100 protein-coding genes, 3 tRNA genes and 1 pseudogene (2 of these 104 only partly in view) are annotated in these 115,343 nt (G+C 71.3%); 54 read left to right on the top strand and 50 right to left on the bottom strand.

All coding sequences use genetic code 11. From position 1 onward, the window contains the following. A protein-coding gene (locus DB32_RS26140; protein WP_053235361.1) for a glucosidase family protein crosses the window boundary here: on the bottom strand, window positions 1–911 show its start. Its footprint begins 1,795 nt before the window's first position; 911 of the gene's 2,706 nt are visible here — the first part of the coding sequence; it begins with the start codon at window positions 909–911; its stop codon lies off the left edge, out of view. 103 nt (window positions 912–1,014) lie between these two features. On the opposite strand from DB32_RS26140, the gene DB32_RS26135 reads away from it, so the two are divergent. Then, complete coding sequence (locus DB32_RS26135) at window positions 1,015–1,335, top strand: hypothetical protein (RefSeq protein WP_053235360.1); 321 nt, start codon at window positions 1,015–1,017, stop codon at window positions 1,333–1,335. 9 nt (window positions 1,336–1,344) lie between these two features. Here DB32_RS26135 and DB32_RS26130 read toward each other — a convergent pair whose 3' ends face one another. The 7 genes from DB32_RS26130 to DB32_RS45640 are packed head-to-tail and all read right to left on the bottom strand — an operon-like array spanning window position 1,345 to window position 6,246. After that, complete coding sequence (locus DB32_RS26130; protein ID WP_053235359.1) at window positions 1,345–1,818, bottom strand: hypothetical protein; 474 nt, start codon at window positions 1,816–1,818, stop codon at window positions 1,345–1,347. 3 nt (window positions 1,819–1,821) lie between these two features. Then, on the bottom strand, window positions 1,822–2,331 hold the full coding sequence (greB, locus tag DB32_RS26125; RefSeq protein WP_053235358.1) for a transcription elongation factor GreB: 510 nt from the start codon (window positions 2,329–2,331) through the stop codon (window positions 1,822–1,824). A gap of 9 nt (window positions 2,332–2,340) precedes the next feature. Continuing rightward, a complete protein-coding gene (locus tag DB32_RS26120; protein ID WP_083457779.1) occupies window positions 2,341–2,976 on the bottom strand; it encodes a response regulator in 636 nt (211 codons plus the stop codon). Between the two features lie 39 nt (window positions 2,977–3,015). Next, entirely contained in the window at window positions 3,016–3,879 is an 864-nt protein-coding gene (locus DB32_RS26115) for an SAM-dependent methyltransferase (RefSeq protein WP_169791556.1), read from the bottom strand. Continuing rightward, window positions 3,876–4,607, bottom strand: coding sequence for a hypothetical protein (locus tag DB32_RS26110; protein ID WP_053235355.1), 732 nt, complete (start codon window positions 4,605–4,607; stop codon window positions 3,876–3,878). Before DB32_RS26110 ends, DB32_RS26115 begins: the two co-directional genes overlap by 4 nt. Beyond that, on the bottom strand, window positions 4,604–5,908 hold the full coding sequence (locus DB32_RS26105) for an ATP-binding protein (protein ID WP_053235354.1): 1,305 nt from the start codon (window positions 5,906–5,908) through the stop codon (window positions 4,604–4,606). The genes DB32_RS26110 and DB32_RS26105 overlap by 4 nt, the downstream gene beginning before the upstream one ends. Before the next feature lie 2 nt (window positions 5,909–5,910). Beyond that, window positions 5,911–6,246, bottom strand: a complete 336-nt coding sequence (locus DB32_RS45640) for a hypothetical protein (protein ID WP_053235353.1) — start codon at window positions 6,244–6,246, stop codon at window positions 5,911–5,913. Window positions 6,247–6,360: 114 nt separating this feature from the next. On the opposite strand from DB32_RS45640, the gene DB32_RS26095 reads away from it, so the two are divergent. Then, window positions 6,361–7,176, top strand: coding sequence for a Dyp-type peroxidase (locus tag DB32_RS26095; protein ID WP_053235352.1), 816 nt, complete (start codon window positions 6,361–6,363; stop codon window positions 7,174–7,176). Here DB32_RS26095 and DB32_RS26090 read toward each other — a convergent pair. The 3 genes from DB32_RS26090 to DB32_RS49660 are packed head-to-tail and all read right to left on the bottom strand — an operon-like array spanning window position 7,155 to window position 9,276. After that, window positions 7,155–8,006: a 5-oxoprolinase subunit C family protein gene (locus DB32_RS26090; RefSeq protein WP_053235351.1), complete on the bottom strand. Its 852-nt coding sequence runs from the start codon at window positions 8,004–8,006 to the stop codon at window positions 7,155–7,157. The genes DB32_RS26095 and DB32_RS26090 overlap by 22 nt on opposite strands. Beyond that, complete coding sequence (locus tag DB32_RS49665; protein WP_075097630.1) at window positions 8,003–8,590, bottom strand: 5-oxoprolinase subunit B family protein; 588 nt, start codon at window positions 8,588–8,590, stop codon at window positions 8,003–8,005. The genes DB32_RS26090 and DB32_RS49665 overlap by 4 nt, the downstream gene beginning before the upstream one ends. Continuing rightward, on the bottom strand, window positions 8,587–9,276 hold the full coding sequence (locus DB32_RS49660; RefSeq protein WP_075097629.1) for a 5-oxoprolinase subunit PxpA: 690 nt from the start codon (window positions 9,274–9,276) through the stop codon (window positions 8,587–8,589). The genes DB32_RS49665 and DB32_RS49660 overlap by 4 nt, the downstream gene beginning before the upstream one ends. A gap of 98 nt (window positions 9,277–9,374) precedes the next feature. On the opposite strand from DB32_RS49660, the gene DB32_RS26080 reads away from it, so the two are divergent. Then, window positions 9,375–10,919, top strand: coding sequence for a 3,4-dehydroadipyl-CoA semialdehyde dehydrogenase (locus tag DB32_RS26080; RefSeq protein WP_053235350.1), 1,545 nt, complete (start codon window positions 9,375–9,377; stop codon window positions 10,917–10,919). A 66-nt stretch (window positions 10,920–10,985) separates the two neighbouring features. Then, on the top strand, window positions 10,986–11,564 hold the full coding sequence (locus DB32_RS26075) for a Uma2 family endonuclease (protein WP_053235349.1): 579 nt from the start codon (window positions 10,986–10,988) through the stop codon (window positions 11,562–11,564). Window positions 11,565–11,629: 65 nt separating this feature from the next. Here DB32_RS26075 and DB32_RS26070 read toward each other — a convergent pair whose 3' ends face one another. Then, entirely contained in the window at window positions 11,630–13,534 is a 1,905-nt protein-coding gene (locus DB32_RS26070) for a peptide MFS transporter (RefSeq protein WP_053235348.1), read from the bottom strand. A 132-nt stretch (window positions 13,535–13,666) separates the two neighbouring features. Between DB32_RS26070 and DB32_RS26065 the strand changes: the two genes are divergently transcribed. Beyond that, on the top strand, window positions 13,667–16,078 hold the full coding sequence (locus tag DB32_RS26065) for a caspase family protein (RefSeq protein WP_053235347.1): 2,412 nt from the start codon (window positions 13,667–13,669) through the stop codon (window positions 16,076–16,078). A gap of 364 nt (window positions 16,079–16,442) precedes the next feature. Here the strand turns inward: DB32_RS26065 and DB32_RS26060 are convergent, their stop codons facing one another. The 5 genes from DB32_RS26060 to DB32_RS26040 all read right to left on the bottom strand — a co-directional run bounded on the left by DB32_RS26060 (window position 16,443) and on the right by DB32_RS26040 (window position 21,741). Further along, window positions 16,443–18,452, bottom strand: coding sequence for a DUF3604 domain-containing protein (locus DB32_RS26060; RefSeq protein ID WP_053235346.1), 2,010 nt, complete (start codon window positions 18,450–18,452; stop codon window positions 16,443–16,445). Then, a complete protein-coding gene (locus DB32_RS26055; protein ID WP_053235345.1) occupies window positions 18,452–19,396 on the bottom strand; it encodes a HupE/UreJ family protein in 945 nt (314 codons plus the stop codon). The genes DB32_RS26060 and DB32_RS26055 overlap by 1 nt, the downstream gene beginning before the upstream one ends. Further along, window positions 19,393–20,205: a peptidyl-prolyl cis-trans isomerase gene (locus DB32_RS26050; protein WP_157069394.1), complete on the bottom strand. Its 813-nt coding sequence runs from the start codon at window positions 20,203–20,205 to the stop codon at window positions 19,393–19,395. The genes DB32_RS26055 and DB32_RS26050 overlap by 4 nt, the downstream gene beginning before the upstream one ends. A gap of 196 nt (window positions 20,206–20,401) precedes the next feature. Further along, window positions 20,402–21,373: a MerR family transcriptional regulator gene (locus DB32_RS26045; protein WP_053235343.1), complete on the bottom strand. Its 972-nt coding sequence runs from the start codon at window positions 21,371–21,373 to the stop codon at window positions 20,402–20,404. Further along, window positions 21,346–21,741: a thiol-disulfide oxidoreductase DCC family protein gene (locus DB32_RS26040; RefSeq protein ID WP_053235342.1), complete on the bottom strand. Its 396-nt coding sequence runs from the start codon at window positions 21,739–21,741 to the stop codon at window positions 21,346–21,348. Before DB32_RS26040 ends, DB32_RS26045 begins: the two co-directional genes overlap by 28 nt. Before the next feature lie 286 nt (window positions 21,742–22,027). Between DB32_RS26040 and DB32_RS26035 the strand changes: the two genes are divergently transcribed. Beyond that, entirely contained in the window at window positions 22,028–22,849 is an 822-nt protein-coding gene (locus DB32_RS26035) for a matrixin family metalloprotease (protein WP_053235341.1), read from the top strand. On the opposite strand, the gene pyc is transcribed toward DB32_RS26035, so the two are convergent. The 3 genes from pyc to DB32_RS26020 form a co-directional block, all read right to left on the bottom strand. Beyond that, the gene (pyc, locus tag DB32_RS26030; protein WP_240481257.1) at window positions 22,850–26,356 is read right to left on the bottom strand and encodes a pyruvate carboxylase; all 3,507 of its coding nucleotides are present in this window, start codon (window positions 26,354–26,356) and stop codon (window positions 22,850–22,852) included. A gap of 96 nt (window positions 26,357–26,452) precedes the next feature. Next, window positions 26,453–26,929, bottom strand: coding sequence for a DoxX family protein (locus tag DB32_RS26025; RefSeq protein WP_075098017.1), 477 nt, complete (start codon window positions 26,927–26,929; stop codon window positions 26,453–26,455). Between the two features lie 62 nt (window positions 26,930–26,991). Beyond that, window positions 26,992–27,660 (bottom strand): tetratricopeptide repeat protein, encoded by a 669-nt coding sequence (locus tag DB32_RS26020; RefSeq protein ID WP_053235339.1) that lies wholly within the window; start codon window positions 27,658–27,660, stop codon window positions 26,992–26,994. 89 nt (window positions 27,661–27,749) lie between these two features. On the opposite strand from DB32_RS26020, the gene DB32_RS26015 reads away from it, so the two are divergent. Beyond that, window positions 27,750–29,246, top strand: a complete 1,497-nt coding sequence (locus tag DB32_RS26015; protein WP_053235338.1) for a hypothetical protein — start codon at window positions 27,750–27,752, stop codon at window positions 29,244–29,246. 157 nt (window positions 29,247–29,403) lie between these two features. Then, complete coding sequence (secA, locus tag DB32_RS26010) at window positions 29,404–32,781, top strand: preprotein translocase subunit SecA (protein WP_053235337.1); 3,378 nt, start codon at window positions 29,404–29,406, stop codon at window positions 32,779–32,781. Between the two features lie 410 nt (window positions 32,782–33,191). Here secA and DB32_RS26005 read toward each other — a convergent pair whose 3' ends face one another. After that, the gene (locus DB32_RS26005) at window positions 33,192–34,175 is read right to left on the bottom strand and encodes a CAP domain-containing protein (protein WP_083457773.1); all 984 of its coding nucleotides are present in this window, start codon (window positions 34,173–34,175) and stop codon (window positions 33,192–33,194) included. 106 nt (window positions 34,176–34,281) lie between these two features. Next, window positions 34,282–35,553, bottom strand: coding sequence for a hypothetical protein (locus DB32_RS47085; RefSeq protein WP_169791555.1), 1,272 nt, complete (start codon window positions 35,551–35,553; stop codon window positions 34,282–34,284). 139 nt (window positions 35,554–35,692) lie between these two features. On the opposite strand from DB32_RS47085, the gene DB32_RS47080 reads away from it, so the two are divergent. From DB32_RS47080 to DB32_RS25985, 3 genes are all read left to right on the top strand, one after another. After that, entirely contained in the window at window positions 35,693–37,027 is a 1,335-nt protein-coding gene (locus tag DB32_RS47080; RefSeq protein ID WP_157069393.1) for a cyclic nucleotide-binding domain-containing protein, read from the top strand. A gap of 119 nt (window positions 37,028–37,146) precedes the next feature. Continuing rightward, window positions 37,147–39,042 carry a S8 family peptidase gene (locus tag DB32_RS25990; protein ID WP_157069392.1) on the top strand — a complete coding sequence of 632 codons (1,896 nt, stop codon included), beginning with the start codon at window positions 37,147–37,149 and terminating at the stop codon, window positions 39,040–39,042. An 875-nt stretch (window positions 39,043–39,917) separates the two neighbouring features. Then, window positions 39,918–40,298, top strand: a complete 381-nt coding sequence (locus tag DB32_RS25985) for a hypothetical protein (protein WP_053235332.1) — start codon at window positions 39,918–39,920, stop codon at window positions 40,296–40,298. Between the two features lie 113 nt (window positions 40,299–40,411). Here the strand turns inward: DB32_RS25985 and DB32_RS25980 are convergent, their stop codons facing one another. Continuing rightward, window positions 40,412–40,618: an HP1242/YdcH family protein gene (locus DB32_RS25980; protein WP_053235331.1), complete on the bottom strand. Its 207-nt coding sequence runs from the start codon at window positions 40,616–40,618 to the stop codon at window positions 40,412–40,414. 205 nt (window positions 40,619–40,823) lie between these two features. On the opposite strand from DB32_RS25980, the gene DB32_RS25975 reads away from it, so the two are divergent. Beyond that, a complete protein-coding gene (locus DB32_RS25975) occupies window positions 40,824–41,507 on the top strand; it encodes a LolA family protein (protein WP_053235330.1) in 684 nt (227 codons plus the stop codon). On the opposite strand, the gene DB32_RS25970 is transcribed toward DB32_RS25975, so the two are convergent. The 5 genes from DB32_RS25970 to DB32_RS25950 form a co-directional block, all read right to left on the bottom strand. Then, window positions 41,429–42,622, bottom strand: a complete 1,194-nt coding sequence (locus DB32_RS25970; RefSeq protein WP_157069391.1) for a glycosyltransferase family 4 protein — start codon at window positions 42,620–42,622, stop codon at window positions 41,429–41,431. The two genes, DB32_RS25975 and DB32_RS25970, sit on opposite strands and share 79 nt — an antisense overlap. 8 nt (window positions 42,623–42,630) lie before the next feature. After that, window positions 42,631–43,341: a glycosyltransferase family 2 protein gene (locus DB32_RS25965; protein WP_053235328.1), complete on the bottom strand. Its 711-nt coding sequence runs from the start codon at window positions 43,339–43,341 to the stop codon at window positions 42,631–42,633. A gap of 13 nt (window positions 43,342–43,354) precedes the next feature. After that, window positions 43,355–45,190, bottom strand: coding sequence for a glutamine--fructose-6-phosphate transaminase (isomerizing) (gene glmS, locus DB32_RS25960; protein WP_053235327.1), 1,836 nt, complete (start codon window positions 45,188–45,190; stop codon window positions 43,355–43,357). 162 nt (window positions 45,191–45,352) lie between these two features. Further along, window positions 45,353–46,894, bottom strand: coding sequence for a M16 family metallopeptidase (locus DB32_RS25955; protein ID WP_053235326.1), 1,542 nt, complete (start codon window positions 46,892–46,894; stop codon window positions 45,353–45,355). Continuing rightward, a complete protein-coding gene (locus DB32_RS25950; RefSeq protein ID WP_157069390.1) occupies window positions 46,891–48,339 on the bottom strand; it encodes a M16 family metallopeptidase in 1,449 nt (482 codons plus the stop codon). The genes DB32_RS25955 and DB32_RS25950 overlap by 4 nt, the downstream gene beginning before the upstream one ends. A gap of 102 nt (window positions 48,340–48,441) precedes the next feature. On the opposite strand from DB32_RS25950, the gene DB32_RS25945 reads away from it, so the two are divergent. The 4 genes from DB32_RS25945 to DB32_RS25930 all read left to right on the top strand — a co-directional run bounded on the left by DB32_RS25945 (window position 48,442) and on the right by DB32_RS25930 (window position 52,724). Further along, entirely contained in the window at window positions 48,442–49,689 is a 1,248-nt protein-coding gene (locus tag DB32_RS25945; protein WP_053235324.1) for a competence/damage-inducible protein A, read from the top strand. 217 nt (window positions 49,690–49,906) lie between these two features. After that, a complete protein-coding gene (recA, locus tag DB32_RS25940) occupies window positions 49,907–50,998 on the top strand; it encodes a recombinase RecA (protein ID WP_053238960.1) in 1,092 nt (363 codons plus the stop codon). A gap of 2 nt (window positions 50,999–51,000) precedes the next feature. Beyond that, a complete protein-coding gene (locus tag DB32_RS25935) occupies window positions 51,001–52,002 on the top strand; it encodes a hypothetical protein (RefSeq protein WP_053235323.1) in 1,002 nt (333 codons plus the stop codon). A 236-nt stretch (window positions 52,003–52,238) separates the two neighbouring features. Further along, a complete protein-coding gene (locus tag DB32_RS25930) occupies window positions 52,239–52,724 on the top strand; it encodes a CarD family transcriptional regulator (RefSeq protein WP_053235322.1) in 486 nt (161 codons plus the stop codon). Window positions 52,725–52,798: 74 nt separating this feature from the next. On the opposite strand, the gene DB32_RS25925 is transcribed toward DB32_RS25930, so the two are convergent. Next, a complete protein-coding gene (locus tag DB32_RS25925) occupies window positions 52,799–53,389 on the bottom strand; it encodes a hypothetical protein (RefSeq protein ID WP_053235321.1) in 591 nt (196 codons plus the stop codon). A 125-nt stretch (window positions 53,390–53,514) separates the two neighbouring features. Here DB32_RS25925 and hisIE point away from each other — a divergent pair, with 125 nt between their 5' ends. Then, the gene (gene hisIE, locus DB32_RS25920) at window positions 53,515–54,171 is read left to right on the top strand and encodes a bifunctional phosphoribosyl-AMP cyclohydrolase/phosphoribosyl-ATP diphosphatase HisIE (protein ID WP_053235320.1); all 657 of its coding nucleotides are present in this window, start codon (window positions 53,515–53,517) and stop codon (window positions 54,169–54,171) included. Continuing rightward, window positions 54,074–55,045: an enoyl-ACP reductase FabI gene (locus tag DB32_RS25915; protein WP_275935531.1), complete on the top strand. Its 972-nt coding sequence runs from the start codon at window positions 54,074–54,076 to the stop codon at window positions 55,043–55,045. Before hisIE ends, DB32_RS25915 begins: the two co-directional genes overlap by 98 nt. Before the next feature lie 48 nt (window positions 55,046–55,093). On the opposite strand, the gene DB32_RS25910 is transcribed toward DB32_RS25915, so the two are convergent. The 3 genes from DB32_RS25910 to DB32_RS25900 all read right to left on the bottom strand — a co-directional run bounded on the left by DB32_RS25910 (window position 55,094) and on the right by DB32_RS25900 (window position 58,444). Beyond that, window positions 55,094–55,942: an NUDIX hydrolase gene (locus tag DB32_RS25910; RefSeq protein ID WP_053235318.1), complete on the bottom strand. Its 849-nt coding sequence runs from the start codon at window positions 55,940–55,942 to the stop codon at window positions 55,094–55,096. Between the two features lie 102 nt (window positions 55,943–56,044). Then, a complete protein-coding gene (locus DB32_RS49655; protein ID WP_240481256.1) occupies window positions 56,045–56,929 on the bottom strand; it encodes a helix-turn-helix domain-containing protein in 885 nt (294 codons plus the stop codon). A gap of 297 nt (window positions 56,930–57,226) precedes the next feature. Further along, window positions 57,227–58,444 carry a heparan-alpha-glucosaminide N-acetyltransferase domain-containing protein gene (locus DB32_RS25900; protein ID WP_053235317.1) on the bottom strand — a complete coding sequence of 406 codons (1,218 nt, stop codon included), beginning with the start codon at window positions 58,442–58,444 and terminating at the stop codon, window positions 57,227–57,229. Between the two features lie 257 nt (window positions 58,445–58,701). Between DB32_RS25900 and DB32_RS25895 the strand changes: the two genes are divergently transcribed. From DB32_RS25895 to DB32_RS25795, 21 genes and pseudogenes are all read left to right on the top strand, one after another. Beyond that, on the top strand, window positions 58,702–59,643 hold the full coding sequence (locus DB32_RS25895; protein WP_075098016.1) for a ribose-phosphate pyrophosphokinase: 942 nt from the start codon (window positions 58,702–58,704) through the stop codon (window positions 59,641–59,643). A gap of 86 nt (window positions 59,644–59,729) precedes the next feature. After that, complete coding sequence (locus DB32_RS25890) at window positions 59,730–60,392, top strand: 50S ribosomal protein L25 (protein WP_075097627.1); 663 nt, start codon at window positions 59,730–59,732, stop codon at window positions 60,390–60,392. A gap of 44 nt (window positions 60,393–60,436) precedes the next feature. Continuing rightward, window positions 60,437–61,021: an aminoacyl-tRNA hydrolase gene (gene pth / locus DB32_RS25885; RefSeq protein WP_053235314.1), complete on the top strand. Its 585-nt coding sequence runs from the start codon at window positions 60,437–60,439 to the stop codon at window positions 61,019–61,021. Between the two features lie 112 nt (window positions 61,022–61,133). Further along, window positions 61,134–61,676 carry a 30S ribosomal protein S6 gene (gene rpsF, locus DB32_RS25880; protein ID WP_053235313.1) on the top strand — a complete coding sequence of 181 codons (543 nt, stop codon included), beginning with the start codon at window positions 61,134–61,136 and terminating at the stop codon, window positions 61,674–61,676. Window positions 61,677–61,705: 29 nt separating this feature from the next. After that, on the top strand, window positions 61,706–62,038 hold the full coding sequence (rpsR, locus tag DB32_RS25875) for a 30S ribosomal protein S18 (protein WP_338054939.1): 333 nt from the start codon (window positions 61,706–61,708) through the stop codon (window positions 62,036–62,038). Window positions 62,039–62,053: 15 nt separating this feature from the next. Beyond that, window positions 62,054–62,497 (top strand): 50S ribosomal protein L9, encoded by a 444-nt coding sequence (rplI, locus tag DB32_RS25870; RefSeq protein WP_053238957.1) that lies wholly within the window; start codon window positions 62,054–62,056, stop codon window positions 62,495–62,497. A gap of 125 nt (window positions 62,498–62,622) precedes the next feature. Then, window positions 62,623–64,062 (top strand): replicative DNA helicase, encoded by a 1,440-nt coding sequence (dnaB, locus tag DB32_RS25865; RefSeq protein ID WP_240481255.1) that lies wholly within the window; start codon window positions 62,623–62,625, stop codon window positions 64,060–64,062. Between the two features lie 112 nt (window positions 64,063–64,174). Beyond that, the gene (locus DB32_RS25860; RefSeq protein WP_053235312.1) at window positions 64,175–65,809 is read left to right on the top strand and encodes an OmpP1/FadL family transporter; all 1,635 of its coding nucleotides are present in this window, start codon (window positions 64,175–64,177) and stop codon (window positions 65,807–65,809) included. A 115-nt stretch (window positions 65,810–65,924) separates the two neighbouring features. Continuing rightward, a complete protein-coding gene (locus DB32_RS25855; RefSeq protein ID WP_053235311.1) occupies window positions 65,925–68,201 on the top strand; it encodes a bifunctional salicylyl-CoA 5-hydroxylase/oxidoreductase in 2,277 nt (758 codons plus the stop codon). 38 nt (window positions 68,202–68,239) lie between these two features. Beyond that, window positions 68,240–69,940, top strand: a complete 1,701-nt coding sequence (locus DB32_RS25850; protein ID WP_053235310.1) for a glycoside hydrolase family protein — start codon at window positions 68,240–68,242, stop codon at window positions 69,938–69,940. A 243-nt stretch (window positions 69,941–70,183) separates the two neighbouring features. Then, window positions 70,184–71,152: an RCC1 domain-containing protein gene (locus tag DB32_RS25845; RefSeq protein WP_157069389.1), complete on the top strand. Its 969-nt coding sequence runs from the start codon at window positions 70,184–70,186 to the stop codon at window positions 71,150–71,152. Window positions 71,153–71,173: 21 nt separating this feature from the next. Then, entirely contained in the window at window positions 71,174–71,659 is a 486-nt protein-coding gene (locus tag DB32_RS25840) for a PaaI family thioesterase (RefSeq protein WP_053235308.1), read from the top strand. A gap of 294 nt (window positions 71,660–71,953) precedes the next feature. Beyond that, window positions 71,954–73,354 carry a 4-hydroxyphenylacetate 3-hydroxylase family protein gene (locus DB32_RS25835; protein ID WP_053235307.1) on the top strand — a complete coding sequence of 467 codons (1,401 nt, stop codon included), beginning with the start codon at window positions 71,954–71,956 and terminating at the stop codon, window positions 73,352–73,354. Window positions 73,355–73,923: 569 nt separating this feature from the next. After that, window positions 73,924–74,283: an NADH-quinone oxidoreductase subunit A gene (locus DB32_RS25830; RefSeq protein WP_053235306.1), complete on the top strand. Its 360-nt coding sequence runs from the start codon at window positions 73,924–73,926 to the stop codon at window positions 74,281–74,283. Between the two features lie 2 nt (window positions 74,284–74,285). Next, window positions 74,286–74,735: pseudogene (locus tag DB32_RS25825) on the top strand (NADH-quinone oxidoreductase subunit B); the annotation flags it as partial. Between the two features lie 210 nt (window positions 74,736–74,945). Beyond that, window positions 74,946–75,629: an NADH-quinone oxidoreductase subunit C gene (locus tag DB32_RS25820; RefSeq protein ID WP_075097626.1), complete on the top strand. Its 684-nt coding sequence runs from the start codon at window positions 74,946–74,948 to the stop codon at window positions 75,627–75,629. Window positions 75,630–75,650: 21 nt separating this feature from the next. Next, window positions 75,651–76,868 carry an NADH-quinone oxidoreductase subunit D gene (locus DB32_RS25815; protein ID WP_053235305.1) on the top strand — a complete coding sequence of 406 codons (1,218 nt, stop codon included), beginning with the start codon at window positions 75,651–75,653 and terminating at the stop codon, window positions 76,866–76,868. 47 nt (window positions 76,869–76,915) lie between these two features. Beyond that, window positions 76,916–78,508 carry an NADH-quinone oxidoreductase subunit G gene (locus tag DB32_RS25810; RefSeq protein ID WP_053235304.1) on the top strand — a complete coding sequence of 531 codons (1,593 nt, stop codon included), beginning with the start codon at window positions 76,916–76,918 and terminating at the stop codon, window positions 78,506–78,508. A 10-nt stretch (window positions 78,509–78,518) separates the two neighbouring features. Next, window positions 78,519–79,931 (top strand): complex I subunit 1/NuoH family protein, encoded by a 1,413-nt coding sequence (locus tag DB32_RS25805; protein WP_053235303.1) that lies wholly within the window; start codon window positions 78,519–78,521, stop codon window positions 79,929–79,931. Between the two features lie 4 nt (window positions 79,932–79,935). Next, on the top strand, window positions 79,936–80,520 hold the full coding sequence (locus tag DB32_RS25800; RefSeq protein ID WP_053235302.1) for a NuoI/complex I 23 kDa subunit family protein: 585 nt from the start codon (window positions 79,936–79,938) through the stop codon (window positions 80,518–80,520). Window positions 80,521–80,622: 102 nt separating this feature from the next. Continuing rightward, entirely contained in the window at window positions 80,623–81,120 is a 498-nt protein-coding gene (locus tag DB32_RS25795; protein ID WP_053235301.1) for a hypothetical protein, read from the top strand. On the opposite strand, the gene DB32_RS25790 is transcribed toward DB32_RS25795, so the two are convergent. Next, window positions 81,121–81,516 carry a DUF3634 family protein gene (locus DB32_RS25790; RefSeq protein WP_169791554.1) on the bottom strand — a complete coding sequence of 132 codons (396 nt, stop codon included), beginning with the start codon at window positions 81,514–81,516 and terminating at the stop codon, window positions 81,121–81,123. An 89-nt stretch (window positions 81,517–81,605) separates the two neighbouring features. Here DB32_RS25790 and DB32_RS25785 point away from each other — a divergent pair, with 89 nt between their 5' ends. After that, window positions 81,606–82,814: a trans-sulfuration enzyme family protein gene (locus DB32_RS25785; protein ID WP_053235299.1), complete on the top strand. Its 1,209-nt coding sequence runs from the start codon at window positions 81,606–81,608 to the stop codon at window positions 82,812–82,814. Between the two features lie 403 nt (window positions 82,815–83,217). Here DB32_RS25785 and DB32_RS25780 read toward each other — a convergent pair whose 3' ends face one another. Continuing rightward, the gene (locus DB32_RS25780; RefSeq protein WP_053235298.1) at window positions 83,218–85,638 is read right to left on the bottom strand and encodes a HEAT repeat domain-containing protein; all 2,421 of its coding nucleotides are present in this window, start codon (window positions 85,636–85,638) and stop codon (window positions 83,218–83,220) included. A 219-nt stretch (window positions 85,639–85,857) separates the two neighbouring features. Here DB32_RS25780 and DB32_RS25775 point away from each other — a divergent pair, with 219 nt between their 5' ends. From DB32_RS25775 to DB32_RS25755, 5 genes are all read left to right on the top strand, one after another. Next, window positions 85,858–86,211 (top strand): HU family DNA-binding protein, encoded by a 354-nt coding sequence (locus DB32_RS25775; protein ID WP_053235297.1) that lies wholly within the window; start codon window positions 85,858–85,860, stop codon window positions 86,209–86,211. A gap of 3 nt (window positions 86,212–86,214) precedes the next feature. Next, window positions 86,215–86,610, top strand: coding sequence for a DUF4259 domain-containing protein (locus DB32_RS25770; RefSeq protein ID WP_053235296.1), 396 nt, complete (start codon window positions 86,215–86,217; stop codon window positions 86,608–86,610). Window positions 86,611–86,654: 44 nt separating this feature from the next. Beyond that, on the top strand, window positions 86,655–87,014 hold the full coding sequence (locus DB32_RS48525; RefSeq protein ID WP_169791553.1) for a hypothetical protein: 360 nt from the start codon (window positions 86,655–86,657) through the stop codon (window positions 87,012–87,014). After that, a complete protein-coding gene (tyrS, locus tag DB32_RS25760) occupies window positions 86,936–88,168 on the top strand; it encodes a tyrosine--tRNA ligase (RefSeq protein ID WP_053235294.1) in 1,233 nt (410 codons plus the stop codon). Before DB32_RS48525 ends, tyrS begins: the two co-directional genes overlap by 79 nt. Window positions 88,169–88,409: 241 nt before the next feature. Then, window positions 88,410–89,738: a hypothetical protein gene (locus DB32_RS25755; protein WP_053235293.1), complete on the top strand. Its 1,329-nt coding sequence runs from the start codon at window positions 88,410–88,412 to the stop codon at window positions 89,736–89,738. Window positions 89,739–89,743: 5 nt separating this feature from the next. Here DB32_RS25755 and DB32_RS25750 read toward each other — a convergent pair whose 3' ends face one another. Beyond that, complete coding sequence (locus DB32_RS25750) at window positions 89,744–91,099, bottom strand: glutamate--cysteine ligase (protein WP_053235292.1); 1,356 nt, start codon at window positions 91,097–91,099, stop codon at window positions 89,744–89,746. Window positions 91,100–91,250: 151 nt separating this feature from the next. On the opposite strand from DB32_RS25750, the gene DB32_RS48520 reads away from it, so the two are divergent. Genes DB32_RS48520 through DB32_RS25730 form a run of 4 tightly spaced genes read left to right on the top strand, consistent with a single transcriptional unit; the run spans window position 91,251 to window position 93,586 of the window. Further along, on the top strand, window positions 91,251–91,607 hold the full coding sequence (locus DB32_RS48520) for a bactofilin family protein (protein ID WP_053235291.1): 357 nt from the start codon (window positions 91,251–91,253) through the stop codon (window positions 91,605–91,607). Further along, a complete protein-coding gene (locus tag DB32_RS25740; RefSeq protein ID WP_053235290.1) occupies window positions 91,604–92,266 on the top strand; it encodes a bactofilin family protein in 663 nt (220 codons plus the stop codon). Before DB32_RS48520 ends, DB32_RS25740 begins: the two co-directional genes overlap by 4 nt. After that, window positions 92,263–92,859: an orotate phosphoribosyltransferase gene (gene pyrE / locus DB32_RS25735; protein ID WP_240481254.1), complete on the top strand. Its 597-nt coding sequence runs from the start codon at window positions 92,263–92,265 to the stop codon at window positions 92,857–92,859. Before DB32_RS25740 ends, pyrE begins: the two co-directional genes overlap by 4 nt. 19 nt (window positions 92,860–92,878) lie before the next feature. After that, window positions 92,879–93,586: a hypothetical protein gene (locus DB32_RS25730; protein WP_053235289.1), complete on the top strand. Its 708-nt coding sequence runs from the start codon at window positions 92,879–92,881 to the stop codon at window positions 93,584–93,586. A 67-nt stretch (window positions 93,587–93,653) separates the two neighbouring features. On the opposite strand, the gene rpmG is transcribed toward DB32_RS25730, so the two are convergent. From rpmG to DB32_RS25660, 14 genes are all read right to left on the bottom strand, one after another. Further along, window positions 93,654–93,815 (bottom strand): 50S ribosomal protein L33, encoded by a 162-nt coding sequence (gene rpmG / locus DB32_RS25725; protein WP_053235288.1) that lies wholly within the window; start codon window positions 93,813–93,815, stop codon window positions 93,654–93,656. A gap of 62 nt (window positions 93,816–93,877) precedes the next feature. Then, window positions 93,878–95,101: a formimidoylglutamate deiminase gene (locus DB32_RS25720; protein ID WP_053235287.1), complete on the bottom strand. Its 1,224-nt coding sequence runs from the start codon at window positions 95,099–95,101 to the stop codon at window positions 93,878–93,880. Next, window positions 95,098–96,753: an HTTM domain-containing protein gene (locus tag DB32_RS25715; protein ID WP_053235286.1), complete on the bottom strand. Its 1,656-nt coding sequence runs from the start codon at window positions 96,751–96,753 to the stop codon at window positions 95,098–95,100. The genes DB32_RS25720 and DB32_RS25715 overlap by 4 nt, the downstream gene beginning before the upstream one ends. Next, a complete protein-coding gene (locus DB32_RS25710; protein ID WP_053235285.1) occupies window positions 96,753–97,211 on the bottom strand; it encodes a hypothetical protein in 459 nt (152 codons plus the stop codon). Before DB32_RS25710 ends, DB32_RS25715 begins: the two co-directional genes overlap by 1 nt. 40 nt (window positions 97,212–97,251) lie before the next feature. Then, window positions 97,252–98,229: an RluA family pseudouridine synthase gene (locus DB32_RS25705; protein WP_053235284.1), complete on the bottom strand. Its 978-nt coding sequence runs from the start codon at window positions 98,227–98,229 to the stop codon at window positions 97,252–97,254. Further along, the gene (locus DB32_RS25700; RefSeq protein WP_053235283.1) at window positions 98,226–98,810 is read right to left on the bottom strand and encodes a ClpP family protease; all 585 of its coding nucleotides are present in this window, start codon (window positions 98,808–98,810) and stop codon (window positions 98,226–98,228) included. Before DB32_RS25700 ends, DB32_RS25705 begins: the two co-directional genes overlap by 4 nt. A 64-nt stretch (window positions 98,811–98,874) precedes the next feature. Next, a complete protein-coding gene (locus DB32_RS25695) occupies window positions 98,875–100,533 on the bottom strand; it encodes a formate--tetrahydrofolate ligase (protein WP_053235282.1) in 1,659 nt (552 codons plus the stop codon). A gap of 71 nt (window positions 100,534–100,604) precedes the next feature. Next, entirely contained in the window at window positions 100,605–102,551 is a 1,947-nt protein-coding gene (locus tag DB32_RS25690; protein WP_053235281.1) for a TolB family protein, read from the bottom strand. Between the two features lie 123 nt (window positions 102,552–102,674). Beyond that, window positions 102,675–104,558, bottom strand: a complete 1,884-nt coding sequence (locus DB32_RS25685) for a hypothetical protein (protein ID WP_053235280.1) — start codon at window positions 104,556–104,558, stop codon at window positions 102,675–102,677. Beyond that, window positions 104,555–106,537: a glycoside hydrolase family protein gene (locus DB32_RS25680; protein WP_053235279.1), complete on the bottom strand. Its 1,983-nt coding sequence runs from the start codon at window positions 106,535–106,537 to the stop codon at window positions 104,555–104,557. Before DB32_RS25680 ends, DB32_RS25685 begins: the two co-directional genes overlap by 4 nt. 93 nt (window positions 106,538–106,630) lie before the next feature. Continuing rightward, window positions 106,631–108,667 (bottom strand): hypothetical protein, encoded by a 2,037-nt coding sequence (locus tag DB32_RS25675; protein ID WP_053235278.1) that lies wholly within the window; start codon window positions 108,665–108,667, stop codon window positions 106,631–106,633. After that, window positions 108,664–110,016, bottom strand: a complete 1,353-nt coding sequence (locus DB32_RS25670) for a PEGA domain-containing protein (protein WP_053235277.1) — start codon at window positions 110,014–110,016, stop codon at window positions 108,664–108,666. The genes DB32_RS25675 and DB32_RS25670 overlap by 4 nt, the downstream gene beginning before the upstream one ends. Then, window positions 110,017–111,687, bottom strand: coding sequence for a serine/threonine-protein kinase (locus DB32_RS25665; RefSeq protein ID WP_053235276.1), 1,671 nt, complete (start codon window positions 111,685–111,687; stop codon window positions 110,017–110,019). Between the two features lie 37 nt (window positions 111,688–111,724). After that, entirely contained in the window at window positions 111,725–112,291 is a 567-nt protein-coding gene (locus DB32_RS25660) for a MarR family winged helix-turn-helix transcriptional regulator (RefSeq protein WP_053235275.1), read from the bottom strand. Window positions 112,292–112,493: 202 nt separating this feature from the next. On the opposite strand from DB32_RS25660, the gene DB32_RS25655 reads away from it, so the two are divergent. The 5 genes from DB32_RS25655 to DB32_RS25635 all read left to right on the top strand — a co-directional run bounded on the left by DB32_RS25655 (window position 112,494) and on the right by DB32_RS25635 (window position 114,414). Then, a complete protein-coding gene (locus DB32_RS25655; RefSeq protein ID WP_053235274.1) occupies window positions 112,494–113,222 on the top strand; it encodes a sterol desaturase family protein in 729 nt (242 codons plus the stop codon). Window positions 113,223–113,267: 45 nt separating this feature from the next. Further along, window positions 113,268–113,810, top strand: coding sequence for a TrmH family RNA methyltransferase (locus tag DB32_RS25650; protein WP_053235273.1), 543 nt, complete (start codon window positions 113,268–113,270; stop codon window positions 113,808–113,810). Window positions 113,811–113,864: 54 nt separating this feature from the next. After that, window positions 113,865–113,937, top strand: a tRNA-His gene (locus DB32_RS25645). A gap of 256 nt (window positions 113,938–114,193) precedes the next feature. Continuing rightward, window positions 114,194–114,267, top strand: a tRNA-Arg gene (locus tag DB32_RS25640). Between the two features lie 74 nt (window positions 114,268–114,341). Further along, window positions 114,342–114,414 (top strand) — tRNA-Lys (locus DB32_RS25635). A gap of 69 nt (window positions 114,415–114,483) precedes the next feature. Here the strand turns inward: DB32_RS25635 and DB32_RS25630 are convergent. After that, window positions 114,484–115,343, bottom strand: partial view of a hypothetical protein gene (locus tag DB32_RS25630; RefSeq protein ID WP_053235272.1) — the 3' portion only. Its footprint extends 52 nt past the window's final position; 860 of the gene's 912 nt are visible here — the last part of the coding sequence; the start codon falls outside the window, past its right edge; the stop codon is at window positions 114,484–114,486.

The raw sequence follows: 115,343 nt of genomic DNA, 5'->3' as shown, positions 1-115,343 counted from the left end.
CGCCAGTCGAGGAACGACTGCTCGCCGCGGTAGAGCCCGTCCTCGGGGTCGAAGATCGTCTCGCGGTCGCGCTCGATGGTGTTCCGCAGCGCGCGCAGCGTCGTCTCCGCGAAGGCATCGTGATCGGCGGGCGCGATCCAGCGGAGCAGCTCCTCGGCGCCGAGCGCCCACGCGACTCGATCGGTCGACATCGGCCACGACCCGCCGGTGCCGGTGTCCTGGACGATCTCGGTGCCGCCGCCGGTGCGGCGGTCCGATACTTTGAACAGCAACGAGTTGCACGCGCGCAGCGGGTCCAGCGCGGCGAGCCCGAGGTCGACCGAGTACGCGGTGTCGCGCGTCCACACGTAGTTCCAGATGCGTCCGGTCTCGAAGCAGCCCTCGGTGCCGCAGGGCACGGACGCGCCGTCGTCGAACGCGTAGTCGCGGATCGAGTCCACCGCGTTCTCGCGCGCCTCGTCGATCGCGAGCGCGTGCAGCGCGTCGAAGAGATCGTTGCCGGTGCGGACCGAGGGCGCGCCTTCGCGCTCGACGATCGTGCGCGGGCTCGGGATCGGCGGCGCCGCGGGCGAGTTGTCGCGGCGTACCGCGGTCGACGAGAGGTAGTAGGTGCGCTGGCAGGCGTTGCGGTCTTCGATCGTCACGCGCGCCGTGCCGAGCGCGTCGGTGAGCATCGTGACGGTCTCGTCGCTCTCGAGCTCCGGCGTGAGACACCCCGGGGGCCCTGCGTCGAGCGGGCCGGCGTCGGTGCCGGCGTCGAGCACCTCGAGCGGCGCGTCGACCTGTGCGTCGCGTGGCACGCGCGCGTCGGGCGCGCCGGCATCGCGCGACGGGGCGTCGTCGTCGCCGCAAGCGGCGAGCAGCGCCAGGAGGGCGATCGATGGGAGGACGCGCGCGCTCGACAGCATCATGGGCTCACCTCACGAACGGGACGGCGCTGGTGACTCAGGTCATCGTGACGGTGGCGATGCTGCAGGTTTCCGCGATGTTGCGCAAGCGATAGGCTCCGCGGTGATGAGCCCACGCGACCAGCTCGTGTGCGTGTTGCTGGTGCCCGTGATGGGCGCGCCGCTCGTGCCCATCGCGCTGGGCCGGCTGCGCGATCGGACACGCGGCGCGACGCGCGCGGCGTGGATGGCGGTCGCGTGGATCTGGTTCTTCGCGTGGCTCGCCGGCGACGCGACGGGATTCGTGCTCTGGGGGCGCGACATCGCGCTCCTCGCGATCCGCAGCCGCGGGCCGATCGTCGAGCTCGACGCAGCGTGCGTCGTGCTGTGGGCGCAGCTCGTGGTCGGCTCGGCGTGGATCGCGCGGCGCGTGGTGTACGACCGCTGACGCGCGTGCTCAGCGCGCGAGACGCGCGAGGGTCTGCGTGGGGAAGGGCGGCACCGGCGCGCGCCGCACGACGAGCTGCACGCCCCTCGACCACTCGACGCCGTCGAGCTCGATCGAGTCGATCTCGTGCAACTCCGGCGCGGCGGTCCCACGTCCGGGATCCGCCGACGCGACGTCCGCACCGATCATCCAGCGGCCCACGCGCACACGCCGCACATCGCGCGCTGCGAGCACGACGCGCACGACCTCGCGCGTCCTCGCGTGCTCGGCCTCGCCCCAGTCGCACGCGCAGTGGCCCACGCGAAAGACGAACAATGCGTCGGCGCCCTTCGAGAACGCTGCGAGCGTGCTCCGCTTCGTCGGAGCGATGGCGTCGAGCACGACGCCCGTGGACGCGGCGACGACCCGTGCGACGTCGGCGTGCACGTCGCCGGCGCGCATGTCGTCGCGGATCTCGACGGCGAGGTACGCGAAGTAGCACATGCGTCAGCGGTAGATCACTTCGACGATCGTGAGCTTCCGGCGGCCGCGCGGGGTGTCTACCACGACCTCGTCGTCGACGCTCTTGCGCAGCAGCGCCGCGCCGATCGGGGAGCGATACGAGATGCGGCCGCGCTGCGCGTCCGTCTCGTGCTCGCCGACGAGCTGGTACGTGAACGTCTCGCCCGCGTCGTCCTCGAGCACGACCGTCGCGCCGAAGAACACGGTGTCGCCGCGATCGACCGCCGGATCGACGACCATCACGGCCTCCAGGATCTTGCGCAGGAAGCGCATGCGGCGATCGATCTCGCGCAGCCGCTTTTTGCCGTAGATGTACTCCGCGTTCTCCGAGCGATCGCCCTCCGCCGCAGCGTCGGACACGCCTTGCACGACGCGCGGGCGCTCGACGCCGCCGAGGTGCTCGTACTCGTTCTTCAGCCGCGCGAACCCCTCGGGCGTCGTGTACACCGGGCCGGCGGGCTTCTTCTCGTCGTCGTCTTCGCTCGACGCGCTCACGCGCGCATCCTACCGCCGTTCCGGCACCGTGCCCGGCGCGAGCGGAAGGCCCACCGCGCGCTCGAGCACGGCGCGCGCGACCGCCTCGAGCGATGCCGCGCGGGCCTTGTGCAGCAAGCTGCGCGTCTGGCTCTTCAGCGTGTTCTCGGTGACGCCGAGGATCACCATCACGCCGTCGCGCGAGTGGCCCGCGACCACGAGCGTCACGATCTCGCGCTCGCGCGGCGTGAGCCCCCACGCGGTCGCGAGCTCGTCGATCACCTGCGCGACGCGCGCGTCGGGATCGCGCGCGATCGCGCTCTCGACGAAGCGCAGCACGTTGTCGGGGCCGAAGGGCTTGAACGCGAACTCCGCGCGCAGCGCCTGCGCGCGGTTCGCGAGCGCGCGGCTGTCCTGGCCCGTGACGACGAGCGCCGGAAGATCGTCCCAGCGCTGGCGAATGTCCGCGAGCAGCTCGAGCCCCGAGCCGTCCGCGAGCCCGACGTCGATGATCACGGCGATCCAACCCTCGCGGCCGACCCCATCGAGCTCGGCGAGCGCATCCGCGCGTGTGCTTCGTATGACGACCTCGGCGTGTCTGCGCACGACGCGCGCGACGGCTTCGGCCCCGTGTGGATCGTCCTCGACCACCAAGACGCGTTTCATGATGTCGGTTCGAGAGTAGACGATGCGCGCGCGCTGTCGTCATCCCTTTCGACGCCACGCCATCGAGCGATAGCGGATCGCTCCACGCGCGAGTGCATCACGAAGTCGCGCGTGTCGCTCGACGCCCTCGTGATCCGCGGTGGTCGTGCGGATCCACGCGATGCTGAGATCCCAGAAGCGCAGCGCGCGCGGCGCGAGATCGTCGTCGTGCACGCGATCGAGCCCGGCGCGCGAGGCCGCTCGGGCGTACTCCGGCTCGGGGCCGATGCGCGTGCGCCATCGCGCGTCGAACCACGCGCGCTCGTCGTCGTCACCGACGAAGCAGTCGACGACGTACAGCACGCCGCCCGGGCGCAGGCATGCGCTGGTCGCGCGCATCCATCGCGCGCGATCGAAGTAGCAGGACGACTCGATCGCGATCGCGGCATCGAAGCGCTCGTCGGGCGGCGCGTGAGCGTCGCGGTGCTCGAACCGGACGCGTTGGGCGACGCCGGCCTCGCGCGCGAAGCGAGCTGCGATCGCGACGTGCGAGCGCTCGTTGGTGATCGCGACGACGTCGTGCCCCGCGCTCGCGAAGTAGAGCGCGCTGCCTCCGAGGCCGCAGCCGACGTCGAGGATCCGCGCGCCTGCGGGCAGCGCGAGTGTGTCGCGGACGTGATCGAGCAAGCGCTCCTGCGCGCGCGTCATCGCGAGGCGGAGGTCGTGCGCGCCGTCGTGGTCGTCGTCGACGAGCCCGGTGTGGAAGTGTACGCGCGGGCCGGGACCGTACTTGCGCAGGATGCTCTCGGTCTTGTCGCGGTAGTACGCAGCGACGGGATCGCGCGGTCGCGCGGGTCGCAGCGCGCGCGGACGAGCGGTCGGCTGCGGTGGAGGCGGAGGAGCGCTGCGCGCCGCGGCGCTCACGAGACGGACCTCAAGCGCGCGGTGATCGGCGCGCACGCGCCGGCGAGCGAGGGGAGGTCGATCGCGCGCGCGCGATCGAGGAGCGCGTCGGCCCATCGTGCGAGCGCGCGGCGATCGTCGTCCGGCAGCGTGGTGACGCGCGGGTCGTCGCTGCGGAGGTCCTCGGCGACGAAGCCCGCCGTGCCGAGCGCGGTGCCGACCTCCGCGGCGTGCTCCGCGAGCTCGGTGCCGCACCACGCCGCGCGCAGGTACGCGCCGTACTGGAGGCCGCCCATCGCCTCGGCGATGCGCTGCGTCGTCACGAGATCGAAGCGCTGCGTCCGCACCTCGACGTGCTGCAGCGATGCGGCGCGCACGAGATCGCGACCGATCGCGCGCAGCGTCTCGCGATCGACGTCACCCGCGCCCGACCACGTCGACCACGCGGCGTTCTGGAGCGCGAACTGCGCGCACGGCCCGACGCGGTGCGCGGGCTCGAGGTACGTGCAGTCTCCGTCCGCGAGATCGTCGGCGAGATTGCCCGCGGCGAACGAGAAGAACGCCCCTGCGGCACGCGCTCGCGCGCGCGCCGCGTCCACGCCCGACTCGACGCACGCCGCGTAGACGAACCCGAGCGGCCCGGTGCGCGCCGCGTCGAGGCAGCGCACGAGATCGCGCTCCGTCGCCGGCTCGAGCTCGAGCGCGACGATCCACGCGAGCGCCTCGCGGTACACCGCGCCTTCGCTCATGCGCTCGCTCCGCTCGCGCGAGGCAGCACGAGCCGCACGACCGCGCCGCCGGTGCGTGCGTTGTGTCGCTCGATCCAACCGCCGCTCGCGCCCGCGAGACGATCGACGGTGAAGAGACCGAGCCCGGTGCCCTCCGGCTTCGTCGAGCGGAACCCGGTGATCGGCGCGTCGAGGTGATCCTTCGCGAAGCCCGGCCCGTCGTCCTCGACGCACACGATCGACATCGCGGGATCGACCATCTCCTCGACGATCACGCGCACGCGCGCCGCGCTCCTCGCGCCGTCGCCCTCGCACGCGTTGACGAGGAGGTTCGAGAGCATGCGCTCGAGCGACGTCGCGCCGCCGTCGACCTCCACCGACACGTGCTCGCGGCCGTTCGGCACGATCGCGAGATCGACGTGGCGGAAGCGTCCGCCGACGAGCTCGAGCGTGCGCTGCAGCACCGGCTCCAGCGCGACCGGCTCGCGGCTCGGCGACGACGAGAGCGTGGGGCGCGTGATGTCGATCGCCGAGCGCAGCGCGACGCGAGCGCGATCGAGCTCGCGCTCGGTGTCGGCCGACACGCGATATCCCGCCGCCGCGCTCTCGAGCGCGGAGAGCGCGCCCATCAGTGCGTTGCGGACGTCGTGAGCGCGGGCCTGGGCGTCGACGAGGATGCCGCGCACCTCGTCGGCGCGACGCGCGCGCTCGCGCGCGAGCTGTGCCTCGAGCGCTTCCCTCAGGTGCTCGCGCTGCGCGCGCAGCCGCTCGCTCCGCACCGTCGCCCAGCCGAGCATCATCCCGCCCACCACGCCCGCGGGGCCGGTGATCGAGAGCACGACGAGCTGGGTGCTGCTCGTCGCGAGCGTCGCGGCGATCGCGAACGCGAGCGCGTCCGCGATCGCGACGAACGGATGCTGCAGCGTCGAGCGCGCCTGGTATCCGTGCACCATCGCGGTCGTCACGATCATCGCGCCGAACACGGGCGCCGCACGATCCGACGCGAACACGACGAGCGCGGCCGCGACGAACGCGACGCACCACGTGCCGACGAGCAGCGCGATCGGTGCCGCGCGTCGCGCGAGCGTGCCGCGCACCCACGCGAACGAGAGCGCGAGCAGGAGCAGCATCACCGGGCCCGTCGCGGCGAGGAGCGCGCCGCCGCGCAGCTCGAGGAACGCGCGCACGCCGGGCGAGAGCGCGTCGACCGCGACGAGGCCGAGCACCCACACCGCGATGATCGCGACCTGTCCCGGCGAGAACGCCGCGCGCAGGAGCTCGGGGTCGAGCTGCTTCGACCAGTCGTCGAGTCGACGGAGCATGGTCAGGTGATCGTCACGTACCAGCCGCTCTTCTCGTTGATCGCGTTCGCGTCCGCGGCGGCTTGCTCGTAGCGCGCCTGCAGCTCGCGCATCGTGTCGGGGTGACCGCGTCGGACCACGTCGATCTTCACCTCTCCGCCCGCGAGCACGACGTGCATCGCGTCGAAGACGGGCCGCAGCGCCTCGGCGACCGCCATCTTCCCGAGCGGGCCCTCCATCACGCCGAGCGACATCAGCCGACGCAGGTAGTCGAACGTCGAGTGCGTGAGTGGATAGTTGACGAGCTGCGGTCCACCGCTCGTGGGCGAGCCTGGATTCGCGGGATCTCCGTACGACATGAGGGCTCCCTCCGGCTTTCAGAGAAGACGTGATCGAACATCACGACGGTAGTCGATTGGTATCGCCCTGCGGGGTGATTGCCGGCCGATCGCTGCGGAGGGCACAGCCATCGAGTGCGCGATCCACGTCCGCAGCCCGCGCTGTTCCACGGTCCTGGCGCGCACGCGGCGGTCGTCGTGTGGCGCGCGCGTGACGGCGTGTCCACCGCGTTCCTGCGCATGCGCGCGACGGCGTTGATCGATCGCAGCGTGCTCGTCGCGATCGCGCCGCCGCTCCTCGACGCGCACGAGCGCGAGGCGCTGCCGGCGGAGCGCGTGCTGCCGCGCGCGCACGCGGGGCGCACGATGCCTTCGACGCGGGGCTCCGTGCTCGTGCAGATCGCGAGCGACGAGCGCGACGGGTTGATCGAGGCGCTCCGACGCGCCGACGCGCTGCTCGGGACGATCGCGGATCGCGACGAAGAGATCGAAGGAGGCTGGCCGCACGATCGCCGCGAGCCCTTCGGGTTCCGCGAGCCGCGCGTGCCGACGCACGACGACGTGCGCGCGGCGCTGGTGCACGAGGGCCCGCTCGAGGGCGCGACGTTCCTGCTGCACCAGCGCTACGTCCAGCATCGCGCGCGCTTCTTCGCGCGCCGCGAGGCCGATCGCGAGCGCGTGGTCGGGCGTACCACCGAGGGCGTTGCGATCTCCGACGCGCCGCAGCGCGCGCACGTGCGTCGTGTGCACCAGCACGCGATGGTGCGTCGCGGGTTCCCGTATCGCGCGTGGGGCGATGAGGGGCTCGTCTACGTCGCGATCGCGCGCGCACCGGAGATCTTCGAGCAGACGCTCGACGCGATGCTCGGTGCCCGCGATGGGATCACCGACGCGATGCTCGACTACGTCGAGGCGATCGGCGGTGGGCTCTACGTCGTGCCGCCGCTCTGACCCAGCAACACGCGCGCATGGTCGATCGTGATCGCGGCGAAGCGCACGTCGCGACCGAGCGGGATCGCGTGGAAGCGATCGAGATCCACGCGCGCGATCACCGCGACGACGGGATAGCCGCCGGTCGTCGGATGATCGACGCCGAGCACGATGGGCTCGCCGCCCGGTGGGAGCTCGATCGCGCCGGCGATCATCGGCGTGGTGCGCGCGCTGGGCGCGCCTTCGCGCCACGGGACTGTCGCGCCCTCGAGCCTCGTGCCGGTGCGATCGCTGCGCGTCGAGAGCCGCCACGCGCGCGACGTGAGGACGTCGATCGCGCGCGGCGCGTACGCGGCGAGATCGGGCCCCGCGACGATCCGGATCGGACCTTCGTGCGCGAGCCAGGGACGCGCGCGCACGTTCGTCATCGGCTCGCTTTCCGCGCGCAGCACGTCGCCGCGCCGCAGTGAACGACCTTCGAGACCGCCGATGCGCGCGGCGACGAGCGTCCCTCGACCTCCGAGCACGCGCGGCACGTCGATCCCGCCACGCAGCGCGACGAAGCGCGCGCGGCGCGCGCCGTCCCACGCGAGCTCGACGCGCTCCCCGTCACGCAGCGTCCACACGCGCGCGTCGTCGTCCGCGAGCATCACGTCGCCGCGCGCCACGAGCGTCATCGCCCCGTAGCGCTCGATGCCCGCGGCGTCGCCGGGATTGCCGAGCGCGCGGTTCGCAGCGGAGAGCGCGCTCGCGATCAGCGCGCCGCCGCGCGGCACACCTTCGCGCAGCCGGCCCGGGCGTCCTCCGTCCTGCACGAACGCGAGGCCCACCACGCGCTCGATCTCGATCATCCGACGCGCTCGAAGCGGACGCGATCGCCGATCGCGAGGCGAACGTGATCGCCGTCGAGCGGCGCGAAGCACGGCGCGCGCCCGACGAGGCGCCATCCTCCCGGTGAGCTCCACGGATAGACGCCGGTGAACCCGCCTGCGAGCGCGAGCGCGCCAGCGGGCACGCGCGGCCGCGGCGAGTCGCGCCGCGGGATCGCCGCGAGCGCCGGATCGAGCCCGCGCAGGTACGCGAAGCCGGGCAGGAACCCGACGAAGCTCACCTCGTACACGACGCGCGCATGGCGCTCGATCACCTCGTCGCGATCGAGCCGCGCGAGCGACGCGATCTCTTCGAGATCCTCGCCGTCGTAGATCACGTCGATCACGTGCTCGCGCGTCGTGCGAGGCGCGACGTGCGCGATCCGCGATGCGAGATCGTCGAGCTCCGGCGGCGCACCCTCGAAGAGCACGCACACGTGAGACTCGCTCGCGTGCGCGTCGAGCACGCCGGGCATCGAGACGAGCGCGTCGAGCATCGCCCGTCGATCGAGCGCCGCGGGCACCTCGATGCGCACGGCGCGCTCGCCGAGCGGCTCGATCCTCACGACGTCCCGAGCGCGTCGAGCGTCTCGCGCACCGCGCGTGCGATCGCGAGCGCGCCCGGGGTGTCGCCGTGCACGCAGATCGTGTCGACGTCACCGGACGTCGCGAGCGCGCGTGCCTGGCCCGCGGCGCGCACGGGATCTTCGATCAGCGCGCCCGGCTGTCCGCGCGGGATCAGCGATCCATCCGCGCGCATGCCGCGATCGGCGAACCCCTCGCGCTCGTAGCTGCCCCCAGCCCCGCGCGCCGCGTGCTCGAGGGCGCTGTCGCCCGGCCCGAGGATCGCCACCGGCCCGAGCTCGGCGCGGATCGCACGCACGCACGCCGCGGCGATCGACGGATCCTTCGCTGCATCGTGATACAGCGCGCCGTGCAGCTTCGCGTGCTCGATCGCGATCCCGACGCGCTCCGCGACGACACGCAGCGCGCGGCACTGCGCTGCGATCGAGGTCTCGAGCGCCTCGGTCGCGAGCGCGATGCGACGACGCCCGAAGCCCTCGCGGTCGGGGTACGACGGATGCGCGCCCGCACGCACGTGGTGCTCGCGACACGCGCGCAGCACGCGCTCCATCGAGCGCGCGTCGCCCGCGTGGCCGCCACATGCGACGTTCAGCGCGTGCGCGATCGCCCAGAGCGCCTCGGGCTCGCTCTCCATCTCACCGGCGTCGACGTTCAGCAGCGGGCGCATCGCGGCATTCTACGCGCTTCGCGCGTGAGTTTTTGCATGGCCGTCGCTCCATCGCGGGCGGCAGGCTCCACGGCCCTCATCGAGCGGCGGAGGACGAGATGATCACGCTGAAGAGCTATCTGCGCGGCGAGTGGGTCGCGGGCACCGGGCGCGCCACCACGCTCGTGAACCCCACGACCGAGGAGCCGATCGCGGAGGCGAGCACGCAGGGCCTCGATCTCGGCGCCGCGCTCGAGTTCGCGCGCACCAAGGGCGGCCCCGCGCTCCGCGCTGCGACCTTCGCCCAGCGTGGCGCGTGGCTCGACGCGATCTCCAAGGCGCTGCACGCGCGCCGCGACGCGCTGCTCGACGAGTCGATCGCGAGCTGCGGCACGACGCGCTCCGATGCGAAGTTCGACGTCGACGGCGCGATCGGCACGCTCGCGTACTACGCGGGGCTCGGCAAGAAGCTCGGCGAGACCACGACGATCCTCGAGCCCGCCGAGCAGCTCACGAAGAGCGCGCGCTTCTTCGGCGCGCACGTGTGGACGCCGCGCGAGGGCGTCGCGGTGCACGTCAACGCGTTCAATTTCCCGGCGTGGGGCCTCGGCGAGAAGCTCGCCGTCGCGCTGCTCGCGGGCGTGCCGGTGATCAGCAAGCCCGCGACCTCGACCGCGCTGCTCGCGATGCGCGTCGCCGAGGCGATCGTCGACGCGAACGTGCTCCCGCCCGGCGCGTTCCAATTCGTCGCGGGCAGCACCGGTGATCTGCTCGACAAGCTCGGCCCGCAGGACGTGCTCGCGTTCACCGGCTCCGCGGACACCGGTGCGAAGCTGCGCGGCGGCAAGGGCCCGGTGGAGCGCTCGGTTCGCGTGAACGTCGAGGCCGACAGCCTGAACAGCGCGGTGCTCGGGCCCGACATCGAGCCCGGCAGCGACGTGTACGCGACGTTCCTGCGCGACGTCGTGCGCGAGATGACGCAGAAGACGGGGCAGAAGTGCACCGCGACGCGCCGGATCTTCGTGCCCGCCGCGGTGATCGATCGCGTGCAGGAGGACCTCGCCGAGCAGCTCGGCGCGATCAAGATCGGCGACCCCGCGCGCGATGAAGTGCGCATGGGCCCGCTCGCGACGAAGCAGCAGCACGAGGACTTCCGCAGCGGCGTCGCGAAGCTCGTCGCGTCGGGCGCGCGCGTGGTGCACACGCGCGAGGTGAGCGAGCCGAAGGGCTACTTCGTCGCGCCGACGCTCCTGCGCGCGGATGCGCCCGCGAGCGCGACCGCGGTGCACGCGCACGAGGTGTTCGGCCCTTGCGCGACCCTGATGCCCTACGCGGAGATCGCCGAGTGCGTGAAGCTCGTCGCGATGGGCGAGGGTGGTCTCGTCGCGAGCGTGTACGGCGACGATCGCGCGCTGCTGCGCGAGCTCGTGCTCGGCATCGCGCCGTGGCACGGCCGCGTCGTGATCGCGTCGAGCAAGGTCGCGGATCAGTCGATCGCGCCGGGCATGGTGCTGCCGTCGTGCGTGCACGGCGGCCCCGGTCGCGCGGGCGGCGGCGAGGAGCTCGGCGGCGAGCGCGGGCTGCGGTTCTACATGCAGCGCACCTCGATCCAGGCCGACCGCGCGCTGATCGACAAGATGTTCGAGCAGGCGAAGCCCGAATGATCGTCGCGATGTTCGCGATGTACCTGGTGATCTCGCGGCGCTGAGCGCGGTGCTACGATCGCGAGCATGGAGCCTGCTCGCAAGACGCGGTTCACCGAGGACGAGTACCTCGCGATCGAGCGCGCGAGCGAGCAGAAGCACGAGCTGATCGACGGCGAGATCTACGCGACGGCGGGCGGCACGCCCCGCCATGCTCTCGTCTCCGTCAACGTGGCGACCGCGCTGAGCAACGCGCTCCGCGATCGCCCGTGCGTCGTGCTCTCGAGCGACCAGCGCGTCGCCGTGCGCTCGACCGGGATGTACACGTACCCCGACGTGACCGTCGTGTGCGGCACCTCGCGCTTCCACGACAAGGACGCGAATACGCTGATCAACCCGACGCTGATCGTCGAGGTGCTCAGCAGCGGGACCGAGACCCACGATCGCGGCGCGAAGCTCGCGCACTATCGACGGCTCGACTCCGTGCAGGAGGTCCTGCTCGTCGTGCCCGAAGAGCGTCGCGTCGAGACGCATCGGCGGATCGAAGGCGGTCAGTGGATCTCGTCGCCGCTCGATCCTGCGAGCGCGCCGCGCATCGAGCTCGCGAGCATCGACGTCGCGCTCGCGTGGGACGACGTCTACGCGAAGGTCGAGCTCCTCGGGTGACGAAACGCGAAGAGCCCGCGGCGCATGCGCCGTGGGCTCTTCGTTCGTCCGCGTCGTCGCGCGCGTCAGCTCTTCTTCTCGGGCACCGGCTCGTGCTCGTGCATCCACTTCTTCACGAGCGGCGTCAGCGCGGCGAGGATCGCCGCGGCCACGAACGACGCGATCGCGATCTTCACGAACACGTCGCCGTAGACGTGCAGCGTCTCGCTGGGCGGCGGGATCACCTGCGCGCCCTCCGCGCCCTCTTCGTGGCTCACGCCCGTCAGCATCGCGATCAGGCCCGCGAGGTACTGCGAGAACGCGGTCGCGAGGTACCACGCGCCCATCATCGTCGCGACCATGCGCGCCGGCGCCATCTTGCTCACCATCGAGAGCCCGACCGGCGACAGGCACAGCTCGCCCGTGGTGTGCAGCAGGTACGCGAGCACCAGCCACGTCATGCCGACCATGCCGCGCCCGTCCGCGCTCTGCGTGCCGAACCACAGCACCGCGAAACCCGCGCCGAGCTGCACGAGCCCGAGCACGAACTTCGCGGGCGTCGACGGCTCGATCTGGCGCTTCGCGAGGAAGCCCCACAGCGCCGTGAACACGAGCCCGAAGAGCAGGATGAAGATCGGGTTCGCCGCCTGGAACACCGACGCCGGCACCTCGCCGCCGTCGACGCCCATCCCGACGTGCTCCTCGGTGATCGTCCACGTCGCGCGCACCTCGGTCTCGCCGCGCTCCTGCGCTTCCTGGCGCGCCGTCGCGAGCTGATCGAGCGTGAACACGCGCCCGCCCTGCGGATACCCGACCTGTTCCTGCGTGAGCACGAGCTCCATCGACTCGCCGACGTCCTCCTGCGTGATGACGCGCTCCTCGCTCACGCGATCGATGTTCCGATCGGTGAAGAGGTTGATCGAGCTCCCGGCCTGCTCGAAGAACGCCCAGAACAGCATCGAGAACACGCACATGATCAGGATGACGAAGAGCCGCTCGCGCTCGATCTTCGTCACGCGGAACGCCTCGAAGAGCACGTACGCCAGCGCGAGCGCGCCCACGACGAAGAGCACGTAGCCCGCGACCGTCGGGTTCGAGCAGAGCCACGCGAACACGGGCACGACCACCGTGATCACGCCGAGCACCATCGACACGTTGCGCCCGTACGCGGCCTTCGAGCGCGGCGCGCCCACGTGCTTCGGCAGCGCGCCGTTCGCGAGCGCCCACAGCGCGAGGCCCATCGCGACGAGCAGCGCGATCGCGACGAACACGTTCGGCCCGAGCACCCAGATCGTCTGCTGCGATCCGACGAAGAGCAGCGCGCCCGCCGAGGCGATCGAGCCGAGCCCGATCATCACCTGCGTCACGATCGTGGGCGCGACGAAGATCGCGAGGCCCACCATCATGCCGATCGTCGCGAGGCCGAACCCGTAGTGCCAGCCGTACGTCTGCCCGATGTAGCCGCAGAGCAGCGGCGCCATCGCCGCGCCGAGGTTCACGCCCATGTAGAAGATCGTGAACGCGCCGTCGCGGTTGGGATCGAGGCGCGGCACCGAGTAGAGCGAGCCGAGGATCGTGCCGATGTTCGGCTTGAAGAAGCCGTTGCCGACGATCAGCAGCGCGAGCGCGCAGAAGAACGCGTACTGGTCCTCGATCGCCATCACGAGGTGACCGAGCGCCATCAGCGAGCCGCCGATGATCACCGCTGCGCGCTGGCCGATCAGCTTGTCCGCGACGATCCCGCCGACGAACGGCGTCATGTAGACGAGCGCGGTGTACGCGCCGTAGACGCCGAACGCGCGGTTGTCGTCGTACCGGAGGAAGCCCGACAACATGTACAGCACGAGCAGCGCGCGCATGCCGTAGTAGGAGAAGCGCTCCCACATCTCCGCGAAGAACAGGACGAACAGCGCGGGGTGATGGCCGACTCGCTTCTCGAACGGGCTGATCGGCGTCTCGACCGCCTCCGCTCCAGTTGCCTGCACGCTCATGGATCCTCCGGAAGAAGCACCGGAAGTATCGCGGCGCCCCGCGTTTCACAAGCCTTCCTGTGACCAACCGAACGGGCAGGGGGCGCGACGAGCGTGGATGAAAGTTTCGCTCCCCCGCGCGTACGATGCGGCATGCACAGCCTCGTCGGGCGCGGCTCGGCCCTCGCGTCGGTCTTCTTGCTGGTCGCGTGCGGGAGCCGCGGCGATGCCGGGAGCGCGCCACCGCCGCCGACGCCGGCCGTCGCGACCGCGCCCGTGGGCGACGTGCTGCTCGACCGTGACGGCACGCTCGAGCCCACCGACCCGCGCGGTGTGAGCTCGTTCGTCGATCGCTTCGACGTGCCCGTCGCCGCAGGCGAGCACGTGCGCGTCACGCTCACGTCGAGCGCGTTCGATCCCGTGCTCGAGGTCACGCCGCCCCGCGGCGCGCCGCTGACGAACGACGACCTGCGCGGTGATCGCGCGCGCTCCGAGATCGAGCTCGTCGCGACCCAGGCTGGTGCGCTCAAGGTGCAGGTCACGAGCTTCGCGCCGAGCGCGCAGGGCGCCTACCACGTGCACGTCGAGCGCGTGCGCGTGCCCAGCACGCCGAGCGCGCCGCAGGTCGCCGCCGCCGAGCCCGCGCGCCGCCATCACGTGCTCGCCGGTGTGCTCTCGTCGCTCGCGCGTCCGCCGCAAAGCGCGGCGCAGACGCCGATGCCGCTGCGCGTCGGCGATCGCGCGAGCGGCACGCTCGCCCCGGGCGACACGACGCTCGACAGCGGTGAGCTCGCCGACGTCTACGTGCTCGACGTGAGCGCGCCGACCGACCTCACGATCCAGATGCAGTCGACGGCGCTCGACGCGTACCTCGTCGTCCGCGGCCCCGGCGATGTTGGTCCGAGCGCGCGCGAGTGGGAGAACGACGACAGCGGCGGCACGCGCGACGCGTCGGTGTCGATCCCGCAGGCCGCGCCCGGCCAGTACCGCGTCTTCGCGACGACGTTCCGCGCGGGCATGACCGGCGCGTACGAGCTCAAGGCGCTGAGCACGCGCGACGGCGCGAGCACGGGCGCGACGACGACGACCGCCGCCGAGCAGGTGATCGCGGGCGAGCTCGCCGCCGGTGATCGCGCGCTGGTCAGCGGCGAGCTCTCCGACGAGCATCGCTTCACGTGGCCGGTCGGCACCGCGGTGCACCTCGAGGCGCGCTCGAGCGCGTTCGACACCTATCTGATCCTCCACACGCCCGGCGGGCAGCAGCGCGACAACGACGATCAGTCGCCCGGCGTGCTGAACGCGGCGATGGACTTCGTGGTGCAGGAGCCCGGTGAGCACCGCGTGCTCGTGACGAGCTATCGCCCCGGCGAGACCGGACGCTACGAGCTCGTCGTGCGTGGCGGTGGCGCGGCCCCGACCGCGCCCAGCGCGCCGCCGCCGACGACCGTCGCGTCGCAGCCCACCGCGGGCCAGCCGATCCGCGGCGCGCTCGCCGCCGGCGACGCGACGCTCTCGAGCGGTGAGTTCGCGGACACGCACCGCATGACGTTCACCGCGGGCCAGCCGGTGAGCATCCGCGTCGAGTCGAGCGCGTTCGACACGTACCTGATCGTCCGCTCGCCGAGCGGTCGCCAGCAGGACAACGACGACCTCCAGCCCGGCGTGCTGAACAGCGGCATCGACATCCCCGCGGCGGAGGCCGGCGAGTACCAGGTGCTCGTCACGAGCTATCGCCCCGGCGAGACCGGCGCGTACGTGCTCACCACGTCGGCGGGCACCACCACGACGCCGCAGCCCGGCCCGGGCACGCCGCCCGCAGCGCCCGGCGTCGGCTCGGGCTCGCGCGTGTGGGTGCTCAGCGTCGGCATCAGCGACTACCCGGGCGGCGCGAACGATCTCCCGGAGTGCGCGAACGACGCGGTGAAGATCGCCGAAGCGCTTCGCAACCAGGGCCTCACCGCGCCGGATCGCGAGTTCCTCCTCACCGACGGGCGCGCGACGACCGCCGCGATCCGCGACGCGATGCAGCGCATCACGTCGCAGATCCGGCCCGACGACACGTTCGTCTTCTTCTACTCGGGCCACGGCGGACAGAACGAGTCGCGCAGCAGCGACGCGCGCGAGCTCGACGCGATCGACGAGTACCTCTTCGTGCACGACGGGCCGCTCCTGGACGACGAGCTCGGCCGCATGATGGACGCGGTGCGCGCGCGCACCGCGCTCGTCGCGATCGACGCGTGCTTCGCGGGCGGGTTCGCCAAGGACGTCATCACGCGCCCGGGCGTGGTCGGTCTCTTCTCGTCGGAGGAGGACGTGACGAGCGCGGTCGCCTCGCAGTTCCAGGCGGGCGGATACCTGTCGCACTTCCTGCGGCTCGGCATCCAGGGCGAAGCGGATCACGATCCGCGCGACCGCGTGATGACGGTCGGCGAGCTGACGCACTACGTGTGGCAGCAGTACGGCCGCCACGCGAGCGACGTGCGGATGGGCATGGGCTACCAGCAGCTCGTCGTCGACCGCGGCGCGGTGCGCGCGACCCAAGAGCTCTGGCGCAACGACCGCTGACGCGGTCGTCGCGACCACACGAGCGAGCCTCACGTCGCGTCGCGACGGTCGCGCGCATCGCTCGAGCAGTCGCGAGCATCGCTGGTGTGGTCGGGGCACGCCGCTCGAGCGGTCGAGGGTGACCGCTCGAACGGTCGGATCCGACCGTTCGTGAAAACATGCCGAATTGTCCGAGGATTTGCAGGATCTCGCGCGCGAATTCGCGCTCGGAATCGGAAATTCCTCTGAGGAGAGCAGGAATGCAGGAGGGAGAGACGGAGCGAGGTGGTTCGATCACGCCGCAGGAGACGACAGAGCACGCGCGCGCGCTCTCTCTCTCCCCTCCTGAACCTCCTGCTCTCCTTAGCGGAATCTCCTCTCCTCCTCAGCGCGGGGTCCACCACACCGGCGACGTCCACGCGCGCTCGCGGATCACGTGGCGCGCGCGATCGCCGCAGCACACCGCGCGCGGATCGTCCGCGTCGATCGTCGCGCAGTCGACGCCCGACTCCGCGCAGACGTAGTGGCTCCATCGGCACGTCGGCACCTCGAGCACGCGCGCGTAGACGAACGCCGGGCGCGACGCATCGAGCTCGCTCAGCGTGTGCACCGCGCACAGCTGATCCGATCCGCCCGCGGGCGGCGCGCACGTCGTCGCGTCGGGGCCCTCGGTGATCTCGCTGCCCGCGACGTCGATCACGCGCTCGCGCGTCGTGCCGTCCGCCTCGAGCGTGCCGATCACGAGCTGGATCCGCTCGAGCGGCGCGCCCATCGGATCACGCTGCGCCGCGATCACGATGCGCGGTGTGCCCGCGCTCGTGTCGACGTCGCCGCCCATCGGCACGCCGCGCTCGTACCCGATGCGCGCGAGCTCCGCGCTCGCGCACGCGTCGTCCGGGATCTGCGCGCCCGCGAACGCGCGCACCACGATGCGCGTGCCGCTCGTCGCGTAGGTCTCGCGACGCCGCAGCGCCGCGAAGATCGAGTCGCGCGAGTTCTCCTCGGCCCACACCACCGCGAGCCCGCCGGGCGACACCGTGAGCCCGCGGATGAGCACGCCGGGATCGACGTCGAGCTGCTCGCTCGCTTCGTCCTCCGAGTCACCGAGGTGCCCGCGGAAGCTCGACTCGTCGACGCCTCCCGCGAGCGACTGGTGCGTGTCGGTGCTGCCGACGAAGCCCACCTCGAACGGGTTCGCGCCGACGCGCGCGCGCTCGATCAGACCGGTGCGCAGCGCGCCGCGCGCGAAGTCACCGCCCGAGACGCAGCCGCCGAGGAACCCGATGCCGCCGCCCTCGCTGCAGCTCTCGACGCACGCCTCGGGATCGTCGGGCAGCCCGCGGCACACCGACGGATGCAGCTCCTCGAAGCGACAGAGCTCGTCCTCGCTGCCGAGCGGATCGCCGCGCGTGTCGAGGCACTCCGAGCTGCCCTTGTGCTGGTAGAGCTCCATCAGCGGCTCGAGGCGCGCGCGTCGCTCCGCGTCGGCGCGGTCGTAGGGCGTGCCGTCGTCGCGCACCGGCACGAACATCGAGCCCGCGCCGAGGTTCCCGTTGTGCGGGATCGCGAGCACGTCGCACGGCGCGGTGCCCTCCGGCGTCGACTGCTCGAGACAGCCCGCCTCGAGCGCGTCCCAGAGGCGCTCGGGCGTCCACGCCTCGACGTAGCTCACCGGCAGGCGCGGCACCGAGCGCGTGCGGAAGAGGACGTTGCGATGGATGTTGTCGCCGCCCGCCGAGCCGGTCCATTCGTACGCGACGAACGTCGTGAACGAGCACGCGTCGCTGCGGTCGTACGCGTCCTCGGCGGCGTCGTTCATCTCCTGCCACACGTCGCCGAGCTCGCTCGCGCAGAGCGTCGGATCGGTCCCGCACACGCTCGGGCGTCGCGGCGGCGCGAACGCGAGCGACGCGGTGAGCTCCCCGTAGTGCCCGCCGCGCCCGCGCCCTTCGCGCCAGGTCTCGCAGGTGCGCGACGTGAAGCCGGGCGAGCTCGGATCGGTGCAGATCGCGATCTCGCCGAGGAACTCGGAGTGATCGGTGATCGCCGCGAAGTCGAGCGGGCGCGCGAGCTGGAGCGTGCGCATCGGCCGTCCTTCCGCATCGTACGGAGGCAGACCGATCGGGAGGCCGCGCGCGAAGTCGTACGCGTCGCGCGGCCCGGTGCGCACGTCGTACGCGGCGGCGTCGAACGAGCGCGCGGTGTGCACGTGCAGATCGCCGAAGAGCGGGCGGCGCAGCGGGTCGCGCAGCGCGCAGGGCGCGCGCTCGTCGGGGAGCGCGATCAGCGTCGGGCCCGCGTCGGGCGGCCCTGCGTCGAGCTCGCCGACGGCATCGTCGTCGTCACCGCACGCGGCGAGCGCGAGCACGAGCAGCGTCGAGATCCATGTGCGCATCACGTCCCCAGCGCGGCGAGCCGCTCGAAGAAGAAGAACGAGGCGAGCGCGCCCATCCCGAGCGCACACGCGAGGCGCGCGCGCTCCACGCGCACGACGAGACCGATCGCGACCACGATCGCGACGAACGCGAGCTGACCGAGCTCGACGCCGACGTTGAACCCGAGCAGCGCCGGCACGATCGCATCGCTCGGCAGACCGACCTCGGCGAGCGCGCCCGCGAACCCGAGCCCGTGCAGCAGCCCGAGCCCACCGGCCGCGATCCACGGCGCACGCCGCACGAGCGATGCGCTCTCGGGCCGCGCGACCTCGCGCGCGAGCAGCACGATCGAGAGCGCGATGCACGCCTCGACCGGCGCCGCGCGCACGGTGACCACGTCGAGCGCCGCGAGCGCGAGCGTGATGCTGTGCCCGATCGTGAAGCTCGTGACCCCCGCGATCATCGCAGCGCGCGAGCGCACGACGAGCAGCAGCCCGAGCACGAAGAGGAGGTGATCGATGCCGCCCGCGATGTGCTCGACGCCGAGCCGCAGGTACGCGGTGATGCCGGTGTCGCGCGCGTCGAGGCGCACCTCGCGTGTGCCGTCGTCGAGCCGCGCGCGCACGATCGATCCGTCGGCGCGCTCGACGCGCACCGCGATCTGCACGCCGGTGCCCTCCATCCCGCGCACCGCGATCGTCTCGCCCCCGAGCCCGCCGCACGCGAAGCGCATCACGCGGCTCTCGCCCCCGGTGATCGCCGACACGAGCTCGCCGCGCGCGACGCAGCGCGACGGCATCACGACCTCTGCGCCCGTCACGCGCGTCTCGGTGCCCGAGAACCGGAACGACACGTCGACGTCCCCGCGCGCGTCCTCGCGCACGTCGAGCGCGCCGAACGCGAGCGGGTGCGCGTGCGCCGTCGATGCGATCAGGACGATCGCGATCACGAGCGCGACCCTCACTCGATCACCACGTCGTAGCTGGCGACGATGCGTGCGATCTCCGCGTCCACGAGCGCGGCGCGTCGCTCCTCGATCCACGCCGCGGCCACGCGCGCCCGCACGTCGTCGAGCGCGGGCATCCGCGCTTCCTCGCGCGCGATCACCCGCACGAGGTGCGCGCCGTACGTGCTCGCGATCGGGCCCGTCCATCCCTGCTCGGGCGTCATGTCGATCACCGCGCGCGCGAAGGCCGCGCCCATCTCCGCGGCGATGCGCGCCTCGCTGCTCGGTCCGATCGCGCGACCACGCACGAACGGGTCACCGCTCTCGATCGCGCCGGTGTCGAGCGCGGTGCGCGCATCCTCTTCGGCGCGCGCGCCGCGCAGGTCGCGCGCGAAGAGCACGTGCTCGAGGGTCACCCGCGCCGGCACGCGCAGCTCGTCCTCGTGCGCGCGCATCCATGTCTCGAGCGCTTCGTCGTCGGGCTCGGGCACGTGCACCGAGCCCGCGAGCATCAGCTCGAGCTTCTGCACCAGACGGCGCCGAACGATCGCGTCGCCCTCGTCGAGCCCGGCCGCGCGCGCCTCGCGCGAGAGCGCCTCCTCGCGCACGAAGTCGCGCACCAGCGCGTCCTCCTCGCGCGCATCGGGTGCCCGCCCGTGACGCTCCACGAAGCGCGCGCGCAGCCCCGCGACGAACGCATCGTCGACGACGATCGCGCGCGCTGCGCGCTCGTCCTGCAAGAGCGCGCGATCGATCGCGAAGATCACCGCGCCCGCCGCGACGAACCACACCAAGGGCTCGCGCGCCCACCGCCGCCACCGCTCCACGGCGGCGAGAGTAGCCGCAAAGAGCCCCACGTCGGCTCGCCCGCCGGCCCTACCGTCCGCGCGCTTCGCGCGCTCCCGTGCGGAACCTGCGGGACGAGCACTCCGGCAGAAAATCGGCTCGCCCGCCGGTCCCTACCGTCCGCGCGCTTCGCACGCTCCCGTGCGGGACCCGCGGGACGAGCACTCCGGCAGAACGCTACGGCTGCGCGCGCGAGAACCGGTGCGCTAGCTCCGCGTCGACCTCGTCGAAGTCGTGGAAGACGCGCACTCGCCGATCCGCGCTCGTGCTCGGATGTCCTTCGGGCGCGCCGACCCATACCTCGACGTCGTCCGCGAGCCGCCGCAGCTCCTCGGCGCAGCGACGCGCCTCCGTGCGCTCGAGGTCTCGCGCGAACCCGAGCAGCACGACGTCCGCGCCCGCACGCCGCACGGCGCCGCGCAGCTCCGACCACGGCACGTCGGGACCGAGGTGGATCGGCACCACACCGCGCGTCGACGCGAGCACGCCCGCGATCAACGCGCCGAGCTCGTGCTGGTGCGCCTCCGCCGCCGCGGTGACGATGCGCGGTGCGCCCGCGTCGGTCGCGCCCGCGCGCAGCAACGTGCCGAGCAGGCTCTTCGCCTGCCCCGAGATCACGTGCTCCTGCGCGATCGACATCGCGCCGTGCTCCCATCGCTCGCCCACCTCGCGCAGCAGCGGCGCGACGACCTCGAGCGCGAGCTCGCGCGGGCTCGTCAGCACGGCAGTGCGCGTGAGGATCTCGTCGGCGCGCCGCAGGTCGTAGCGCTCGACCGCGTCGAGGTACGACTCGATGATCGGCCACCACCGCCCGCGATGCGTCGCGCTCTCGCTCGGCTCGTCCTGGCGCGGCGTGCTCGAGAGCTTCTCGAGCTCGTCGTCGGGGAGCGCGCCGATCTCGCCGATCGCGTGCCCGCGCGAGACCGCCTCGCGCAGCAGCGTGAGGCGCCGGATCTCGCCGCTCGAGTAGCGGCGCACGTTGCCCTGCGTGCGCTCGGGGCGCACCGCGCCGTAGCGTCGTTCCCACACCCGGATCGTGTCCGCGGTCAGCCCGGTGAGACGCGTCACCACGCGCATCGGGTACGTCGCGGTGCCCTCGCGATCGTCGGCGCTCACCGGCTTCAGGCGACGTCCGTTGCCGCTCGACACGTGCCCTCCTCGCAGCGTCCGGTCCACTTCAAGCGGTTGCGCGCGAACGTCTCGTACGCGCGCTGGAGCAGCGCGTCGATCGGCCGCGCGCGCGTGATCCGCACCAGCGCGCCGAGCCCGATCGCCTCGTAGAAGCGCCGGAAGACCTCGACGCCGACGACCCACTCGCCGTCGGCCGTGCGCGCGTGGATGCGGTCCATCATCTCGCCGTAGCGTCGACCGAGCGCGTGCGCGTCGAAGCCGGGCGCGGCGATGTCGGTGAAGCGGACGCGACCGCGCCGGTCCAGACGTCGCAGGAGCTCGATCTCGCGGCGACACAGCGGACACGCGCCATCGAAGAAGACCTCGACCAGCCAGGCCTCGCGCATGCGCGCGACACTGGGGTCGCTCCGGCAGTCTCGTCGAGGGGGCACGGAGCGAAGGTATTTCGATCGCCATCAGAAGAAAACGTGGACACGGCGTCGACGCCGATCGGGACCCCTTTACACGCGCGAGGGGTCGCCCCACGGATTGTCGTAGGTCTCTCTCCCAACGTGCCATCCCAACGCAGTGCTCCGTGAGTGAGCTCCGTCGCCGCGCCCGCAACCCCTTCCGGGCGCGGCGGCGGAGCTCCGTTTTTTCACGTCGGCGCGCGCGATCCATAGTCCGCTCACCATGAGCCGACTCCGCGCGCTCGCTCCGATGCTGCTCGCGCTCGTCGCGTGCGATCACGGTCCAGCGCCCGCGGCGATCGGGCTGACGTGCGCGATGCTCGACGAGGCGCCGACGTTGGTCGATCTCGATCTGCGCTTCGCGAACGCCGACGAGGCGCGCGAGTACCTCGAGCACGGCTCGAGCGAGACGCCGCGCGAGCACCTGATCGTCGCGACCGACGGGCCCTCGATCGCGACCCTGCCGCTCGAGGTCCGCGGTGACCTCACGTACTGCGTGAGCGACGAGCTCGGCGCGTCGCGCGACGCGGTGATCGCGGCGACCGAGCGGGCCGCCGCGATGTGGTCGTCGGTCGCGGACGTGCGCTTCCGCTTCGTCACGCCGCCGCGCTGCGCGGAGCGCGGCGTCGACGCGCACCTCGTGATCATCCCGGAGTGCGGCGCGTCGCGCGTCGTCGCGAACGCGATGCTCCCGTGGCGCTCGGGCCGGCGAGGGCAGGAGCTCGCGATCAACGTCTGCTACTGGGATCACGACGCCGTCGTCGCGAGCGACGACGCGCTCACTCGCACGCTGCTGCACGAGCTCGGTCACGTGCTCGGCCTCGTGCACGCGTGGAACACCGCGGACTACGTCGGTGCGTGCGAGTGCGCGAGCTCGACGTCGTTCCTCGCGCTCGCGCCGTACGATCCCGCGTCGATCATGAACTACCCGGACTGCGGCGCGACGTGGTCGCTCTTCGATCCGCCCGCGCTGAGCGACGCGGATCGAGCCGGCATCGAGGAGCTCTACTGCGCCCCCGGTGCCGGCCCGCCTCCGTGTCCCTGATCAGGCCTGCGCGACCGCCGCTTCCACGACCTGCACCTCGACCAGCAGATCGCCCGCCTTGAGCGCGTCGTCCTTCGCGACCGCGACGCGCTTCACCACGCCGCTCACCGGCGACGCGACGACGGTCTCCATCTTCATCGCCGAGAGCACGACGAGCGGATCGCCCTTCGTGATCTTCGCGCCGACGCTCACGCGCACGTCGACCACCGAGCCCGGCATCGGCGCGCCGACCGATCCCGGCTCGCTCGTGCTCGCGCGCTCGCGCTGCTTCGTCGCCGCCTTCGCCGAGCGATCGACCACGCTCACCGCGCGCGGCTGACCGTTGAGCTCGAAGAACACGCGGCGGTTGCCCTCGTCGTCGAGCTCGCCCACCGCGCGCAGCACCACGACGAGCGTCTTGCCGCGCTCGATGTCGAAGAGCAGCTCCTCGCCCTTCTGCAGCGGCGCGAGGAAGTGACGCGTCGGCAGCACCGACACGTCGCCGTTCTTCGTGCGGAAGCGACGGTACTCGCGGAAGACCTGCGGGTACATCGCGGCGCTCATCACGTCGTGATCGCGGATCGCGACGTCGCCGTGCTCCTCGACGAGCGACTTCTTCAGCGCGTCGAGATCGAGCGGCGGGAGCGTCGCGCCCGGGCGCTCGTCGATCGGCTTGCGGCCGCGCAGCACCTTCGTGCGCAGCGGCTCGGGGAAGCCGCCGTGGGGCTGACCGAGGCGACCCTCGAGGAACTCGACGACGCTGGTCGGGAACGAGAGCGTGTCCGCCTGCTCCTCGACCATCTTCGCGTCGAGATCGTTCTGCACCATGAACTGCGCGAGGTCGCCGACGACCTTGCTGCTCGGCGTGACCTTGATGATGTCGCCGAGCAGCTGGTTCGCCTCGCGGTACGCGCGCTTGATCGAGGCCCAGCGGTCACCGAGCCCGTTCTGCTGCGCTTGGAAGAGCAGGTTCGTGTACTGCCCGCCCGGCATCTCGTGCTCGTAGAGGTCGGGCGCGTAGCCCGTCTGCCCGCTCTCGAACGGCGCGTAGAGCGCGCGCGTCTGCTCCCAGTACCCGTTGAGCTTGCGGATCGAGTCGGTGGTGAGCGACGTGTCGCGCGTCGTGCCCGCGAGCGCCGCGACCACCGCGCTCATCGTCGGCTGCGACGTGAGGCCCGCCATCGCGGGCAGCGCGAGATCGACCACGTCCGCATCGGCCTCGGCGCACGCGAGCATCGACGCGACGCCGGTGCCCGCGGTGTCGTGCGTGTGCACGTGGATCGGCAGATCCGGATACGCGCGGCGCAGCGCGCCGACGAGCATCGACGCGGCGCGCGGCTTCAGCAGCCCCGCCATGTCCTTGATGGCGAGGACGTGGATGCCGAGCTTCACGAGCTCGCCCGCGAGGTCCACGTAGTACTGCAGCGAGTACTTCTTGCGCGTGGGATCGCTGACGTCGCCCGTGTAGCAGATCGCGGCCTCGACCACGCCGCCCGCGTTGCCGACCGCGTCGATGCCGAGCTTCATGTTCTCGACGTAGTTGAGCGAGTCGAAGATGCGGAAGACGTCGACGCCCTTGTCCTTCGCCATCTTCGCGAAGGCGAACACGACGTTGTCGGGATAGCTCGTGTAGCCGACCGCGTTCGCGCCGCGGAAGAGCATCTGGAACGGGATGTTCGGCACCGCGTCGCGCAGCCGCTCGAGGCGATCCCACGGGCACTCGTGGAGGAAGCGCAGCGACACGTCGAACGTCGCGCCGCCCCAGCACTCGAGCGAGAAGAGCGGCGCCATCAGGCGCGCGGTCGTGGGCGCGATCGCGAGCAGATCCCGCGTCCTCACGCGGGTGGCGAGCAGCGACTGGTGCGCGTCGCGCCACGTCGTGTCGGTGACGAGCAGACCGCGGTGCTTGCGCACTGCCTTCGCGAACGCCGCGGGCCCGAGGTGCACGAGGATGTCGCGCCACCCCTGCGGCGGCGGCGACTTCAGCGCGCTGCCCTCCGGCGACAGAGCCGGGACCACCGGCTCGATGCGCGCGGGCGGCTGCGCGCCCATGCCCGGGATGCCGGGCCCGTTCACCACGACGTCGCCGAGGTAGTGCAGCAAGCGCTGACCGCGGTTCTTGCGCAGCGGGAAGTCGAAGAGCGCGCGCGTGTCGTCGACCCACGAGGTCCACACGTTCGCCGACTCGAAGTCGGGGTGGCGCAGCACGTTCGAGAGGAACGGGATGTTCGTGCTCACGCCGCGCACCCGGAACTCGGCGAGCGCGCGCGAGAGCTTGTGCACCGCGCCCTCGAAGGTGAGCGCGTGCGCCGTGCACTTCACGAGCATCGAGTCGTAGTCGGGGCTGATCTGTGCGCCCGCGTAGCCGCTGCCCGCGTCGAGCCGGATGCCCATGCCCTCGCCGGCGCGGAAGACCTCGATGCGCCCGGTGTCGGGCTGGAAATTCTTCCGCGGGTCTTCGGTCGTGACGCGGCACTGGATCGCGACGCCGCGGATCGACACCGCGTCCTGCGAGAGCCCGAGGTCCGCGAACGTCGCGCCGCCCGCGATGCGGATCTGCGACTGCACGAGGTCGATGCCGGTCACTTCCTCCGTGACCGTGTGCTCGACCTGGATGCGCGGATTGACCTCGATGAAGTAGTGACGCCCCTCGCGGTCGACGAGGAACTCGACGGTGCCCGCGTTGCGGTATCCGGTCGCGCGCGCCAGCGCGACGGCATCACGGCACAGCGCCTCGCGCACACCCGCCGGCAGGTTCTGCGCGGGCGCCATCTCGACGACCTTCTGGTGCCGTCGCTGCACGCTGCAGTCGCGCTCGTAGAGGTGGATCACCTCGCCCGCGGCATCCGCGAGGATCTGCACCTCGACGTGGCGCGGCTTATCGACGTAGCGCTCGATGAAGACCGTGCCGTCGCCGAACGCCGCGAGCGCTTCGCTCTGCGCGCGCGAGAACGACTCCGCGAGATCCTCCTCGCGGCGCACCACGCGCATGCCGCGACCGCCGCCGCCCATCGCGGCCTTCACGATCACCGGGAACCCGGCGTGCGCGCAGAACTCGCGCGCCTGCTCGATCGTGCTCACCGGGCCGTCGGTGCCCGGCACCATCGAGACGCCGATCTCCTTCGCGAGCGTGCGCGCCGCGGTCTTGTCGCCGAAGCGCCGGAGCACCTCGGGCGAGGGCCCGACGAACGCGATGCCCACCTCGCGGCACGCCTCGCTGAGCCCCGCGTTCTCGGACAGGAACCCGTAGCCCGGGTGGATGCCGTCGGCGCCGCACGCGAGCGCGACGTCGATGATCTCCTCGATGCCGAGGTACGCCGCGACCGCGCTCTTGCCCTTGCCGACGAGGTACGCCTCGTCCGCCTTGTAGCGATGGAGGTGGACGCGATCCTGGTGCGAATAGACCGCGACCGTCGGGATGCCGAGCTCGGTCGCGGCGCGGAACACGCGGATCGCGATCTCGCCCCGGTTGGCGCAGAGGAGCTTGGTGATCGGTCTCGGTCGCCTGGTCGCCAGCGAAGTGGACACGCGCGCACGCCTCCCGCTCGGAGCCCGCGACCCGCGGCGGGTCTCCGCGCGGGCGACGCTATATGGCGCAGTGCGTCATCACACAAGCCGATCTCGTTACGCCGGGCGCCCGATCGGCTCGCGGTACGGCGCGCCCCGCTCGGGCTCGCGCCGGTGTCGCGCACGACCGCGCACCATCGCGTCCACGCTGTACGGCCCGGGCCCGCGCAGGAGGAAGAAGAGCGCGACCGTCGCCATCAGGAGCGGGTACTCGAACCCGCCGTCCTGCGCGAAGAACCCGTTCGGCAGGTGCACCGCGGTGGTCGCGACGATCATCACCGCGAGCACGCCCAGCGCCGACAGCGGCGTCAGCAGCCCGAGCGCGAGGCCGATCCCGCCGCCGAGCTCACCGGCGACGGCGAGCGCCGCGAGCACGTCCGCCGCGGGCACGCCCATCGACGCGACGGTGTCCCGCCATCCGTCGAACCCCTCGACCTTCTGCCAGCCGTGCGCCGCCATCGTCACGCCGGCGACGACGCGCAGCAGCGTGAGCGCGACCGGATCACGCCGCGTCCCGAGCCTCCGAGTGTCCATCTCGACCTCCACGCGCGCGGGGCTGCAATCGGCACGCCCCCGACGTCACGCGAGGCAGCGGATCACACGAAGAGCCGGCAGATCCACGCGTAGAGCCACCACTGCAGCTCCTTGCGTCGCTTGTAGCCGGGGATCTGCCCCCACGTCGCGAACGCCTCGTCGAGCGCCTTCTTCGCGGCGGCCTCGTCCTTGGTCGCGCGGAACGCGAGCGCGAGCTTCACGTGCCCCTCGATCGAGCTCGAGTTCGTCGACACGAAGCGCTCGTACGCGTCGATCGCCTCCTCGTCGCGCCCGAGCTTCCGCAGCGCATCCCCGGCGACGAGATACGGCTCGCCGAAGCGCACGCGCGGGTCCATCTGCACCGACTTCACGAGCGGCTCGAGCGCCTTCTCGTAGTCGCGTCGCTTGAACTGCGCGAGGCCCGACAGATAGAGCAGCTCCGCGTCGTCGGGGAAGCGCTTGCGCGCCTCGTCCAGCAGCTCGAGCGCGCGCCCGGGACGCAGCCGCTCGACGTAGACCATCGCGAGATCGCGGCGCGCCGTCACGTTCGCGGGGTTCGCGTCGATCTGCCGCCGCAGCGCCTGGATGCGCCCCATCGTGCGGAAGAGCACCCACGGATCCGGTACGAAGCGCCGCAGCACGAAGAGCACCACGAGGCCCACGAGCAGCGGCGGGTACTGCACGAGGTACGTCAGCAGGATCCAGCCGAGGTAGTACGAGAAATATCCCATCGCGCGCTGCGGCTCATACGCGGGACGACCGCGCGTTCATCCTCGAACGCGCCAGAGCCGGCGCCGTCCCGCCGGTGCATGCTACCAGGGTGTCGCACCGCGCGCGTGACGCCGATCCGCCCGAGCCCGCCTCGTCCCGCGCCGTCGTGCTCGCGCGCATCCTCGTCCCCATCGCGCTCGGCGTGGTCGGGTACGCGGTGCTGATCTCGGAGCGCTGGGAGGTCGACCACGAGCTGCAGCTCGTCGCGCCCGATCGCGTGCGGCCCGGAGATCCGATCCCGCTCCGCGCGTTCGTGTTCGACGGCATCGACGACCCCGACGGCGGCGAGCTCGTCGCGGCGCAGGTGGACGTCGAGCTCCGCGACGGAGAGCGCGTGCTCGCGCGCACCACGCTCGACACGTCTCGCGCGCGCTCCTCCGAAGGCGCGCTCGCTCCCCCGGACGACGCGACCGACGCGCGCCTCGACCTCGTCGCGTCGGCGCGGGACGACGACGGTGCTCTGCTCGCGACGGTCACGCGCGCGCTCACGATCGAGCCCGACGCGCCGCCCGCGCCGCTTCGCGGTCGCGTCGGCCTGCCGCTGCAGCAGATCGACGTGGGGCCGGTGATCGCCGAGGCGACGGGCGTCCCGCTCCCGCCGCTCGAGGTGCGCGTCGCGGGCGGCGCGTGCGTGCCCGAGGAGCGCTGCGCGCTGTGGATCGACGCGGGCGACGCCGACACGATCACGATCGAGGAGACGCCCGCCGCGTCCGTCGGTGAGCGCAGCACGCGCGACGGAGCGCTCGTGAGGCTGGTCGTCGTCCCGCACGGGCCCGAGGCGTCGGTCGAGCTCGTCGCATCGCGCCTCGGCCAGCCGCTCGCGCGTCGCACCGTGCGCCTGCCGATCGCGCTCGCGACGCCGTGGATCGACGCCCCGCGCGTCGTCTCCTCGATGCCGATCCCGCTCGAGGCGCACCCCCCGGTCGGCCGCGAGGTGCTGACGGCCGATCTCTTCTACGAGGGACGCTGGATCGCGACCGCGACGCTCGACCCCGCTCGCCCCGAGCTCCCCTTCGACGTCGGGCCCGGGCTGTATCGCGTGGAAGTGCGCGCCGATCCGTTCGGGGGTGAGCGCGCTGCCGCGCGATACGTCCTGGTCGCGCCCGCCGGCTCGGACCTCGCGCTCCACGACACCCGCGAGCTGCTGCGCCGCGAGGACGTCGAGCTCACCGATCGCGAAGGCACCGAGCCGCGCCTCCTCCTCGCGGGCGCCGAAGAAGAAGTGCGGACGCTGCCCAGCGCGATCTCGGGCCTCGAGGACGATCGCCGCATGGTCGCGGAGCGCCGCCGCCGCCTGCACTTCGTCGCGGGGCTCGCGCTCGGGCTCGGCATCGCGGTGCTCGCGATGTCGCTCCTGAGACGTGGCCTCTTCGCCGCGGCCGAGGCGCGGGACGTCATGCACGAGGCGGGCGACCCCGAGGCGCGGAGCGTCCGCGCGCGCGCCCGCACCACCCTCGCGGTCATCGCGATCGTGGGCGCGGTCGCCGTCGCGCTGCTCGCGGGCGCGGCGCTGATCCTCGCTCGCGCGGCGCTCGTCACGGGCTGAGATCCGCCCGAATAGCACGGGGGTTCCCCGCGTTGCGCCCCCACGATCGCCGCCTTAGTCTGCCCCGCCTGTCTTCTCGGCGAGGCTGCGCGCCGCCTTCTCGGCGCCGCAGTCGCCCACTACCGCCTCTTCCCTCCGCGCCCGAGGCCTCTCTCGAATGCTGCAGGACATCCTCAAGAAGCTCTTCGGCACCAACCACGAGCGGCAGATCCGCAAGATCCAGCCGCGCGTGGCCGCGATCAACGCGCTCGAGCCGGAGATCAAGAAGCTCTCGGACGCGCAGCTGAAGGCCAGGACCGCCGAGCTCAAGCAGAAGCTCGACAACGGCGCGACCCTCGACGACGTCCTGTTCGAAGCGTTCGCGACCGCGCGTGAAGCGGGCCGCCGCGTCCTCGGGATGCGTCACTACGACGTGCAGCTGATCGGCGGCATGGTCCTGCACGACGGCAAGATCGCCGAGATGAAGACCGGCGAAGGCAAGACGCTGGTCGCGACGCTTCCTTGCTACCTCAACGCGCTCTCGGGCAAGGGCGTCCACGTCGTCACGGTCAACGACTACCTCGCCAAGCGCGACGCCGAGTGGATGGGCCGCCTCTACAACTGGCTCGGCCTGTCGTACGGCGTCGTCATTCCTTCGCAGAGCGATCAGGCGAAGAAGAACGCGTATCGCGCAGACATCACGTACGGCCAGAACAACGAGTTCGGCTTCGACTATCTGCGCGACAACATGAAGTTCAGCATCTACGACTACGCGCAGCGCGAGCTGAACTTCGCGATCGTCGACGAGGTCGACTCCATCCTCGTGGACGAGGCGCGCACGCCGCTGATCATCAGCGGGCAGGGCGAGGTCGCGAGCGACAAGTACCTGCGTATCGCGCGCATCATGCCGCGCCTCCGCAAGGACGAGCACTACGTCGTCGACGAGAAGTTCCACAACGCGACGTTCACCGAGGAAGGCATCGAGCGCGCGCAGCAGCTGCTCGTCGAGGCCGGGATCATGAAGAGCGAGAACCTCTTCGATCCGGTCAACCTCGAGACGCTGCACATCCTGAACAAGTCGCTCATCGCGCACACGCTCTACAAGCGCGACCAGCACTACATGGTCACGGCCGATCAGAAGGTCGTGATCGTCGACGAGTTCACGGGACGCGTGCTCGCGGGACGCCGCTGGTCCGACGGCCTGCACCAGGCGGTCGAGGCGAAGGAGGGCGTGCCGATCCAGGCCGAGAACCGGACGCTCGCGACCATCTCGTTCCAGAACTACTTCCGCCTCTACAAGAAGATCGCCGGCATGACCGGCACCGCCGACACCGAGGCCGAGGAGTTCCACAAGATCTACAAGCTGGACGTCACCGTCATCCCGACGAACAAGCCGATCCAGCGAAGCGATCAGGACGACCTCGTCTTCAAGACCGAGCGCGAGAAGTTCAAGGCGGTCTACGAGGACATCGTCGAGTGCCACAAGGCGGGCCAGCCGGTGCTCGTCGGCACCACGAGCGTCGAGAAGAGCGAAGCGCTCCACCGCATGCTCGCGAAGGCCGAGATCCCCCACAACGTGCTGAACGCGAAGCAGCACGAGCGCGAGGCGTACGTCGTCGCGCAGGCGGGCCGGAAGGGCGCCATCACCATCGCGACGAACATGGCCGGCCGCGGCACCGACATCTTGCTGGGCGGCAACCCCGAGATGCTCGCGAAGTACCGCGTGATGGATCGCGCGAACGCCGAGGGGAACGTCGAGCTGCTCCAGAGCCGCGAGCTCTTCGAGGCCGCGGTGAAGGAAGAGCAGACGCGGCTCGAGGCCGAGTGCGCGCAGGAGCGCAAAGAGGTGCTCGCCGCGGGTGGCCTCCAGATCGTCGGCACCGAGCGCCACGAGTCGCGCCGCATCGACAACCAGCTGCGCGGTCGTGCGGGCCGTCAGGGCGATCCCGGCGCCAGCCGCTTCTACCTGAGCCTCGAAGACGACCTCATGCGCATCTTCGCCGGTGAGCGCATCCAGGCGATGATGACGACGCTCGGGATGGAGGAGGGCGTCCCGATCGAGCACAAGTGGGTGACGAACGCCGTCGCCAACGCGCAGAAGAAGGTCGAGGAGCGGAACTTCGACATCCGCAAGAACCTCCTCGAGTACGACGACGTGATGAACCAGCAGCGCAAGAGCATCTACGCGCTGCGCCGTCAGGTCCTCGAAGGTCAGTACCGCACCGTCCCGACCGAGGACGAGATCAAGAAGGGCGTGAAGCCCGAGCCCATCGTCAAGGAGATCGACGAGGAGCTCCGCAAGCGCGCGAAGCCGACGCTCGAGCGCATGGTGAAGGTGCACGGCGCGAAGGCGATCCCGCCGCAGCCCCCGGCGCGTCCCCAGCCTCCGCCGCGCAACGCGACGCCCGAGCAGCTGAGCGCGTTCAACGACGTCGTGCGTGCGTACGACGTGGCAGCGCGCGAGTGGCAGGAGTCGATGCGCGCGTGGCAGGAGACCGCGCTCGCCGCGAACGTCGCCGACCTCGACGAGGTGCGCTGGCAGGCGCTCGAGCGGAACATCTACGACGTCTTCGGCTGCCGCGTTCACATCGAGAAGATCGCGAAGAAGCCGAAGCTCGTGCTCGAGACGATCGAGAAGGAAGTCGGCATGTCGCTGAGCGAGCAGCGCGAGCGCATGCTCGACCTCGTCGACGACATCGTGGGCAAGCTCGTCGAGCGCACCTGCCCGCCGAACAAGCACGCGGAGGACTGGGACTTCGACGGGCTGCGCAAGTCGTACGAGGAGACGTTCGGGCTCAAGGCCGGCGCGGTCGAGAAGTTCCACGACGTCGAGGACCTGGCGGAGCGTCTCTACAAGGACGGCGAGGCCGTGCTCCTCAAGAAGGAGAAGGAGATCGGCCCCGAGAACCTGCTCGCGGCGTTCCGCAACTTCTACCTCCGCGAGATCGACCGTCAGTGGCTCGACCACCTGACGAACATGGACCAGCTGCGCGACGGCATCGGCCTGCGCGGCTACGGCCAGCGCGATCCGAAGAAGGAGTACAAGAAGGAGGGCTACGACCTCTTCGTGGGCATGACCGAGAGCATCAAGGCGCAGGTCGCGTTCTCGATGTTCCGCATCCAGGTCATGCGCGAGGAGGACGTGCGGCGCCTCGAGGAGCAGCGCCGCCGCGAGGTCGAGGCGCAGCAGCAGCGCATCATGCAGCAGCACATCGCTGCGGCGACCACGAACGCGGGGCCCGGCACGCAGCCGGTGGCGAGCTCGAGCGGGATCGGCGCGGCGCGCGGCGGCGCGCGTGCGGCGGCGGCGGGTGTGCCGGCAGCGGCGGCGCGTGGTGGTCGCACGATCGTGCCGGCGCAGCAGGCGGCGGCGGCGGCAGCGCCGAAGGTCGAGACGGTGCGCCGCGACAAGCCGAAGGTCGGCCGCAACGACCCCTGCTACTGCGGCAGCGGCAAGAAGTACAAGAACTGCCACATGCGCACGGACCAGCAGAGCGAGCCCGCGCTCGACTCCGTCGCCCCCGAGGCCAAGAGCGTCGACGAAGCCCAGGGCTGATCGCGCGGCACTCGTCCGCGCTGCCCGCCCGGGCCTCGCTTCGACGCGAGGCGCCCGTCAGCGCCGACGGCTCGGGCGTCGCGCAGCGACGCACCGTGCGCCAGCGCGGGGAGACTGGCGATTGCGACCCCACGATGCCCCCGTCAGCTCTGACGGGGGCATCGTCGCGTTGCGAAGAGGCATCCGTCAGCTCGGACGGGTGCCTCTTCGACTCTCGAAGGTGCACCCGTCCGCGGTGGCGGGTGCCTCCATGCGGCTCGATGGGCCATCCGTCAGCTCGGACGGGTGCCTCGTCGCATTGCGATGACCCATCCGTCCGCTCTGACGGGTGGATCTTCGGGGCTCGAAGAGGCGTCCGTCAGCGCTGACGGGTGCATCTTCGTGACAAGATGGCGCGCTCGCCAGCGCGCTCAGCGGCTCGCGCCCACGACCAGGCGCGGCCAGGCGGCGAGGACCACCACGACGCAGGCACGCCCGGCGTCGTCGGTCGCGATGCCCGCGCCCGCGTCGGTGAACCGGCGGTCGACCAGCGCGCTGCGGTGCGAGGGGCTGCGCGTCAGCGCGAGGAACGCGCCCGCCACGTCCGCGCCGCGCGCGATCACCTCGCCGACGTGGCGCGCTTCGATCCCTCGCTCGCGGGCTCGCGCGCGGGGGTCGCGGCCCGGCTCGAGCTCGTGGGCCGCGCGTCCCACGCGACACACGGCGTCGGCGTGCGCTTGCGCGACCGACGCGAGCACGCGATGCGGCCGCAGCGGCGAGACGTGCGCTTGCGAGCGGAGCGCCTCGATGCGCGCGTCGAGCGGCTCGTCGTCGGCCGACGTGCGGCGCGCGGGGTCCTCGTCGCCGCCGATGCGCCGCTCCGCGACCGGCCGCGGTCCGTCGGGCCCGCGCGCGACGAGCTGCACCCGCACCGGGCGCTCGAGATCCGAGGGCACGTCGGCGCGTCCCTCGAAGGGCTCCACACGCTCGACGTTCCCGTGCGGATCTTCGACGAACACCATCGGATCGGCGAACCCCGGGCCGAGCTCGATCCGGAAGCGCTCGTTCCCCTCGTCGACGAGCCGGCCCGCGCGCGGCGCGGCGATCACGAGCCAGCGCTCGTCCCGACGCGCCTCGCCGCAGACGACGGGCGCGCGCAGCCGCTCGCCGAGCCGCTCCAGCCACGGCCCGATGCGGCCCTCGTCGCCGTCGTGGATCGCGAGCGCGTGCACGGTCGGCGCGTCGGAGCCCGCGTGGCGCGCCGCCGCGAGCAGCTCGGCGCCCGTCGGATCCCCGCCGTGCATGAGCACCGCCGCGGCCGCCTCGGCGAGCACGTCGTCCTCGCAGCGCTGGGCGCGAGCGAGGCCAGGAGCCGCGAGCACCGCGACGATCACCCAAGCGAGAGCAGCGCGCATCGCCCGATGTTCGGCGCCACGGATCGCCGACGCCAGTTCTCGGCCGAGACGCAGCCGGCGCGCGGAGCGTTCGGGGAGGGGTCTTCCGAGAACCCCTCCGGCGAGCTCACCCGTCGCCCTTCGCGCGCGCGCTCTCGCGGCCGAGGCCCGGCGTGGTCGCCCACACCTGCATCCAGCCCACGGCCGCGACCGCCGCGAAGAGCGGCGTCGTCGCCGCGCCCGCTGCGTTCCACGCCGGCCCGATCGCGCTCGCGACCATCCCGTCGAGCGCGCCCCACCCGAGCACGAGCCACGGCCACACGCGGCACCCGCTGTCGCTCGAGTCGTCGATGAACGCGAGCAGCGACAGCGCGAGCACGACCAGCAGCAGCGCGCGCATCGCCGGCCCGAGCCAGGCGTCGACGCCCCCGGCGTGCACGACCATCGCGTCGAGCCCGCCGTCGAGGATCAGCCACGACGCGCTCACCGCGACGCCGACGCCCATCGCCGCGCGCGCGAACCGCGATGCGCGGTTCTGCCAGCGCAGCAGCTGCGCGGCCGCGAGCAGCGTCGTGCCCATCGCGGCGAGGCCCTCGGCGCCACCGGGGCTGCTGCGCGCCATCGTGGCCACGACGAGCCCGAGCGACGCGAGCACGGCGAACGCGCCCGCCCGCATCGCGAAGCGGAGCGGCGCAATCGCGACGAGCGCGATCGCCGCGCCGAGCCCGGCGATCCCGAGGTGGATCGCCTCGCCCGCCGCGAGCGTCATCGCCGCCGTGACCACGCCTGCCCCGGCGAACAGCGCGAGCCCTCGCGACGTCCACGCCATCGGCTCGGCCGCCGGCCGCTCGCGCAGCAGCTCCGACGCGAGCCACTGCGGCGGGCCCACCGGCGCGGTCTGCGCGCGCATCCCCGAGCTCGACGCGCTCGCGCTCTGGACCGGGGTCGCGTCCGCGGCGCGCGCCGTGGTGGGGAACGCCACCACCCGCGCGGCAGGCCGTGCGGGCTCGTCGCTGCGGTCCTGCTCCTCCTCGGCCGCTGCCGCGATCGCGAGCCCGCGGGCGCGACCGCGCGCGGCCGCTTCTCCGCGCACCCGCCGGACCGGGCGCGAGGGCTCGCGCGTCGGCTCGGGCTCGGTGCCGGCCTCCTGCTCGCGCGAGATCTTCCGGATGCGACGGGTGTCGGGATCCGCGGTGGCGCGGAGCGGGGAGGGCGGCGGCTCGCTTTCGATCTCGCTGGTGCTCGCCCAGGTTCCGGCGGGCACCGGCGGGGGCTCGTCGGAGTCGGCGGCGTCGCGCGGCGGCGGCTCCGACGCGAGCGGCACGCGCACGGCCCCGCAGGAGGGACATCGCTCGTCCCCCACGCTCAGCGAGGCGCGGCACTGCGTGCACGTCTCCATCGGGTCGCGGTGCCCTCTCTCGGGTCGCTCATGTTACCCGCTTCCGCGTCGCGCTCCCAGCGGTCCCGTCGACGCCCGCGAACGCGGACGTGCGACGGCCCACCTGGCGCGGCGCGCGGCGCGTTACCATCGCCGCCGCATGCGAACGCTCCGCGATCTCCGCGCCCACGCCGACGCGCGCCTCCTCGCCGGCGAGGCCCACGCCGCGCTCCACGCCTACTGCGCGCTGGTGCAGCTCCAGCCCGTCGATCTCGACGCGCGCCTGCGCGTCGCCGACAGCCTCCTCGCGCTCGGCGAGGTGCAGCGCGCGGCCGTCGTCTACACGGCGCTCGCCCGCTACGCGACGCACGCCGGGTACCCGCTGCGCGCGCTCGTCGCGCTCAAGGTGCTCACCGCGCTCGAGCCGCAGCTCGAGGCGCTGCTCGCACCGCTCGCCGAGCTCTACTCGGTGGGCTCGCCGCGCCTCGGTCGCGGCGTGCGCATCGCGCCCGGCGATCCCGACCAGCTCGTTCCCGAGACGCTCGACCTCGCGCGCGAGATCCCGCTCGAGCAGCTCGCGCCGCACGCCGAGCGCGTGGCCGCGGACACCACGGGCGCTGCGTTCCCCGAGCGCCTGCCGCCGATCCCGCTGTTCAGCGAGCTGCGCGCCGATGTGTTCCGCGCGCTGCTCCCCGCGCTCAAGCTGCGCCGCGTCCGCCCGGGCGAGGTCGTGCTCGCGGAGGGAGAGCCCGGCCAGAGCTTCTTCGTCATCGCGCGCGGCGAGGTGCAGGTCACGAAGCAGCTCGCGCAGCACCCCGAGGCGGGCGGAGGCGACACCGTGCTCGCGACGCTCCACGAAGGCGCGGTGTTCGGCGAGATGGCGCTCGTCTCCGCGGCGCCACGCTCGGCGACGGTGCGCGCTTCGACCGACGCCGACCTGCTCGAGTTCGATCGCGACGCGCTGTCCGCGCTCTCGCGCGACGTCGCGACGCTCGCGGTCGCGCTCGACAAGTTCACGCGCGAGCGCCTGCTCCAGAACCTCCTGCAGACGTCGCCGCTCTTCCGCCCGCTCGATCGCAAGCAGCGCATGGATCTCGTGCGCCGCTTCACCGCGCACGACGTCGTGCCCGGCGTGCAGATCATCACCGAGGGCCAGCCCGGCCGCGGGCTCTTCGTGCTGCTCTCGGGCGAGGTCGACGTCTCGAAGATCGACGGCGACAGCAAGATCCTGCTCGCCACGCTCAAGCCCGGCGACGTGTTCGGCGAGATCTCGCTGCTCCACGACGAGCCCGCGAGCGCGACCGTCACGGCGGCGCGCCAGAGCACGGTGCTCTTCCTCGGACGCGACATCTTCCAGCGCCTCGTCGCGGCGTTCCCGGAGATCCGCGAGTACGTCAGCCAGCTCGGCGAGGAGCGCCAGCTCGACACCCGCCTGCTGCTCGAGACCAGCGACGGCACCGAAGAGCTCGACCTCGAGGACCTCGTCCTCGTGTGACGCGCGTGGCGTAGCGCCACGGTAGGGCGAGCGCCCACTCGCCAATGCGTGAAACAGTATGAAGGTCCCAGTCGTCGTGTAGCGAGCGTCGCTCGGCGGCGCCCATACTGGAGATCATCATGCCGTCCACCCGATCGCTCCCTTGGGCCAAGGTGATCTTCGGGATCGCCGTCGTCGCGCTGCTGCTCGCGTCGGTGCTCGCGCGGTCCGGATTCCGCTGCCCGGCGACCGCATGCGGGGCTGGATGCCCGCCGTCGCGCGCCGCGCTCTCGATGCCGCATCCCTTCGTCGCGGACCCCGCGACGGGCGCGCTGCTGGTCGACCTCGACGACGACGCGTCGCCCGAGGATCGCGAGGCCGTCGCCCGCGAGCTCGCGGGCGCGATCGCGCCGTTCGCCTGGAGCAGCGGGCTCGGCGAGATGCTGAGCGACGAGGCCGAGCTCTTCCGGGTACGCGCGCCCGAGAGCGAGGTGAGCGACGTGCTCGCGCGCCTCGGCCGCAACGAGCTCGTCGAGGGCATCGAGGTGGAGCGCACGTGGTCGCTCCCCGAGACGGAGCTGGGCTTCGTCCCCAGCAGCCAGCCGCCCGCCGCGACCGACGGTGAGCGCCGCTTCACGCCCGACGATCCGTACTACCGCTTCCAATGGCACCTCGATCAGATCGGGATGCCCGAGGCGTGGGCCCGCGCGCGCGGCGCGGGCGTGGTCGTCGCGGTCATCGACACCGGCGTCGCGTACCGCGACGGCGACCGCTTCCTCCGCGCGCCCGACCTCGCGCGCACCCGCTTCGTCGAGGGCTGGGACTTCGTCGACGACGACGCGCAGCCCGACGACGAGCACGGCCACGGCACGCACGTGGCGGGCACGATCGCGCAGAGCACGCACAACGCGCTCGGCGTCGCGGGCGTCGCGCCCGAGGCCGCGATCATGCCGCTGCGCGTGCTCGACCGGAACGGCGCGGGCGGCTGGGGCGCGATCGCGGCGTCGATCCGCTGGGCCGCCGATCACGGCGCGAACGTCATCAACATGTCGCTCGGTGGCGGGATGCGCTCGCGCACCGTCGAGCGCGCGATCGAGTACGCGCACGAGAAGGGCGTCGTGGTCGTCGCGGCGGCCGGCAACGCGTCGCGCAGCACGGTGGAGTACCCCGCGCGCCACGATCACGTCATCGCGGTCGGCGCGGTGCGCTTCGACCGGACGCTCTCGTTCTACTCGTCGTACGGGCGCGGCCTCGACGTGGTCGCGCCGGGCGGCGACACCCGCGTCGACCAGAACGGCGACGGCATGCCCGACGGCGTGCTCCAGAACACGCTCGTCGGCCGCGATCCGCGGCGGTTCGACTACGTCGCATACCAGGGCACGTCGATGGCCGCGCCGCACGTCGCGGGCGTCGCCGCGCTGATCGTCGGCGCCGGCGTGACCGACCCCGACGCGGTCGAGCGCGTGCTGACCTCCACGGCGGTCGATCTCGGTGATCGCACCCGCTACGCGGCGGGTCTGGTCCAGGCGAACGCGGCGCTCGCGCGCGCATCGCAGGAGAGCGGCGCGGCGCGTGGTGCGCTCGCGGCGCTGCTCGGGCTCGGCGTGCTCGTCGGGCTGCGCCGTCGCGGCAAGCTCGGCGTCGGGCTCGCGGGGGCGACGATGCTCGCGGTCGTCGTCGCGGGCGGCCTCGGCGCGCTGCCGTGGCACCTCGTGCCGGGCCTCGGCGGGCTCGAGTCGCTGCTCGCGGGGGGCGGCCCCGGCGCTGCTGCGCACATCGGCGGCCGCTGGACGGCGCTGTTCGCGATGAGCGCGCTGGTGCCGCTCGCCGCCGTCGCGCTGATGCTGCACTTCCGCAAGATGCAGCCGCTGCTCGTCGGCCTGTGCCTCGGCACGGCTGCGTTCCTGCTCGTCGAGGCGCTCGCGCCGACGACCGCGGTCGCGCTGCTCCCCGGCTGGCTCGTGGGCCCCTGGCTCGTGCTCAACGCCGGTGTCGCGCTCTGGCTCGGTCGTCAGGTGGCGCGCCAGTCCCGCTGACATTGGTGTCAAGCCCGGCCACGCCCTGTGCGAGGCCGGGCCGACCGCGACAGGGATGTCATGCATCGAGCCCCGGTGACCCTTCGGCGTCACCGGGGCTCGTGCATTTCGTCGAGGAAAACCCGGAGTGTCCGGCGCGGCCTCGAAGCGTCCGCGCGCTGGCAGGCTCTCTGCTAGCACGACTCGAAACGACGACGGGAGCGAGCCCGAAGACTCGCTCCCGCCCTCTACTTCACGTTCGCCGCGCTTCGTTCCTTCGACTCGACTGCCGTTCCTTCGACTCGACTGCCGCTGCTTCGACTCGTTCCGGCTCTCGATCTCGTTCCCGCTCTCGACCTCGTTCCGGTCTCGAGCTTCGCGGCTTCCAGCTTCGTCCGCCTCTCGGCTCCTCGGCTGTCTCGAGCGAGACGACTCCTTCGATTTTCGCTGGGCGTTCGGGTTCGCGGTTCGAGCCTCTCGCGCCGAGCTCCTCGACGTCCGCTTCACGTTCCGTTCGCGACCGCTGCTCTGGCCGGCGGGGTCGCGCCCGGTGGCTCGCTTCGCTTCGCCTTCTCTTCTGCGCTCGCTCTTCGCTTGTCGTTCGTCTCGCGCTTGCTTGGAACCGGCTTCGTCTTGCTTCGCGTCGATGTCCGACGCGCCTTTTTCCTTCGCTGATTCGCTCTTCTTCCTCTTCGCTCGCGTCTCTTCTTCCGAGCGCGGGGCCGTGGCAGCGGCTCCGCGCTCTTTCTTTTTGCGCATCCGCATCGAACCGATCTGCGGATTGCACTGTGCTTGAGATTGTATGTCTTGGCTGCTCCGGTGCCAAGACCGTCGTTGGCTGCAACGTGGGCTCGGGATCGCGCATTCCGCCCCCGCTCGGGTATGCTCCGCGCGCGATGCGACGCCCTCTCGCCGTGATCTTCGCGCTGGCCCTCGGCGCGTGCGCCGCGACTTCCTCCGAGATGCGGCGCGCCGAGGAGGCCTACGACCAGGCGCGCTTCGACGCGGCGCGCACCTGGCTGGTCGACCTCGAGGACATCGCGCCCTCGATGGACGAGCCGATGCGTGCTCGGTACTTCTACCTCCGCGGCATGGCGGAGTACCGGCTCGGGCACCGGCTCGAGGCGCTGCACTACCTCGAGGTCGCGCACGAGATCGCGGGCGAGAACGGCCGCGGATTGCGGGAGGAACAGCGAGACCTGCTCGCGCGCACCCGCGCGGAGCTGGAGCCCGTCGACCCGCTGAGCCATCGCCCCCCGCCCGCGGCTGCGGACTGACGGAAACGGAAGGGCCCGCGGCATCTGCAGGATGCGGCGGGCCCGATTCTCCTCGCGAACGCGTCTGTCTCGTCGGCTCCGAGCCCTTCGTCCGGAGGGCTCGGTCGCGTCACTCAGCTCGACGGGACCCGTAGGTTCTCGATCGCGTCCTTGGTCGCCAGCTTCTGCTTCTTCAGCTTCGCCAGGTCGAGCTGCTCGGTGTTGGTGAGGAACATCCGAGCCTCGTACTCAGCGACGCGCTCCTTGAGCTTCTTGTGGCGCCTCTCGAGGCGGTCCAGCTCCTTGAGGGGATCGACCTGACGCGACTGCGACCTCGCCATGGGACCTCCATGTAACGGTGATCACGAACCTCTAAGAAAGAGCTTCGAGCACACGAGCGAGCAGCGGAACCGGGCTGGCAGCGACACTAGGACCGGCGCACAAAGAACAGGGGAACCAATCGAACATCCTACCGGCCGTCACGCGCTGGATCAACAAGCCCCTCCGACGTTTCTCGCGCATCTTCACGGAAACAATCGCGTCATCGTGTCGACACGGCCCGCGCCCACGATCCTCGCCTGCTTCGCGCTCGCTTCGCTGGTCGCGACGGGCGTGATCGCGCACGCGCAGACCGACGACGCGAGCACGGTGCTCGCCGAGGTGCGTGCTCGTTACGGCGCGCTGCGCGGGCTGCGCGCGCGCTTCGAGCAGCGGTTCCACCATCGGCTCCACGAGCGCGACGATCGCTGGCGCGGGCGCATCGCGCTCCAGCGTCCCGGACGCTTGCGCATCGACTACGACGTGCCGCGGGGGCGCGTGCTCGCGAGCGACGGGACGCGGATCGTCTCGTACGAGCCCGAGCCCGCGCCGGGGCAGTACTACGAGCAGGCTGCGTCGGAGGACGCGATGCCGATCGCGCTCGGGCTCCTGATGGGCGTCGAGCTCCCCGAGGGCGCGGTGATCGCGCGGCTCGTCGACGCGCGGCAGACGGGGTTCGCGGGGAGCGTGATCGAGCTGCGGCCGAGCGAGCCGGTCGCGCAGTACGAGCGCGTGTGGCTCTACGTCGATCGCGCCGAGGAGCGGCGCGGGCGCGTGCATCGCGTGATGATCATCGACCACGCGGGGAACACCAACCGGTTCGATCTGATCGATCAGGTCGAGAACCCGCGGCTCGCGGAGTCGACGTTCGTGTTTCGTCCGCCTGCGTCGGCGCGGCGCATCGAGCCCTGAGCGAGCAGCGCCTCGAAGCGCGGCGCGAGCGCGGGCCAGGTGCGCGAGGACGCGGTGTGCGATGCGTGATCGGAGAGTCGCGCGCGGAGCGTGGCGTCGTCGCGTAGGCGCGCGATCGCGTCGCGCAGCGCGCCGACGTCGTCGGGCGGCACGAGCAAGCCGTCGTGCTCGTGGGTGACGATCTCGCGCACGCCGCCGACGTCGGTCGCGACGACGGGAAGCGCGGCGCTCATCGCCTCGATCAGCGCGGTGGGCGCGCCCTCGGTGCGGCCGCTCGGGAGCACGATCGAGGGCGCGATCAGCGCGTCGGCGGTCGCGAGCCAGCGCGCCTTGTCGTCGCCCGTGATCGTCCCGAGGAAGCACACGCGCGCGCCGCACGTGCGCGCGAGCTGCTCGAGGCGCGTACGCTCGGGACCGTCACCGCCGATCACGAGCTCGACGTCGGGCGGGAGCGCGCGGATCGCGCGATCGAGGCCCTTCACGGGGACCAGACGTGCGAGCGCGAGCAACGTGAACCGCTCGCGGCGTGCGCGCGCGACGGACGGCGGGGCATCGACGCCCATCGCGATCACGTGCGAGCGAGGGCGTGCCTCGGGGGCGAGCGCGAGGAATCCGTCGCGCAGCCGCGCGCTCACGAACACGAGCGAGTCGCTGCGCTCCGCGATCGCACGAGCGAGCGCGCGCGGCGCGCGCGAGAGCACGTGGACGTCCGCCGAGTGGAAGATCGCGACGTGCCGCGCCGATCCGCGCATCGCGCCCGCGACGAGTCCGCAGGGGACGCCCCAGTGGCTCGCGATCGCGTCCCATCGTCGGTCTCTCATCGCCGCGGCGAGCGCGAGCGGGAACGATGCTGCGCCGAGCCACGCGAGCGGATCGCGCGCGAGGTTGTCGGGCGCGCCCGCGCGATGGAACGTGCGCTGGAGCGCGCGCGGTCGCGCGTAGTCGATCCATCGCACGCGCACGCCGGGCGCCGGATCGGTCCACGCATCGCGGTGATCGGGCGCGGGCGCGAGCACTTCGACCTCGTGACCCAGCGACGCGAGCGCGCGTGCCATGCCGAGCACGAAGAGCCCCGAGACGTCGCGCGGCGACGTCGGGAAGCTCGTCGCGGGCATCGCGACGATCACGAGAGGTGCCGGGTGATCGCGGTGCGCGCGAGGAGCAGCGGGATCACGACGAGCCCATGACGGATGCCGATGCCGCTCTCTTCGTCGGCGTAGATCGGACGCACCGTGACCTCGCCGACGCGCAGGCCTGCGGCCGCCGCGCGTCCCAACAGATCGTTCGGATAGCCGTAGCCCGGCCACATGCGCTCGAGCTCGACGCGTCGCGCCGCGCTTCGCGAGATCGCGGCATAGCCGCACTGCGAGTCGCGCACGGGGATGCCGGTCGCCAGGTGCGTGAGCCGCGAGAGCACGTGGTTCGCGATCCAACGATGCGGCGGCATCGTGCGGCGCACGCTCGGGTGCGAGAGGCGATCGCCTTTGCAGTAGTCGAATTCGCCGCGCGCGACCGGCGCGACGACGCGCTCGAGATCCGAGGGATCCATCTGCGCGTCGCCCGCCATCACTGCGGCCACGTCGGCGCCGCGATCGAACGCGACGCGCGTTCCGGTCGCGATCGCCGCGCCGACGCCGCGATTGCGCGCGTGACGAACGACCTCGACGCGCGCGTCGCCCGCGCGCGCCGCTTCGCGCGCGGTGTCGTCCGTCGATGCGTCGTCCACCACGACGACGCGATCGACGAACGACGGGATCCCGGAGAGCGCTCGCGCGATGAGGCGCGCCTCGTTGTACGCCGGGACGACGACCGCGACCTTTGCGCTCTCCAGCACTGCGGAGCGCGAATTACTCGACGGTCACCGTCTTCGCCAGGTTGCGCGGCTGGTCGACGTCGGTGCCCTTGAAGTCGGCGACGTAGTACGAGTAGAGCTGCATCGGCAGCACCGTGAGGAACGGGGTGATCGCCTCGGGCACGTCGGGCACCTCGATCACGTCCTGCGAGAGCGAGTGCGCCGACTCGTCGCCCTCGGTCGCGATCGCGATGACCTGACCCTCGCGCGCCTTCGCTTCCTGCAGGTTGCCGTGGGTGCGCTCGTACCAGCGATCCTTCGGCATCAGCACGAACACCGGCACCGCGCTGTCGATCAGCGCGATCGGGCCGTGCTTCATCTCGCCCGCCGCGTACCCCTCGGCGTGCACGTACGAGATCTCCTTCAGCTTGAGCGCGGCCTCGAGCGCGATCGGGTAGTTGAGGCCGCGGCCGAGGAAGAGCACGTCGCGCGCGTCGCGATAGCGCTTCGCGAGGTTGCACACGAGCTGGCGCGTGCCGGTGATGACGTCGCGCATCAGCAGCGGCAGGCGCGCCATCGCCTCGACCAGCTCACGCGCCTTCGCCTCGTCGAGCGAGCCGCGGCGCTTGCCGAGCCAGATCGAGAGCATCATCAGGTTCGCGAGCTGCGTCGAGAAGCACTTCGTCGACGCGACGCCGATCTCCGGGCCCGCGTGCGTGTAGAACGCGGCGTCCGCCATGCGCGGGATCGCGCTGCCGATCACGTTCGCGATCGCGAGGATCTTCGCGCCGCGCTCCTTCGCCTCGCGCGCCGCGATCAGCGTGTCGATCGTCTCGCCGCTCTGGCTCACCGCGACGACGAGATCGCCCTCGCCGATCATCGGCTCGCGGCCGCGGAACTCGCTCGCGAGCTCGACCGAGGTCGGGATGCGCGCGATCGACTCGAGGTAATAGCGACCCGTCATCGCCGCGTGGTGGCTCGTGCCGCACGCGAGCAGGAACACGCGCTTGATGCTGCGCGCATCGTCGTCGCTCAGGCCGATCTCGTGGCCGTGCACGTCGCCGTGCTCGCGATCCAGGCGGCCGCGCAGCGTGTCCTCGATGGCGCGCGGCTGCTCGTGGATCTCCTTGAGCATGAAGTGCTTGAAGCCCGCCTTCTCGGCCATCACGGGCGACCAGTCGATCACCTTGATGGCGCGCTCGACGACGGTGCCGTCGAGGCGCGTGATGCGGACCGAGCCCTTCTCGAGCACGGCCATGTCGCCGTCCTCGAGGAAGATCATCTTGCGCGTGTAGGGCAGGAGCGCGGGAATGTCGCTGCCCGCATAGCTCGCGTCGTCCGCGATGCCGATCACGAGCGGCGAGCTCGCCTTCGCGACGACGATGCGCCCCGGCTCGTCCTTGCTGAGCACCGCGAGCGCGTACGCGCCGTGGATCTCGCGGAGCGCGCTGCGCACCGCGTCCTCGAGCCCCTTGCCGTTCTCGCGCAGCTTCTCGTGCACGAGGTGCGCGGCGATCTCGGTGTCGGTGTCGCTGACGATCTTCGCGCCGCGCTCGACCAGGCGCGTGCGCAGCGAGAGGTGGTTCTCGATGATGCCGTTGTGCACGAGCGCGATCGGGCCCGACTGGTGCGGGTGCGCGTTCACCTCCGTCGGGCGCCCATGCGTCGCCCAGCGCGTGTGACCGATGCCCGTCGTGCCCGCGAGCGGCTTCTCCTCGAGCGCTTTCTCGAGGTTGCGCAGCTTTCCGACCGCGCGCGCGATCTTGATCTCGCCGCTGCTGTGGATCGCGACGCCGGCCGAGTCGTAGCCGCGGTATTCGAGACGGCGCAGGCCGTCGAGGAGAATGGGAGCCGTGTCGTCGTCACCGACGTAACCCACGATGCCGCACATGAACGTCGTTCCTCCGTTGGCCGTCCTGTGCTCCGGGACGGCGAGAGAACAGATAGGCCCCCGCGAGACGAACGAGCCGGGAGATGCGATTCCGCACCCCCGGCCCGTGTAGCACGCGCGACGCGATCACGCCGATCGCGGCGGATTCCTGCGGTGTCTGCGTTATTCGGCGGCCGCCGCGGGCGTCGCACCTTCCGCGGGGAACGACGAGATCTCGCGGCCATCGGCGTCGACGACCCGCACCGGGCCCCAGCGTCGCATCGGCTGGGCGATCACCTCGGCGTCGCCGACGATCACGACGAGCGCCTGATCGGGGCGGATATGGGTGCGCGCGGCCGTCAGCGCCTGGTCCGGCGTGACGTTGCGGACGTCCGAACGGTACGTGTCGAAGTAGTCGTCGGGCAGCCCGTAGAGGCGAAGGTCCGAGACCATGCCCGCGATGCGTCCCGCGGTGTCGATCTGGAGCGGGAACGAGTCCGACAGATACCGCTGCGCGTTGTTCACCTCGTCCTGCGGCGGTGCCTCGGTGACGATGCGCTGCAGGTGCTCCATGAACGCGTCCATCGCGGCCGGCGTGCGATCGACGTCGGGGTGCTCGGGGTCGCGACCCACCGAGCCACGCGCGCGGAACGGCCCGGCGATCGGCAGCTCGTCGACGCTCGAGTACGCGCCGTACGTGAGGCTGCGCCGCTCGCGCAGATCGCTGAAGAGACGCGACGCCGCCGAGCCACCAAGCACCTGGTTCGCGACCTCGAGCGGCACCCAGTCCGGGTGCGAGCGCGGGATCGCGAGGTTGCCCACCGCGATCACCGACTGCGCCGAGCCCGGGCGATGCACGATGAGCACTTCGCGTTGCGTGCGCTGCGGCACGTCGGGCAGCTGCGCCTGCGCGACCTCGCGACGACGCCAGCGACCGAACGCGCGCTCCGCGGCTGCCTGCACCTGCTCCGGCGTCACGTCGCCCGCGACGACCAGGAACGCGTTGTTCGGCACGAAGTGATCGCGGTGCCAATTCGCGAGGTCGGTGCGACGCGCGCGCTCGAGCGTCTGCGGCGTCAGGTCGACCTGCGCGTACGGATGCGAGCCGTAGGCCGCCTGATAGAACGCGCGCCGCGCGAGCGTCGCCGCGTCCGCGTACTCGACGCGGAGGCGATCGGCCTCGCGCGCCTTGAGGCGACGCAGCTCCTGCTCGTCGAAGCGCGGGCTCTGCGCGATGTCCGCGAGCAGATCCATGACGGTGTCGAGGTGCTCCGACAGCGCGCGCATCTGGAGCACCACCTGCGCCTGATCGTCGCCCACGAAGAGGTCGGCGCCGAGGTACTCGATCTGCTCCGCGAGCTGCGCGCTGGTGCGACGGCGCGTGCCCTCCTTGAGCATCTTCGCGACGAGGCGCGACAGGCCCGGGAGCTGCTCGGGCGACGACGCGAGACCGCTGCGCACCACGAGCCGCACGTACACGAGCGGCAGCGCGTTGGTGCGCACGGTGTTCACCTCGAGGCCGTTCGCGAGCGTGGTGCGCGCGATCGGCGGAAGGTGCACGTCACGCGCGGGGCCCGACGCAGGAGGCGGCACGCGCGGAGCCTCGGCCTGCGCCTGCTCGCCACCGCCGCCGGTGTTCTCGGCTTCGGTCGTCGTGGTCGTGCTCGGCCCGCCGCACGCGACGAGCGAGAGCGCGATCAGCAGCGACGAGATTCGCTTCGTCATCGCGCACCTCCTTCCGCGCTCTCTTCGGCGCGCGGCGCGGGCACCACGTCGAGCACGGTGCGGTTCGTCTCCGCGAAGTACCGGCCGGCGACGCGCTCGATGTCGTCGCTCGTCACCGCGAGATAGCGATCGAGCTCGGCGCGGATCAGCTCCGCGTCACCCCAGTACATCTCGAACTCCGCGAGGTTCTTCGCGCGATCGAGGTTGCTCTGGAGGCCGAACACGAACGACGCGCGCACGCGATTGCGCAGCTTCTCGAGCTCGCGCTCCGGGATGCCCTCGCGCGCGATGCGCTCGATCGCCGCGTAGATGAACGGCCGCACTTCTGCGCCGGTGTGCCCTTCGGCGACGAGCGCGAAGATCGACAGCAGATCGGGGCCGCGTCGATCGTCGGTCGCGACGTAGATCTCCGAGACGAGCTCGCGCTGCTTCACGAGCTCCTGGTAGAGGCGCGACGACTCGCCGTCGCCGAGCGCGAGGGCGAGCATCTCGAGCGGATAGTGATCGGCCTCGCGCGACTGCGGGATGTGGTACGCGACGTGGAACGCGGGAAGGTCCGCGAGCATGTCCTGCATCGTGTCGGTGCGCTCCGCCGTCTGCGGCGCGATGTCGCCGGGCGCGTAGGGCGGCACCTCGCGCGACGGGATGTTCCCGAAGTAGCGCCGCACGAGCTCCATCGCCTGATCGGGATCGAAGTCACCGGCGATCGAGAGCACCGCGTTGCTCGGCGAGTAGTACGTCTGCCAGAACTCCTGCACCGCCGAGAGCGGCGCGTCGACGAGGTCCTGCGTGTCGCCGATCGTCGAGTGCGCGTAGGGCCAGTAGTCGCCGTACGCGAGCTCGTTGATGCGCAGGAACGAGAGCGCGTACGGGCGGTTCTCGTAGCTCTGCTGGCGCTCCTGGATGACGACCTGCGTCTGGTTGTCGAAGTTGAACTCGTTGACGGCGAGCGAGCGCATGCGATCCGACTCGAGGAACAGCCCGAGCTCGAGCTCGTTCGCGGGCAGCGTCTCGAAGTAGTTCGTGCGGTCCTCGCTCGTCGTGCCGTTGAGCGATCCGCCGCGGTTCATGATCAGCGAGAAGTGCTCGCCGCGCTGCACGTTCGCCGAGCCCTGGAACATCATGTGCTCGAACAGGTGCGCGAACCCCGAGCGCCCTCGGACCTCGTTGCGCGAGCCCACGTCGTAGTAGACGGCGATCGCGACGGTGGGCACCGTCGGGTCGGGGTTCAGCACCACGCGCAGCCCGTTGTCGAGACGCTCGCGGCGGATCGCGAGACGCGACAGCGGAGAGCTCGCCGCCTCCGCGGGGGCGGCGCCGGCCTGCGCGCTCGTCGGGCGATCCTGCGCATCGACGTGGGTCAGATGCGACGCCGTTCCCACCAGCGCGGCCGTCGCGCCGAGGAACGCGACCGCCATCGCGGCGCGCTTCGGTCGTTCGGTCATCAAGGCTCCTCCTCTTCGCGGCCTACCTAACACCCGCGCGCACGATCGCCCACGAGGCTTGACCCAACCGCTCGAACGCTGGAGTCTTCCCGGTCCACCCAAATGACCGCAGCCGTCCTCTCGATCGGGACCGAGCTCACCCGCGGCGAGCTGGTGAACACCAACGCGAGCTGGCTCGCGGAACGCCTCACGTTGCTCGGCTTCGAAGTGCAGGAGCTGCGCGTCGTCGACGACGACGTCGGGCGCATCGTCGAGACGCTGAGAGCGCTCGCCTCGAAGCACCGCGTGATCGTCGCGACCGGAGGTCTCGGCCCGACCACGGACGACCTCACGACGATCGCCGCGGCCCAGGCGCTGGGTGTCGGGCTCGAGCGCCACGAGCCTTCGCTCGACGCGATCCGTCGTCGCTTCGCGAAGCTCGGTCGCGAGATGTCGAAGACGAACGAGAAGCAGGCGGACTTCCCGATCGGCGCGACGATCCTGCCCAACGCGGTGGGCACCGCGCCGGGCTTCGCGATCGAGCTCGACGGCGCGCGCGTCTTCTTCCTGCCCGGTGTGCCCTTCGAGATGCGCCGCATCGTCGAGGATCACGTCGAGCCCGCGATCGCGTCGCTCGCCGAGCGCACGACGCACCAGATCCGGCTGCGCACGTTCGGGCTCCCCGAGTCGGTCGTCGGCGAGAAGCTCTCGGGCATCGAGGAGAGCGAGCCCGCGGTGACGCTCGGCTATCGCGCGTCGTTCCCCGAGATCGAGGTGAAGGTGCTCGCGCGCGCGAGCAATCACGCGGAGGCCGAGGGGATCGCGCGTCGCATCGCGCAGACCGTGCGCGATCGCCTCGGTGACGCGGTGTTCGGCGAGACCGACGACACGTTCGCGGGCTACGTCGGGCAGATGCTGCGCGATCGCGGGCTCACGCTGGCGATCGCGGAGTCGTGCACCGGCGGGATGATCGGCGCGATGGTGACGAGCGTGCCCGGAAGCTCCGAGTACCTGTTGCTCGACGCGGTCACGTACTCGAACGCGGCGAAGCACGATCTGCTGGGCGTCGACGTCGAGCTGATGCGGCACCACGGCGCGGTGAGCGGCGAGGTCGCAGGCGCGATGGCGGAAGGCGCGCTCGCGCGCGCCGATGCGCACCTCGGCGTGGCGGTGACGGGCATCGCGGGCCCCGGTGGCGGCACCGACGCGAAGCCGGTCGGCACCGTGTGGTTCGCGCTCGCGCAGCGCGGCGCGCCGACGGTGACGCGCACGATGAACCTCCCGGGCGATCGCGAGCGCATCCGGACGCTCGCGTCGTACGTCGCGCTGAAGATGGTCGCCGACGCGGCGATCTCGCGCGGACGGGCCTGAGCGCGTCAGTCGCGGCCCATCCGCGACGTCAGGCGTTCCGTTCGAGGCCGGAGCGGTGTCGGCCTCTGGACAATCCATACTGAACAAGATATCAGCATGGGCGCGCGGCCCCGCCCGAACGGCGGATCGCGCGCACCGGCATCGCATGGCCAGCGGCATCGCAGAGGATGCCGCGACGCCGCCCAATCAGGCGGCACGCAAGGGAAGGCACGACGAGATGGCGACCGACTCGAACAAGGAGAACAAGGAGAAGGCGCTGAGCCTCGCGCTCGGCACCATCGAGAAGACGTTCGGCAAGGGCGCGATCATGCGCCTCGGAGACGCCGAGCAAACCAAGGACGTCGCGATCATCCCGTCGGGCTCGGTGGCCCTCGACATCGCGCTGGGCGTCGGTGGGTATCCGCGCGGGCGCATCATCGAGATCTTCGGCCCGGAGTCGAGCGGCAAGACGACGCTGACTCTCCATGCGATCGCCGAGGTGCAGAAGCAGGGCGGCGTGGCGGCGTTCATCGACGCGGAGCACGCGCTCGACGTCTCGTACGCGAAGAAGCTCGGCGTGAACACCGAGGAGCTGCTCGTCTCGCAGCCCGATCACGGTGAGCAGGCGCTCGAGATCGCCGACACGCTGGTGCGCAGCGGCGCGGTCGATCTGATCGTCGTCGACTCGGTCGCCGCGCTCGTGCCCAAGGCCGAGATCGAGGGCGAGATGGGCGACCAGCACGTCGGCCTCCACGCGCGCCTGATGAGCCAGGCGCTGCGCAAGCTGACCGCGACGGTCCACAAGTCGAACTGCACGATGTTCTTCATCAACCAGATCCGGATGAAGATCGGCGTGATGTTCGGCTCGCCGGAGACCACGACGGGCGGCAACGCGCTCAAGTTCTACGCGTCGCAGCGCCTCGACATCCGGCGCGTCGGCACGATCAAGACGGGCGATCAGGCGGTCGGCAACCGGGTCCGCGTGAAGGTCGTGAAGAACAAGCTCGCGCCGCCGTTCGTCGAGTGCGAGTTCGACGTGATGTTCGGCAAGGGCATGAGCCGCTCGGGTGACGTGCTCGATCTCGGTGCCGAGATGGGCATCATCGAGAAGTCGGGCGCGTGGTACAGCTGCCAGGGCGAGCGCATCGGGCAGGGACGCGACAACGCGCGCCTCTACCTGGAGCAGCACCCGGAGACGATGGCGTGGGTCGAGAACCAGATCCTCGAGAAGCACGGGCTCAGCCGCGGCGGCGCAGCCGCGACGGCGCCCGAGGCCTCCGAGGAGAAGCCGAACGGCGCCTCGGATCGTCGCTCGCGCGCGCGCAACTGAGCGTGATCGTCGCCGCGCTCGCGATGATGATCGCGAGCGCGTGCGGCGGGTCTTCGGCTTCGTCGGCACGTCCAGCCGTCGGCGCGGCCGAGCGCGTGCGCTGGGGCGGCGCGCTCGTCGATCTCGTGCCGCGCGATGCGACCGTCGTCGTGATCGCGCGGCCCGAGGAGATGCTGCGCGAGGGCGCCGCGCGCGCCGTGCTCGAGGCGATCGCGCCGGACGAGCACCTCGAGCGATATCGCCAGCACACCGGGATCGATCCGCGGCGCATCGAGGAGCTGGTCTGGGCGGAGAGCCGCGCAGGCTCGCTGTTGCTCGTGCGCGGTCCGTTCTCCGCGCCGCTCGCGGTGGCCGAGATGGGCCATCGGATGCTGCCGATCGAGTCGAGCTCGGAGGCGCCCTTCGTGCGGCGAGCCGGGCACTACCAGGGCGCGCGTCGGGATCTGGTCGCGCTCGCGGATCACGTGCTCGCGGTGATCAGCGGGTCGCCCGAGCTCGCCGAGGACGTGCTCGGGCGTGCGCGGCATGGCGAGGCGGGTGGAGCGCTCGGCGCGGAGCCTGCCGCGTCGCTGCTGATGGCGCACCGGAGCTCACCGCTCGTCGTCGTCGCACCGCAGCCCCTCGGGCTGCCGCCCGGCTCGGGCGTCGCGCTCCTGCTGGCGCGCGAGAGGGCGATGCTCGTCGCGGGCACGCCGCGAGGCGAGCGCGATATCGGGCTCGTCGCCGAGCTGCGGGGCGAGTTCCCGCCGGGCGCGGACGAGAACTTCCGCGCGCTGTTCGCGTCGCTCGCGTCGAGCGATCTCGGTGTCGCGATCGGAATGCCCGCAGCCCTCGAGACGTTCACGGTCGACGCGGACGCCGAGCACGTCGTGCTCCGCGCGACGATCCCCGCGGGGACCCTGGCCGCGGCGCTGCGGGTCCTGTTCGAGGCGGAGATCACGGAGCTGGTCGAGGGGACGCCGGAGCACGGCGGCGCCCCGACGAGTGCTCTCACAGCTCCGTAAGTGCGCGAAATCGCAAGATGTTTTGCGAGACTGGCCGATTGACCGGAGAGCCGGATTCTGCTATACATGGCGCCTCTCGCGGTCTGCCCTCACGTACCGTGAGGCTCTCCGCGGGGCCGCACCCGGGAATGCCCGACCTGCGCCTACGCCACCCGGCTGACGCGCAGGCGCCCGGTTGATGGGCCACACGGCCGAGCTCGGTCGTGGCTCGGGATGGGTGCCGAGGAGGTCAGCGAATGGATTTCAAGGTCGGCGAGAAGGCGGTCCATCCCTATCACGGCGTCGGTGAGGTGACGGCCGTCGAGACCAAGGAGATCGCCGGTCACAAGAAGACCTTCTACATCCTCCGGATCGTCGAGAGCGGCATGAAGGTGATGGTCCCCACCGACGCCGCGCAGCGCATCGGCCTCCGCGCCGTGATCTCGAAGAAGGAGGCGGACAAGGTCCTCGCCGTCCTCAAGGACACGAAGTTCGCCGTCACCGCGCAGCCGTGGAACCGCCGTCAGCGCGAGTACGTCGAGATGCTGAAGAGCGGATCGCCGGTCGAGGTCGCGAAGGTGCTTCGCGACCTGACGCGGCTGAAGTCGGACAAGGATCTCTCGTTCGGCGAGCGTCGCCTGCTCGATCAGGCGCGCAGCCTCCTCGTCACCGAGCTCGCGCTCGCGCGGCGCTGCAAGGAAGACCGCGTCGAAGCGGAGATCCAGGGGATCCTCGCGAGCTGATCGCGACGCCGCGTCGAACGCGAAACGCCCACGGACCATGCGGTCCGTGGGCGTTTCTGTTGTCGTCGGGTCAATCAGCCGAGGTTCAGCGTCACGCCGAACGAGATGTACGGATTCCCGACGCGCAGCGTGAGCGAGACGACGTCTCCGAGGTGCAGGCTGCCTCCGACCGCCGCGATGACCCACGCGCCGACGTGATCGCCGTAGTCGACGTACCCTCGGTAGAAGAGCGACGGCGGCAGGTACACCTGGAAGCCGAGCTCGGCGAACGCGCTCCACGTGTCGGAGAAGTAGAACTCCCAGTGCAGCGCGACCGGGAAGCCCATCGCGAAGCGGTACTCGTGCCCCGCGCAGGGATCGCCCGGATCGTTGCGATAGCAGCCCCAGTCGTCGACGAAATAGAAGTCGCCGCCGAAGTTGATGTAGACGGCGTTGTCGATCGACGGAACGAAGCCGTTGTGCAGGATGGGGATGCCGAAGCGCGCGCCGCCTGCGAAGCCGAACCCGTACCACGCGAGCCCACCGTGGAACTCGAGCTGGAACGGGCGCGTGCCCGTGAACGGCTGGTCGATGCGATGATCGGCGCGGGCAGCGGGCGCCGCGGACGTCAGCGTCGCGACGCCGAGCGCCAGCGCGACGAGCCACGCGTTCCTGCGAGATGTCATGCGTCGTCTCCTCCTTCGGCCCGGAGACTAGGCCGACCGCGCATGCATGGCCAAATGCCGTCCGACCTTCATCGCGGACGGCCGCGCGCGCTTGCGCTGCCACGTGCGCGCGCTACGTGCGGCGCATGGATGCAAGCGCGCTCGCGTACGACGCGAAAGGGCTCGTCACCGTCGTCGTGCAGGATCGACTCACCGGCGAAGTGAGGATGCTCGCGCACGCGAACGAGGACGCGATCCGCGCGACGATGACGAGCGGCGAGGGGCACTTCTGGTCGCGCTCGCGCGGCGCGCCGTGGAAGAAGGGCGAGACGAGCGGGCACGTGCTGCGCGTGCACGAGGTGTGGGCCGACTGCGATCGCGACGCGGTCGTGTACCTCGTCGATCCCGAGGGCCCGAGCTGCCATACCGGCGCGCAGAGCTGCTTCTTCGAGCGCGCGATGGGCGGCGTCGAAGGGCGCGCGCTTCCGATGCTCGTGCGCCTCGAGGACGCGCTCGAGGCGCGCGCGAATTCGAGCGCCGAGAAGAGCTACACGAAGTCGCTGCTCGAGAAGGGCGCGCCGAAGATCGTCGCGAAGATCCGCGAAGAAGCCGACGAGCTCTCGCGCGCGATCGAGAGCGAGAGCGACGAGCGCGTCGTCAGCGAAGCGGCCGACGTGCTCTATCACGTGATGGTCGGTCTGCTTCATCGGCGCGTCCCGCTGCGCGCGGTGCTCGCGGAGCTCGCGAAGCGCTTCGGCACGTCGGGCCACGACGAGAAGGCGAGCCGCACGGGCTCGGCTTGACCCTCCGTCCGGCGCGGCAGTAGGGTGCCCGCCCCGTTTCACGAGGAGACTCTCGAACATGAAAGACGCGCACCTCTACACGCTCGACGGATGGGCACTCGTGCTCGGCGCCTCGAGCGGGTTCGGCGAGGCGACGAGCATCGCGCTCGCGCGCGCGGGCATGAACATCATCGGCGTGCACCTCGATCGTCGCGCGGGCATGGCGCACGTCGAGGAGATCAAGCGCGCGATCCAGGACGCGGGGCGCGAGGCGCTCTTCTTCAACGTCAACGCGGCCGACGAGACGAAGCGCAACGAGACGCTCGACGAGGTGAAGCGTCAGCTCGACGCGAAGGGCGGCAAGATCCGCGTGCTGCTCCACTCGCTCGCGTTCGGGACGCTGAAGCCGTACTGGTCGGGCGCCGAGGATCCCGCGTCGAACATCAACAAGGCGAACATGGACATGACGCTCGACGTCATGGCTCACAGCCTCGTGTACTGGACGCAGGACACGCTGCGTCGCGGGCTCTTCGGCGACGACGCGCGCATCTACGGCATGACGTCGGCCGGCAACACGACGGTGTGGAGCGGCTACGGGGCGGTGAGCGCGGCGAAGTGCGCGCTGGAGTCGCACCTTCGTCAGCTCGCGATCGAGCTCGCGCCGCACGGCATCAGTGCGAACGCGATCGAGGCGGGCGTGACCGACACGCCGGCGCTCTCGAAGATCCCGGGCAGCGACGTGATGAAGCAGCAGGCGATCGCGCGGAACCCGAACAAGCGGCTCACGACCGTGCAGGACGTCGCGCAGTGCATCGTCGCGCTCTCGATGCCGGCGACGCGCTGGATGACGGGCAACGTCATCCGCGTCGACGGTGGCGAGAAGATCGCAGGCTGAACGGTGGAGAGAGCAGGGCGCGAGTCGACGTAGCCGATTCGTGCCCGCTCAGCCGGAGACGAAGCGGCCGTCGCGCAGCGTGAAGCGCGTCGGGCCCGGCAGCGCGGCGTGGGGCTCGGGGTGCTCCGGATCACCGGGGAGCGCGAGGATCCACGTCCCGTCACCGAGGTCACGGAACACCGGGCGCACGAGCGGCGGCTTGCGCGCCCGCGCCGCGGCGAGCGCGCTCTGCGCGTCGCGATGCGATGCGAGCTCTTCGAGCGTGCGCAGCGTGGGCGGAGGCAGATCGATGCGCGCTGCGAGGTGCGCGTCGATCGCTGCGCGCGGCGTCATCCACGTCGAGGTGATCGTCTCCGCGTCGTCGTGACGCGCGTCGTGATCGGGCGGGGCGATCGCGAGGAAGAAGCGCGCGTCGAAGCGACGCTGCTCGACGACCGGCGTGACCCAGCGCGCGAAAGGCACCATCGCGCTCGCGTCGAGCGTGAGGTCGAGGTCGTCGCAGAGCGCGCCGAACGCACCGCCCGACGCGATGCGCGCGCGTGCCTCGGGCAGATCGATCGCGCGCGGGCTCGTCGCGAGGAGCACGCCGGACTCTTCGAACGTCTCGCGCATCGCGGCGACGAAGAGCGAGAGCGCGAGCGTCGGATCGATCGGCTCGTCGAGCGCGCGCGCAGCACCTTCGGGATCGAGCCCGCGCACACGCGCGAGCAGCGCGGGCGCGCCATCCGCGTCGTCGAGCTTGCCGCCCGGAAAGACGTACGCGCCGCCCATGAACGCCGCGCCCTTCGTGCGGCGAACGAGGAAGACCTCGAGCCCTGCGTCGCCATCGCGCAGGAGGATCACGGTCGCGGCGGCGCGAGGGGGCGGGCCTTCGCGGAGCGGATCGATGTCGAGCATCGCGCTATTTACGCGTGCGCGGCGCGCGTCGCGCAACGAAAACGCGCGAGGCCGGCGCGCTCTCGCGGCCGGCCTCGGTTCGTGCGCTCGATGATCGAGCGATCAGTCTCCGGTGAGCACGCGCGTCGTCGGCACGCCGATCGCTGCCGCGAGCCGCGCGAGCGTCTCGAGCGACGGCGTGTGCCGTCCCGCTTCGACGCGCGCGATGTTCGGACGGTGGATGCCGGTGCGGCGCGCGAGCTCCGCCTGCGTGAGCCCCGCCGCGAGGCGCAGCGCGCGGATGCGCGCGCCGAGGCGCTGCCCGTCGATCTCGCCGAGCCCACCGCCGTTCACCGCGACCGCGACGACCGCGCCGTTGCTCGATCCGTGGCCGTTGCTCGCGTGCGCAGCAGCGCCGTTCACGCGCACGACGATGTCGTCGGCCGCGAGCTCGAACTGCGCGCCGCTCACGAGCTCGAGCGCCGCGCGATGCGCGTCGTCCGTCAGCGTGATCGACGCGACGTCGCTGCGATCGTCCGACGGATGCGCGGGGCGCGGCACGAGCATCGCGGAGCCATCCGCGAGGATCGCGAGCAGCTCACCACCGCGCGGCGAGACCGTGAGGTACTCGAAGCGGCGCGAGCGACGCGCGCCCGCACGACGCGCGAGCACTGCAGACACGCGCGGCACGTCGTCCGCGCTGCGCGCGACGAGGCCCACGCAGAGATCGTCGACGAGATCGTCCACCGAAGACATCGCGTCGTTCGGGGGCAGCATCACCGCCGGCATCGCGCCCACGGCGCGCGCGAGGCCGAGATGCGCGAGCAGCTCGTCCTCGTCGTACACGCCCGCCGCGGCATCCACGACGATCGCGGAGTCGCGCTCGAGGCGTTCTGGGAGCTGCTCCGGTCGCGCCGTCGAGACGCCGAGGCCGAGGCTCTCCAGCACCGGCTTCCATGCGGTCTCGAACGAAGAACGATCGGTGAACAGCGTGACGCTCGCCGACATCGGTGCTTCTACTCCTCCAGGACCCGAGGTTCGCTCGGGCCGTCCTTCATCCGCGCGCGCACACGGGACGATCCCCCGTGGCGCGCACGCGCGAACCGACGACACGTGTGCGTCGTGAGTCATGCCGATCCGACGGGGATCGCTGCGTCGTTCGCGGGCTGATCCGCGTGGTGCGTTCGACCGTCGGGGCCATGGCGCGGGTCACGATGGAGCCACACGATGCGGCTCTCCGCAAGTCGCGCGATGCACCATCGCTCGGACCTCGCGGTGATCATTCTGCGAGCCGTCGAGCGATGCTCAGGCCACCGCGCGCACACGCGCGGGATCACGACGCGGCGCGCGCTCGATCGCATACGAGAGCGCGAGCATCGCGCCGACGAGCAGCACGAATCCGACTGCCCACGCGCCGAATCCGAGCTTGCGCTGCAGCGGGATTCCGGCGAGGCCGTACGCGAATTCGAGGTGCACCGCGTACACGACCAGCGAGTGTCGTCCGAGGAGCGCGAGCGCGCGCGTCGCACGCAGCGCGCGCGGCGCGAACGTCGCGATCAGCGCTGCGCTCGCCGTGATCACCGACGCGTTGAACACGAGACGACCCAGGCTGCGCAGCGACGGCGCGAGGGCGAGCACCGCGCGCGAGACGGGCCACGGCTCCCACGCGAGCGCGGCGATCACGAGCGCGGCGAGCGCGACGATCAGCGGACGCGAGACGTTCGGCAGCGCCCACGCGTGATCGAGGCGCAGCTCGCTCGCGCGCAGCCGCAGCGCCACCGAGGCGCCGAGCAGCGAGTACGCGAGCCACGGGAAGAGCGGGAACCCGTGCGGACGCACTGCGTCGCGCGCGATCCAATCGGCGATGGCATCGGGCAGCACGCGCTGCGGCACGCCCGCCACGTCCCACGCGAGCGATGCGACGGTGATCGCGCCGACACCGAAGATCCACGCGCGCGTGCGCAGCGGGAGCGCGCGCACCGCGTGGAGCGCGAGCGACGTGACCACGAGCGCGGCGCCGATCCCGTGCAGCACGTCGATGCGCGGCAGGAGCGACGCACCGTCGCGTGTGACGTGATCGAGCTGCGCCGCGACGAAGCGCGCCGCGACGAGCCCGGCGACCGCGAGCCCGACGCGCACCTGTGCGCTGCGCTTCCGATCGTCGATCGCGAGCGCGAAGAGCCCGAGCGCGAGCGCCATCGCGATCGCGGTCGGCACGTTGCGCATCTGCAGCACGGCCGCGCGATCGACGGTCCACGCGTAGAGCGAGAGCGCGTACCCCGCGAGCGCGATGCGCATCCCGCGCCGCACGCCCGCCCACGTCTGCGCTGCGGTCGGCTGGAGCGGTGACGCGAGCGCGCTCGACACGCCGGCCAGCAGCAAGAACGAAGGCGCGGCGAGACCTCCGATCAGCTCGGCCGCGACGAACCCACCGCTCTCGCGCGCAGCGCCGGCGAGCCACGCGTGCGCGGTGTGCCACTCGATCATCGCGAGCACCGCGAGGCCCCGCACCGCGTCGACCACACCGATCCGCGGCGCTCTCCTCGGCGCATCCGAAACAGGCGCGGAACTCATCGAAATCTCGTCGTTTCGTGACACGGGAGCGGCGCTCGGGCGATCGTTGACACTCGTTTTGCCCTCTGCTACCCCACGCCACCCTTCGGGGCCCCCGACCGCACGGCAATCGCATTGCGGCCTGGTTCTCGCGGCCGAGCTCGCGTGCTCTCCCTCGTCGTTCGGGGGCGCGCGAGCGCGGCGGAACGTGACAGTGGAGGCGGGTGGTGTTCAAGTCGATCTGCATCTTCTCCGGTCATGCGAACCCCAAGCTGGCCGAGTCGATCGCCGACTACCTCCAGATCCCCGTCGGTCGGGTGAAGATCTCGAACTTCTCCGACGGTGAGGTCTTCTCCGAGATCCAGGAGAACGTGCGCGGCGTCGACGTCTACGTCGTGCAGCCGACCTGCGCGCCGGTGAACGACAACCTCATGGAGCTGCTCGTCACCGTCGACGCGCTGAAGCGCGCGTCCGCGGGCTCGATCACCGCCGTCATTCCTTATTACGGCTACGGGCGCCAGGACCGGAAGGTCGCGCCGCGCACGCCGATCACCGCGAAGCTCGTCGCGGACCTGCTCACGAGCGCGGGCGTCTCGCGCGTGGTCTCGATGGACCTCCACGCCGGCCAGATCCAGGGCTTCTTCAACGTGCCCTTCGATCACCTCTACTCGATGCCGGTGTTCCTCGACTACCTGCGTCCGCGGCTCACCGAGGGCACGGTGTTCGTCTCGCCGGACGCCGGCGGCGTCGAGCGCGCACGCGCCTACGCGAAGCGCCTCAAGGGCGACCTCGCGATCATCGACAAGCGTCGCGCGAAGGCGAACGTCAGCGAGGTGATGAACATCGTCGGCGACGTCGAAGGACACGACTGCGTGCTCGTCGACGACATGATCGACACCGCGGGCACGCTGACGAACGCGGCGGCGGCGCTCAAGGAGCGCGGCGCGAAGCGCATCTTCGCGACCGCGACGCATCCCGTGCTCTCCGGCCCCGCGGTGAAGCGCATCGCCGAGTCGGCGATCGAAGAAGTCGTCGTCACCGACACGATCCCGCTCCGCGACGAGGCGAAGGCGTCGGGCAAGTTCACCCAGCTCTCGGTCGCGCGCCTGCTCGGCGAGGCGATCAAGCGCATCCACAACAGCGACTCCGTGAGCTCTCTCTTCGTTTGAGCTCCAACGATTCGCTTCGTGGCGCGACGGCGCGAGGCGGGATCGACGACTGACACGAACCGCCGCATCGGATCGAGGAAAGAGACATGGATTCCCAGACGCTGAAGGCTGAGGTCCGCAATTCGAGCGGAAAGGGGCCGGCGCGTCAGCTCCGTATGAAGGGGCTGATTCCGGCGGTGTTCTACGGGCCGGGCAAGAGCCCCACGAACCTCGCGGTGTCGCCCGAGTCGCTCGCCAAGGTGCTGAGCGGCGCGTACGGCCGGAACCAGCTCGTCGAGCTGGACATCGCGGGCACGAAGGAGCTGGCGCTCGTCCGGGATCTCGAGGTCGAGCCCGTCACGCGCGAGCTGCTGCACGCCGACTTCTACTCGGTGTCGAAGGAGCGTGAGGTCCGCGCCCGCGTTCCCTTCACGACGAAGGGCCGCGCGCTCGGCGTCCAGAAGGGCGGCAAGCTCCGCGTCGTCTACCGCGACCTTCCGGTCGTGGGCACGCCGGACAAGATCCCGGCGAGCATCGAGATCGACGTCTCGGCGCTCGACACCGCGCAGTCGTACCGCGTGAAGGAAGTCGCGATGCCCGCGGGCGTGCGCATCGACTTCCCGGCCGAGCGCGTCGTCGCGTCGATCGAGAGCAAGGAGAAGGAAGCCCCGGAGGAGGGCGCCGAGGGTGGCGCGCCTGCGGCGGCGGCCGCGGCTCCTGCGGCGGCGGCGAAGGCTGCTCCTGCGAAGGACGACAAGAAGAAGAAGTGATCGGGCGCGCTGCCTGATCCTTCACCTCCTCGAAGGCTCCGCCGATGTGGCTGATCGTCGGGCTCGGGAACCCCGGGCCGAAGTACCGGAACACCCGGCACAACGTCGGCTTCATGGTCGTCGATCGGCTCGCCGATCGCGCGTCGGCGGGGCCCTTCAAGGAGAAGTTCAAGGGCGAGTGGTGCAAGGCGACGATCGCGGGGCGCGACGTCGTGCTGCTCAAGCCCCTGACGTTCATGAACCTGTCCGGAGAGTCGCTCCAGCAAGCGATGGCGTTCTTCAAAACGCCGCTCTCCGAGGTGCTCGTGATCCACGACGAGCTCGACCTCGCGTACCGCGACGTGCGCGTGAAGGTCGGCGGTGGAGCGGCGGGGCACAACGGCCTCAAGTCGATCGTGCAGCACTGCGGCGGGCCCGACTTCGCGCGGGTGCGCATCGGGATCGGCCGACCCCCCAAGGGATCCACTGAATCGTGGGTGCTCGGCGAATTCGACACGATGGAGAGCGCCGAGCTTCCCGACGTGCTACAGGCAGCGGCCCTCGCGGCCGAAGCGGTCGTGAAGGACGGGGCCCAAGCGGCCCAGAACAAGTTCAACGCGCGCCCGAAGGCGCCTTCCGAGAAGGCCTGAAGGGAACGCGGTGAAGAGACGGCGAGCGCATGGTGCGCCCGCCGTCTTCCTCGCTCCGGGCGGATGCATCGCAGACGACCCGGGGCCTCAGACCGAGAGGAATCCACACCGAATGCAGCAGTCCGCAGCAGCGACGAGCAAGCGTCTCGCCCGCGAGTACGAGCTCGTCTACATCCTCACGCCGAACGTCGACCCCGACGACGCCGACAAGGTCGCGACCCGTATCCAGGAGGTCGTCGCGCGCCTCGGCGGCAAGATCACGAAGGTCGACTCGTGGGGCCGCCGTCGCCTCGCGTACCCGATCAAGAAGAGCTCGCGCGGCGTCTTCGTGTACGTGCGCTACATCGGCTTCAACGACCTCGTCGCGGAGCTCGAGCGCAACCTGCGCAACGCCGACGCGGTCATCCGCTTCCAGACCGTGCGCCGCGAGGGCGTGTTCGACCTCGCCGAGGTGACGGTCGATCCGGAAGAGGCGAAGTTCTCGCGCATCGAGGCGGCGCCGCTCGAGGAAGAGCCGGAGCCGAGCTTCGAGGAGCGCCTCGGCCTCACGCAGAAGCCGCGTGAGCGCGAAGAGGAGGACTTCCTCGACATGGGCGACGAGGACGACGTGGTCCCTGGGGCGGAGAAGCCCGAGGACGAGACCACCGAGAAGTGAACCGCATCGGACGAAAGGAGCACTGAGACATGAAGTTCTATGCACGTCCGATGATGGACGACGATCGTCGTGGTGGTCGTGACGACGGCGGCAGCCAGCCGCCGCCGGGGCGCGGTGGGGCGGACGATCCGCTCGGGCTGCGCCGTCGCGCGGGCCGCAAGCGCGCGCCCGCGTTCACCGCGGATCCCGACTTCTCGTTCGACTACAAGGACCCGCAGACGCTGAAGCACTTCATCACTGAGCGCGGCAAGATCGTGCCCCGTCGCATCAGCGGTCTCTCGGCCAAGCAGCAGCGCGACCTCACGCGCGCGATCAAGCTCGCGCGCAAGATCTCGCTGCTCCCGTACACCGGAGTGAAGTGAGCCATGGCCGCGCACATCCAGGTCGTCCTGAAGGACGACGTCGAGAACCTGGGCAAGAGCGGTGAGCTGGTGCGCGTGCGCCCCGGCTACGCGCGCAACTACCTGCTCCCGCGTGGCCTCGCCGCGCTCGCCACGCGCGGCAACATCGCGCAGATCGAGCACGAGAAGGCCGTCGCGACGGCGCGCGCCGCGAAGCTGAAGGGCGACGCGGAGGCCGTCTCGAAGACGCTCTCGGGCATCAAGGTCGAGATCGCGGTGCAGGCGGGCGAGGGCGACAAGCTCTTCGGCTCGGTCGGCACCAAGGACATCGCCGAGGCGCTCGAGAAGAAGGGCCAGAAGGTCGATCGCAAGAAGATCGTCCTCGCCGAGAACATCAAGACCGTGGGCGACCACGACGTGGCGATCAAGCTCGGCTACGACGTGACCGCGACCATCAAGGTCAGCGTCGTCAAGGCGTGAGCCGCACGCGCGCGTGAAGCGCGCGCGAAAATGAGGAAGCCGACGATCGCGGATGCGGTCGTCGGCTTCGTCGCTTAGTGTTTGCTGCTTCGCGGTCTCACCGCCGCGAATCTCGACGGTCCTGCATGACGGCGATGTTCGACGAGGCGGGCAGCGGGGAGCGCAGCTTCTCGCGAGGTGACTCGGGCGCAGCCGGAGGGCGCGTTCCTCCACACTCGCTCGAGGCCGAACGCGCGGTGCTCGGCGGCGTGCTGCTCGAGAACAGCGCGCTCAACACCGTCACGCAGATCCTGAGCGGCGACGACTTCTACTCGCGCGCGAACGGGCTCGTGTTCGACGCGATGTGCGAGCTCTTCCGGCGCGGTCAGCCGGTCGACACCGTCACGCTGCGCGCGTGGCTGGTCGATCGCGGTCAGCACCAGAAGGCGGGCGGCGACGAGCACCTGCTCGGGCTCACGAACACGATCCCGACCGTCGCGAACATCGAGCACTACTCGCAGATCGTCCGCGAGAAGGCCACGGTGCGCCGGCTGATCACCGCGTGCCACGAGATCGCGGCCACCGGGTACGGCGACTACGGCGAGCCCGCGGAGTACCTCGATCAGGCCGAGAAGCGCGTCTTCGAGGTCGGCAAGCAGCACGGCTCGGCGCCCTACGAGCACATCAAGGACGTCGTGCTCCGCACCTTCGAGCAGGTGCAGGAGGCCGCGCGCCGCAAGGAGGCGATCACGGGCCTCCCCACCGGGCTGCACAAGCTCGACGAGATGACCGCGGGCCTCAAGGGCGGCGAGCTGATCATCATCGCGGGCCGCCCCGGCATGGGCAAGACCGCGTTCGCGCTGAACGTCGCGATCGCCGCGTGTCAGCAGCGCGGCGTGCCGATCGCGGTGTTCTCGCTCGAGATGCGCAAAGAGGAGCTCGTCCGACGACTCCTCTGCAGCGAGGCGAAGGTCGACGGTGGTCGCATGCGCACGGGCATGCTGAGCCGCGAGGACTGGGCGCGCCTCGCGAGCTCCGCGGGCCCGCTCACGGAGATGCCGTTCTTCATCGACGACACGCCGGCGATCACGCTGATGCAGCTGCGCGGCAAGGCGCGTCGTCTGAAGTCCGAGAACCACGGCAAGCTCGGCATGATCGTCATCGACTACCTCCAGCTCATGCGCTCGGGCGTGAAGAACGACTCGCGCGAGCAGGAGATCAGCGAGATCAGTCGATCGCTGAAGGGCCTCAGCAAGGAGCTCGACTGCCCGGTGATCGCGCTCTCGCAGCTCAACCGCGGCGTCGAGACGCGCCCCGGCAAGGACAAGCGCCCTCAGCTCGCGGATCTGCGCGAGTCGGGCGCCATCGAGCAGGACGCGGACGTGATCATGTTCGTGTACCGGCCCGAGGTGTACGCGAAGGACGAAGAGCGCGCGCAGCTGCGCGGCCTCGCGGAGATCATCGTCGGCAAGCAGCGCGCGGGCCCGACGGGCATCGTGCGCTGTCGCTTCTTCCACGAGTTCACCCGCTTCGAGAACCTCGCCGAGGGTGAGTTCGAGGACTACGACGGCGGCGGCGACGAATAAGGGAGCTCCCGCGAACACGAATGTCGCGATCGCGACAATCACCCCCTTCAATGCGAGTGAGTCGCGCGGTTATGCTCTCGCGCCTCGGGGAAGCTCGGAAGGGGAGAGCGGGATGTCTTTTCTTCGCGCGTCGTATTCGGTTCTGCTGTGCGCGCTCGTGCTGTCGGTCCCAGCGGGCGCATCGGCGGGTGGGTTCGAGTTCGCGGCGCACGGCACGCGTCAGCTCGGGCGCGGTGGCGCGTGGGCCGCGCGCGCCGACGACCCGCTCGCGCTCTACTACAACCCCGCGATGCTCGCGGACCTGCCGGACTCGCAGGTGCTCGCGAACGTGCACGTCGGGTTCTGGGACGCGTGCGTCGACCGCCAGGGCACGTACGGCAGCGTGATCCCCGGGGGCACCGCGAGCGACAACATCTTCGACAGCGAGGGAGGCAATCCCGACGCGTGGCTCGGCGACGAGATGCCGAGCGTGTGCAACAGCGGCTACCCGCAGCCGATCCCGTGGGTGCTCGGGAGCATCCGGCTCCTGCCGGAGCTCGGCATCGCGTTCGGCATCACCGCGCCGAGCGGCATCGGCAACGCGACGTGGGGCAACACCGGTGAAGGTCGCTTCGGCACCGTGGACACCGCGAACGGCCTGCGCCCGAGCCCGGTGCGCTACGGCCTCGCGCAGCAGGACGTGCTGCTGGCGCATCCGAGCATCGGCGTGGGCTGGCGTCCCGCGGACTTCATCCGCATCGGCTTCACGTTCCAGTGGGGCATCGCGAACGTGCGGTTCATGAACTTCACGAGCGCCGGCGTGCTCGGCGCGCCCGAGGATCCCTTCGGCGACATCCGCACCGAGCTCCACGCGTTCGACTGGTTCGTGCCCGCCGGGATCCTCTCGGTGCACGTCCAGCCGCATCCGAACTTCGACATCATGGTCGGCGGGCGGATCTCCGACGCGATCGGCGGCGCGACCGCCGCGGAGGGCCACCTCGATCTCAACACGAGCTACTTCTCGCGCGACGAGCAGTGGCAGAGCACGCCGAACCGCATCGACGGCGTCACGCTCCGCGCGGGTCAGCCGTGGCAGTTCCAGCTCGCGATGCGCTACGCGGATCGCATCCGTCCTCGCAGCTGGGAGCGCGGGTTCGAGGCGGCCGTGCAGAACGTCGTGAACGACTCGATGTACTCGGAGAATTTCGACATCGAGCTCGACGTCGTCTACGAGCTCAACTCGCAGGTCGGTGACTTCGTCGTGCGCCTCCCGACCGGCGCGTCGGTCATCGCCGGCGGGACCGCGGTGCCGGTGCCTGCGGTGCAGCCGATCCCGCACGGATGGGGCGACGTGCTCGGCATCCGTCTCGGCGGTGACTGGAACATCATCCCCGGACAGATCGCGGCGCGCGCCGGCTTCCACACCGAGATCCCGCTCGCGCAGTCGCGCTATCAGATCCAGGACTTCATCAACGGCTATCGCTTCGGCCTGCACGTCGGCGCGACGTTCCGCATCGAGCGCTTCGACATCTCGATCGCGTACGCGCACATCTTCCAGCTCGACACGACGATCACCGACGGGAACTTCCGCGCGGTGAGCGCGAACAGCTCCGAGGGCATGTGCGCGGGCGGTGGCGGCTACGACCCGAACAACCCGGTCGTCGACGCCGGGTGCTACCCGCAGGGCTACGGCGCGGTGACGAACAACGGCACGTACTCGGCCGAGTACAACGTCCTCTCGGTCGGCGCGACGTACCACTTCGAGTGATCGAATTCGCGAGCCTCGTGCGCCCGCGTGATCTCGTGTGAGATCGCGCGGGCGCGCTCGCTTTCGCTCACAGCACGAGTGGAGCAAACGAGACGCGCGCGGATATCGTCCCTTCGTGCGCGTTCGAATCCTCGGCGGTGGTCCGGCCGGCCTCTATCTCTCGATCCTGCTCAAGAAGCACGACGCTTCGCATGACGTGCAGGTGATCGAGCGCAACGCGCCCGACGACACCTTCGGATGGGGCGTCGTCTTCTCCGACGAGACGCTCTCGAACATCGAGGAGGCGGAGCCCGAGACGTTCGCATCGTTCGCGCGCGACTTCGCGCGCTGGGACGCGCTCGACATCCGCGTGAAGGGCGAGACGATCCGCAGCCACGGGCACGGCTTCGTCGGCATCGCGCGCAAGCGTCTCCTCATGCGCCTCCAGGAGCGCGCGCGCGCGCTCGGCGTGGAGCTCTCGTTCAAGACCGAGGTGAGCGACGTGGACGCGCTCCGTCGCGACTGCGATCTGCTCGTCGGCGCCGACGGGCTCCGCTCGATCGTGCGCACACGCTTCGAGGACGCGTTCCGTCCGACGTTCGACGTGCGCAGAGCGCGCTACGTCTGGCTCGGGAGCACGCAGCGGTTCCCGGCGTTCACGTTCAGCTTCCGCGAGAACGAGCACGGGCTCTTCCAGATCCACGCGTACCAGTTCGACGGCTGCGGCTCGGAGGCGGCGCACTCGACGGTGATCGTCGAGACCGACGAGGAGAGCTGGCGGCGCGCCGGGCTCGAGGGCGCGAGCGAGGAGCAGACGATCGCGTACTGCGAGCGCGTGTTCGCCGACGACCTCGGCGGGCATCCGCTGCTCCCGAATCGCTCGCAGTGGATCCAGTTCACGACGATCAAGAACGAGCGCTGGGTGCACGAGAACGTCGCGATCCTCGGCGACGCCGCGCACACCGCGCACTTCTCGATCGGCTCGGGCACGAAGATGGCGCTGGAGGACGCGATCGTCCTCGCGCGCGCGATCGCGGCGCATCCCGGCGATCTCGCGACGGCGCTCTCGAGCTACGAGGACGAGCAGCGTCCGATCGTCGGTCGCATCCAGACCGCGGCGCAGCAGAGCCTCGAGTGGTTCGAGCAGGCGAAGCGCCATCACGCGGCGCTCGAGCCGATGCAGCTCGCGTTCTCGCTGCTCACGCGCTCGCGACGCATCACGCACTCGAACCTCGCGATGCGCGATCCCGCGTGGGTCGCCGAGGCCGATCGTTGGTTCGCGCGGCGCGCCGGCATCGACGTCGACGCGAAGACGCCGCCGCCGATGTTCACGCCGTTCACGCTGCGCGGCCTGACGCTGCCGAATCGCATCGTGGTCTCGCCGATGTGCCAGTACAGCGCGGAGGACGGGCTCCCCGACGACTGGCACCTCGTGCACCTCGGCTCGCGCGCGATCGGCGGCGCGGGGCTCGTGATGACCGAGATGACCGACGTGTCGCCCGAGGGCCGCATCACGCCCGGATGCACCGGCATCTGGAGCGACGAGCACGTCGCGCGATGGAAGCGCGTCGTCGACTTCGTGCATCGCTTCAGCGACGCGAAGATCGGCCTGCAGCTCGCGCACGCCGGACGAAAGGGCTCGACGAAGCTGCTCTGGCTCGGCGAGGACGAGCCGCTCGACGACGGCAACTGGGAGCTCATCGCGCCCTCGCCGCTCCCCTACGACGAGACGAAGAGCCAGACGCCGCGCCCGATGACGCGCGCCGACATGGACGCGGTGATCGACGCGCACGTGCGCGGCGCGAAGAACGCAGACGCCGCGGGCTTCGATCTGCTCGAGCTCCACATGGCGCACGGCTACCTGCTCTCGTCGTTCCTCTCGCCGCTCTCGAACCAGCGCACCGACGCGTACGGCGGCTCGCTCGAGAACCGCATGCGCTTCCCGCTCGAGGTGTTCGACGCCGTGCGCGCCGCGTGGCCCAGCGACAAGCCGATGTCGGTGCGCGTGTCCGCGACCGACTGGGTGCCCGGCGCGTTCGACGGCGACGACGCGGTCGCGCTCTCTCGCGCGCTGAAGCAGCGCGGCTGCGACGTCATCGACGTGAGCACCGGACAGACGTCGACGCTCGCGAAGCCGGTCTACGGTCGCGCGTACCAGACGCCGTTCAGCGATCGCATCCGCAACGAGCTCGGGATCCCGACGATCGCGGTGGGCAACATCCAGGACTTCGATCAGGTGAACTCGATCCTGCTCGCAGGGCGCGCCGATCTCTGCGCGCTCGCGAGGCCGCACCTCTACGACCCGTACTGGACGCTGCACGCGGCGGCGACCCAGGGCCACGACGGCGTGCGCTGGCCCGATCAGTACCGCGCCGCGAAGACGGCGATCCCGAAGACCGTCAAGCCTGCTTGACCATCCCGCGGGGGCGCGGTGTGTCGGTTCCAACCGCCATGAGGGCTGCGTCCTGCCGCGATCGCGCGCCGATCCACGCAGCGCGCGCGCGGTACGCCGAGTGCACGACGCGCGGCCCGATGGGCACACGAGGGAAGGGCAGGGCGCGCTGGGCGCTGGTGCTGATCGCGCTCGCGAGCGGATGCACCGGCGACGCCGCGATCGACGGCGACGCGAGCACGCCGCGCGACGGAGGCATCTCGTCGATCGACGGCGCGCGACCGAGCGAGCACGACGCGAGCACGTCGCCGATCGACGGCGGCCCGGTGGCGACCGCCGGCGAGATCGCGCTCACGCTGCGCGCGGATCGCGGTGCCGCGTCGGACGCAGTGGTCTCGCTGGGCGTGCCGTTCGCGCCCGGCGTGCTGCGCGACGCGTCGCACGTGCGTGTGCTCGATGCGAGCGGGACCGAGCGCGAGATCCACGTCGCGGAGCTCGCGCGCTGGCCGCTCGACGGATCGATCCGCAGCGTGCTGGTCGCGTTCCGCGCGACGCTCGCCGCGAACGCCGAAGAGCGCTGGACGATCGAGCACGGCGCGCCGCGCACCCGCACCGCGCCCGCCGCGATCGCGCCCGCGCCCGACGGGCCCGTCGCCGCGACGCTCGACCCCGAGCACTACGCGCGATCGCGCGTGAGCGGCCCGCACCTGACGATCGCCGCGAACGATCGCTTCGAGTCGTTCGACGACGAGCTCGAGTCGTGCCTCGGCTCGATGTCGCCCGCCTACGAGACCTACGGCGTGAGCTGCGCGGGCACGAACGCGCACCGCACGTACTACGACGGACCGCACGCGCTCTGGCAGCGCTTCGTGCGTGGCGCGGACGCGGCGCGCTATCGACGCGCGCGCCTCGAGAGCACGTGGTACCGCGACAACGAGCTCGAGTGGATCGCGGGGCGCGCGATGGCGGTGCAGGTCTGTCAGGCCGACGGCTGGACGCCGTCGCAGAAGCTCGACTGGGGCGTCATGCGGCGCATGACCGGGCAGGGCATGCTCGACGACTACCTGCTCACCGGCGATCCCGCGGCGCGCGAAGCGGTGATCGCGATGGGCGAGGCGTTCGTGCGCAGCCTGCCGGCACAGCGCGGCGGGCGCGAGAACAGCCTGCGCGTCACCGAGCGCAACCTCGCGTGGACGATCATGGGCGTGGCCTCGTACTACGCGCTCGACCCGCGCGACGAGGTGCGCGCCGCGCTCGTGTCGCTGATCGACGAAGCCGTCGACTGGCAGAGCGACGGAACGAGCGGCGCGTTCGAGCACGACCTCGTGCGCCCCGATCCCGAGGAGTGCAGCGACGGGCCCGCCGGTGGCTCGCCGTTCATGACGTCGCTGCTCGTCGATGGGCTCATGGACGCGCACGCGCTCACCGGCGACGCGCGCATCGCGGACGTGGTGCGTCGCGCCGCGGAGTGGCTGCGCGACGACGCGGTCACGAGCGACGGAGCCGCGTTCCGCTATCTGTGGGGCTGCGCGTCCGACGACTACGACGACTCGAGCACGGCCGATCTCAACCTGCTGATCGTGCACGTCTTCGGCGCGGCGTACGTGCTCACCGGCGACGCCGCGTGGCTCGACGTCGGCGACGCGTTCGCCGACCACGGCGTCGACGCGATGTACGTCGGACGCCCGAAGCAGTGGAACCAGTCGGGCCGCGCGTTCCCGCGATATCTCGGCTACCGCGCGCTCGGTCGCGCGCCGTGACCTGTTCCAGGATTGGCGGATCGTTGCTGCGATCCTAGACGTGTGACCCGCGCACCGGATACGTTCCGGCGCGATGCGACACGCGACACTCCTGCTCCTTGCGCTCGTGATCTCGTCCTGCTCCGGCGACTCGGGCTCGTGCACCGTCGTGAACGAGCCCGACGGTACCGCGGTGATCAGCTGCCCCGACGGGAGCAGCGCCACGGTTCGTCCCGGTCCCGCGGGCATGCCGGGATGGACGGCATGGACGGCACGTCGAGCGGCTGCACCGTCGAGGAGACCGAGGCCGGCGCGGTCGTGACCTGCGACGACGGCACGAGCGTGACCGTTCCTCGCGGCGTCGACGGCTCGGGCTGCACGCTCACCGACCACGGCGACGGCTCGGCGACGCTCACGTGCGACGACGGCACGAGCGTGACGCTCCCGATCGACGGCCCGCTGCACCTCGGCGCCGGCTCGAACGGATCGTGCGCGACGCGCGCCGACGGCACGCTGCGCTGCTGGGGCTCGGCAGGCATCCTCAGCGTTCCGCCGGGGCGGTTCGTCGAGGTTCGCGGGTTCCACAACGACCACCGCTTCTGCGCGCGCCGCCCCGACCACACCGTCGCGTGCTGGGGCAACCCCGATCCGCTCTCGACCCCGCTCGGCGAGACCTTCACGCGCCTCTACGGGCACGATCGCGGCATGTGCGGCATGCGCGCCGACGGCACGTTGCGCTGCTGGGGCGCGTTCGGCCCGATCGACGGGCCGCCCACCGACGAGGCGTTCGTCGACTATGCGTTCGGCTTCGAGTGGGGCTGCGGCGTCCGCGCGAGCGACGGGACGATCCGCTGCTGGGGCGGCCCCGATCCGGACGACGTCCCGACGCCGCCCACGGGGGCGTTCGTGTCGATCGTCGGGAGCCTCTTCGACGTCTGCGGGCGCCGCGCCGACGGCACCGTCGCGTGCTCGGGCGCCCTCGCGTCGGGCGCGCCTGCCGAGGCGCTCGGCGCGATCAGCGCGGGCCAGCTGCACGCGTGCGGGATCCGCGCGAGCGACGCCTCGCTGGTGTGCTGGGGCCGCGATGCCGAGGGCCAGCACGTGGTCCCGCCGGGACGCTTCGTGGAGGTCGTGAGCGGCGGGCGTCACTCGTGCGCGCTCGACGAGGCCGACGAGGTGCACTGCTGGGGCGACGACACGTTCGGCCAGGCCAGCGTGCCCGACCCGCTCTGAGCGCGTCATGCTGCGCGCGCGATGAGCACTCCTCTTCCGCCCCTCGACGGACATCTCTTCGGGCCCGGTCAGCCCTGCTTCGGCTGCGGGCCCGATCACCCGTACGGGTTCCACCTCACGTTCGCGCGCGAGGGCGACGAGATCGTCACGCGCTTCACGCCCGGGGATCGCTACCAGGGCCCGCCCGGCATCATGCACGGCGGGCTCGTCTCGACGCTCGCCGACGAGGTCGCCGCGTGGGCGCTGATCGGGCTGCTCGGCAAGTTCGGCTTCACCGCGTCGTTCGACGCGAAGCTGCACAAGGCCGTGCGCATCGGCGTCCCGCTCGAGGGCCGCTCGGTCATCACCCGCGACGCGCGCCGCATCGTCGACGTCGCGGTGCGCATCGTCCAGGACGGCGCCGACGCGTTCACCGGCAGCTTCCGCTTCGTGGTCCTCGACCAGGGCGGCGCCGAGCGGATGCTGGGCGGCCCGATCCCCGACGCGTGGAAGCGCTTCTGTCGCTGAAGTGGACCAGACGTCGCCGGCTGCGACGCGGATCGAGCATCTTCGATGCTCGGCGTCGCAGCCGTCGTCGTCCGGTCCACTTCAGCTCTTTTTTCTGGTCGAGCATCTTCGATGCTCGACGGTGAACGACGTCCGTGCTGCGACGCGGATCGAGCATCTTCGATGCTCGGCGTCGCAGCCGTCGTCGTCCGGTCCACTTCAGCTCTTTTTCTGGTCGAGCATCTTCGATGCTCGAGGGGCGCACGCGCGAAACTCGATTGAGCGGCAGAGGCTGACAGTGAACACTGTCGCGCCATGAAGACCGCCGCGGAGTACGTCGAGTCGCTGCGCGCACGGAAGCTCGTCCTCTGGGTGGACGGGCAGCGCGTTCCGGATCCCACGCGCCACCCGAAGGTGCGCCCCTCGATCGACACCGTCGCCGCGACCTACGCGCTCGCGCACGATCCCGACCCGACGATCCGCGATCTCGCGACGCCGCACTCGAAGCTCGTCGACGCGCGCGTGAACCGCTTCACGCACCTCTTCACGAGCGACGACGACCTCCGGAAGAAGTTGGAGCTCCAACGAATCCTCGGTCGCCTCACCGGCACCTGCTTCCAGCGCTGCGTCGGCATGGACGGCCTCAACGCGACGTACATCGCGACCCACGGCCGCCAGGGGCACGACCGCTTCGTGCGCTGGCTCGCGAACGTGCAGCGCGAGGACCTCACGCTGAACGGCGCGATGACCGACCCGAAGGGCGATCGCAGCAAGCGCCCGAGCGAGCAGCCCGACTCGTTCGTGCGCGTCGTCGGGCGCAGCGCGGTCGGCCTCGTGATCCGCGGCGCGAAGATCCACCAGACCGGCGCGGCGAACGCGCACGAGATCCTCGTGATGCCCGGCCAGTCGCTGCGCGCGGGCGAAGAGGACTTCGCGATCGCGTGCGCGATCCCGGTGGACGCGCCGGGCGTGTCGATGGTGCTCGGCCGTCAGCCCAGCGACGAGCGACGCGGCGGCCCCGACGCGGGCAACGCGCGCTACGGCGGCCAGGAGTGCGTCGTGATCTTCGAGGACGTGTTCGTCCCGCGCGACCGCGTCTTCATCGACGGCGATCTCGAGGCGTGCAACGAGCTGCTCGAGGCGTTCGCCGGGTTCCACCGCGCCAGCTACGGCGGGTGCAAGCCGGGCAACCTCGACGCGCTCGTCGGCGCGACCGCGCTCCTCGCGAAGAAGAACGGCGTGCGCGACGCCTCGCACGTGCGCGACAAGCTCACCCAGATGGTCCACCTCACCGAGACCATCCACGCGCTCGGCCTCGCGGCCTCGACGAAGACGACGAAGCACCGCTCCGGGATCCACCAGGTCGACGCGGTGCTCGCGAACGTGTGCAAGCACCACGTGACCGAGCTGCCCTACGAGATCGTCCGGCTCGCCGAGGACCTCGCGGGCGGGCTGCTCGCGACGATGCCCTCGGTCGCCGATCTCGATCACCCCGAGCTCGGCCCGAAGCTCCGGCACGTGATGGGCGATCGCGAGCGCGCGAAGCTGCTCCGCCTCGTCGAGTGGATGAGCTACGGCTCGGGCGCGGTCCCGCTGCGCATCGAGTGCATGCACGGCGCGGGGTCGCCCCAGGCCCAGCGCGTCGTGATCGAGCGGCGCACCGACTGGGACGAGAAGATGCGCGCCGCCCGCAAGCTCGCCGGGCTCGACGAGTAGTATCGAGCGCGAAGCGCAGCGCGCGCGGGACCGTGCTCGCGGACGGCGACAGCCACCCGCGCGCTCCCCGGTGAGTGTTCGCGGACGGAAACAGCCACCCGCGCGCTTCCGGGTGGGTGTTCGCGGACGAAAACAGCCACCCGCGCGCTTCCCGGCGGGTGTTCGCGGACGGAAACAGCCACCCGCGCGCTTCCCGGTGGGTGTTCGCGGACGGAAACAGCCACCCGGAACCTTCCGGGTGCGCGATCACGCGCGAGAACATGCACCCGGCGTCGTCCCGGTGCGTGATCGCGCGCGAGATCGCCCGCTGGGCGCGCTCCGCGAGCGCCCGCTCGCCTCCCGAGAAGGGGGAGGGCGCGCGTCGCCGAGGCGCTCCCGTTTTCGCTGGCTTTCCCAGCGTTGACACCACGTTGCCGGTAGCCTAGAACCGGCGCCGGCCTCCCATCCCGAAGGGCGTCGTCCGCCTTTCGCCGGCTGAGACCGCTCGGCCGTCCCCCACGGCTGCAGGGGCCTGCGCAAACAGGCGGCCTCCGACCTCGCCCCCTTCCCAGGAAAAGGCACCGAGCCCCATGTTCGAGGTCTATTTTCCCGTCTTCCTGATGCTCGCGATCGCAGTCGCGATCCCGTCGTTGCTGTTCATCCTGGCATCGACGCTCGGCAGGAAGAACCCCACGCCCGAGAAGCTGATCCCGTACGAGTCGGGCTCGGCGACCACCGGCGCTCAGCACGTACGCCTGAGCGTCAAGTTCTATCTCACCGCCATCCTCTTCGTCGTCTTCGACATCGAGGCGGTGTTCCTGTATCCGTGGGCGGCTCAGTTCCGCGAGCTCGGCTGGTTCGGGCTCGTGGAGATGCTGCTCTTCCTCCTCGTCCTCGGCGTGACCCTCGTCTACGCGTGGAAGAAGGGAGCGCTCGAATGGGAAAGGTAGTGATGGGAGGCGGCGACGCCGGCTTCGTCACGACGAAGCTGGACGATCTCCTCGCGTGGGCGAGGAAGTGGTCGCTGTTCCAGTATCCGTTCGTCACCGCGTGCTGCGGCATGGAGTTCATGTCGCTGAACGGCCCGCGCTACGACGGCCTCGCGCGCTTCGGCGCCGAGGCGCCGCGCTTCTCGCCGCGCCAGGCGGACCTGCTCTGGGTCGTCGGCACGATCGTGCAGCGCCAGGCTCCGGCGCTGAAGCGCATCTACGAGCAGATGGCCGATCCGAAGTACGTGATCGCCTTCGGCACGTGCGCGTCGTGCGGCGGCTTCTACGACAACTACACGACGGTTCCGGGCATCGACAAGCTCATCCCGGTCGACGTGTACGTGCCCGGCTGCCCGCCGCGCCCGGAGGCCGTGCTCGACGGTCTCATGCTGCTCCAGCAGAAGATCCAGTCGGGCACGCGCGGGCCGCTCGTCGTGCCGACGCGCGAGGTGCCCGAGATGGTGCAGCTGCGCAAGAAGGGCACCGCGGTCTACTACGGCCAGCGGAAGCTCGAGGCCGAGCGCGCCGGCGCCAACCCGCTCGCGCAGCTGAGCGCGGAGCTGCTCGAGGATCGCCCCGGCGAGGCCGTGCGCATCGAGCGCGAGAAGAAGGGCTGAGTCGCCATGAGCAAGAAGGTGCTCGAGCGCCTCACGGCGCAGTTCGGTGACCGCATCCTCGCGACGAGCAGCCACTTCGGCGACGACGAGGCCGTGGTCGCGCCGAAGGACTGGCTCGAGGTCGCGCGCTTCCTGCGCGACGACCCCGAGTGCGACATGAACCACTTCGTCGACGTCACGTGCGTCGACTACCCGATGCGTGAGGACCTCCCGCGCTTCGACGTGCTGCTCTTCGTGCGCTCGCTCGCGAAGAAGCACCGCGTGCGCATCAAGACGCGCGTCGACGAGGGCGGCAGCGTCGCGTCGCTCGTGCCGGTGTGGATCGGCGCGAACTGGGGCGAGCGCGAGGCGTGGGACATGTTCGGCGTGGTCTTCGAGGGCCACCCCGATCCGCGCCGCATCCTGATGTACGACGAGTTCGTCGGGCACCCGCTCCGCAAGGACTACCCGATCGAGAAGACGCAGCCGCTGGTGCCCTACCGCGACGTGGAGGACATCGACAAGCTGCCGCCCTTCGGCCCCGACGAGGGCCAGCCGTGGTCGCGCATCGACTGGCAGGCGCGCATCGAGGGCAGCGACTTCCAGGTCTCGCCCGCCATCGGCGAGCAGCAGGGCCAGCGCCCCGCGCTCAGCAAGGGCATCGAGTACACCGAGCTCGACGACGAAGCGGCTCGTACCGCGACCGAGTAACCCGGCGAAAGAGTGATGTAGATGGAGCCCTTCTACGAAGACGAGGAGCACGAGGGCACGCTCGAGCTGCCCGCCGAGCCCATGCGGATCAACATGGGCCCGTCGCACCCCGCGATGCACGGCACCATCCGCATGGTGCTCGAGCTCGACGGCGAGACGGTGATGGATCTCGACATCCAGCCGGGCTACCTGCACCGCGGCTTCGAGAAGAGCTGCGAGCGTGGCAACTGGACGCAGGTCTTCCCCTACGCGGATCGCCTCAACTACGTCTCGCCGATGCTCTGCAACGTGGGCTTCTCGCTCGCGGTGGAGAAGCTCGCCGGGCTCAAGGTGCCGGAGCGCTGCACCTGGTACCGGATGATCCTCGGCGAGATCTCGCGCATCACCGATCACCTCACGTGCAACAGCGCGACGGCGATGGAGCTCGGAGCGTTCACGCCCTTCCTGTGGTGCATCAAGGTGCGCGACTGGCTGTGGGACGTGCTCGAGCAGGAGACCGGCGCGCGCATGACCCACTCCTTCGGCCGCATCGGCGGCATGGCGAAGGAGCCCACGCCGCACTTCAAGGAGAGCGTCCGTGCGGTGCTGCCGCAGGTCGACGAGGTGCTCCTCGAGACCGAGTCGCTGCTGCTCAAGAACCGCATCTTCCTCGACCGCACCCAGGGCATCGGGAAGCTGAGCAAGGAGCGCGCGCTCGCGTGGGGCGTGACCGGCCCGGTGCTGCGCTCGACCGGCGTCGACTACGACGTGCGCAAGGCGCACCCGTACATGTTCTACGACGCCGTCGACTTCGACGTTCCGGTCGGCCACGACGGCGACAACTACGATCGATTCATGGTGCGCTTCGAGGAAGTGCGTCAGTCGATGAAGATCATCGAGCAGTGTCTCGACAAGATGCCGGACAAGGGTCCGATCAACGCCGACGACCCGCGCTTCGTGCTGCCCGAGAAGCTCGACGTGTACAACACGATCGAGGCGACCATCGCGCACTTCAAGATCGTGATGGAGGGCATCAAGGTGCCCGCCGGTGAGTGCTACTCGTTCACCGAGGGCGGCAACGGCGAGCTCGGCTTCTTCATCGTGAGCGACGGCTCGGGCACGCCCTATCGCGTGCGCTGCCGCCCGCCGTGCTTCTACAACCTGCAGGCGTGCCGCGAGATGCTGATCGGCGACATGGTGGCGGACATCGTGCCCACCTTCGGCTCGATCAACATGATCGGCGGCGAGTGCGACCGCTGAAGCACGCGAGTCGCTGACAGACGATTTCCTTCCCTTCGGGAGCGGTGATGCCGACGTTCAAGCTCGATGGCCAGGAGATTCCCTTCGAGCCCGGAGACACGATCATCCGGGCGGCGTGGAAGAAGGGAGTCGAGATCCCGCACTACTGCTGGCACCCCGGTCTCTCGATCGCGGCCAACTGCCGCATGTGCCTCGTCGAGATCAAGAGCGCGCGCCCGATGGCGCTGCCGATCCTCGCGTGGGACGAGAAGAAGAAGGACTACGTCGAGACGACGAAGAACAAGCTCCAGCCCGCCTGTCAGATCGAGGTGACGGAGGGCATGGAGGTCGCGAGCAAGGGCGCGGCGGTCGAGAAGGCGCAGGGCGCAGTGCAGGAGTTCCTCCTGCTCAATCACCCGGTCGACTGCCCGATCTGCGATCAGGCCGGTGAGTGCAAGCTCCAGGACTACTGGCTCGCGCACCAGAAGAAGCTGAAGCGCAAGGACACCGAGCCGGTGCACAAGCCGAAGGCGGTGCGCTTCGGTCCGACGATCGTCTACGACGCCGAGCGCTGCATCATGTGCACGCGCTGCATCCGCTTCTGCGACGAGGTCGTGGGCGACCACGTGCTCGACATGCGCGAGCGCGGCAACAAGAACGAGATCACCGTCTCGCCGGGCCGCGAGCTCGATCACGCGTACACGCTGATGACCGAGCACGTCTGTCCGGTCGGCGCGCTGACGAGCAAGGACTTCCGCTTCAAGGCGCGCGTCTGGTTCCTGCGAAGCGCGCCCGGCGTCTGCAACGGCTGCGCGACCGGCTGCAACACGTGGGTCGACTACGATCCTCGTTACCAGCGCGTGTATCGCCTGCGCCCGCGCGACAACGAGCAGGTGAACAAGTTCTGGATGTGCGACGCGGGCATGATGACGTACAAGCGCTTCCACGAGGATCGCATCCTCACCGGGCGCGTTCGTCAGGAAGGCCGCGTCGTCGAGGTGCCGCGCGACGTCGCGATCGAGGCCTCGGCGAAGGTGCTCGAGAAGTCGCAGCGCCTCGCGGTGGTGTTCAGCGCGCAGCACACCAACGAGGACAACTTCGTGCTGGGCAAGCTCGGGCGCGAGCACCTCGGCGGCACCGCGCTCTACCTCGCGGCGCTCTCGCCCGAGAGCGTGCCCGGCGGGTGGAAGGGCGACGCGATCCTGCGGCACCCCGACCCGAACCCGAACCGCGCGGGCGCGACGGCGGTCGCCGGCGGCGAGCTGCGCAGCACCGCGGATCTCGCGGCCGACGTCGCGGCGGGCAGGGTCGACGCGATCCTCTCGCTCGGCTGGGCGGCGGGCGAGAGCGTCGAGCAGCTCGCGAGCCTCGCGAACGTCCCGCACGTGAACCTCTCGTCGAACATCGGCCCGCTCACGCAGGTCGCGACGGTCGTGGTCCCGGTCGCGACGACGGCCGAGGCGAGCGGAACCTTCGTGAACGCGAAGGGCATGGCGCAGCAGTTCCAGCGCGCGGTGAACGCGCCGCTCGGGATCAAGAGCGCCTGGGAGACGCTGATCGAGATCGGCAAGCGCGTGGGACGCGAGATCGCGTTCGCGAAGCTTCCCGAGGTGCGCGCGGCGATGCCCGCGACGACGGCCGCCGTGGCGGCTGCGAGCTGAGGGGACGACGATGGATCTCGGCTGGCTCGTTCTCGTTTCGATCCTGAAGATCGCGTTCGTCATCGGCGTGCTGCTGCTGCTGTTCGCGCCGGTGCTGGTGCTCGCGGAGCGTCGTCAGAGCGCGTTCTTCCAGGATCGCCTCGGCCCGTACATGGGCGGCTTCCCGATGCCGCGCGCGCTGCTCGACGCGATCCCGTACCTGGTGCTCGGCGCGTACGTCGTCGCGGCGCTCTGCGGCGTGATGTTCGCGATCAGCCTGGCGATGGTCGCGACCGGCAACGGTCAGGACGTGCTCTTCACCGAGCCGGTGTTCGGCATCGAGCACACGTGGGGCGGGCTGATGCTCGTCTTCTTCCCGCTCGCGGTCATCCACCTCGTCGCGGCGAAGATCCTCCCGTTCCTCTTCTTCGATGGGCGCCTGACGATCTTCGGCGGCCTGCACGCGCTCTTCGACGCGATCAAGGCGTTCACCAAGGAGGACATCGTCCCGCCCCGCGGCGACAAGTTCCTCCACTCGATCGCGCCGATCATCGCGATGGTCCCGGCGTTCGCGACCGCGGCGGTGATCCCGTTCGGTCCGACGATCTACGTCGACTACCTGCTCGATCAGCTGCCCGCGGAGGGCGCGATCGGCGGGACCGCGATCGACATCCAGGTCGCGAACCTCAACATCGGCATCCTCTACATCTTCGCGATCGCGGGCACCGGCATCATCGGCGCGGCGATCGCGGGCTACGCGAGCGACAACAAGTACGCGCTGCTCGGCGGCCTCCGCGCTGCGAGCCAGATGGTCAGCTACGAGGTCACGCTCGGCCTCTCGCTGGTCCCGATGTTCATGCTCTACGACTCGCTGATGCTGCCGGACATGATCCGCTGGCAGAGCGAGCACGTGTGGGGCGTGCTGGTGAACCCGCTCGCGTTCGTCCTCTTCTTCACCGCGACGATCGCGGAGTACAAGCGCGTTCCGTTCGACGCGCCCGAAGGTGAGAGCGAGATCGTCGCCGGCTACTTCCTCGAGTACTCGTCGGGCAAGTGGCTGATGTACATGATGGGCGAGTTCATCGAGGTCGCGGTGAGCTCGGCGATCATCGCGGTCGTCTTCCTCGGCGGCTGGGACGTGCCGTTCCTGACCCGCGCGGGCTGGGAGGCGTTCGGCTACCGCTTCGATCTGAGCGGGACGGACTTCGCGGTCGTCAGCAACGTCGCGAACTCGCACCTGTTCATCATCATCCTGCAGGTCGTCGCGTTCCTGACGAAGGTCATGGTGCTCGCGCTGATCAGCATCCAGGTGCGCTGGACGCTGCCGCGCTTCCGCTACGACCAGATCATGAGCCTCTGCTGGAAGCTCATCCTGCCGCTCTCGCTGCTGAACATCCTCGTGACCGGCATCTTCGTGCTGCTGTTCCAGCAGATGGGTTGGTGATTCGATGGCCTACGCGATCAAGAAGCCCGGACGCACCGTCGCGGACCAGAGCTACGTCGTCGAGGCGGTGAAGGGCCTCGGCGTCACCTTCAAGCGCTTCTTCCAGAACACGATCGGCCCCGCCGAGAACCGGAAGACCGCGACGATCCGCTACCCCGAGGAGAGCCGCGACTACCCGGAGCGCTTCCGCGGCGTGCACCGGCTCACCCACCGCGCGGACGGCTCGCCGCGCTGCGTCGCGTGCCTGTGCTGCAGCACGGCGTGCCCGGCGCAGTGCATCTACATCGAGCCCGCCGAGTACGAGGCGGACGATCCGCGCCACGGCTACGAGCGCTACCCGCGCGTGTTCGTGATCGACGAGCTGCGCTGCATCTTCTGCGGGTTCTGCGTCGAGGCGTGCCCGTGCGACGCGATCCGCATGGACACCGGCACGCACGTGCCGGCGTCGTGGAAGCGCGAGCACTTCATCTTCGACAAAGAGACGCTGATGAGCATCCCGGGCAAGGACGGGACGTACGTCACCGCGAACCCGCGCCACGAGCCCGGCGACCCGACGCACCCGGGCCTGGACCGCGAAAAGGCGCACTGATTCTCCCGGGGGAGGCTGCGCGCCTCCCCTCTCGACCCCTCGAGCTGCGCGCGGGTCCCCACCCGCTTGCGGGTGGCGCTTCGCGCTGGCCCAATCCCGCTCGTGAGCGCGCAGCGCATCGCCCTCGGGCACGGCAGCGCGTGGCACGACTTCCATCGGGTCGACCGCGAGCGGCCGTACGAGCTCGCGGTGCGAGAGCTCGTCGGCGCCTCTCAGCGCGCGCGGGTCTCGATCGAGGACGACCTGCTCCACGCGTGGTCCGCGGAGCTCTCCGCCATCCCGTGTGTGTGGCCGACCCGGGAGATCCACCGCGGCCTCGCGTGGACCGGATGGTCGGTCATCCGCGGCGATGGCGCGCGGGTCGCGCACGACGTGTTCAGGTCGCTCGCGCGGCGCTACCGCGACGACGACGGTCCGCCCGTGCTCGATGTTCGCCTCGGCGAGGAGCACTGGATCGACGACGACGGCCGCGAGCACTCGCTCGGAGACCACGTCGAGCGCGTGGCGCGCGCGGACTTGATCGCCGCGTTCGAGCGGCTCGCGGAGGACTGCCTCTGGGCGACGCGCGCGCCCGGCTACCTCCTGCACCTCGGTGTCTAGTCAGCCGCGGCCGCGATCCACCAGCAGCCACGCGAGCCACGCGATGCCGAGGACCTGACCGAGGTTGCGCGCCTCGGGGAGCTTCGCGCCGCGGAGCTTCTGGATCGGGTGCGTCCCGAACACGTTGCGCAGGCGCTGCGCGGTGCCGTCGTCGGTGCCGCTCAACACGAGCCGCGCGTGGTGCTGGCCCGCGACCGCGCGGATCGTCGCGCGGCGCGTTCCGGTGCGACGCACGACGTCCTCGATGCCGTGGAGCAGCGCGGGCGGGATGCGTCCGCGCACCACTAGCACGCGTCCATCGCGCACCGACAGGCAGAAGATCTCGTTCGCGCGCCAGAGCACGTACGCGCCGACCGCGACGAGGAGCACGACGAGGATCACGATCGGGTCGAGCACGGGCCCGGTATACGACGAATCCGTCACGCGTCGTTCCCCGAGAACCTCGACGCAGTGCAGCAACGCGAGCGCTACACTGCGCCCCCATCATGTCTTCCGACCAGCAGTCCAAGAAGCAGGAGCCCGGGCGGACGCCGGAGACGCGCGCCGTGCACGGCGGCGAGCCCCGCGATCGCGCGAGCGACTCGCTCGCCGAGCCGATCGTCCAGACCGCCACGTACACGTTCGCGAGCACGAGCGCGCTCGTCGAGTACATGGAGGGCAAGGTCGAGCGCGAGGAGTACGGGCGCTACGGGAACCCGACGGTCCGCACGCTCGAGCAGAAGATGGCGGCGCTCGAGGGCACCGACGACGCGGTCGCGTTCTCGAGCGGCATGTCCGCGGTCACCACGGCGATCCTCGCGCTCGTGAAGAGCGGCTCGCACGTCGTGCTCTTCTCGGACTGCTACCGCCGCACGCGCCAGTTCGTGACGTCGTTCCTCGATCGCTTCGGCGTCACGAGCACGCTCGTCCCACCCGCCGACGTCGACGCGATGCAGGCCGCGCTCACCCCGCAGACGCGCCTCGTCATCAGCGAAGCGCCGACGAACCCGTACAACAACGTGGTCGACCTGCGCCGCGTCGCCGCGATCTGCCGCGAGCGACGCATCCGCACGATGATCGACGCGACCTTCGCGACGCCGGTGAACCTGCGCCCCGCGGAGCACGGGATCGATCTCGTCGTGCACAGCGCGACCAAGTACCTGAGCGGGCACAACGACGTGCTCGCGGGCGTCGTCGCGGGGCCGAACGGGCTCGTGTCGCTGGTGCGCGATCTGCGGCACGTGCTCGGCGGCGTGCTCGATCCCCACGCCGCGTACCTCGTGCATCGCGGCATCAAGACGCTCGCGGTGCGCGTGAAGCAGCAGAACGCGAGCGCGCTCGCGCTGGCGCAGGCGCTCGAGGGTCACCCGCGGGTGCGGCGCGTCTGGTATCCGGGGCTCGCGTCGCATCCGCACCACGCGGTCGCGAAAGAGCTCATGACGGGCTTCGGCGGCGTGGTGACGTTCGCGGTGAAGGGCGATCTCGCGAGCGTCGGGCGCTTCGTCGACGCGTGCCGCATCCCGCGCATCGCGCCGAGCCTCGGCGGCGTGGAGTCGCTGATCGAGCAGCCCGCGCTGATGAGCTACTTCGAGCTCTCGACCGAGCAGCGCGAGGCCGTGGGCATCAGCGACGACCTCGTGCGCTACGCCGTCGGCATCGAGGACACCGACGAGCTCGTCGCGGACGTGCTGAGGGCCCTCGATCAGACCGCCTGAGGGCCTGCCGAGCTCGCTCCCCCGCGTCTCGGATCGCGCGGCGCGGCTCGCGCGCTCGTCGTCCCGCGTCGCGCGCTGCGCGAATCGCGTCGGAGGATCGGCGCCCTCGCTCCGATGCTCCGTGCCCCGGCTCGATCGATCACGGTCCCGCGGGGACCGACCGCGTCGGGGGGTGGTCGACACGTCGTCGGACGCGGGGGCGCCTCTCGCCGAGGGTAGGGGGTGATATCTCGGAGCCGGGGGGTGATACCCGCCGAGCCGGGGGGCGCAGGTGCTCGAGCCGGGGGCGCGAGCGCTCGAGGCCGGGTGGGGCGACCTCGGACCCGGGGGGCACGACGACGGAACGCAAACGGGGCGAACGCTCTCGCGCTCGCCCCGTCGCGGGTGCCGATCGAAGAGTCTCTTACCCCTCGATCTCGTCGTCCTCCGCGCCCTCGTCGCCCTCGGTCTGCGGGCGGTTCAGCTCGAAGAGCACGTTGCGCGCTTCCTCGGCGCCGTTGCCGCCCTGGTCGCGCGCCGCCATGAGCAGACCGGTCTCCTGCATGTCGCCGAGCAGGCGCGCCGCGAGCAGGCGCTGGTCCGCGTCGTCGCCGCGCAGCATCGCGAAGAAGCGGTTGCGCACGTCACGCCCGCTCAGGCCGTGCGTGCCCTCCCAGCCGCTGCGCAGGCGCGACATGAGCGGCACCCACGCGAAGCCCTGGCCGCCCTCGTTGAGGATCCGCGCGACGCGGATGCGGCGCATGACCTGGCCCGAGTCCCAGAGGTCGCTGGTGATGAGATTGAACCAGTCGTTCGTCTCGTTCATCAGCGCGTCCTGCAGGACCTGGCGCAGATCCGCGTCGCCCTGGAGGCGCGTGACGAGCGCGTTCGCCGCCTCGTCGCTGCCGCCGAGCGCGATCGCGAGCGCCGCGGCGACGCGCGTCTGATCCGACTCGAGCATCTGGACGAGGCGCGCGTCGTTCGCGGGATCCGCCGCGTAGCCCACCGCGACCGCGGCCGGGCTGCGGACGTCCGGCGGGGTCGCCGGGCTCGCGATGAGATCGAGCAGCGCGCTCGACATCGCACGGCTCGGGCGCTGCCAGAGCGCGCCGAGGTAGTAGCGGCGCGCCGCCTCGTCGAGGTCGGTCTGCTGCACCTTCGCGAGCACCTGCTGGAGCACCGCGTCGTCCGCGATCGCGCCGAGCGCGAGGCCCGCGTCGTTGCGGAGGCGGATGTCGTCCTGCGGGTCCTCGATGATCGTCATCATCGCCTCGGCCGCGTCGACGCGGCCGTAGCGGCCGATCGCGCGCACCGCCGCGGTGCGGTTGTCGTACTCGCGCTGGAGCGGCACGCCCGCCATGCCCATGTACTGCGCGAAGTCCTGATCGCGACCGCGCGGGACGATCCGCATGAGCGCCGTGTAGCCGGCGTCCGAGCCCATGTCGGCGAGCGCGAGCGCGGCCGACGCGATGTCGTCGCCCTCGAGGTTGCGCACCAGCGCGGTCTCCGCGTCGCGCGAGCGCGCGCGGCCGAGGACGCGCATCACCGACGAGCGGCGGTTGAGGAACGCGTCGTTCGAGAGCATCGGGACGAGCTGCGACGCGATCTCCGCGGGGATCTCGAGGCTCAGCATCGCGTCGAGCGCGTTGCGGCCCGCGTCGGCCGGGGTGGCCTGGGCGATCGCCAGGAGCGCCGGGGCCGCGCGCACGTCGCCGAGCTCGGCGAGGCCGTGGGCCGCCTCGGTGCGCGTCATCTCGTCCTCGCTCGCGAGCATGCCCGCGAGCGCGTCGGCCGCGGCCGGATCGTGGGTCGCGCGCAGCATCACCACGAGGTCGCGCTTGGTCGCCGCGTCACCCGCCGAGCCGAGGAGCACGGTCAGGCCGCGCGCGCCGGTCGAGCGACGGAGCGCCTCGAGCACCGCGACGCGCATCGCGGGGTCGCGCTGCATCAGCTGGAAGAGCGGCGTCGCGGCGCGCGGATCACCGATGCGCCCGAGGCCCGCGGCCGCGATGCGCAGCACGTTGTGGCCCTCTTCGCCGGTGTTCTGCGCGTCGAGGATCATGCGCGAGAGCGGGTCGATGACGTCGGGCGTGCCCGCCTCGGAGAGCGCCTGCGCGACGAGCGTGCGCACCGCGACCGACTCGTGGCCGGTGAGCTCGGGCGCCGAGAGGCGCTGCACGCCGACCGCGTTCACCACGATGCGCGGGTCGAACGCGGGGTGGCGCTGGTGCTGGAGGCGGCCGTTCTCGAACTCCGCGATGATCGCGTCGGCGGCCGCGGGCTCGTTGAGCACCGCGAGCGCCCACACCACCGGGGCGCGGTCGCGGTCGTCGGTCTGCGGGAGCACGCGCAGCAGGTGCGGCTTCGCGCTGTCCGCGGCGGGCGAGCCGATCTCGGCGAGGGCGCGCGCGGCGTGGGCGCGCATGCGTCCTTCCTGGTCGAGGAAGGGGATCAGCACCGGCACCGACTCGGCGTCGCGGTACTGACCCATCTTCTGCATGATCCGCATGCGCACGTCGTCGAACTGCGCGCGCGGCAGCTCTTCGCGGATCAGCCGGAGGAACTGCGCCTGGTCGCCGGTGTCCTGCGCGGCGTCGTACGCGGCCCAGCGCGCCTGATACGCCTGGTCGCGCACGTACCAAGCGCCCCCGAGGCCGAGCACGCCGACGATCAGCAGCAGCGTGACGACGCGGCCGAACATCGAGGTACGCGTTCCGATCTTCTTGACGACCTGGTCGTCGTCCAGACCGGCGACCTGCCGGTTCGCCTTGTCCAGCGCGTCGTCCGTCGCAGGGACATTCGGAAGCGCCGGCAGGTCGTCGTTCGGTTCGAGCTGGTTCTCCATCGTGCTCACCCTGCCCGACGGCGTCCGGGGACGCGTTGGGCTCCGCTGGTCTCTCGGGCCCGCAACAGTAGCGAAACCGCCCGCTGCGTTTCAATGCCGACGGAGGAGGACCCTCGGCACGCGCAGCCCTTGGGCACCGATCCCGCAAGTGCCCGGAAACACTGTTGACCCCCCGGATCCCCCCCGGTACTGTAGCGGTCGCTTCGGCGGGGAGAGGCGATGACGAAGTCCGAGCTGATCGATGCGGTCGCCAAGCGGACCAAGATCACCAAGAGCCGCGCCGAGCTCGTGGTGAACTGCATCTTCGAGACGATGACGACCTCGCTGGAGCGCGGGGAAGGCATCGAGATCCGAGGCTTCGGCAGCTTCACCGTCCGCGACTACAAGCCCTACAACGGGCGGAACCCGCGCACGGGGAAGCCGGTGCCGGTGCCCGAGAAGCGGCTGCCGTTCTTCAAGGTCGGCAAGGAGCTCAAGGAGCTCGTCAACCAGGGAACGGGCCCGATCTCCGAGGACGACGACGACGACGATGACGACGACGTCACGTCGGAGGACGACGACTCGGAGGGCTGAGACGTGGGCGCCTGGGGCCACGGCGCGTTCGAGAACGACGACTCGCTCGACTGGCTCGCGGAGCTCGAGGCGGGACGCATGACGGTCCGCGACGCGCTCGAGGCCGCGGTCGCGGAGTCCGACGACCTGCTCGAGGCGCCCGAGGCATCGATGGCGATCGCGGCGGCGACCCTCGTCGCCGCGGCCAAGGACGGTGAGCGCACCGCGCTTCCGGACGGCGCGCGCGCGTGGGTCGATGCGAACGGCGCCGCGGCGAAGGCCGACGTCGCGCTCGCGATCCGCGCCGTGGAGCGGGTGCTCGACGCGGCAGGCTCCGAGCTCGCGGAGCTGTGGGCGGACGCCGAGACGGACGAGTGGCGCGGCGACGTCGAGGCGCTGCTCGCGCGACTTCGTCGCTGACGCTCGCGCAGCGAAGAGCCGACCACGACCACGACCACGATCACGTGGGCGTCGACGCGAACGTGGTCGTGGTCGTGAGCGCGGTCGTGGTCGCGAGCGAAACAGCCGACCACGACCACGACCACGTCGACGACCACGATCACGTGGGCGTCGACGCGAACGTGGTCGTGGTCGTGAACGTGGTCGTGGTCGCGAGCGAAACAGCCGACCACGACCACGACCACGTCGACGACCACGATCACGTCGGGCGTCGACGCGAACGTGGACGGCTGTTCCCGCCGCGAACAACTCGACGGGCGGCGCACCCTCACGTAAGCCACGCGCCGTGGCGACCCTCTCCGCGGAAGAACAGCTGCGCGTGCTCGTGCGCGGCAGCGTCGATCTCGTCTCCGAAGCCGACCTGAAGGCGCGCCTCGAGGAGTCGGTGCGCACCGGGCGGCCGCTGAAGATCAAGGCGGGCTTCGATCCCACGCGCCCCGACCTGCACCTCGGGCACACGGTCCTGATGACGAAGATGCGCCAGTTCCAGGAGCTGGGGCACGAGGTCATCTTCGTCGTCGGCGACTTCACCGCGGCGATCGGCGACCCGAGCGGGAAGAACAAGACGCGCCCGCCGCTCACGCGCGAGGAGATCGAGCACGGCGCGAAGACCTACGCCGAGCAGGCGTTCAAGGTGCTCGACCAGGCCAAGACGCGCATCGAGTACAACTCGAGCTGGCTCGGGCCCATGACGTTCGCCGACGTCATCCGCCTCGCGGGCAAGTACACGCTCGCGCGGATGATGGAGCGCCAGGACTTCAAGACGCGCTGGGAGAACGAGTCGAGCATCTCGCTCCACGAGCTGCTGTACCCGCTCGCGCAGGCGTACGACTCGGTGCACCTCCAGGCGGACGTCGAGCTCGGCGGGACCGATCAGCTCTTCAACCTGATGGTCGGTCGCGACCTGATGAAGGAGTACGGCCAGCGCCCGCAGATCGTCATGACGACGCCGATCCTCGAGGGCATCAACGCGCGCTTCGAGGACGGGCGCATCGTCGGCGACAAGATGAGCAAGTCGCTCGACAACTACGTCGGCGTGAGCGAGGCGCCCGAGGAGATGCTCGGCAAGCTCATGAGCGTCGGCGACGAGCTGATGTGGCGCTACTACGAGCTGCTCTCGGCGGAGTCGACGGAGACGATCGCGGCGCGCCGGAGCGACTGCGCGAGCGGCCGGATGAACCCGCGCGACGCGAAGATGACGCTCGCGAAGGAGCTCGTCGCGCGGTTCCACTCGCAGGCGGACGCGGAGCGCGTGCACGCCGCGTGGGACAAGCAGTTCAGCCAGCGCCAGGTGCCGGACTCGATGCCGGAGCACGAGAGCGCGGGCGCGCCGCTCGCGCTGGTGCAGGCGCTGGTGATCGCGAAGCTCGCGAGCAGCAACAGCGACGCGCGGCGGAAGATCGAGCAGGGCGCCGTCGACGTCGACGAGCAGCGCGTGAAGGACACGAAGGCCGTGCTCGAGGCGGGACGGCACGTGCTGCGCGCGGGCCGCCACTACGCGGCGATCACGGTGCGCTGAGCCGCCGCGCGAGCGATGTGACCAGGTGTCCTGGTCACGCGATCGTCTGCGTCAGCGCCGCGGGCAGGTTCCGACCTCGACCACGCGGTACGCGTGCGTGATGACATCGCTGTCGGATGCGTGCCTGCGGTTCACGGCCGAGGGCGCGTCGCGCGGTTCGCGTCGTGGCGCGTCAGTCGTGTGGTTCCGCGGAGTTGCGTGCCGTGCGCGTCATGGCGCGTCCGTTGCGCTGGAGGCGGGCATGCTCCGCCTGGTGCTCCGCTCGTTCGTGAACGTCGTGTACGCGCTCTGGCTGATGCTCGTGATCCTCGGGGGCTGCTGCTTCGGCGCGACGCCCGCGGTCGAAGGGCAGGACGCAGGTCCAGTGGTGGCGGTCGCGCCGGTCGAGCCGGCCCCGGCGCCCGTCGTCGTGAGCGACGCGCCGATCGACTTCGTCCCCGAGCCGGCTCCCGGGATCCTCGAGCCACGGCTCTCGCGCGAGACCTGGGACGTGCTGGCTCGCGGGCCGGTGCCGCAGGTGCGTGACGCGCTCTCGTGGTTCGAGTCCGCGCCGCCGCACGAGTCCGGCGCGCTCGAAGGAGCGCTCGTGATCTGCCGGACCATGATGACGCCCGGTCACGACGACTGGGACGGCATCTTCGGCGGGCCCGAGATCCAGCTGCGTGTGCGCATCGCGGGCGGTGCGATGCGCGCGACCCCGGAAGGACGCCCTGCGGGCGTGTTCTCGTTCCCGGTGGCGCGCCTCGCGCCCCGCGATCGCGTGTGGATGCGGCTCATCGACGAGGACGTCCTCGACGACGACGTGATCGGCGAGGGCTCGACGCAGTTCGCGGGCATCACGCCGTTCGTGGTCTCGATGCGGCGCGCGACGCTCGAGTGTCGCGCGGTGAGCGCGCCCGAGCCCCGCGCCGCGCTCGCGCGCTTCGATCGCATGTTGTCGCGCGCGGAAGACGTGCGACCCGACGTGAGCCTGCACGACCTGGGCTATCCGGAGCGCGAGGCGATGGAGGTGCTCGCCGCTGCGAGCGAGGCCGCGGCGTGGCTCGACTGGAGCGACGCGAGGCTGCGCGACCGGATCGATCATGCCGAGCGCTTCGAGCGCGCGTGGAGCGATGCGGCGCACGCCGAGATGGACCGCGCGACGAGCACGCTGCCGGACCCGGCCACGCCGGTCGAGCTCGGCGAAGGACGGCAGGCGCGCGTCCTCGCGCTGCGCTGCGGCGTGGACGCGGGGCGCGCCCACCGCGAGATCGCGGCGCTGCCGGCGTGGGCCGCGCGCGTGCCGTGCGTCGCGATCGTCGAGGTCGTCGCGGGACGCGGCGGATGGACCCTGCCCGCGGTTCCCGGCGTGCTCGATCCCGAGCTGCGTGTCGTCGATGGCGATGGACGATCGCACGCGCTGCTCTGGGTCGGACGGCGCACCGCGGGCGCGTGGCGCGCGCCCGACGAGGTCGTGCAGGTCGCGGAGGGCGAGCGCGTCGAGCTCACGCTCGACGTCCCGGTGCGCGATGCGCGTCTGATCCACGCGCGCCACGACCGCGGCGGCGTCTCGCTCCTGCGCGTGCGCTGACGCGCTCAGAGCTTCGTCAGCGCGACGACCTGCGGTGCGAGCGGCGCCTTCGGATCGATCTGCGCGAGCAGCGCGTCCGCGGGCGTCATGCCGCGCTCGATGAGCGCGCGCAGCGGCGCGAGGTGGATCGTCTCGTCGCGTCCCTGCTCGTCGAGCGCGCGCTGCGCGCGCAGGCCGCGCTCCGCGATGCCCAGGAGCTCCGACGCCCACTCGCCGACCTCGCGGCCCGCGACCTTCGCGCGCAGTCCGTCGCGCGCGATCGCCGGGCGCACCGCTTCGATCTCGTCGTGCGTCCAGCGTCCGCCGAGCGACTCCGTCGCAGCGAGCGCGCCGTCGTCGTAGAGCAGGCCCTTCCAGAGCGCCGCGAGGGCGGGGACGAGCTCGGCGCGCTGCGAGTCCGCGCCGCGCGTCTCGATCGTCTTCTTGAGCCGCACCTCGGGGAACAGCGTGTTCAGGTGCGTGAGCCAGTCGCCCATGTTCGGGCGCGCGCCCTCGAACCCGTCCTGCCAGAACGCGCGGAACGTCTGCCCGGTGTTGCGGATCAGACGGCCCTCGTGCTTCACGAGGAACATCGGGACGTCGAGCGCCCACTCGACGTAGTCGCGGAACGTCGCGCCCTCGTCCCACGCGAACGGCAGGAGCCCCGAGCGATCGGGATCGACCTCGAGCCACACCGCGACGCGACGGCTGCGCTCGCCGGTGATGCGGCCCTCGAGGAACGGGCTGTTCGCGAACATCGCCGACGCGATCGGCTGCACGCGAAGCGACGCGCGCAGCTTGCGCATCGCGTCCGCCTCGCTCGCGTAGTCCATGTTCGCCTGCACGGTGCAGGTGCGCAGCATCATGTCGAGCGCGAGGCGACCGCGCGTCGGCAGGTACTCGCGCATGATCGGGTAACGGAGCTTCGGGACCCACGGCAGGTCCTCGCGGCGCGCGAACGGATGGAACCCGAGGCCCATCCACGAGAGGCCGAGCGCCTCGCCGATCGCGTGCACCTCGCGCAGGTGCTCGTCGTGCTCGCGCGCGGTCTCGTGGATCGTCGCCAGCGGCGCGCCCGAGAGCTCGAGCTGCGCGCCCGGCTCGAGCGTGATCGACGCGTCGCCGCGCTGGAGCTGGATGCAGGTCGCGCCCTCGCAGACGAGCTCCCAGCCCGCGTCGTTCGCGAGGCGCCGCAGCACCTCGGCGATGCCGCGATCGCCCTCGAACGGGATCGGTGTGAGATCGGGGAGGACGACTCCGTGCTTCTCGGCCTCGGTGCCGATGCGCCAGGCCTCGCGGGGTTTGCACGCGTGGTGGAAGGGCTCGAGCAGGTCGTCCAGCGACCGGATCGGACGCTGCTCGGAGTCGGAGGAGACCGCCATGCGTGTCGCTCGTTTCGCGCGCCGTGGAGGCGCCGTTCAGGTCCGCAGTCGTCGTGACTGCACGGAGCAGGCCGTGGTCGTAGCACGGCGGACCGGAGCTCCGGATCCGCCTCGCGGAACGCGACGTCGTCGAGTAGTCTGCCGCGTCGCAATGAGCAGCCGTTCCGCCGAGGGCGTGATCGGCCCCCAACTCGTGGTGCGGGGCCGTCTCGATGGCAAGGGTGACCTGCGGGTCGAGGGTGTCCTGGAGGGCGAGCTCGATCTGGAGGGCGACGTCGCAGTCGGTCCCGACGGCACGCTCGTCGGTCCGCTGCGCGCGCGCAGCATCGAGGTGGCGGGCGAGGTGCACGGCGACGTGCTCGCTGGCGACACCGTGGCGATCCGCGCCGGAGGACGCGTGCAGGGCGACGTGCGGGCGCGACGGATCGCGATCGACGACGGCGCGGCGCTCCACGGTGGGATCGAGATGGACTTCGACCTCGAAGAAGACGAAGAGGCGCGTCGATGAGCCGAGGCTCGGTGCTGCCCGAAGGGATGAGGCTCGCGGGCGAGATCCGCGGGCAGGGCGATCTGGTGGTCGCCGGGACGATCGAGGGCCCGATCGCGATCGACGGTCACCTGACGATCGAAGCGACCGGCGTGGTGCGCGGCGAGGTGAAGGCGCGCGCGGTCGTGCTGCGCGGAACGCTCACCGGGCCGGCCGTCGCGGAGGAGACGATCCGGCTGGAGTCGGGCGCGCGGATGATCGGTGATGCGCGCGCCGAGCGCGTGTCGGTGGTCGAGGGCGCGCTGCTCCGTGGTCGCATCACGATGACGGGCGCGCAGGCGGCGCGTCGCTCGAGCGCGGGGCAGGTGCCGGCGATCGAGCGTCGCTCGACGCCGGGCGCGGTGAGCGCGCCGACCGCTGCGCCCTCGATCGCGGCGGCTGCGGGCATCGCGCCGCGGGCGCCGACGGGCGTGCTCGTCGAGCCGCGCGCGTCGCGCGACGAGGAGCTCGAGACGCGCACGACGGGTCGTTTCGTGCGTCGCACCGAGTCCGCCGCGCCGCCTGCGCCGGACGCGGACGCGACGATCACGCGCCCGCGCGAGCGCCGCCCGCCCGAGCCGGTCATCCCGGGTGTCGGTCGTCAGCGCGCGCGCCGCAAGGACGGAGGGATGGCGTCGTGACCGCGAAGCACCTGGCCCCCACGGGGACGCGCGAGCGCTTGCTCGAGCTGCTGCGCACGCGCTGCTTCGCTCGGAAGAAGGTCGTGCTCGCGTCGGGTCGCGAGAGCGACTTCTTCATCGACTGCAAGCAGGCGGTGCTGCTCGCGGAGGGGCACGTGCTGATCGGCGAGCTGATGCTCGAGGCGGCGCTCGCGCTGCCGACGCATCCGGTCGCGGTCGCGGGCGTGGAGCTCGGCGGATGTCCGCTCGCGTCGGCGGTGGCGCTCGTGTCGTTCCAGCGCGACGTGCGCACCGAGCGCGGCGTGGGTCTCGACGCGATCTACGTGCGCAAGCAGGCGAAGGATCACGGCAGCCAGCGTCAGCTCGAGGGCGACGTCGGGATGCAGCCGAACGATCCGGTCGTGGTCGTCGAGGACGTGGTGACGACCGGTGGATCGACGCTGCGCGCGATCGAGCGGCTGCGCGAGCGTGGCCTCACCGTCGCGGGCGTGGTGGCGATCGTCGATCGTCTCGAGGGCGGCGCCGAGAACGTGCGCGCGGCGGGCGTGCACCTCACGTCGCTCTTCACGCGCCACGACTTCATCCCCGCGTGACGCGGTAAGATCCGGCGGGATGCGCGTTCTCCTCGCCTCGGCGCTGATCGCGCTCGTCCTCGCAGGGTGCGGCAGCGCGCGCGTGCCGATGCGCGAGTCGACGCGTGCGTACACGGCGAGCGACTACGGCGGCGTGTACGGGCGCTGGACCCGCGCGTCCGACGAGTTCGAGTTCGGTCGGCTCTCGGAGATCGCGCACATCACCGCGACCTTCGAGTCGTGGGAGTTCCGCTGGGCGTACGTGGTGCGCTACGCGGCCGATCACTCGTTCTCGACCGAGGAGCGCACGCGTCTGCTCGAGGAGTCGCTCGAGGACGCGCGGCTGCGCCATCGGTTCTTCTTCACGATCGCATCGCCGCGGTGGCGCGAGACCGAGCTGCAGGGGCGCGAGAGCGACTGGCGCGTGCTGCTCGTCGACCCGACCGGGCGTCAGGTGGAGCCGGTCGAGCTCACGCCGATCGCGCGGCCTTCGGCGGATCAGCGCGTGTACTTCCCGTCGATCTCGCGGCAGCGCCACACGTACCGGGTGGCGTTCCCGGCGCAGCACACCGACGGCACGCCGACGATCCCGCCGGACGCAGATCACGTGCTGCTGCGCTTCGCGAGCGCGCGAGGGACGGTCGATCTCCGCTGGGACATCGAGCGTCCGGCGGACGCGGAGAACGTCGAAGGCGAGGTCGCGCCGGCGACCGAAGAGAGCGCGAGCGAGCACGACAACGAAGGCTGACGGAACGCAAACGAGCGAGCTCCGTGATGGAGCCCGCTCGAGGCACGGACAGGCGATCTCGGGGCGCTCAGCCCTTCGAGATCTTGCCTTCCTTGTGCGGCTTGTGGGTGCGGCACGCGGCGCAGAACTTCTTGATGACGAACTTCTCCGGCATCGTCCGCTTGTTCTTGGACGTGTGGTAGTTCGCGCGACCGCACTGTTCGCAGGTGAGCTTGATCAGGTCCCGCATGACGACTCCAGAAGGGCGCAGAGCATAGTCGTATCGGTTTCGCGGTCAACCCCTTCGAGGGATCACGAAAGCCCCAGCCGCGCGAGGGCACGCACGTAGCCGGCGCGCGCCTCCGCTTCCGCGACGTGCCGGCCGTCCGCGACGATCGTTCGGCCCGCGACCCGGACCTCGCGCACGCAGCGCGGCGATGCGCCCCAGATCACCGCGTCGGCGCTGGTGCCCGCGCCGACGAGCGCGGGGTCGGTCAGGTCGAGCTGGACCTCGTCGTCGCGCTCCGCGCCGTCCCACCCGATCGACGCGTATCCCTCGCTCGTCAGCGAGGCGAGCAGATCGTCGGCGTCGGCCGCGACGTGGCGCGCCTCGGCGCGGGTGCGATCGTCGAGCTCGACGGCGCGCGCCTCCTCGAAGGGATCGCTGATCGCGTGGCTGTCGGCGCCGGTGCACAGGCGCACGCCGGCCGCGCGCATCGCGGCGACGTCGGCGAGGCCATCGCCGAGATCGCGCTCGGTCGTGCGGCACACGCACGCGAACGAGCGCGCCGCGCCGAGCAGGCGCGCCTCGTGGGGGCGGAGGTGCGTCGCGTGGACCGCGACGAAGCGGGCGTCGAGCACGCCTTCGTCGGCGAGGAGCTCGATCGGACGACGGCGGTGCTCGGCGAGGCACTCGCGGATCTCGCGGCGCTGCTCCGCGACGTGCGCGTGGAGCGGCATCGAGCGAGCGCGGGCGAACGAGGCGCACTCGCGCAGGGTCTCGCGCGGGACGGCGCGCACGCTGTGGGGCGCGATGCCGACGCGCACCCTCGGATCGTTCGCGTAGTGGGCGGCGAGCGCGTCGACGTCGGCGAGCGCGTCGTCGAGGCGCGCGTCGCAGAAGCGGTGCTGTGCGCCCTCGGGCGGACGGTTCGTGCCGGCGCGCTGGTAGACGACGCGCAGCAGCGTGATGCGGACGCCGGCCTCGTGCGCCGCGCGGATCACCGCGTGGGAGAGCGCGAGGCGATCGGCGTACGGCGCGCCGCTCGTGTCGTGGTGCAGGTAGTGGAACTCGCCGACCGCGGTGACGCCCGCGCGCGCGAGCTCGACGAACGCGAAGCGCGAGAGATCGAAGACGTCGTCGGGCGTGACGCGCGCGGCGAGCTCGTACATCAGGCCGCGCCAGCTCCAGAACGAGCCGCTCGTCGCGGCGCGTCGCTGGGTGCGCGCGCGCAGGGCGCGCTGGAACGCGTGCGAGTGCGCGCTCGCGAGGCCGGGCAGGACGAGTCGATCTCCTTCGAGCCGAGTGGGCGTCATCGTTCCTCGCGGCGCGGGCCTTCGGTGCGCACCCGCTCGCGCATCTCGCGCTCTTGCTCCTCGCGGTTCTCGCGCGCCGGTGCGTGGCGGTTCGCGTGCACGTACGCGTCGAGCGCGAGGGCCCACTCGCCGCGCCGGCGGAAGTCGCCGCCCGCGAAGCGCCAGTAGTCGTAGCGGACGTCGTGATGCGGCGCGGGACGACCATCGCGCCCGATCTCGTCGTCACCGCCGAGCACGCGCAGCGAGAACGGGATCATCAGCGCGGCGAGCGCGACCGCGATCGCGGCGTTGCGAACCTCTGCCGCGTGCTCGCGACGGAGCGTGACGTAGAGCCCTGCGCCGAGCAGCGCGACGCCGACGAGCACGCACGCGCCGAGCGCCCCGGGGAGATCGGCGTCCATCCCGACCGGGAGCAGCAGCGCGCCCGCGATCAGCGCGAGCACCGCGGCCATGGGTGGGCTCGCGTCCTCGGCGCGTCGCTCGCGCAGCTCGCGCAGCGGCCACGTGAAGAGCATCACGCCCGCGGAGAGCATCGAAGCCGGCGCGAACGTCGCGATCGCGAGCAGGATCATGTACCAGCTGAACCAGCCGATTTGCAGGCCCATGTACTCGGCGCCGAGGTGGAAGCTCAGCGCGAGCAGGAGCGCGACGAGGGCGATTGCGTCGAGCACGACGCGCAGCGGGCCCCTCGCACGATCGCGCAGCGCGGCCGTCGCGTAGCCCAGCGCGCACGCGATCTGGAGCGCGATCACCGAGTGACCGAGGAACGTCCAGAGCGCGTCGCCCTCGATGCCGAACATCGCGAAGAAGTCGACCGCCTCGGGGATGCGCGCGCCGTTGCGGGTGATGTCGCGGAGCGCGGCGCCGTCGCGCCACTCGGGCTCGGTCTTCGACACCGCGGTGTACGCGTAGACCACGGCCGCGGTGACCCACACGAGCGGCATCGACCACGCGGACGCGCGCGGCACGAGCGAGTGGGGCAGGGCCGCGTCGAGCGCGCCTTCGCGCTGCGCGCGATGGCAGGTCCACGTCATGGCGCCGATGCCGGCGGTGAGCACGAGCGCGCCGAGCGCGAGGCTCGTGCCCGAGGCCCACGCCGCGTAGAGGACGGCCGCGCCGATCACCACGACGACGAAGGCGATCGTCAGCTCGCGGAGGCCGGGGATCGGCGTCGTCGCGGCGGGCTTCGTCTTGCCGCGCTTGGCGTCGACCGGCGTCGCGGCGAGCGCGCCGGGCGCGCCGAAGAGATCCCACGACGAGAGCGGCGGCAGGAACGTGAACGCCAGGAACAAGAGCGAGAGCAGGTAGTGGTGCTGGTAGCTGTCGTGCATCGACGACGACCAGCTCCAGAAGTACACGACCGCGATCACGCCCATGAGCACGCGCGGCGCGCGCGGTGCGAGCGCGACGACGAACGACGCGATCGCGAGCACGAACATCGCGCCGACGTAGAGCTCGGTGGTCGGCGCGGGCAGGAGCTCGAGCGCGCGCGCGTGCGCGACGTTGAAGCCCGCGGTGCCGTAGCGCCACGCAGGGCGCAGGTGATCGGCGATCGCGTCGAACGCGAAGAGGAGCATGAACGTGCGCAGCACGATCCAGCCGCGCACCGCGGGCACCGGCGCGAGCCAGTAGTCCTCGAGCCAGCGACGCATCACTGCGCGCCCTCGCCGAGCTCGCCGCTCGCGCAGTCGATCGTGCGATCGACGCTCGGCAGCGCGCCGCCCGCGGGATCCGTGCACTCGTTGTGGAAGCGCACCGCGCTCAGGCCTTCGCGCGTCTCGCACCGCCAGCGCAGGAACGACTCGACGACCGGCATGCGGTTGCGCTCGAGCAGCGCCATCCACGGCGCGGGGAGCACCTCGCCGAGCGGGATCGGACGCTCGCTCCCGCCCTGCGTCTCGCTCACGCGCATCTGGCAGCGCGCGACGCGCACGGCGGAGAACATGCGCCACGAGAAGCGCTCGTCGTAGCGATCGCCGCCTCGGTAGTAGCGCAGCGGGATCGCGATCATCACGAGCAGCCAGAGGAAGCAGACCGCGGGGATGATCGCGCGCGCGGTGCCGGTCGGCTCGGGGACGACGATGTCGCGATCTCGACGCTCTTCGCTCATGCGATCCGGTCGCGCACGATCGAGCGAAACGCGCGCGCCGTCAACGCTGGCGGAGCGAGGTGAGGCACGCCTCGAAGTCGGGCGGCGGTGCGGCCTCGAAGCGAACGGTCTCGCCGCTGCGCGGGTGCACGAAGCCGAGCGTCGCCGCGTGCAGCATCGGGCGCGGCGCGGTGATGCGCGGGCCCGCGTGATCGCGCACGTACACGGGCTCGCCGACGAGCGGATGGCCCGCCTCGCTCAGGTGGATGCGGATCTGGTGCTGCTTGCCGGTCTCGAGGCGGCACTCGACGAGCGTCGCGCCCCGGAGCGCTTCGATGCGGCGCACGTACGTGACCGCGCGCTTCGCGCTCTCGGGCGGCGGACCCGCGTGACGACGGAAGCGGCCCCACGAGCCGCGCAGTCCGTCGCCGCGATCCTGCACCAGCATCGTCTCGTGCTTCGCGCTCGGCACGTCACCGTGCGCGATCGCGACGTAGCGGCGCTCGACGCTGTGCTCGCGCAGCTGGTCCTCGAGCGCGCGCTTCGCGCTCATGTTGCGCGCGAACACGAGCACGCCCGTCGTGTCCTTGTCGAGCCGCTGCACCACGCCGACCATCGGATCGCGCGCGCCTCCGCCGCGCTCCTGGCGCCGCGCCTTCTCGATGCGCGTCACGAGCGCGCGCACCCGATCGACGAGCGTGTCGCGCTCGCCCGGCTCGAAGGGCACGGTCACCACGCCCGCGGGCTTGTTCACGACGATCACGTCGGCGTCGAGGTGCAGCACCGCGTCGCGCGGGAGCACGCCCTCGGTGCGCTTCGGTGCGGTCGGCGTGACGTCGATCTTCGCGCCGGCCTTCACGCGCATCGCGTCGTCGCGTGCGAGCGCGCCGTCGACGGTCACGCGCCCCGTGCGACACAGGTCGCGTGCGCGTGACCACGGGACCGCTTCACCGCTCGCGGCGCCGAGCGACTCGCGCACGACGGCCGCGAGGGTCGCGCCGTCGTGCGCCGCGTCGACGACGATCGAGACGGTGCTCAACCGAGCTCGTTGCGACGCGTGATGATCTTGTCGACGAGCCCGTACTCCTTGGCGCTCGGCGCGGTGAGCCAGAAGTCGCGCTCGCTGTCGCGCTCGACCGTGTCGAGCGGCTTGCCCGTGCACTCGCTCACGATCGTGTTGTAGCGACGGCGCAGCTCGATGATCTGGCGCGCCGCGATGTCGATGTCGGTCGACTGACCGCGCGCGACGGTCGAGGGCTGGTGCAGCAGGAAGCGCGAGCTCGGGAGCGAGAGGCGCTGGCCCTTCGGCGCCGCGAGGAACACGAGCACCGCCGCCGACGCGACGAGCCCGTTCGCGATCGTGCGCACCGGGCAGCTCGTGAACTTGAGCAGGTCGTACATCGCGAAGCCCGAGTCCGCCGACCCGCCGGGCGAGTTGATCAGCACGTTGATCGGCGCCTTCGGATCCTTCTCCTCGAGCACCAGCAGCGCCGCGGCGAGCTTGCGGTAGAGCAGGTCGCTGACCTCCTCGCCCACCAGGATCGTGCGGCTCTCGAGCAGCCGGTCCTCGATGCGCGGGTTGATGTCGTTGCGCGGCGTCTGGTCCTGATCGTTCGGCATATGTCGTTCGAGACTGGTCGCGCCGGTAGCGCGGTGCAAGAGGCCCTCGTGCGAGGGAGCCTGGTCAATCGTTCTGCATGAGGCCGCGGACGGTGCCGTCGGGCTCGATGCGCACGTTGCGCGCAGCCGGCACCTTGGGCAGGCCCGGCATCGTCATCACGTCGCCGAGCAGCGCGACCACGAAGCCGGCGCCCGCCGAAAGCCGCACCTCGCGCACGGTCACGCGGAACCCGGTGGGGCGGCCCTGCTTCTTGGGATCGTCGGAGACCGAGAGCTGCGTCTTCGCGATGCACACCGGCAACCCGCCGTAGCCGTCCTGCTCGAGCTTCTCGAGCGTCGCCTTCGCGCTCGCGTCGAGGTCCGCGCCGTCCGCGCCGTACACGTTCTTCGCGATCAGATCGATCTTCTTCGCGTAGGGCAGGTCGAGCTCGTACGCGAACTTCGGCGTGAGCGGCTCGTCACGCTCGACGACCGCCGCGACCTTCTCCGCGAGATCCATCGAGCCCGCGCCGCCCTGGGTGTACCCGCGCGACAGCGCGACCGGCGCGCCGAGCGCGGCCGCGCGCTCCGCGACCATCGCGATCTCGCTCTCCGAGTCGTTGTCGAACGCGTTGATCGCCACGACCGACTTGAGCCCGAAGAAACGCGCCGTCTCGAGGTGGCGCTCGAGGTTCGCGATGCCGCGCGCGAGCGCGTCCGGGTCGGGCTTTCCCGCGTCCTTGGGGTCGACGCCGCCGTGGAACTTGAGCGCGCGCAGCGTCGCGACGACGACCACCGCGCTCGGCCAGATGCCCGCGCTGCGGCACTTGATGTCGAGGAACTTCTCGGCGCCGAGATCGAAGCCGAAGCCGCCCTCGGTCACGACGATGTCCGCCTGGTGCATCGCCATCTTCGTCGCGAGCACGCTCGAGCAACCGTGCGCGATGTTCGCGAACGGACCGCCGTGCACCAGCGCGGGGCTGCCCTCCATCGTCTGCGCGAGGTTCGGCAGCAGCGCGTCCTTGAGCAGCGCGGTCAGCGCGGGCGCGGCCTCGAGATCGTCGACCGTCACCGGACGCTGATCGAAGGTGCGCCCGATCACGATGCGCCCGAGGCGACGCTGGAGATCCTCCATCGACTCGGAGAGGCAGAGCACCGCCATGATCTCGCTCGCCGCGGTGATGTCGAACCCGCTCTCGCGCGGCACGCCGCCGTTGCGCCCGCCAAGCCCGATCACGACGTCGCGCAGCGCGCGATCGTTCATGTCCATCGCGCGACGCCACGTGACGCGCCGCGGATCGATCCCGAGCTTGCCGCCGAAGTGGAGCTCGTTGTCCACGAGCGCCGCGAGCAGGTTGTTCGCGCTCGTGATCGCGTGGAGATCGCCCGTGAAGTGCAGGTTGATCTCGTTCGCCGGGACGACCTGCGCCTTGCCGCCCCCGGTGCCTCCGCCCTTCACGCCGAACACCGGGCCGAGCGAGGGCTCGCGCAGCGCGCACACCGCGCTCCGGCCCATGCGCACCAGGCCCATCGTCAGGCCGATCGACGTCGTGGTCTTGCCTTCGCCGGCGGGCGTCGGCGTGATCGCCGAGACGAGCACGACCTTGCCCTTGCCGCGCTTCGGGCGCGAGAGCGCGGCGAGATCGATCTTCGCCTTGTCGCGCCCGTAGGGGATGACGTCGTCGTCGTGGAGGCCGAGATCCTTCGCGACGTCGGTGATCGGACGGAGCGTGCTCTTCGCCATGGCGGCGCGGAGACTACCACCGCGATCCACGGCGCCGCGCTGCGCTTTCGCAGATCAGGGCAGCTGGAGTCTCAGTCGGGACCGGGGTTGCCCACCGACTCGGTCGTCCACACCGCGATGTGGTTCGACGTCGTGAGATCCTGGAAGGGCAGCGCGAACGCCGGGAAGCTCGGATCGTCGCCGCGCGCGACCGCGTCGGGCAGCACGCCCGCCATCCACACGTACGTGCCGCGGTTGCCGCTCTCGTCGTTGCCGCCGGGCGCGGTGCGCAGGCCGTACGCGCGCGTCGACGCGAAGCTCACGTACATCAGCTCGCGATCGCCGAGATCGCCGCTGTCGAGCACGAACGCGAAGGGCGCCATGCGCGGGAACGTGTCGTTGAGATCGACGCGGCCCGTGTCCATCACGCCCGGCGCGCTCAGCTGATCCATGCGCACCGGGGAGCCACCTTCGCGCGGCACCGCCCACACCTTCGCGGTCGGATCGCTGTCGGCGTTGCAGTCGCGGTGCTCGGTGGTGCCGCTCGGGCACGTGCTCTCGTTGAACGTGAGGAAGAGCTCGTCGGGCGACCAGTCCGGGTTGTAGCGGTTGAGCCCGTCGACGCGCGGCACGAGCACGCGCGGCGCGCTCCAGCCGGTGCCGTCGCGCTCGACCATCGCGATCGCGCCGCGCATCGGGCGCTGCGACGTGCTCCCGCTCTGCCCGACGTCGGTGAACGCGATCCAGTTGCCGCTCTCGGGCGACCACGCGGGGTGGCTCACCTCGCGGCCCTCGTTCGGGATCGTCGCGAGCTGCGTCCCGCACCCGCCCGCGCCGTCGCAGCGCACGTCGAAGAGGAACATCCCCATCGTGCCGCGATCGTCGTCGCCGTAGACCGCCGCGAGCTGCGCGCCGTCGGGCGAGAACGACGAGAACTGCAGCACGCGATCGTCGCCCGCGCTCTCGTTCCAGAGCGGCGTGTACGTCTCGAGGTCGTACATCAGCACGCCGCCGCGGTTCTGACCGCCGACCGAGCCGACGATCTTCGTGCCGTCGCGCGAGATCGCGTGGCAGCCGACGCAGCTGCCGCTCTCGGTCTGGCCGGGGCCCATCACGAGCTCGGCTTCGCCGGCCGCGGCGCCGAAGTCGTAGCGGACGATCGCGCCCGGGGACGTGGTCCAGTAGTAGATGGTGCCCGCGAGCGGATCGCGCGCGAAGCGCAGGTCGATGTCGCTCGAGACCGCGACGGCGCTGCCCGTGTCGTCGGTCGCGCGCACCCGCACAGTGAGCGGGAGACCGCCGCGGTTCGTCTCCGCGATGTGCGTCCACGCCGCGCCGGTGGGCTCCCAGATGCAGCCGTCGTCGCGCACGCCCGCGGGTCGCTCGCAGCGCACGTACGCGCGCACGTCGGTCACGTCGTTCGCGAACGCGACCTCGAAGAGCGTGTTGCTCGCGGGGCCGCGCAGCCAGTGCACCTCGACGCGACCGAGGTTCGGCGGAAGCACGACTCCGTCGTTCGGGTAGACGAGCGTCGGCGCGCGCGATGCGTCCTCGGGCCCGTCGAAGAGCGAGCCGGGATCGGTCGGGAGCGCTGGGCCGCCGCTGCTCGGAGGGACGTCGAGCGTGGTGCGCAGCACGACGCGGAGCGCGCCGACCGCGAGGCGCCCGTTCGCGAGCGCCTCGACGCGCGCGCGCCCGCCGTTCGTCGTGACCGACGTGAACGTCGCGCCGGTGAACGCGCCGACGTAGGGAACGCCGCTCGCGCGGAACGTCACGCGCTCGGTGATCTCGCGCTCGCCGGTCTCGCCCTCGAAGGTGCCGAACGCGCGGTACGCCTGGGTCGCCGGGGTGGCGCCCTCGATCGTGATCGTCGCGTCCTCGGGCTCGAGGCGCAGCGTCTGGAGGCCTGCGAGCCCCGGGTCCTCGCTCGTGTCCCCGGGGATCGACCCGTCGTGGAGATCGCCATCGATGTCGCCGCTGCAGTCGCAGCCCGCGAGCGTCGCGAGGGCCAGGCAGGCCGACAGGTACTTCTTGCGCATGGCTCCTCCGCTCGATCCTCGCGAACTCTGAGCGATTCGGGAATGCTGTGCACGTTGCGTACAGCAACGATTCGGGCGCAGTTTCGTCGCGTCGCGTTGTGCTCCAGGCGGAGAAGTATCCGCTCAGCGTACGGGCGCGGGCTGGGTCGCGCGGCGCAGCGCGGTGCGCACGCCGTCGCTCGCGGTGTGGAGCAGCACGAACGTGTCGCCGTCGATCCAGGGCTCGGGATCGAGCACGCCCAGCGCATCCGCGCCCTGGCCCGAGGGCGTGAGCACCGGCGCGCCCTCGTTGCCCTCGCGGAAGAAGCGCAGGTCGATCGAGACGAGCAGCCCGATCGACCATCGCGTGCCGCGACGACCCGCGTAGTAGAGGCGGTAGACGCCGCCCTGGTGCACGAGCGCCGGCGCCGCGACCTCGTCGTGATCGAACGCGCGCGGATCGTCCTCGCGCGCCGAGTGCACCGCGATGGTGCCGCCCTCCGCGATCGATCCGCAGCCGGTGCCGCACACGTCGCCGAGCTCGAACGCGCCGTCCGCCTCCGACCCCGCGCGCAGCAGGACGATCGCGCTCTCGCCGCTCGCGCGGATCGCGCGCGCCGCGACGTACAGCGCGCTGCCGGCGCGCACCGCGCTCGCGCCGTCGAGCTCCACCACGTCGCCCTCCGGATCGACGATCGGGAGCGTGACGAGGTTCCGCATCGTCTCGAGATCGAACGTGTCCGCCCAGTCCGCGCCGCCCTCGATGCGCACGACGCGACGCCGTCCCTCCGCGTCGAGCGCGGTCGCGAGGAGGAGCCAGCGGTCCTCCAGCGGGACGAGGTGCGGATCGCGCAGGCCGAACGGGAGCTGATCGTCGGGGCTCAGCACCGCGCCGCCGTCGAGCGGGACGAACCCGCCCGCGCCGTCGGGACGTGCGAGCCAGATCGCACCGCCCGCCGCGAACGCGAGGCGCGTCGCGCTCTCCGGCGCGTCCTCGGGGCGTGCGATCGATGGTGCGCGCTCGCTGCCCGAGACCCACGGCACGCTGCCGCTCGGCGCGAGCGGGCTCGTCGCGCGCGCGAGCGCGTCGGGGATGTCGCAGCCGCTCGACTCGATCGCGAGCGACACGAGGCGCGCGGGCGCTTCGCTCGACGCGCCGCGGTTGGTGGTGCGCCCGTGCACGACCACGCGGAGCGCGGCGTCGGGCAGCGCAGCGGCGACGCGCGCTTCGAGGATCCCGGGCATGTCGCTGCTCAGTGAGACGACGCCCGACGGGTCGACGGTGAGCACGTAGTCGTGCGGCGCGTCGTCGGGGAGCGGCGTCGTCCACGCGACCGCGCCGCCGACGAGCAGCGACACGTCGCCGCGCGAGCCGCTCACGAGCAGGCCGGTCACGCCGCGCACGCTGGGCCCGATCGCGTCGTCGTTCGCGAGGGAGACCGCGACCGCGTCGATGCATCCGTCGCAGCTCGTCGGCGCGGCGATGCGCGCGCGCACCGTCACGCGCGCGGTGCGCGGGTGCACCTCGCCCTCGAGCACGATGCCGCTGTCGCTCGACTCACCGCCGTTCGGTACGAGCGCGCCCTCCGCGTCGACGATCGGCTCGGGGCCGCCGAAGACACGCGCGCTCGCGAGCGCGCTGCATGCCGATGCGGCACCGCCCGCGCACGCAGCGAGGCTCGGGAGCGCGGTGCCCGGGAGCCTCGCGTTGCAGCACGCGTCGCTCGCGACTCCGACGCAGCACACGGCGGTCGCGCCGCAGCCGGGATCGGCGCAGTCGAGCCCGCCGACCGCGTCGTTGTCGAGGCCGTCGAAGCACTCGGCCGCGTTGTCGAGGCCTTCACGACCGGGAGACGCACCCCCCGCGTCGGTGCCCGAGCCTCCATCGTGCTCGGGTGGCGCCGGCCCGGCGTCGTTCCCCGCCATCACGCTGGCATCGGTCGGGCCGTGAGGATCGCGGTCGGCGCCCGCCGCCGTGCATCCCACGAGCGACGCGATCACGAGCAGCGATGCAGCGCGCGCGCTCACGGCACGGCTCCCTGGGGGATCGCGTGGCGTGCGAGCCCGATCGCGTCGCGCACTCCGTCGCTCCCCGTGTAGTAGAGGCGCAGCTCCGCGCCGTCGACGACCGGCGCGGGATCGTTGGTCGAGAGGGCGTCGAAGCCCGCGCCCGAGCCCGCGAGGATCGCGCGCCCGTCGTTGCCCTCGCGCCAGTGCACGCCGTCCTGCGAGAGCATCACGCCGATCGACCAGCGCGTGCCGCGACGCCCTGCGTAGTAGAGGCGCAGCACGCCGCCGTACTCGATCAGCGCGGGGGCCGCGACCTCGTCGCAGTCGAAGTCGGTCGCGATGCCGGTCGCCCGACGCACCACGTGGCCGTCCTCGCGGACCTCGCCCGCGCTCGGGTCGTAGATCGTCGTGTCGGCGGGGAAGGGCGCCCCGCTCTCGTCGACCGCGAACAGCGCGACCTCGCTCGTGCCGTCCGCATCGCGCCGGCGCGCGGCGAGCAGCGTGCGACCGCTCGCGGTGCGGATCACGGACGGCGAGTCCCACGCGACAGTCGTGTCGAGCTCGCTCGTCGGCGCGAGCACGCGCTCCGGCGCGCCCATCGCGAGCGAGTCCGCCGTGCCGCCGACGGCGCGCGCGATCGACGTCGTGCCGTCGTCGGCGATCGCGGTGAACCAGAGCTGCCAGCGGCGATCGGCGCCGCGCAGGAGCGCGGGATCCGCCACGGCTGCGAGCCACGGCGCATCACCGGGCGCGATCATCGCGCTCTCGGGATCGCCGGGATCCGCGAGCGCGCGGAACCGGCCGCCGTCGATGCCCGCCGCGGCGTGGATGCGGCCCTGGTAGAGGAACGCCATCCGCGCGCGACGCTCGCCGCCCTGATCGTCGTAGGTCACGACCGAGGGCGCGCGCGTGCGCTCGCCGCTCGACCACCACGGATCGATCGCGTCGGGCAGGATCACGTCGTTGCCGCGCTCGAGCGACGCAGGCGCGTCGCAGGTGCCCTCGCTCACCTCGAGCCGACGCAGGTGCGCAGGGGGCGGATCGCTCGGCCCGCGGTTCGACGCGCGCCCCCACGCGATCACGCGCGCCGGGCCGCGCGGCGCGTAGCGCACGCCGCCGAAGATCGACGTCCACGGGCCGGTCGGACCGCTCGTCGACGCGCTCACGTCGACGCGCCCGCTCGTGCTCGTCGCGAGCTCGTAGGTGATCGCGTCACGCGGCCCGGCCCCCAGCATCGCCCGCACGTCGGCGAGGGGCACCGCGCGCGACACCGCGCCACCGACGACCAGCCGCAGCTCGCCGCTCGCGGCGCTCACGAGGAACGCGACGTCGGCGTCGACCAGCGACGTGGTGCCGAGCGTCGCCGCGCTCGACGTCAGCCCCACCGCGACCGAGTCGAGGCAGCCGTCGCACGCGTCCTCCGCCTCGACGCTCGCGAGGATCGAGAGGCGTGACACCCGCGGGTCGACGCTGCCGCCGAGCACGAGCCCGCTGTCGTAGCGATCGCCGCCGTTCGGGTAGAACGCGAAGTCGCGCAGCTCGGGCGACGGGCTCCCGAAGAGCGTCGCGCCGGGCGCGCACGCGAGCAGCGCGTCGCTCCCCGTGCCGCTGCACTCGGAGAACGCGACGACGCGCGGCGTCGCGGGACGGCAGCAGGACTCCGACGATCGACCGACGCAACACACGGGCGTGGACGCGCAGTCGGGGTCGTCGCAGTCGAGCTCGGCGTCGCCGTCACCGTCGACGAAGTCGAAGCACCCCGCGCCGCTGGGCGGGCTGTCTTCGCCGGGGTAGGCCGGGGCTCCCGCGTCGTCGGTGCCGGCCCCGGCGTCCGCCCGTGGCCACCCGCCCGCGTCGGTGGCACCTGCACCGCCGTCGGGCACGTCGATCGCCGAGCCGTCGGTGTCGTCGTCGCAGCCGAGCGCGAGCGGCATCGCCAGCGCCGAGGTGGCGAGCGCGAACCCGAGGATCGTGGCGCTACGGGAGCGGTGCTGCATCGCGGATCACCCGGGAGCGGAGCGCGCCGATCTCACTCTGGCACACGCAACGCGCCCCGAGCTCGCTCATCAGATTGTGTGCCAGCGACTCGCTCACTGCGGCCAGACCTGATCGAGCGGCAGGAGCGTGTGTCGTACCTCGGTCGCGGTGGTGATCGTTCGTCCGACCAGGAGCCGCACGCGCTGCGGCGAGTTCGCGATGCGCGCGGCGGCGATCGACTCGATGTCGCAGCGCCCGGGGCACGCACCGAGCACGGGATCGCTCGCGCGCAGCACCGGGTTCGCGGCGTAGGGCACGAAGCGCGGCGGCTCGTCGCGCGGCGCGGCGGACTCCGCGAACGCGACGCTGGTGCGTCCCGCGAGATCGCGCGCGACGACCCAGAGCCGATGGATCGCGAGGTCCTCGTCGTCGTTGGGGAACCACGACGCGCCGTCCGCGCCGCGCAGCGTGATCGCGGCGATGTCGCCGAAGTCGTCGGCGTCGAGCACGACCTCGCTCGGCAGCGTCGCGCGCACGCCGCCGTCGACGTCGACGCGCGCCATGCGGATCTCGCGGAGCGTGCCGGTGCGCTCGCACCCGTAGAGCAGCCAGAACGTCGTCGTCGGGTGCGGCCCCGCGGGGAGCAGCAGCGGGTCGCGCAGCGAGGTGCATCCGCCGCCCTCGGTGTCGGGGCGGAGCACGGGCATCGCATCGTCGGCGACGAAGAACGGGCTGAGGCCCATCGGGTGCAGATCGATGCCGAAGCGCCGCCCGTTCGAGCCGTCGAGCTCGCGCGCCGCCGCGAGCCAGCCTTGCGTCGAGCGCTCGATCGAGCGCGTCTCTTCGTCGAGCGGCACGTACAGCGCCGGCTCGCGCACGCTCGAGAGCGGCGGGCACGCGGCGCCCACGCACTGCGGAGGGCTCACGCCGAGCACCGGCGCGCCGAGCGCGTCGCGCGAGGTCCACGCCGCGAGGCCCTCGTCGTCGCTCGTCGTCGCGCCGCCGATCGCGAAGCGCACCGGCGCCGAGAGCTCGTTCGTGCGCGGCACGTTCGTCGCGTCGAAGTACACGTCCCACGCGTCGTCGACACCGACGAAGTAGCTGCCGAGCGTCGGCGCCCCGACGCCGCCTGCCGCCCACGCGTCCGCCGCGCGCAGCGCGGTGTGATCGAGCCCGGTGCTCGCGCCTTCGATCGTGCGGAAATTACTCGGGTTTGCGCACTCGTACGGATCGCTGCCCACCGCGTCGACGTCGACGTAGTTGCCCCGCCCTTCGAGCGCGACGTAGAGCCCGCGCACCGCCGCGCATCCGAAGCCCTCGCCGGCGAGGTGCTCGCGCGGGATGAGCGCACGACGTCCACCGTCGTCGCTGTCGGCGAACACGTCCCAGGTGTCGACGCCGGTCTGCGCGACGAGCACGCGCGCGAAGATCCACGCGGCGCCGCCCGACACGCCCGGCGAGAGCTCGATCGTGACGTTCACGTCGTCGATGCCGAACGACTGCGGCGCGGTGTCGATCACGCGCCCCGCGCGGCGCACCTCGACGATGCGATCACGGTACACCCGCACCGAGAGCTCGTCGGGCAGCGACGCGCCGCGCGCCATGTCGGGCACGGCGGTGAGCACGATGCTCGCGTACTCGCAGCCCTCGCGCGTGGCGCACGCGGTGCCGCGCGGTGCGCGCAGCGTCGCGGTGATCGACATCCCGAGATCGACCGGCAGGCACTCGACGTAGCGGAGGCCGCGCGGATCGCCGGTGCCGAAGCTCGAGACCACGTCGTCGGTGGTCTCGCGCTGGATCGCCGGAGGCACGCCGATCGGCAGGGACACCCAGTCGAGCGAGTCGGTCGCGAACTCCGAGACGACGCTCTCACCGCCCGAGCCGCAGCACTCGAGCTCGCGGCCGCAGTCGAAGTCGTTGCAGTCGACGAGCCCGTCGCAGTCGTCGTCCTCGCCGTTGTCGCACGTGCGCTCGAACTGCTGGTCGGTGCGGCACCCGCCGTCGCCGGCATCCTCGCCCGCGTCGCCCGCGTCCTCCCACTGGCTCGTGTCCGGCGCGTCCATGCCGGCGTCGCGCTCGATCAGCGATCGATCGGGCATCAAGCACCCGACGAGCGCGAGCGCGGCGCACGCGAGCCCGGCGCGCGTCACAGCCGACCTCCGACGCTCAACACCGCGCCGCCCTCGACCGGGACCGGCGCGACGACGAGCTCACCGACCGACTCCTCGTCGCTCCGTCCGTCGGCGATCAGCAGCACGATCTCGGTCGCGATCACCGCCGCCGCGACGCCCCACGCGGTGTACGCGGCGTACGCCCACGCCTCGACCTCGTCGGCGTTCTCCTCGGTGTGCGCCGAGTCCCAGCGCTCGTCCGCGACGAACCAGCCGATCGCCGTCGTCGCCACCGCGATCGTCGAGAGCCCTCCCGCGACGCCCATCACGATGCGCGGCGCGAGCAGCGAGTCCCCGCGTTGCGGCGCGAGCGACACCCGGAGCGCGCGGCGATCGCCGGTCGCGAACGTGTGGCGCGTCGTGTACGGCAGGTGCCCGTCGGCCTCGACGACGATCTCGTGCGCGCCGCTCGTCACCGGCGCGCGCACCGCCGTGCCGCCCCCGACGACGAGGCCGTCGACCATCACGCGCGCCGCGGGCTCGCTGGTGACCACGAGCAGCGCGCCCTCGCGCCGCGCGAGGCCCGCCGCCGCGGTCGCGAGATCGATCACCATCGGCGCCGCGCCCGGCAGCACCTCGAAGCGCCGCTCGATCGGCGCCGCGCCCTCCGGCTCGAGCCGCGCGACGTGCGTGCCCGGCGCGATCTCGACGTGCGCGCCCGCGGCGATCGGCTCTCCGTCGAGCGTGAGGCGCACGTCGGGCGGCGCGAGCACCTGCACCGAGGCCGGCGCGCCCTCGAGCGTCGCGCTCACCGGCGTCGTGGTGCCCACGGTCGCGGCGACCTGCACCTCCGCGTCGCGATATCCGCTCGCGCGCAGCCACACGCGATGGTCGCCCGCGCTCACCGCGTACTCGAGCGGCGTGCGCCCGCGCGCCGCGAGATCGCGTCGATCGATCCACACCTCGGCGCCGCTCGGCGCGCTCGTGATCGCGAGCACCGCGACGTGCGGCCGCAGCGCGTCGAGCCGGCGCGTGCCCTCGGCGCGATCACTCTCGCTCAGCCCCGCGACGCCGACGTACTCGAACAGATAGTTGAACGCGTCCTCGCGCCGCTCGAGCAGCTCGGCGGCCAGCGACGCGTTGAACAGCACGTTGCGGCTCCGCACGATGCGGAGGCTCGCGACGTAGTCGGCGAGCGCGGCTTCGAGCTCGCGCGTGCGTCGCTCCCCGCGCAATCGCGTCGCGGCCTGGAGGTGCTGGTTGCCGCTCGCGAAGAGCGCCCCCGCCTCGGCCGTGTCGTCGGCGTGCACCGCGCGTGGCGCGCCGGCCATCAGCGCGAGCGCGACGACGAAGGCGAGCGCGCGCGCCCGCCGAACCCCCCAACGCATTCAGAGCTCCGTCTTCATGGGAAGCGAAGAGACCGACGATCCCGAGCCGCCGCGGATCGCGCGACGGCGAAGCCTCACCGACACCCGCGCGCCCGCCGCGGGCACGAGCACCTCTTCCTCGTCGACGTACCCGTCGTGGTGGAAGACGAGCGTGAGCGGTGCACCGATCGGCAGATCCGCGAAGAGCGGCGTCGTCCCGAGCACGCGCTCGCCGACGCGCACTTCCGCGCCGGTCGGCGTCGAGTCGAGCGCGACCTCCGCGACGCGCGCGGGATCGGTCTCGGGCTCGCGGACCTCCGGCTCGGCGACCTCGGGCGCGCGGATCTCCGGCTCGGTGATCGCGGGCTGCGGCGCGCTCGCGATCGTCGGCGGGGGCGCCTCGGGCTCGCCCGCCATCGCGCTCGCGACGAGCGCGATCGCCGCGAGCGCGACGAGCGCTCCACCGACCCACGCCGCCATCGGCACGCGCGTCGTGGGCGGCGCCGGGATCGACTCCGTGGAGCGCTGCTCGCGCGCCGGCGGCGGCGCGTCGAGCGTCACGGCGGGGCTCGGCCTCACCTCGCGCGCGACGTCGATGTTCACGCTCCGCGGAGGCAACGACGCCGTGGTCGGCACCGCCACGTCCGGCGCCGCCATCCGCAGCGCCTCCGCGAGCTCCTCCATCGTCTGGAAGCGCTCCTCGCGCTTCTTCGCGAGCGCGCGCAGCACCACCGCCTCGACCTCGTCGGGGATGAAGACGTTCGGGTTCCGCTGCTTCGGCGGCTGCGCCGGCTCGTTGCCGTGCTTCCAGAGGAGCTCGAAGTAGTTCCGCCCCTCGAACGGCGGCGAGCCCGTCAGCATCTCGTACAGCATCACGCCGAGCGCGTAGACGTCGACGCGCCGATCGATCTCCGCCTCTCCGCGCGCCTGCTCGGGCGACATGTAGAGCGGCGTCCCGACCAGCTGGCCGGTGCGCGTCATCTTCACTTGCTCGGCGTCCGCGCTCTTCACCTTCGAGATGCCGAAGTCGAGCACCTTCGCGCGCTCCGCGTCGCCCTTCTTCGCGAGGTAGACGTTCTCGGGCTTCAGGTCGCGGTGCACGATGTCGTGCTGGTGCGCCTTCGCGAGCGCTGCCGCGATCTGATGCGCGATCGCGAGCGCTTCGTGCAGCGGGAGCGGCCCGCGCGCGACGCGCTCGGCGAGGCTCTCGCCCCGCAGGTACTCCATCACGATGAAGACCGCGCCGTCGGCGTAGCGATCGAAGCTGATGACCTCGACGATGTTGTCGTGCTCGATCGAGCTCGCCGCGATCGCTTCCTGCTTGAGCCGCTCGACCGCCGTCGCGTTCTGCGCGACGCCCGCCGAGAGCACCTTCACCGCGTACTGCTTGCCGAGGTGCACGTGGCGCACGGCGTACACCGCGCCCATCCCGCCCTCGCCGATCTTGCCCTCGACGCGATACACGTTCGAGAGCACGCGGCCGATCCACGGATCCACCGCGCGCTCCTCGTCGACGAGCGTCGGCATCCGCGGGGTGTCGCGCACGTCGCCGGCGCCGAGCGCCGTGGTCGCGAAGCCCGGATGGCCTTCCGCCGGATCGAGATCCATCCCGTCGCGCGTGTCCTCGAGCCGCGTGCGGTCGCGATCGTCCTCGCGGAGCGGGCGCGCGGGATCGAGGGAGTCGTCGGACATCCGAGCCCCGCGATCCTATACGGGCCTGCCGCGCCGGTCACGCCCGAGGAGGCTCGCTCGCCTCGGCCTCGGCGTGGCCGTTCGCGGCGCGACGGCGGGAGCGGCGCTTGCGGTCGGTCTCGCGATCCATCGTCGAGCGCACGGCCTTGTCGAGGAGCTGCACGAGGAACATCGCCTCCTCGTCGGTGAAGCCCGTCACCATGTTCCGCACCGCGGAGTCGACGAGCGGCGAGAGCGACTCCTCGAGCGCGCGCCCCTTCGCGGTCAGGCGCACCAGGCGACGACGGCGATCGCGCGCGTCGACCTTGATCGTGACCTGCTTGTCCTTCGCCATGCGCGCGACGAGGCGGCTCACCCCCGCGGCGTCGAGGCCGGCGTCCAGCGTCAGCTCCTGCTGCGAGAGCGGGCCCTCCGCCGTCGCGAGGCGGAAGAGCACGTGGTACTGCGGCACGGTCGCGCCGAGGGGTGTCAGCACGCGGCTCATCTCGTTGATGACGACGCGGCGGAGATACGCGAACCGCCAAGCGATCTCGCGGATCACGTAGCGCGTCGTCGGATCGGTGAGGATGCCGGCGGCGATGGACGTCTCGCTCGTGGTCTCCAAGAGTTCTTCCTAGCGAAAAGGGTAGTAGCGGGAGGTCGGAGGTGAGAATGGAGTGAGCTTCGGCGTCGTGCGCGGCTCGCCATCGAGTGAGGCCACGCATCGACCGAGGCCGATGCCGCGACACGGGCCCCATCGCGCGTTTGCGACGGAAGTCGCGCGCATGCTACCCCTCCGCCGACCTGAACGTCGACGTCGGAGCAACATGGGCCTGCTGGATCTCACGCAAGAGTGCCTCGATGCGGCGGAGGGCAAGATGCCCGAGCCGACGCCCGGTCCGAACGGGAAGCGCGGCAAGCCGCCCAACCGGATCCAGGTGTTCAAGAACCAGTTCCTCGAGAAGTGGTTCGCCCAGGCCCACCCGATCACGCCCGGCATCTGGTTCGGGCCGTTCGTCGTGTGGGGGCTCTGGTCGGGCGCCCAGGCGTTCGGGCTCGGCGTGATCCCGCTCTTCGCGGCGGGCTTCCTGATCACGACGTTCATCGAGTACTGCCTGCACCGCTGGATCTTCCACTTCGTCCCGAAGAACGAGAAGCAGCGCCTGCAGCACTTCCTGCTGCACGGGTACCACCACGAGTTCATGAACGACCCGATGCGGCTCGTGCTCCCGCCGATCGGGATCTGGCCGTTCGCGGCGATCGTCGCGGGCATCTGGTACCTCGTGTTCGGCGCGTACTGGTTCCCGATCTTCGCGGGCACCGCGGCGGGCTACATCGCGTACGACTGGGTCCACTACTACACGCACTACTTCAACCCGAAGGGTGGCGTGGGCCGGTGGCTGAAGCGCTACCACATGCTCCACCACCACGACTCGCCGAACCATCGCTACGGCATCACCTCGCCGCTGTGGGACTTCGTCTTCGGCACGTACCTGCCGCTGAACAAGATGGCGCGGCAGGCCGGGCGACACGCAGCGCCGACGGCCGAGAGCTGAGAACGAAGGGCTGGTCTCCGGACCGGCCCTTCGTCGTTTTGGTGAATGGCCTACGTTCCGCCGCTCGGGATGCCGATCGACGAGGTGCGTCGCGAGCTCGATCGCATCCGTCATCCGGTGCGCATCGCGATCCGTCGCTCGAAGAACCCGTTCAACGTCGGCGCGATCATCCGCACCGCGCACTCGTTCCTGGTGCGCGAGATCGTGCTCATCGGGATCGAGCCCTGGTACGAGCGCGCGGCGATGGGCATGCAGCGCTACGAGAACGTGGTCGAGGTCGAGAGCGAGGCCGCGTTCGTCGCGATGGCGAAGGAGCGCGGCTGGTTCTTGTGCTCGCTCGAGAAGGACGACGCGTCGGTCGGGCTCTGGGACGCGAAGATGCCCGAGCACTGCGTGATCGTCGTGGGCAACGAGGAAGAGGGCGTCGGCGCGGAGATCCTCGCGGCGTCCGACGAGGTGATCGGGATCCCGATGTTCGGGATCAACCACAGCTACCCGATGACGGTCGCGGCCGGGATCGCGATGGCAGAGTGGGCGCGGCGTCGATATGCGGGCGCGGGCCGTGTGATCGTGACTCCGAAAGAGTGATGATCGCACTTGCAGGGTGAGCGCTCTTCGCTAGACTGCCGGCCCTCGTTCGTGGTGGCCGTAGCTCAGTTGGTAGAGCATCGGATTGTGGCTCCGAGTGTCGCGGGTTCGATTCCCGTCGGTCACCCTGTGTTTCTGGTGCGGGTCCCTGTGCGCTTGGGATTCGACGTTCGATAGAGCCCTCTCGTCCGACCGCGGGTCGGCGAGCAGAGAACGCGGCCCGCACGGGCTGCCGCTCTCGAGAGGGGCGGGCGATGCGAGACTGTTCTGGTCTCGATCGCTCGGCGCCTGCGCTCTCGTTCGGAGCGCAAATCGAGCACGAATGGCAGTGCTCGAAAGTCGTTGACAAGGAACGAAAGTCGAGTATCTCACGGGTCCTCCGGGCGCCCGTAGCTCAGCTGGATAGAGCGTCGGACTTCGAATCCGCAGGTCGGGTGTTCGAATCACCCCGGGCGCGCTACTCCACTGGTGCTCAGCTCTCGAATCGAGTGCTCGACTCGAGCTGAGTGATAGAGTCGGATCGAAAATCACGGGTCATTAGCTCAATTGGTAGAGCAGCGGACTCTTAATCCGTTGGCTCTCGGTTCAAGTCCGAGATGACCCACTGAAGAACGCCGCGGGCGCACACAGCGCTCGCGGCGTTCGTGTTTTCGCGGCGTCGCGATCTCGCCGCTCAGCCGACGTGCATGCGGCGACGTGCGTGCGCGGGCGTGGGCTCGACCTCGAGCTCGGCGCTCTCCGTTCCGCTCCTCGGCTCCCCGCGCGCCACGTCGGCGAGCATCGGAGGCTGCGCCTGGAGCGCCGTGATCTCCTCCGCGACGCGCACCAGCATCGGCTCCGCCGCGCGCGCGGTCGCGGTCGCGTGCACCTCGCTCATCGCGTCGTCGCAGAGCTCGACGTCGCCGACGAGGCGCTCGATCTCCGCGTGCAGATCGCCCTGTCCGACGACCGCGGTGGTGCGCTCCTGCACGAGCCGACACAGCGCGGCGACCGACGCGATCTCGCTCGCGAGCGCGTCGCGCTCTTCTTCCGCCTCGCGCAGGCACGTCAGGCGACGGCGCGTGAGCTCGATGCGGCGCTCGGCGAGACGTCGCAGGCGCGACGAGCGCGCGGTGTCGCGCTCGAGCTCGAGCGCCGCGATCTCCGCGTGCAGCTGCGCCGCGTCCGCGAGCATCGACGACTCGCGCGCCGTGCGGTGCGCGACCGAGAGCCGCACGTAGCCGTCGAGGAGACGATCGGGCGCGAGCCACTCGTCGAAGAGGATCTCGACGCTCTCCGATACGCTCGCCGCGTGCGAGCGCGCCGTCGAGATGCGCCGCTCGAGCTCCGCGAGCTCCTGCACGTGCATCGGCTCCATCGACGGATGCATCGCGACGCGCGCCTGCGCGGCGACGAGGCGACGATGCTCGCGTCGATGTCGCTGCGCGCGGCGCGCGACCGCGTTCGACCGAGGGAGCACGCCGAGCGTGATCGTCTCGAGCACCGCGAGCGCGATCAGCATCCACGCGCTCCCCACGAGGAGCGTGGTCGCGA

The organism is Sandaracinus amylolyticus, from assembly GCF_000737325.1.
Lineage (GTDB): Bacteria > Myxococcota_A > Polyangia > Polyangiales > Sandaracinaceae > Sandaracinus > Sandaracinus amylolyticus.
The sequence above is the reverse complement of the archived record's forward strand: the minus strand, read 5'-3'. Positions and strand labels throughout refer to the sequence as shown.

Bases quoted from the DNA above. Each gene is read 5' to 3' on its own strand.
- DB32_RS25945 (WP_053235324.1), top strand. From the start codon at position 48,442: ATGACCGCAGCCGTCCTCTCGATCGGGACCGAGCTCACCCGCGGCGAG.
- DB32_RS25845 (WP_157069389.1), top strand. From the start codon at position 70,184: ATGGACGGCACGTCGAGCGGCTGCACCGTCGAGGAGACCGAGGCCGGC.
- DB32_RS25665 (WP_053235276.1), bottom strand. From the start codon at position 111,687: ATGTCCGACGACTCCCTCGATCCCGCGCGCCCGCTCCGCGAGGACGAT.
- DB32_RS25715 (WP_053235286.1), bottom strand. From the start codon at position 96,753: ATGCGTCGCTGGCTCGAGGACTACTGGCTCGCGCCGGTGCCCGCGGTG.
- DB32_RS25730 (WP_053235289.1), top strand. From the start codon at position 92,879: ATGCGCGTTCTCCTCGCCTCGGCGCTGATCGCGCTCGTCCTCGCAGGG.
- DB32_RS25805 (WP_053235303.1), top strand. From the start codon at position 78,519: ATGGATCTCGGCTGGCTCGTTCTCGTTTCGATCCTGAAGATCGCGTTC.
- DB32_RS25780 (WP_053235298.1), bottom strand. From the start codon at position 85,638: ATGGAGAACCAGCTCGAACCGAACGACGACCTGCCGGCGCTTCCGAAT.
- DB32_RS25650 (WP_053235273.1), top strand. From the start codon at position 113,268: ATGGCCTACGTTCCGCCGCTCGGGATGCCGATCGACGAGGTGCGTCGC.
- rpsF (WP_053235313.1), top strand. From the start codon at position 61,134: ATGCAGCAGTCCGCAGCAGCGACGAGCAAGCGTCTCGCCCGCGAGTAC.
- hisIE (WP_053235320.1), top strand. From the start codon at position 53,515: ATGGATGCAAGCGCGCTCGCGTACGACGCGAAAGGGCTCGTCACCGTC.
- DB32_RS25930 (WP_053235322.1), top strand. From the start codon at position 52,239: ATGGATTTCAAGGTCGGCGAGAAGGCGGTCCATCCCTATCACGGCGTC.
- DB32_RS26025 (WP_075098017.1), bottom strand. From the start codon at position 26,929: ATGGACACTCGGAGGCTCGGGACGCGGCGTGATCCGGTCGCGCTCACG.
- DB32_RS47085 (WP_169791555.1), bottom strand. From the start codon at position 35,553: ATGGAGACGTGCACGCAGTGCCGCGCCTCGCTGAGCGTGGGGGACGAG.
- DB32_RS26035 (WP_053235341.1), top strand. From the start codon at position 22,028: ATGAGCCGACTCCGCGCGCTCGCTCCGATGCTGCTCGCGCTCGTCGCG.
- DB32_RS25690 (WP_053235281.1), bottom strand. From the start codon at position 102,551: ATGCGCAAGAAGTACCTGTCGGCCTGCCTGGCCCTCGCGACGCTCGCG.
- DB32_RS26065 (WP_053235347.1), top strand. From the start codon at position 13,667: ATGCACAGCCTCGTCGGGCGCGGCTCGGCCCTCGCGTCGGTCTTCTTG.
- DB32_RS49660 (WP_075097629.1), bottom strand. From the start codon at position 9,276: ATGCGCCCGCTGCTGAACGTCGACGCCGGTGAGATGGAGAGCGAGCCC.
- rpsR (WP_338054939.1), top strand. From the start codon at position 61,706: ATGAAGTTCTATGCACGTCCGATGATGGACGACGATCGTCGTGGTGGT.
- DB32_RS25980 (WP_053235331.1), bottom strand. From the start codon at position 40,618: ATGGCGAGGTCGCAGTCGCGTCAGGTCGATCCCCTCAAGGAGCTGGAC.
- DB32_RS25990 (WP_157069392.1), top strand. From the start codon at position 37,147: ATGCCGTCCACCCGATCGCTCCCTTGGGCCAAGGTGATCTTCGGGATC.
- DB32_RS26110 (WP_053235355.1), bottom strand. From the start codon at position 4,607: ATGAGCGAAGGCGCGGTGTACCGCGAGGCGCTCGCGTGGATCGTCGCG.
- DB32_RS25680 (WP_053235279.1), bottom strand. From the start codon at position 106,537: ATGCAGCACCGCTCCCGTAGCGCCACGATCCTCGGGTTCGCGCTCGCC.
- DB32_RS25710 (WP_053235285.1), bottom strand. From the start codon at position 97,211: ATGAGCGAAGAGCGTCGAGATCGCGACATCGTCGTCCCCGAGCCGACC.
- rpmG (WP_053235288.1), bottom strand. From the start codon at position 93,815: ATGCGGGACCTGATCAAGCTCACCTGCGAACAGTGCGGTCGCGCGAAC.
- recA (WP_053238960.1), top strand. From the start codon at position 49,907: ATGGCGACCGACTCGAACAAGGAGAACAAGGAGAAGGCGCTGAGCCTC.
- DB32_RS25810 (WP_053235304.1), top strand. From the start codon at position 76,916: ATGCCGACGTTCAAGCTCGATGGCCAGGAGATTCCCTTCGAGCCCGGA.
- DB32_RS25840 (WP_053235308.1), top strand. From the start codon at position 71,174: ATGAGCACTCCTCTTCCGCCCCTCGACGGACATCTCTTCGGGCCCGGT.
- DB32_RS25775 (WP_053235297.1), top strand. From the start codon at position 85,858: ATGACGAAGTCCGAGCTGATCGATGCGGTCGCCAAGCGGACCAAGATC.
- dnaB (WP_240481255.1), top strand. From the start codon at position 62,623: ATGACGGCGATGTTCGACGAGGCGGGCAGCGGGGAGCGCAGCTTCTCG.
- DB32_RS25820 (WP_075097626.1), top strand. From the start codon at position 74,946: ATGAGCAAGAAGGTGCTCGAGCGCCTCACGGCGCAGTTCGGTGACCGC.
- DB32_RS25985 (WP_053235332.1), top strand. From the start codon at position 39,918: ATGCGACGCCCTCTCGCCGTGATCTTCGCGCTGGCCCTCGGCGCGTGC.
- DB32_RS25785 (WP_053235299.1), top strand. From the start codon at position 81,606: ATGTCTTCCGACCAGCAGTCCAAGAAGCAGGAGCCCGGGCGGACGCCG.
- DB32_RS26120 (WP_083457779.1), bottom strand. From the start codon at position 2,976: ATGAAACGCGTCTTGGTGGTCGAGGACGATCCACACGGGGCCGAAGCC.
- DB32_RS26090 (WP_053235351.1), bottom strand. From the start codon at position 8,006: ATGATCGAGATCGAGCGCGTGGTGGGCCTCGCGTTCGTGCAGGACGGA.
- DB32_RS47080 (WP_157069393.1), top strand. From the start codon at position 35,693: ATGCGAACGCTCCGCGATCTCCGCGCCCACGCCGACGCGCGCCTCCTC.
- DB32_RS26060 (WP_053235346.1), bottom strand. From the start codon at position 18,452: ATGCGCACATGGATCTCGACGCTGCTCGTGCTCGCGCTCGCCGCGTGC.
- DB32_RS26135 (WP_053235360.1), top strand. From the start codon at position 1,015: ATGAGCCCACGCGACCAGCTCGTGTGCGTGTTGCTGGTGCCCGTGATG.
- DB32_RS25910 (WP_053235318.1), bottom strand. From the start codon at position 55,942: ATGCTCGACATCGATCCGCTCCGCGAAGGCCCGCCCCCTCGCGCCGCC.
- pth (WP_053235314.1), top strand. From the start codon at position 60,437: ATGTGGCTGATCGTCGGGCTCGGGAACCCCGGGCCGAAGTACCGGAAC.
- DB32_RS26105 (WP_053235354.1), bottom strand. From the start codon at position 5,908: ATGCTCCGTCGACTCGACGACTGGTCGAAGCAGCTCGACCCCGAGCTC.
- DB32_RS48520 (WP_053235291.1), top strand. From the start codon at position 91,251: ATGAGCAGCCGTTCCGCCGAGGGCGTGATCGGCCCCCAACTCGTGGTG.
- DB32_RS25970 (WP_157069391.1), bottom strand. From the start codon at position 42,622: ATGCCCGCGACGAGCTTCCCGACGTCGCCGCGCGACGTCTCGGGGCTC.
- DB32_RS25950 (WP_157069390.1), bottom strand. From the start codon at position 48,339: ATGACCGAACGACCGAAGCGCGCCGCGATGGCGGTCGCGTTCCTCGGC.
- DB32_RS25670 (WP_053235277.1), bottom strand. From the start codon at position 110,016: ATGCGTTGGGGGGTTCGGCGGGCGCGCGCGCTCGCCTTCGTCGTCGCG.
- secA (WP_053235337.1), top strand. From the start codon at position 29,404: ATGCTGCAGGACATCCTCAAGAAGCTCTTCGGCACCAACCACGAGCGG.
- DB32_RS25815 (WP_053235305.1), top strand. From the start codon at position 75,651: ATGGAGCCCTTCTACGAAGACGAGGAGCACGAGGGCACGCTCGAGCTG.
- DB32_RS26040 (WP_053235342.1), bottom strand. From the start codon at position 21,741: ATGCGCGAGGCCTGGCTGGTCGAGGTCTTCTTCGATGGCGCGTGTCCG.
- DB32_RS26080 (WP_053235350.1), top strand. From the start codon at position 9,375: ATGATCACGCTGAAGAGCTATCTGCGCGGCGAGTGGGTCGCGGGCACC.
- DB32_RS26005 (WP_083457773.1), bottom strand. From the start codon at position 34,175: ATGCGCGCTGCTCTCGCTTGGGTGATCGTCGCGGTGCTCGCGGCTCCT.
- glmS (WP_053235327.1), bottom strand. From the start codon at position 45,190: ATGTGCGGCATCGTGGGTTACGTCGGTGACGACGACACGGCTCCCATT.
- DB32_RS25695 (WP_053235282.1), bottom strand. From the start codon at position 100,533: ATGGCGAAGAGCACGCTCCGTCCGATCACCGACGTCGCGAAGGATCTC.
- DB32_RS25800 (WP_053235302.1), top strand. From the start codon at position 79,936: ATGGCCTACGCGATCAAGAAGCCCGGACGCACCGTCGCGGACCAGAGC.
- DB32_RS25830 (WP_053235306.1), top strand. From the start codon at position 73,924: ATGTTCGAGGTCTATTTTCCCGTCTTCCTGATGCTCGCGATCGCAGTC.
- DB32_RS26070 (WP_053235348.1), bottom strand. From the start codon at position 13,534: ATGAGCGTGCAGGCAACTGGAGCGGAGGCGGTCGAGACGCCGATCAGC.
- DB32_RS26130 (WP_053235359.1), bottom strand. From the start codon at position 1,818: ATGTGCTACTTCGCGTACCTCGCCGTCGAGATCCGCGACGACATGCGC.
- DB32_RS25655 (WP_053235274.1), top strand. From the start codon at position 112,494: ATGGGCCTGCTGGATCTCACGCAAGAGTGCCTCGATGCGGCGGAGGGC.
- DB32_RS25700 (WP_053235283.1), bottom strand. From the start codon at position 98,810: ATGCCGAACGATCAGGACCAGACGCCGCGCAACGACATCAACCCGCGC.
- DB32_RS25750 (WP_053235292.1), bottom strand. From the start codon at position 91,099: ATGGCGGTCTCCTCCGACTCCGAGCAGCGTCCGATCCGGTCGCTGGAC.
- DB32_RS25740 (WP_053235290.1), top strand. From the start codon at position 91,604: ATGAGCCGAGGCTCGGTGCTGCCCGAAGGGATGAGGCTCGCGGGCGAG.
- DB32_RS25860 (WP_053235312.1), top strand. From the start codon at position 64,175: ATGTCTTTTCTTCGCGCGTCGTATTCGGTTCTGCTGTGCGCGCTCGTG.
- DB32_RS26075 (WP_053235349.1), top strand. From the start codon at position 10,986: ATGGAGCCTGCTCGCAAGACGCGGTTCACCGAGGACGAGTACCTCGCG.
- DB32_RS25835 (WP_053235307.1), top strand. From the start codon at position 71,954: ATGAAGACCGCCGCGGAGTACGTCGAGTCGCTGCGCGCACGGAAGCTC.
- DB32_RS25925 (WP_053235321.1), bottom strand. From the start codon at position 53,389: ATGACATCTCGCAGGAACGCGTGGCTCGTCGCGCTGGCGCTCGGCGTC.
- DB32_RS25755 (WP_053235293.1), top strand. From the start codon at position 88,410: ATGCTCCGCCTGGTGCTCCGCTCGTTCGTGAACGTCGTGTACGCGCTC.
- DB32_RS26020 (WP_053235339.1), bottom strand. From the start codon at position 27,660: ATGGGATATTTCTCGTACTACCTCGGCTGGATCCTGCTGACGTACCTC.
- DB32_RS49655 (WP_240481256.1), bottom strand. From the start codon at position 56,929: ATGTCGGCGAGCGTCACGCTGTTCACCGATCGTTCTTCGTTCGAGACC.
- DB32_RS25890 (WP_075097627.1), top strand. From the start codon at position 59,730: ATGGATTCCCAGACGCTGAAGGCTGAGGTCCGCAATTCGAGCGGAAAG.
- DB32_RS25850 (WP_053235310.1), top strand. From the start codon at position 68,240: ATGAGGGCTGCGTCCTGCCGCGATCGCGCGCCGATCCACGCAGCGCGC.
- DB32_RS25720 (WP_053235287.1), bottom strand. From the start codon at position 95,101: ATGACGCCCACTCGGCTCGAAGGAGATCGACTCGTCCTGCCCGGCCTC.
- DB32_RS25955 (WP_053235326.1), bottom strand. From the start codon at position 46,894: ATGACGAAGCGAATCTCGTCGCTGCTGATCGCGCTCTCGCTCGTCGCG.
- DB32_RS45640 (WP_053235353.1), bottom strand. From the start codon at position 6,246: ATGTCGTACGGAGATCCCGCGAATCCAGGCTCGCCCACGAGCGGTGGA.